Genomic DNA, 111,805 nt, shown 5'->3' with positions numbered 1-111,805 from the left:
CCACGTGATGGAGGCGATCTGCCACGGCATCTGCGAGGTGATCGAGCGCGATGCGCTGGCGCTCTGGCATGCGAGGCCCGTCGCGCATCGCGCCCGGACGCGGCTGGATGCCGAGAGCATCACGGACGCGCCCCTGCGCGCCTCTCTGGCGCGCTTTGCACAGGCCGGGCTCGCCGTGGCGATCTGGGAGATCACCACCGATCTTGGCGTGCCGAGCTTCATGGCGGTGGTGCAGGAGCCGCAGAGCGAGACCGGCCACCTCGGTCTTGGCTCCGGCACCCACCCGGATCCGACCATCGCGCTGCATCGCACGCTGAATGAGGCGGCGCAGACCCGGCTCAATTACATCTCCGGCGCCCGCGAAGATCTCTTTCACGCCGAATTCACCGCCGCGGGACGTGCTGCCAAAACCAACGCCTTTGCCGATCTGCTGCCGCCGCCGCCGCACCAGAGGCGTTTTGACAGCGGGGCCGGGGCGCGACACGCTGACCTCCACGCCGATCTGGCCTGGCTCAAATCCCGGCTGCAGGGCGCGGGCATCGAGGAGATCTGCGTCGTCGATCTCACGCGCGCGCCCTTCGACATTCCGGTCGTGCGCGTGATCATCCCCGGCCTGGAAGCGCCCCACGACGACGACGCCTATGTGCCCGGACCCCGCGCCGCTGCCGTCGCAGACACCGGAGGTGCGGATGCCTGAGATCATCCTCTTTGCGGGCCCGTCGATCACCGGGGTGGACAGCGCGCTGCTGAAGCCCGTCGATCTGCGCCCGCCCGTCCAGCAGGGCGACGTTTACCTGGCCGCCCAGGAGGCGCCGGGAGCCATCGCCATCATCGACGGGTTTTTCGAGGGCGCACCGGCGGTCTGGCACAAGGAGATCCTCTGGGCGCTGACCCGTGGCATCGCGGTGCTGGGCGCCTCCAGCATGGGCGCTCTGCGCGCCGCCGAGATGGAGCGCTTCGGCATGCAGGGCGTTGGTGGGATTTTCGAAGCTTATCGCGACGGCGTGCTGGACGATGACGACGAGGTTGCCTTGCTGCATGGCCCGGCCGACCTGGGCTATCCGAACCTGAGCCTTGCCATGGTCAACGCCCGCGCGACGCTGGCCGCTGCAAGTGCCGCTGGACTGATAGAGGCCACTGAAGAGGCAGCTCTCGTGGCATCTGCCAAGGCGCAATTCTACAAGACCCGCAGTTGGGACAGCGTCCTGTCCGATCCCGCGGCGCCTCGGCTCGGCGACAGCAGGCTGACGGATCTGCGCCACTGGATCGCGACCCATGCGGTCGATCAAAAGCGATTGGATGCCGAGGCCTTGCTGCAACATCTCGCGCAGGGCGCCCCGGCACCTGCCCGGACGGAGACCCATTTCGAGGAGACGGCGCTTTGGCACGAAGGCGTCGGCCTCTGGCGGCAACGGGCCGCGGCGCAGGCGCGGGCGACGGCGGAGAAGGGCGGCTACCGCCTCACCGCCGGTCTGTCGCTGTTGCAGGAATAGACGCAGAGCGCAATCTGCGCTAACAACAAGGGCAGTGTTCGGTAAGGGGTCTCCGCCATGCAAGGAACGCGGTTCAAACTGTTTCCGCAGCCTCAGTTTCTGGACGAGTTCGAGGAGCCCGAGATCGTCGAGGTCTCCTCTCCGCCCGGCAGTCTCGGGCCCGGGCCACAAGACGCCCGCATGTACACCATCTTTCCCATCGGCAAGCCGCAGCCCTATGGCATCTCGCCCGATGGCTCGGACCCCATGGCGCCGCCCTGGACCGGCGATATCGAAGCGCCGGCCATGCCCGATGAAGAGGGCCATTTCGACTATCTCGAACCGGGCACTCCGCAGTTCGAGGCGGCCCATCTCTTCGGCACCGTGCGCTTTGTCATGGACATCTGGGAGGACTATTTCGGTCGCGAAATTCCCTGGCAGGCGGATGCGGTCTATGAGCGGCAGGAGCTGACGATCCTGCATTCGCTCGACAACGCCTATTCGGGCTTCGGATTCATCGAAATGGGGGCGGACGCCAGCACCGGAACGCTCAAGCCCTTCGCGCTCAATTTCGATGTCATCGCCCATGAGTTGGGGCACGCCATCATCTACTCCGAGATCGGTGTGCCCGACCCCCAGAATGTCACCGGCGAGTATTTCGGGTTCCACGAAAGTGCGGCGGACCTCGTGGCGCTGATCTCCTCGCTGCATTTCAACTCGCTGGTGGATCGCCTGCTCGCCAACACACGCGGCAATCTCTACACGCTCAATGCGGCGAACCGGATCGCGGAGTTGTCCGACAACAAGCAGATCCGCATCGCGGCGAATGACACGCGCCTGTGCCAGTTCGCCGAAGGCTGGAGGAAGGAGCATCACCTGGGTCAGCCGCTGACCGGCGCCTTTTTCGACATCCTCGTCGATATCTTCCACGAGATGCTGCTCGACTACGGGGCGATTTCGCCCGAGATGGAGGATCTCTCCGACCAGTTGCTCGCAACGGCCGAGTACGCGCCTGTGATGCAGGACATGTTTGACGCGGCCTATGCGGACCACCCGGATCAGTTCAAACGGGCGCTGCTCGACGCGCGCGACATCATGGGGACCTACCTCGCCGATACCTGGCAGTTGCTGAGCCGTCAGGATCTGAATTTCATCGACGTGGCCGAGGCCTTTATGGAGGTCGATCAGGCGCATACGGGCGGGCGCTTCGCCACCATCATTCGCGGCAACTTCCACCTGCGCGACATCGGTCTGGTCGACGTCGGCCCGCAGTTGGAGCCGCTGGGCGAGGACAGCCACGCGAACTCCGTCAGAACGATGCTTCCAATGGACTGAAAACGAGGAATAGGATAACAACAAGGCAGCTGCAGCATGAGGACTGTTTTTCCTCACAGAAGGACCAACATTATGACCGAAGCGATTTACAAAGAATCAATCTACGCATCTGAAAAAATTGTCCTTTTTGGACGTGAAGTGGACGACCTGGCGGTTCTGGCCGACGACTCCACCGATGCCGCTCTGAAGAAAGCCGATAAACAGCTGGCTCGGATCTACGGCTTTACCTATGACGGCGCCTACATTGAATTTGGCACGCCGGTTCTGTTTCTCGTCGGGAACGATAGCAAAGATGCAAATAAGGAGCGTCTTCCCGGCCCAAACCCGCGCGACAAGGAATTCTTCGACTCGCTGAAGGCCTGGACTGTGGACAAAGACGTCAAGACCGTCAGGCTCGACGTCGATGTGGGCAAGTTCGAAGACGTCCTGCTCGCGGCGGCGGCGGACGGGCTTGAAGCTGCTGGCCGCGTGGCCGGGGCCAAGGTCTCCGGCGCGAAGGTGTCGGGGGCGAAGGTCTCCGGTGCCAAGGTGTCCGGCGCAAAGATGTCCGGAACCCGGATCAGCGGCGCACGGGACTGACCGATCCGCGCAGGTCGTCAGAGGCCTGCGCGTTTCAGCCCTTCGAAGAAATGCTCCACGTCATCCTCGAACTTGTCGGGCTGGACAGCCGCCCAGCGATCCACTGAGAAATTCGGGTGCGCCTGACGCACCAGATCCGCCTGCTCGCGCGCTTCGGCCAGCCGGTCCAGATAGGCATAGCTCGCCGCGAGGATCCGGCGGCCTTCGGTCGGGTTCTGCATCTTCTGGATCGTGTCGATGGCGTCCTCATATTGCTTGAGCGCGAAATACGCGCCGCCCAGATGCCAGATGTACTGATCTGGATAGAACGGGTTCAGCCGCATCGCCTTCTGCAAGAGCTCCACCGCCTCGTCGGACCGACCCATATGCACCAGCGCGTCGCCCATGTCTGACATCAGATCGGCGTCGTTCGGGTTCAGCTTCAGCGCGCGATCATAGGCATTGATCGCCGGATCATGTTCCTTGCGGTAAAGATGTGCAAAGCCCAACTCGCCAAATCCGCGCGCATCGGCGGCGTCAAGCTCGATCGCCTCCCGCGCGAAGTTGAGCGCATCGTCCAGCGCCACCTCCGGCTGGTCGGTCCAGTCATAGCGCCAATCGAGGTTGAACGTCCGCGACTTGGCGGCATAGGCGCGGGCATAGCGCGCATCGCTGCCGATGGCGTTCTCATAGAGATCGCGCGCCCGCCGGACTTCCGGCTGCGTGTACTTCAGCACATGCCGGTGACCTTTCAGCACAAAGCCATAGGCCATCAGGTTCGCGGGCGGCAACAGACGCATGCGCTCGCGTTCGGTGGCCTCGATCCGCGCGGCTGTGGCGGTCACGATGATCTGCGTGATCTCGTCCTGCAGATCGAAGATATCCTCGACGTCGCGATTGTACTGCTCGCCCCAGATCGTCCGATCCTGCAGCGCATCGAGCAACTGCAGCGTGATCCGGATGCGCGAGCCAGCCTTTCGCACGGTGCCATCGACGGCATAGCGCACGCCCAATTCGCGCGCGGCCTGTGCCGGTGATTTCGCGCGATCGGCAAACATATTGGCCGAGCCCCGCGCGATCACGAAGAACTCCTGAAAGCGCGACAGGTTCGTGGTCACATCCTCGGTCAGGCCATCCGCGAACCACTGGTCCCCAAGATCGCTGCCCTGAAACCCGAAGGGCAGCACCACGATGGACTGGTTCGCAATCGGGCGCTCCTTGAACTCCGCGGAGTTCTCCAGATTGCGCCGCAGACCCGGCGTCATCGCCGCCGTCGTGGGGTTCTCATGCACCTGGAAGACGTCGATGGTGCGGCCGATGTTCTTGAAATCCTGCCCGCCAAGGTACTCATAGCCGTACTTCAGCTTGGTGCAGACGTGGTCGTAGGCCGCGCCCGAAATACAGACCTGCCCCGGGGCGGCGAAGGCCTCGATCCGTGCGGCGATGTTGATGCTTTCGCCGGTCATCTCATTGCCGCTGACCAGAATTTCCCCGAGGTTGATGCCAAAGCGGAAGTGGATCTTCTCCTCTTCCGGCAAATCCTTGTTTTCCTTCTCCAGCGTCTTTTGCATCTCAACCGCGAAGGTCACCGCGTCCACGGCACTTTCGAAGATCATGAAGGCGCTGTCGCCGGCCGATCCCTTGAATTCACCCGAGTAGGACCGGATCGCCTTGCGGAATTTCTCCAGCCGTTCGGTGACCGAGATGGTCGTGCGCACCTCATCGACGCTCATCATCGTGCTGAAATTGGCCACATCGGCAAAGACGATCGCCACCAGGCGTCGTTTCAGCTGCTCGCGCGCTTCAGGTATTTTCGCAGTATCAGCCAAGACTTTCTTTCCAACAGGTTGGCGAAAACGACAGATTGCAGGACCCCGCCACATCTTCGATGACCTTGTCGCGAGTTGCAATCCATTCCGCTTCTAAAATGCCGGCGATCACCGTATCCTGCCGCTTGCCGTCGACGAACCAGGCTTCGCGAAAGCGGCCTTCCTCGGCAAAGCCGAATTTTTCCAGCACGCGTGCCGTCGCCGCATTGTCCGAACGGTAATAGGTGGTCACCCGGTGCAGCCGCAGACGCTTGAACGCCAGATCGAGCATCGCGACGGTCATCGCCGTGGCAAGACCCTTCTTGCGAAACCCATCTGTGACAAAGAACGGCAGCACCGCGTCCCCCTGAATGTAGTTGACCGACTCCAGCCCCGCGACCCCCACGGGTGTGGCATCGTCCTCGGCGATGAACCAATAGGCTCCCGGCTGCGATTTCTGCACAATCGAGTCGCGCCAGCTTTCACGCAGGGCATCGACACTGACCGGCACCGGAAGGGTCCGGTCGAACAGTGCGGCATCCGTAAAGTTCCAGAACCAGTCCGAAATCCGGGGTATGTCATCGAGCCCCATGGGGCGCCACGTAATTACTTTTGTAGTTTCATCAGCCATATCAAATTTCCTACCAGCCGCGGCCCGAAAGTCTCCCGGGCCAATCGACTGTGCCGGAACAAGGGCCTCGCATGAAACTACAATGCGTTCGTTAACTACAGTTGTTACTACCGTACCCTTCGGAAAAGCAACGATTTTGCGGGCTCGGCTCTTCCGCCCTAGCGCAGCTGTGCGGGGGGCGTCTGTGATCTGGAACACGTTTCTGACGAATTTCTGCATGGAAAAAGGCGGGCCGCGTGCTGCGCCCCGCCTGATGGTTCGGGTCGACGATAAGGCTCAGGCTGCGGCGTCTTCCGGCAACTCCTCCTCCTCGGGTGCGGGCGGGTCCTCGGCCAGCACGACCTGGCCTTCGGTCAGCTCGGCAAAGAGCTCTGCCGCCTCCTGCGTCGGGTCGCTCTCGCTCTGGTCGAGGTCGACAACGCCGTTGAACACCGCGTCACCGTAGGAGGTGAACTGATTGCCCAGAGGCACATTCGGGTCGATCATCACCGGATGGCTCTCGGTATAGATGTCGCCCGTGAGCCGGTCTGAGAAATAAAGATCGACCATGAAATAGTTCTGCCCGTCCGAGGTGGCATAGTACCCGTCCGTCTCCAGCGTGCGCACGACATCTTCGAAATCCATGTTGTAGCTGTCCGTGCCTGCAGGGAACGTGGTCTGGCCGAGGCTGTCCGTCTTGGTCCCGCTGATCTCCACGATCCGCGCGCCCGGGTCGGGCCAGCCTTCCCGGTAGGTCATCGGGTCCAGCACCAGATCGGGCTGCACCTCCTGCGGCAGGTCAGCCGAATTCACGATCTCGTCGATGGCCGGGTTGTAGTTCTCATAGTCCTGATCGACGTTGAGAAACACCGGATCCACAATCGTGTGCTGGAACTGCTCGGGCGTGCCCGGATTGTTCGGCGTAAACCACTTGAAGAGGTCCATCCCGGTGTCGAAATCCGCAATCTGCGCGTCGATGATGGTCATATCCGTGGTGTTGGGCCCAAAGCTGATGCCCACATCCGCCTCCGAATAGCTCACGCCCGGGCCTTCCCCGATCAGATCGAAGCCTTCGATGATGTAGTGCGAGGTGTATTCGAAATGCGCGCCCGAGCGCACGTTCCACGCGGTGAAATCGCTGAAGACGCTGTGCAGATCATGGCCTTGGTTCGGGTTCGACTTCACCACATGCAGCCCCTCCTTGGCGGCGAAGGTCTCGTTGTCGTGAAAGCTCAGCACCGGGAAGTGATCGAGGAACACGGTGTCATCGCCAAAGAACGCATCCGGTGCGGCAAAGACATCCGAATCCGCCGTATAGAGCCCCTCTTCGAACCCGCGGTGCATATAGGCGAACCCGTGGTTCACGCTGGCCGCGATATTCCCGGTCGACTCCACCATGCGCCCCTGGAACCAGAAGCCATCGCCGGTCTGACCGAGATCGAAGTTGGCGATGTCATTGCCATCCTTCGGCGCGGCCCAGCTGTTGCCCTCGGCATAGATGGCGATGTTGTTGCTCCAGACGCCGGTCTCATTGCCGGATTCCGCGACATAGCCCGCGCCGAAGGTGTCGAAGGTGGCATTGCCGTCCACAACCGCATTGGAGTCGTGATGCACGATCCCCCAGCCGGGTGAGCCGAAGACCGCATTGCCCATCAGCACGGCGGGGTTCTCCAGATCGCCGACGCCTGCCTTGTGGATATGCGCCGGATAGCGGCCCTTCACATTGTCATCAAAGGCGATGTCGGTGATATCGCTGGCATCCTGCGCAGGCTCCGATTTATCCGTACGTCCCAACTCGTGGAACGCGGCATAGCGCACGTCCACATCGTCGTTATGCATGAACATCACATGTCCGCGCTCGTAAATCTCGGCCTCCGCACCTTCCTCGGAGGAGAAGGTCACATTGCGCGAGTAATTCGCAATCGAGGTGCTCAGGTCATCCCGCGGTGCGTCGTGATCATGCTGGAGCGGCTCTTCGAAATAGACCATGCCATCCTGAATGTCGGTGATCGTGCGCACCTCGTCCTGCGAGGGGTAGGGCTGTACCCCGTTCACGCCGTTCCAGTCGTGCCCGCGGTAATGCGTGCCCGCGATCACGATGGTGTCGCCGACGTTCCAGCCGTTCGGCGCACTGGCGAACTCGACCCAGGTGTCGCCCGCCATCGGGTCGTCGATCACCTTCTCATGGGCCTCCGTCTCGGCACCGTGAATGGTGGTCTGCCCATGGGCAATTAGCCCGCGGCTGAGCAGGGTGGGGTCCCACTCCGTATCAATCGGCCCATCGGCAAAGACGATATCGACACTCACATCCGGCTGCACCGGCGTCGCTTCCGTCCCGATGGTCAACTGCCCGTCCGGCGTCACCACCATGGTGTCGAGCCGCATCTCGCTGTCGGTGTCCGTGGCGAACTCCAGATGCCCGTCAACCCGCACGGTGAAGAGCTCTGTCGCGCTGACCCCGTCATAGGTCATATGCACGCCGTCCGGGATCACCACGCGCGCACCCTCATCGGGGATCTGACCCTGATACCAGTTGCTTGCGTCAAACCAGCTGCCATTACCGATGGCGATATGCGTGGCCTCCGACGGTGTGACGAGGGAGAGCGCCGCCATGTGCTCCATCCCCTGCGGCGAGCCCGGATCATGATCGTGATGGTGATCCTGACCGGCCAGCACATCGGCCACGAAGGCCTCGATCTCTTCCGGGGTCTGGGGCAGGTGGCTGTCATGCTCCTCGGGGTGATCGCCATGCCCGTCCTCCGGTGGCGTTCCCGGATGCTGCGGATGGTCGCCATGCCCGTCTTCAGGCGGTGCGTCCGGGCCGTCCGGATCATCGCCCTGGCCGTGATCCGGCGGCATGTCCGGCGCGTCCTCCGGCGGTGTCACCGGGTCTTCTGGCGTGTCTCCCTGGCCGTGATCGGGGGGCGTCACCGGGTCCTGGGGCGGATCGTTCGGGGTGTCCTCCGGCGGTGTCTCGGGGTCCTGCGGATGATCTTCACAGACCGGCGCCTCGGGCGGGTCGTCCTGGCCGGTCTCGGGCGTGGTCGGAGCCTCGTCCGCAGGCGTCTCTTTCGTCGCCTCGAAGTACTCTGTTAACTTCTGAAAGAAGTCGGTCAGGCCCTCGGTGTCATAAAGCCATTTTAGGAATGAAAACATCTCGCGGTTCTCCAGCGCAGCTACATGGTAGCATGGTAGAATCACACTACCATAGGTTGGTCCCCCGGTGCGGACCTTGGCACAGCCCACCGCCCTGCTGCAACACCCCCGATGACATTTTCCTGCTCCTTGCCCGCGCCGCCTCAGATGCAGGTTTGAAGCGGCTTAGGCCTTGAAAATGATGGGATTTCCGGACCAGTCATCTGACGCATCCGCCGAACGTTACCACCGGGTTAATCGCAGGCCGTCGGGTTAACCCGTGCCTGCCCCTGTCGCATTGCGCGGGGCAGAGGATCAACCCGACCTGACCGGAGCCGCACGGTTCGGGGACAGCGCAGATGCCGGGACGTGCATAGAAGCCGGTTTTATGGTAAACTTTCCAATGCGCGGGCGCTGTATTTGCCCGCCCCGGCCTGTGCCAGCCACAGCGCCGGCCATTTCAGAAAGGAATAAGATCATGGTCCGATTTGGCCTCGCCCTCACCGCCGGAGCGGTGCTCCTCAGCGCATGCACGGCCTTCCCCGGTGGCAGCAATCGACAGGTTCTCTACGGCTCCTCCTTCGCCTCGACGGACGAGGCGGTACAGGAACTCAACCTCGCCGTGAGCCGCACCGCGGCGAGCCACGGCTGCAGCCTGATCAGCGTGGGCGGTGGCACCGGCCTCGGCGCGGGCGAGCAGCGCTCTGGCGGCAAGCAGATCGACGTCTACGGCGTCATTCAATGCCCGGCAGGCACACCGAGGTTCCTGCCCAACACCGGCGTCGTGCCCTAAACGCCCGTCACAGTGCCGCGGTCGAGCCGCGAATGACCAGCTCACCCTGGATCAGCGCATCCTGGGCGGGCGCTTCCCCGTCCATGAGCACGCGCCGCACCGCCTCCTTGGCCAGCCGCTCCGTCGGCTGCGCGATTGTGGTCAGGCGCGGCACCACTAACGCGGCGAGCGTGATGTCGTCAAACCCGACAACCGACAGCGCCTCCGGCACGGGGATCTCCATGTCCCGCGCCGCCCTCAAGACCCCGATGGCCATCTGGTCGCTGGCCGCGGCAATCGCGGTGGGCCGCTGCGGTGCCGGACCCGAGAGCAGCGCGCGCGCCATCTGTTCGCCGCTTTCGTAGTCGAACAGCCCCTCGCGGACCTCCAGCGAAAGTCCGGCGCGGGCCACGCAGCGTTCGAACCCCAGCCGTCGCTGCCGTCCAACCTCGGTGTTCTGCGGCCCGGCCAGATAGGCAAGGCGCCGATGGCCGAGACCGATCAGATGCGCCGCCCCCCGTTCCGAGCCCTTGGCGTGGTCGGTGCTGACCAGCGGGCTGGAATGAAATCGCCGGTCGAGCGAGACGACGCGGATGTCGCTGCGATGCAGCCGCGCGCTGGAATCATTGGAGGCCGCGATGATCAGCCCCCGGGGCGACTGTTCCAGCAAGGCGGCGATCTGCCGTTCTTCGGTCGCCGCGTCGTCATGGGAGTTGGTCAGCATCACCGTATGCCCGCGGTCCGCGGCCTCGGTTTCGATCCGCAGGGCCAGCTGGGCGAAGAAGGGATTGGTGATGTCCGGCACCACGAGGCCGAGAATGTTGATCTTGTTGGTGCGCAGGGCGCGGGCGGCCATGTTCGGGCGATAGTTGAGATCGGAGGCCGCCTTCAGGACGCGGTCGCGCAGCGCCGTCTTCACCGTGGTGTTGTTCGACAGCACCTTGGAGACAGTGCCCACCGATACGCCGGCTTCCCGCGCTACATCCTTGACAGTCGACATATGTCCTCAGTGCGTTGCATCCGTCTGGCTTCTCCGACCGGTCGGCTTTGATGTCAATGGGGTGTCAGATCGGGGGTCGCCTGCGCCTCCCGGAACTCCAGCACCTCCGAAAGCCGCGGTGCCGCGGCGGCCGCACCCGGCCGTGTGGTGGCAAGTGCTGCCGCATCTGCGGCCAGGTCGATGGCCTGCTCTGCAGCGCAACCTTGGGAGAGGAACACCGCCAGCGCGCCATTGAAGCAATCGCCGGCGCCGACCGTATCCACCGTCGCGACCTTGCGCGCGGGCCGATGCCCGACCGCCTCACCGATCTGCCAGGCGACGCCCGCCGCCCCCATGGTCACAATCGCGCCGCGTGGGCCCAGCGTGGTCAGCGCCGTGGCCGTCATCTCCGCCGCCTGCAGCCCGCTTGGCGCCGACCCGGCGATCAGCGCGGCCTCATGCGCGTTTGGTGTCAGGATATCGAAGGCCGCCAGCGTCTCGGCGTCCCACACGGGCTGCGGCGCCGGGGCGGGGTCCATCACCACCGTGGCCCCATGCTGCCGGGCGATCCGCGCCGCGCGCAGCGATGCGGCCAGCGGTATCTCGTTTTGCAGCAGCAGCACCTTGGCCTTGGCGATCAGCGGTGCATGCCGCAGGATGATCTCGGGCGTCAGCGTGGCGTTTGCCCCGGGTGCGAGCCGGATCATGTTGTCGCCCTCCGGCCCCACGTCGATGAAGGCCATGCCCGTCGCCGCCTGCGCCTGCGTCTCGATGGCAAGCTGCAGGTTGTCCCCGCCCAGCATCCGCACCGCCTGCTGCCCGAAGGCATCCGTGCCCACGGCTCCGATCAGGCTGACACCGGCACCCAGCCGCGCGGCGGCCACGGCCTGGTTCGCCCCCTTGCCACCGAGACCGACATCCGTCCGCAGGGCGGTGACCGTCTCGCCCACCTCCGGCCAGCGGGGCAGGTGGCTGGTCAGGTCGATGTTCACACTGCCGACAACGACGACGTCACTCATGATGCGGAATACTTTGCACGGTAGTGGTCCAGGATCACGGCGATCACGATCACCAGCCCGGTGATCATCTGCCGCACGAAATCGGAAAGCCCGATCAGGATGAGCCCATTGGCCAGCACCCCGATGATGAAGGCGCCCAGCAGCGTGCCGATCACCGAGCCACGTCCGCCCGAGAGGCTGGTCCCGCCGATGATCACCGCCGCAATCGCGTTCAGTTCAAATCCGATACCGGCGATGGGCGAAGAAATGTTCAGCCGTGCCATATAGATGATCGCCGCGATCCCCGCCGTCAGCCCGCAGATCGAAAAGGCTGCGACCTTGTACCAGAAGACCGGATGCCCGGCGAGGCGCACGGCCTCCTCATTGTTGCCGATGCCATAGATCAGCCGGCCAAAGACGGTGCGGTTCAGCACGAACCAGGCGATCACCACCAGCGCGAGGGCAACGAGGAACACCACCGGCACCCCGTAGATCAGCATCGAGCCGAACTCCTCGAAGGCGAAGGGAAAGGAATAGATCGTCTGCGCCTCGGAGATCTGCAGCGCCGCCCCGCGCGCGATGTTCAGCATCCCCAGCGTGATGATGAAGGAGGGCAGGGACCAATAGGCGCTGACCACGCCGTTGAGAATGCCGCAGACCATGCCCGCAATCACCCCCGCCAGCACCGCGAGGATGATCAGCTCCGTGGCCCCGAGCCCCGGCAGCGTGATCGCCTTGCCGGCGACCACGGCTGCAAAGGCCATGACCGAACCCACCGAGAGATCAATGCCACCGATCAGGATCACGAAGGTCATGCCCACCGCGAGGATCAGGTTGATGGTGATCTGCGTCAGAATATTGGTGATGTTGTTGGCCGAGAGGAAATGCTCGCTCGCCACCGAAAAGAACAGGATCATCAGCAGCAGCGCGATACCGATCCCGGCATTGTTGATCACGGACCGAAAGGACATGGGGGATTTCTCCGGGATATGGGGGATGTTGTCGACGGCACTCATGCGGGGATCCTTTCCTCGGTCTGCTCCTGCCCATAGGCCAGGTGCAAAATGCGTTCCTGGGAGTAGTCGGGCCGCGCCAGCGTGCCCTGAATCTCCTGACCGGCCATCACCATGATCCGGTCGCAGAGGGTGATCAGTTCCGGCATCTCCGAGGACACCACCAGCATCGACACACCTTGGGCTGCCAGATCGCGCAGGATCCCGTAGATCTCCGCCTTGGCCCCCACATCGACCCCGCGCGTGGGCTCATCGAGCAGCAGCACCTTTGGCGTGGCCGCCAGCCATTTGGCCAGCACCACCTTTTGCTGGTTGCCGCCTGACAGGCTCGCTGCGTGGTCCGAGAGCCTGCCGTATTTCAGCTTGAGCCGCGCGCCGCCCTGGGCCGCCATCTCGCGCTCGCGTCCGAAGTTCAGCAGCCCGCGCCGCGACACCGCCCCCAGATCCACCAGCGAGGCGTTGGCGCTGATCGGCATATCGAGGATCAGCCCTTCCTCCTTGCGGTCCTCGGTCACAAACCCGATGCCCGCCGCAATCGCATCGCGCGGTCCCGTGATCTGCACGGGGCTGCCGTCCAGGCGCACCTCGCCCGCCAGTTTCGGATCGGCGCCAAAGATCGCGCGCAGCACTTCCGTCCGGCCCGCGCCTACCAGCCCGGCAATCCCGAGGATCTCACCGCGCCGCAGGTCGAAGCTCACCGGCGCGCCGGCGGGGTTCGCCGTGGTGCGCAAGGCCTCCACGCTCAGCGCGACCCCGGCGCCCAGATGCGCCTCCGAGCCCGCGTGCTGGGCCTCTTCCAACGTGCGCCCCACCATGAAGCGGACCACATCCGCGGGGGTCACATCGGCAATCTCGCGGGTGGCAATCGTCTCGCCGTTGCGGAACACGGTCACCCGGTCACAGATGCCAAAGACTTCCTCCAGATGGTGCGAGACAAAGACAACCGTCACACCCTTGGCCTTGATGCCTGCGACAATCTCAAACAGCCGCTCCGTCTCGCGCTCGGTCAGGGTCGCGGTGGGTTCATCGAGGATCAGAATGCGGCTCTCGCTCTGCAGCGCCCGCGCGATCTCGATGAGCTGGCGGTGTGCAATGCCGAGGCTGCGCACGGGCGTCGTCACATCCACATCGCTGAGCCCGATGGCATCCAGGGCCGCCCGCGCCCGCCGGTTCATCTCTGCCCGGTCAAGCAACCCCAGCCGCGTCTTCGGCATCGCTTCGATGGAGATATTCTCGGCCACGCTCAGATCGTTCAGCAGATTGAATTCCTGATGCACCACCTGGATCCCGGCGAGTTTCGCGGCATGGGGTGATGCGGGGCGGAACGGCGCGCCATCTAGCGTGATCTCGCCCGCCTCGAACATATGCACGCCCGACAGCACCTTGATCAGGGTGGATTTTCCGGCGCCATTCTCGCCAACCAGCGCGTGGACCTCGCCGGCCAGCAGTTCAAAGCTGACCCCGTCGAGTGCGTGAATGCCGCCGAAGGACTTGCGCAGATGGGTCACGGAAAGAAGGGGAGAGACGGTCATGGATCCGATCCTGCTGAGAGGGGGCACCCGACGCCGCGCGCCGGATGCCGTGGGGCAGGCTTACTCGCCGGCGACCAGTTCGATGGGGGTCTTGACCCAGCCTTCCAGCTGCGGGCCACCGGCCAGCACTTCGAGTGCGAGGTCGATGGAGTTCGCTGCCATCTGCTGGCCGAACTGATCGACCGAGGCCAGCATGCGCCCGTCCTCGATCATCGGCATCACCGCCGGGATCGCGTCGAAGCCCACGACCTTGATGTCGTCGCGCCCCGCCGATTCCAGCGCCTTCACAACGCCGATGGCCATGGAATCATTGGCCGCCATCACCCCCTGGATGTCCGGGTTCGCGGTCAGCATGGTGGAGAACACCTGGTTCGCCTCTTCGGTCTCCCAATGGGCCGTGCGGCTGTCGAGCAGGTTGAGCTTGTGCTCGGCCACCGCATCCTCGAAGCCCAGACGCCGCTGCGTGGCATTGTCCGCGCCGGGGTTACCTTCGATGATCACCACCTTGGCGCCTTCACCCAGCGCCGCGCCAAGCGCGTCACCGGCCATCTTGGCGCCGCCGCGGTTGTCGGGGCCGACAAAGGCCAGCTCGACCCCTTGCTGCTCCTTGGCGCCTTCATCGAGCGCCACATCAAAGTTCACCACCACGATCCCGGCCTCCATGGCCCGCTTCAGGGGCCGCACCATCGCTTTGGAATCGGCCGGGGCCACCACGATGGCATCGACGCCCTGGGTGATGAAATTCTCCACCGCGTTGATCTGGCTTTCGAAGTCGGTCTCGTTCTGCATACCAACCGCGCGCAGCTCATAATCACCGCGTTCGGCCTCATGGGCCTCGGCTCCGGCGAGCATGTTCTGGAAGAATTCATTGGCCAGCGACTTCATGATCAGACCGACAACGGGCTTGTCTTCCGCTGCTGCCATGGACGTGGACAATAAGATACTGGTCGCTGCCGCGGCAGCGAATTTCATGAGCTTCATGTGAGCCTCCCTAAGTCATCAATGGTTGGGCAAGCGCACTGTCCGCGACCTGTTCAACCTGAGCTCAGCAGGCCAGTAAAACCGATTCTTGTCAATATGAAACGTTTCATATTTGGATTTACGACACGCCATCTGCTTCCAGACGGCGGCGCGCATTTGTGAAAATATGAGCCTAAACAAATCAGTAGGAGCGGTGGCTCAGGTGGGTAACCACAAACAGCTCTCCGCAACCGGGACAGCGCGGCGGGAGCAGACAACAGCGCGGACAAGCAGATCCGCGTACAACCATAGCCTGTGGGAGTTTGCGCGCCGCCCCAAGACTTACAAAAATATTCGGGAAACCCGACCGAAGTACCTAATTATTTTTATCAACTATATTGCCTTCCTCGTGGAAATCTTTAATTGAGTAAAACAATAAGGATTAACCTTCTGGGAGACCCCAATGCCGACACACTCCAAACCCCTGCTCTTCGTTCTGGCCGCAAGCACCGCGATCAGCACCGCCTCGCTGGCCCAGGCCAATGGCGAGCTCAACCTCTACTCCTCACGTCATTACGACACCGACGAGCGCCTCTACTCCGAATTCACCGAGGCCACCGGCATCACCATCAACCGGATCGAAGGCAAGGCCGACGAGCTGATCACCCGGATGCAGGCCGAAGGCGCCAACTCGCCCGCGGATGTTCTGCTCACCGTCGACACCTCCCGGCTGGAGCGCGCCAAGGACGCCGGCGTGCTGCAATCCATCGACAGCGCTGTGCTGGAAGAGCGCATCCCCGCCAACCTGCAGGACAACGACAACCAGTGGTTCGGCTTCTCGCAGCGCGCGCGGATCATCTTCTATGACAAAGCCGACGTGACCGAGCCGCCGATGGACTATGTGGCGCTGGCCGATCCCAAATACAAAGGCATGGTCTGCCACCGCTCCTCGTCCAACGTCTACAGCCAGACGCTGCTCGCCGCGGTGATCGAGAATCACGGGGAAGAGGCGGCGAAATCCTGGGCGCAGGGCGTTGTCGACAACTTCGCGCGTGAGCCCGAAGGCGGCGACACCGATCAGCTGCGCGGCCTCGTTTCCGGTCAGTGCGACATCTCGATCTCCAACACCTATTACTTCGCCCGCGCGATCCGCAAGGATGTCGATGGGCTCTCCTCCGATCTCGACAAGATCGGCTGGGTCTTCCCGGCACAAGAGGCCGAGGGCGCCCATATGAACCTCTCGGGTGGCGGTGTGGCAGCGCATGCGCCGAACCGCGACAATGCGATTGCCTTCCTGGAGTATCTCGCCTCCGATCAGGCACAGCAGTACTTCTCGGCCGGCAACGATGAGTTCCCCGCCGTGCCCGGCGTGTCGGTCAGCGACAGCGTGGCCAAGCTGGGTGAGTACAAGGGCGACGAGGTGGATCTCTCCGCCGTGGCCAAGAACGTGCCCGCAGCCCAGAAGATCTTCAACGAGGTGGGTTGGAAGTAATCAAGTTCCCCGCAGACTGGACAGGGGCGCCGCGGTTTTGCGCGCCCCTTTTTTTGTGCGCGGCGGTTTGGGTTGAACCATGTGCAAAACCGGAAAAAAGTAGCCAAGTATTTTTGTCTGGATTGACTTGCCCGACTATAATGGTCAAGAATTAACCCACAGTCCTAGCCACCCCGTATCGGGCAGCACGGAGCCATCGAGTGCACTGGAGGCCAACATGGAGCACCGTCCAACACCTGTTCGACCGACGACACCGCGCAAGGCGCCAACCCTATGCCGCATCGAAATCCTGCAATCCGCGCTGAACGGCCTCGTGCCGCTCGATCACCGTCTGGAAAGCATGCTGGATCACGTGGAGGCACGGACATGAACGCGATGGCGCAACCCACCCGCATGGATCCGACCGAAAGTGCCGCAGCCGATATCGTCACCTACGACGTGCGCGACCTGATCGAGACAGGGGTGCAAGCGCGCCTCGTGCTCGACGGGCAACCCTATTTCCTGCGCATCACCCGCGCCGGCAAGCTGATCCTCACGAAATGACGCCGAATGTCCAAAACCGTGGCGGGGCCTCCGTGGGCGTGTTGATGCACCTGGAGCCCTGGGAAGCGGATCTGATCGTCACCCTGCGGCTCTGGTGCGACAGCCCGGAAGGGCAGGCGAAGGTCTGGAACGAATTCGCCATGACCCTGCCCAAGGGCAAGGCGGCAGATGAGATGCGCGCCTTTGAACAGCTTGTGTCCACCGTTGCGGCGTATGCGCACCGTCCGCTGGTGCGCCATGGCGTCGGCTGCGCCTGCGTCGGAGCCGACGAGGGGGTCTTTGCCCATCTGGTCCGCGTCGCCTGCGATGGCGATCTGGGAGAGGCCGCACAGGTGGCCACCCTGCTGGTCACCGCCGCGCAGGCCGAGCATGTGGCGATCCTCGCTGCGCAAGTGGGCTGTGCCCGCAAATCCATCACCCGGACCCGTGCGGCCGAGCAGGCCGCATATTCCGACAACGTCATCCGACTTCACTAACGATTGCAGATAAAGGGACAGCACCCCATGAAGACGACACTGGCCGCCGCACTCGGCACAACGATGCTGATCGCGGCCCCCGCTTTGGCGGACAAGGCAGCGGTTCTCGACACTTACGCCGATATTGCCGCCGCGAAATACACCGACAGTCTGGTCACCGCGCAGGCGCTTCAGACGGCGGTCAACGCGCTGATCGAAGCGCCCTCGGCCGAAGCCTTGCAGGCCGCGAAGGAGGCCTGGATCGCGTCCCGCGTGCCCTATCAGCAGACCGAGGTCTACCGCTTCGGCAATGCCATCGTCGATGACTGGGAGGGCAAGGTGAACGCCTGGCCGCTCGACGAGGGACTCATCGACTACGTGGACCCGACCTATGGCGGCGCTACCGATGAAAACGAATACGCGGTGCTGAATGTGATCGCCAACCCGTCGTTCACGCTCTCGGGCGAGACGGTGGACGCCTCCGACATCACGGCGGACCTGCTGGAAGAGGTGCTGCATGAGGCGGACGAGGTCGAGAGCAATGTGGCCACCGGCTATCACGCCATTGAATTTCTTCTCTGGGGGCAGGACCTGAACGGTCACGGCCCCGGTGCAGGCAACCGTCCCTGGACGGATTACGCTGTTGGCGAGGCCTGCACAGGCGGGAACTGCGACCGCCGCGGCGCGTATCTGCAGGCGGCCACCGATCTTCTGGTGTCCGATCTGGAGTGGATGGCGGCGCAATGGCAGGAGGGCGGGGAGGCCCGCGCCCAACTCATCGCAGACGAAAACGCCGGCATCACTGCGATCCTGACCGGCATGGGCTCACTCTCTTACGGTGAGCAGGCGGGCGAGCGGATGAAGCTTGGCGTGTTGCTGAACGACCCCGAGGAAGAGCATGATTGCTTCTCCGACAACACGCACAACAGCCATTTCTATGACGCTATGGGCATCCGCAATGTCTATCTTGGCAGCTACACCGGCATCGACGGCGCGGTGACCTCGGGCGCATCGCTGTCGTCGCTGGTGGCCGAGGCAGATGCGGGCGTTGACGCGGAGCTGACTGCAAAGCTCAACACCACCATGATCGAAATGGCCGAGATGAAGGCCGCGGCCGAGGCCGGGTTCGCCTATGACATGATGCTGGAGCGCGGCAATGAGAAGGGCGAGGCGCTGATCATGGGTGCCGTCGATGCACTGGTGGATCAGACCCGGTCGATTGAGCGGGCTGTGGACGTGCTTGGCGTGGCGGCCATCGCCTTTGAAGGTTCCGACAGCCTCGATGATCCGGAGGCGGTCTTCCAGTAATTGGGATTGTTCCTACATAGACGGAGAGGCGGGTGGTCGCCTCTCTCCCCACCGCGAGAGGTCGCATGAGCAAAACACCCAGCCCCTGTATCGACGTTTGCAAATTCAAACGCCAAGGCCATTGCATCGGCTGTTCCATGACCAAGGCGCAGAAGTCGATGTTCAAGAGGCTCAAGAAGGACAGCCACCGCCAGGCCTTCGTCGAGATGCTTGTGGCGCAGCAGAAAACCCTGGGGCGTTACAAACACTGGGTCCCGCAATACCTGCGCAAATGTCTGAAGAAAAAGGCCAAACCCATCGCCGCGGTCCGGGACGCCGCGTGATCCTCAAGGAAGCACCCATGCTGCGTCTTGCCACAGTTTTTCTGATCTGCGCCACGCCTGCGGTCGCCGACTACACACTCCAGATCACCGAGATCGGCAAGCGCGACTACTACTGCACGATCACCGTGGCTCTCACCAACGACAGCGCCGAGCCGCTGACCGAGATCAACGCGTTTTTCCTCAATTATATCGGTGAGCAGCAAGTCGGGCGTTCCAAGGGGGCCTCCTTCTTCAATGTCGCGCCGGGGGCCTCCGCTACGGCCACCTTCGAGACGCCCAACGCGCCCTGCGGCGAGGTCGAGCGCTACGATATGGTGATCGGGGCCTGCCGTCTCGGCAGCTCTTTCGCAGACAAGGCCATCTGTGCCGACCGCATGGCGCTGACCGCGCCCTTTGGAACCGCAACCCCATTGGATTGACTTGGCAGCTGACGACCAGCGCGGCTGATGCGGGGGGGAGGCTAAGCCCCCTCATCCCCATCGAGGGGGATCGGGGGCTGCCCGGCCTGTCAGCCGGGCGCACCAACTGCTCCGCCGGGAAATTTGGTCAGGGCGCGCGACTTTCGATGATGCAGTGCTAAGAAAGAGCCGCCCCAAAGGGCGGCTTCGTGTTCTGGCTCAGCGCTTCAGCGCAGGTGCGCCCGCAGGAACCACGCGAATTTCTCGTGCTCCTGTCCGCGCGCGATACACAGATCCTCGGTCAGCGTGTCGCCATGCTCTGCGGCCAGCTCGCCACAGCCCGCCAGCGTCTTGGCCAGCGTCTCCTGCGCCTCCATCATCATCTTGATCATCTCTTTGTCCGACGCATCCCCGTCGTGCTCGCTCACCTTCGAGCGTTTGATCATGCCCGCCAGCGTGCCCTCGGCATGCCCATCCAGCGCCTTGATGCGCTCGGCCAGATCATCTTGGGCGACAAAGTGGTCCTCGTAGATCTTCTGGAACAAATCGTGCAGCGGCCCAAAGGCCATACCCGTCACGTTCCAGTGAAAATTCTGCGCCAGCATCGTGGTGACGGCGGTCTCGGCCACCGATTGGTTCAGCGCTTCAACGATCTGAGTTTGTGCGTCCGTGGACAGCGCCATGGCAGTCTGTGTCATTTGCGGTCTCCCAATTGAAACATCGGCTGGCTGGCAAAGGGCTGGCTGGCGATACGTCTTATTTAACGCCACCGGCAAAAAGTCCAACAGAAAATTAGAACAATTCTAAGTCCGAGTAAAACGCTCGGACAGCGACAGGATCAGAAAGCCCAGATTGCGCCGCGCCGCATGGGGCACGCGCGACCGCATCAGGAACAGAAAGCTGCCCCGATCCTCCGCCTGTGCCGCCGTGATCGTCCGCAGCAGCCAGGCCTCATCAAAGGAGACCTCCGCCACGCCCGGGCTGTGCAGCACCGGTGCCGTGCCAAGTGCCTGCGCGAGGCTCTTCATCAACACCTCCGCAAAGGCGTCCCGTGCCACATTCGGCGTTTGCGACAGCACTGCGCAGGCCTCGAAGAGATCGGTGCGCGCCGCCGAACGGCATTTGAGCGCGACCCGCCGCAACTCGTTCAACACGCCCGCTGCCTCGGAACTGAAGGCGCTCAGGGTCGCGGCATCGTGCCGGGGGGCAGGGACATGGGGGGCCTGTCTGGCTGAGATCATCTGTCCAATCACTTTTCCTGCTCCCGGGCGCCTCAAGACTCGACGCGCTGAATTCCCGAGTATATTTATCGGAATTAGTCCTCCCGTGCAATTGGAGTCACACCATGGTGCGCACGCTTTATAAGTTTTTTGGCCCCGTTCTGGCCGCTGGTCTGGCCACGGGGGCGGCGGCAGAGCTCTCCGATCTCCACTTGCCCGTGATCCCCCGCACCGAAGACGAGGCCGCCCGCATCGCGAAGATCACCGCGCCGACGACCGATTTTTCCCAGCCCGAGCGGTTCGAGGCGAATTCTGCGGGCGCTGCCACCGTGCGGGTCCGGCCTACGGGGGATGCCTTCAGCCAGCCCTCCGCCAACATCAGCTTCGAGCGCGAGCTGGAGTTCAAAGTGGGCAACGGGCTCTTCAAGAAGCTCTGGGTCTCCGCGCCGTCCTCCACGCTGGCCTCGGACGGTCTCGGCCCGCTCTATAACGCACGGTCCTGCCAGCGCTGCCACCTCAAGGACGGGCGCGGACACCCCCCCGAAAGCCCCGATGATTCGGCGGTCTCCATGCTCGTGCGCGTCTCCATCCCCGCCGATGACAGCGCGCTGTCAGAGGTCATCGAAGACTATATCGCCACGGCGCCCGAGCCCACCTATGGCGGGCAAATTCAGGACTTCGGCATCGCCGGTCACCCGGCGGAGGCGCGCATCGCGATCACCTATGAGGAGCATGAGGTAGAGCTCGCGGGCGGCGAGGTCGTGCGCCTGCGCAAGCCGGCGCTGGCGCTGGACAACCTTGGCTATGGCCCGCTGCACCCTGAGACGATGACCAGCGCGCGCGTGGCCCCGCAGATGATCGGGCTGGGCCTGCTCGATGCCATTCCTGCAGCGGATATTCTCGCCCGGGCCGACCCCGACGATACCGATGGCGATGGCATCTCGGGCCGTCCGAACATCGTCTGGTCCGATGTCCATGACCAGCCGATGCTGGGCCGCTTCGGCGTGAAGGCGGGCAAGCCCAGCGTCTGGGAGCAATCCGCAGCGGCCTTCCACGGCGACATCGGCATTTCCACGCCGCTGCACCCCACAGGGTACGGCGATTGTACCAAAACGCAGGCCAACTGTCGGGCCGCGCCCGATGGCAACACGGCCGATCACGACGACGCCGAGATCGGGCAGCTTGGGCTGGAACTGGTCAGCTTCTATTCATCGAACCTCGCCGTGCCCGCCCGCCGCGACTATGACGACCCGCAGGTCCTGCGCGGCAAGCAGATGTTCTACGAGACCGGCTGCACCTCCTGCCACACCCCGAAATTCGTGACGCATCGGCTCGGTGGCCAGCCGGAGCAGAGCTTCCAGCTCATTTGGCCCTACACCGATATGCTGCTGCACGACATGGGCGAGGGGTTGGCTGACAACCGCCCCGAAGCCCGCGCCACCGGCCGCGAATGGCGCACCGCGCCGCTCTGGGGCATCGGGCTGACGCAGCAGGTCTCGGGGCACAGCTATTTCCTGCACGACGGGCGGGCGCGCTCGCTGATGGAGGCGATCCTCTGGCATGGCGGCGAGGCCGACGCCGCGCGCGATCGCGTCGTGAAGATGCCCAAGCCCGACCGGGACGCGCTTGTCCGGTTCCTCGAAAGCCTGTGATATGAAACATCTTCTATGGGCCGCCCTCGTTGCGATCCCGACAACACTGGCGGCGGGCGTCAGCACCGTGGTGACGGATCACATCCTGCCGGCCCATGCGCGTTTCGCGGCGGCCACGCAGGATCTGGCCGCCGCGACGGAGGCCTGTGACCAGACAGAGATGCGGGCGGGCTATCACGCGGCGTTCGATGCCTGGATGGGCGTCAACCATATCCAGTTCGGGCCCATCGAAGCCGAAGGCCTGTCGCTTGCAATTGCCTTCTGGCCGGACCCGAAAAACCAGACCGAAAAGGCGCTGGCGCGGCTGATTGCGGCAGAGGATCCGGCAGTGCACGACCCCGCGCAATTCGCAGAGGTGTCGGTCGCCGCCCAGGGTCTGATGGCTCTGGAGAGCCTGCTCTATACCGAGCGGGAAGAGACCGCCTACACCTGTGCGCTGACGCAGGCGGTCGCGGGGCACCTGGCCCGGAACGCCACGCGTCTCGAGACGGCCTGGCGCGAAAGCCACGCAGATCTGCTGACCGACCCGGGCCCTGAAAATGACACCTATAAGTCGCAGGCCGAAGCGCAGCGGGTGCTCTACACGGCGCTCTCGACAGGGCTGGAATTCCTGCATGATCAGCGGCTTGGACGGCCTCTGGGCACATTCGACCGCCCCCGGCCCAAGCGCGCCGAGGCGCGCCGGTCCGAGCGCAGTCTGCGCAACATCACCCTCAGCCTGCAGGCGCTGCAGGCGCTTGCGATCGCTCTGGCGGGCGAGGATATTCCGAAGTCCCAAATGGCCTTTGCCGACACGCTGGCGCGGGCCGGGGCGCTGGATGATCCGGCCTTGCAGGGCGTGGCGGACCCGGCTGCCCGGTTCCGCATCGAAGTGCTGCAGCAGGGGGTCGCGGCGATTCAGCGGGCCGTGGCGGAAGAGATCGGCGCGGCCCTCGGCGTGCGCGCCGGGTTCAATGCGCTGGACGGCGACTGATGCCCAACCGGCGCGCCTTTCTGGCCGGGCTGCTCGCGAGCGGTATGACCGCCGAGCTCAGCTGGGCCGATGCGGGCGGCCCGAGCCATCTGACGGCGGCGATGCGACCGGACGGGACCTATGTTCTGGTGGGGGTGCGGCCCGGCGGCGAACTGGCTTTCACCCAGCCCTTGCCGGGCCGGGGCCACGCTGCGGTGGCCCATCCCGCCAGACCCGAGGCCGTCGCCTTTGCCCGGCGTCCGGGAACATATGCGCTGGTGATCGACTGTGTGTCCGGCCGGGTTCTGCAACACTTGTCGGCGCCTGCGGGGCACCATTTCTACGGCCATGGAGCGTTCTCCGCCGATGGGCTGCGGCTGTTCACCACGGAGAATCACATCGCGAGTGGGCAAGGTCGTATCGGCATCTGGGCGCGCGAGGACGGCTATGCCCGGGTCGGCGACATGTCGTCGGGGGGCATCGGTCCGCATGAGATGCTGCGTCTGCCGGGGCAAGCCACGCTCGCGGTGGCCAACGGTGGCCTGCTCACCCGGCCCGAGACCGGGCGCGAGAAGCTGAACCTCGGCACCATGCGCCCCAACTTGACCCTGATGCGGGAGGAGGGGGAGATCATGGCTCAGGCGGCGCTGCCCGAGGCGCTGCATCACAGCTCCCTGCGCCACATCGCGGGCCGCGCCGATGGCAGCGTTGCCTGCGGGTTCCAGTGGGAGGGCGACCCGTTTGACAGCCCCGCGCTGGTCGGTCTCTACCGGGACGGCGCCCTGCACTTGCTCGACAGCCCGCCACAGGCCACGCGGCGCCTGAATGCCTACGTGGGCTCGGTTGCGGGCCTGCCCGACGGGCGCATCGCCGTGACCTCGCCGCGCGGCGGGGTGGTGCAGGTGTTTGATCCGACCCTTGGCTTTCTCAGCCAAAGCCCGCAAGCTGACATCTGCGGGGTTGCGGCCAGCGGGGGCGCGGGCCTTGCCACCGACGGGCTGGGAGGGGTGCACCATGTGGGAGAGCGGCTTACACGGATTGGCCAGCATGATCTGGCCTTCGACAATCATCTGGTCGCAATCTGACCTGCAGGCGTGTGGCCTGTGACCGCGAAAAACATCCTCTTCATCATGTGCGACCAACTGCGGTTCGACTATCTCGGCTGCACCGGCCACCCGCACCTGAAAACACCGCATATCGACGCCCTGGCGGCGCGGGGCGTGCGGTTCGACAATGCCTATGTACAGTCGCCCATTTGCGGTCCGAGCCGGATGAGCACCTATACGGGACGGTATGTGCGCAGCCACGGCGCCACCTGGAACCAGACGCCCCTGCGCGTGGGAGAGATGACGCTGGGCGATCATCTGGCGCCGCTGGGCCTGCGTACGGCGCTCTGCGGCAAGACCCATATGGCGCCCGATCTCGACGGCATGCAGCGGCTGGGGATCGACCCGGCCTCGGGCATCGGCGCGCGCATCGCCGAATGCGGCTTCGAAGTCTGGGACCGGCTCGACGGGGTGCATCCAACCGGGGGCAAACCGCCCTCGCACTACAATGATCACCTCGCAGGCCTGGGCTACGGCGGGCCCAACCCCTGGGAGCAATGGGCCAATTCGGCGGAAGGCGACGACGACGAGATCCTCTCCGGCTGGCTGATGCAGCATGCCGACAGGCCCGCGCGCGTGGCCGAAGCGGACAGCGAAACGCCCTATACCACCACCCGTGCCATGGAGTTCATCGACGCGGCGGGCAACCAGCCCTGGTGCCTGCACCTCAGCTATATCAAGCCGCATTGGCCCTACATCGTGCCTGCACCTTACCACGCGCTCTACGGGCCCGAGCACGTGCGTCCAGTGGAGCGTTCGGAGGCGGAGCGCGAGGATCCGCACCCGCTGCTCGCCGCCTATTTCGAGCACCGCTTTTCCAGAGTGTTTGCGCGGGAGGAGGTCCGCGCCCGCGTGATCCCCGCCTACATGGGGCTGATCGCGCAGCTCGATGACCAGATCGGGCGGTTGATCGGCTGGCTCGACGAGACGGGCCGCAGTGCGGACACGCTCATCGTCTTCACCTCCGATCACGGCGATTATCTGGGCGATCATTGGCTGGGGGAAAAGGAGCTGTTCCACGACCCCTCCGTCAAGGTGCCGCTGATTGTGGTGGATCCTTCGTCGGAGGCCGACGCCACGCGCGGAGAGGTGCTGCCGCATCTGGTCGAGGCCATTGATCTTGCGCCCACCTTTGTGGACTGGGCCGGGGGCGCGCCATGCCCGCATATCCTGGAAGGGCATTCGCTGCTGCCGCTGATCCGTGGCGAGGCACCGCTCTGGCGCGGCGCGGTGATCAGCGAATACGACTACTCCGGGCGCCGCGCGCAGCGCATGCTCGGCCAGCCTATCCCCGACTGCCGCCTCGTGATGGTCTTCGACGGACGCTGGAAGTACATCCATTGCGAGGGGTTTCGCCCGATGCTCTTCGACCTCGAAACCGACCCGTCGGAGTTTCATGATCTGGGAGCCGATCCCGCCTGCGAGACCGAGCGCCAGCGCCTTGCGGCCCTCCTGCACCGCTGGGCGCTGCGGCATCACAACCGGACGACGATATCCGATGCCGAGATCGAGGCCGGGCAGGGGCGTGAGGTCGATCAGGGTGTGTTCATCGGCTTCTGGGATCAGACCGATGTGAGGGAGGCAAGGGAGGCCGGGCACAGCGGGAATTGATCCCACACCGCCGGTGCCGCCAGTGTGCGGACAGCGGCTGCCCACCCGGTGCCCGGTTGGGTGGATCCGGGTGGGCCCGCGTCTGGCGGCGGGGGCAACCCCCGCCGCCAGACGCGGGCCGCGCCCCGCTGCCACCCGATTGTACGGAATGCGCCCCTCGCGCCACGGGCTGGCGCGGAGCGAAAACCGGTTTGCCACCGCTCGGACCTTGCGGTTAGGTTTGCCCGCATGACCGCCCCAAACCCTCCCCACTACGCCGCCCGTCTCAATGCCTTCAAGATCGGAGCGGCAGATTATTGGCCCGGGAAGAACACGGTGACGACGGCGGATCTGCTTTCGCGGGCCGCCACCGCCGGGCTGACCGCGGCGGATCTGAATTATCCCGATCACTTCGTGCAGGACACGCCCGCGGATCTGAGCCGCGCCCTGGCAGAGACCGGCATGGCGCTGAACGGTCTGGCCATGCGGTACTACACCGACCCCGGCTACAAGCTCGGCGCCTTTACCCATCCCGATGCCGCAATCCGCCGCGCGGCGATCAACGAGACCAAACGCGGGCTCGACGCACTGGGTGAGATGGGCGGGCGCCTGATGACGCTCTGGATGGGGCAGGACGGGTTCGACTACTCTTTCCAGATGGATTACGCCGCGGCCTGGGATCACACTCTGGAGGCGATGGCGGAGGTCGCCGACCACGATCCCGACATCGATATCGCAGTGGAGTATAAACCCAACGAACCCCGCGCCTTTGCGCTGATGCCCGATGCGGCGACGACCCTGCTCGCGCTGAAAGATCTGGGGCGGGCCAATACCGGCGTCACGCTCGACTTTGCCCATGTGCTTTATGCCGATGAGATGCCCGCCTTTGCGGCGGCCCTTGTGGCACGGCACTCCCGGATCCTGGGCGTGCACCTCAATGACGGGTACGGTAAATGGGACAACGGGTTGATGGTGGGAGCCGTGCATCCCATTCAAACCATTGAGCTTCTGGTGGAACTGCAGCGCGCTGGCTACGACGGGGCGATCTACTTCGATACCTTCCCCGATCACTCGGGGCTCGACCCGGTGGCCGAAGCCCGCACCAATATCGCGGTGGCCGAGCGCCTGCGTGCCGTTGCTGCCGGGCTGGTGGACGATGCCGCGCTTCAGGCCGCCATTGCAGCACAGGACGCCCCCGCGGCCATGCGCATCGTGCACCGGGCTCTGGCCGCGTGAGCCTGCTGGTCGTCGGTGCGCTGCATCTCGACGTCGTGCTGCGGGCGCCGCATCTGCCGGGCCTGGACGAAACGGTGACGGGCTCCGCGGTGGACTACGTCTTCGGTGGCAAGGGTGGCAATCAGGCGGTCGCCGCAGCACGTCTTGGGGCCAAGGTTGAGTTCGCCGGGCGGACGGGCGCGGATGGGTTTGGCGCAGCTCTGCGCGCCACCCTGACGGAGAGCGGCGTGGAGACCCGCCAGCTTCAAGACGATCCCGGCCCGTCGGGTATGAGTGCCGCCATCGTCGATGCGCAGGGTGAATATGGCGCGGTGATCGTCTCCGCCGCGAACCTCAACATCGACGCTGCGCGCATCCACGTCCCGGAGGGCACCGCGCTTGTGCTTCTTCAAAACGAAATACCGGAAGAGGTGAACCTGACGGTGGCACGGAGCGCCAAGGCAGCGGGCGCGCGGGTCTGGCTGAACGCCGGACCCGCGCGCCCGCTGCCCCCCGCTCTGACCGATGCGCTTGATCTGCTGATCGTGAACCGGGTCGAGGCGGCGGCATACAGCGATCTTGCCGTCCCAAAGCTGGAGACCCGCGGCGCCGACGGCGTGGTGTTCGAGGATGTGTTGGCACCGGGCTACGCAGTCGACGTGATTTCAACCCACGGCGCCGGAGATGTCTTCGTCGGCGCCCTCGCTGCAGACGTGACCCGTGGTGTCCGGATCGCCGATGCCATCCCCTTTGCGCAGGCCGCCGCCGCGCTGCATGTCAGCATGGCGCCAGAGGCGCGCGCCCAGCTCAGCCGCGCGGCCGTCACAGCCTTCCTGCAAGATCACTCCAGCCGATAGAAGCGCCGCGCCGTTCCGCCGAAGACCTCCGCGCGCTCAGCCTCGCTCAACCCATCCGTCAGCCCCTGCGCCACGTCGAGCCAATCGCCGTATTCCGCAAAGACCCGCACCACTGGCCAGTCCGAGCCCCACATCACCCGCCGTGCCCCGAAAGCCTGCAGGATGTGGTCGGAGAAGGGCCGCAGATCTTCGGGCGTCCAGCCGTCCCGCGCTTCGGTGATCATGGCCGAGAACTTGCAGAAGGCACCGGTCTCCTCCGCCAGTCGGGTCATGCCCGCGGCCCAGTCGGTGAAGGCGTCCTTGCCCGCCATCTGCTCATGGATCTGCGGCTTCATTAGGTGATCGATCACCACCCGCATCTCCGGATAGCGGGTCAACAGCACGTGAAAATTCTCCAGATGCCGCGGAAACCCCAGCGCGTCAAAGGTCAGGTCCAGATCCATCAGCGCCCGATAGGCCCACTGAACCTCCTCCCGCAGCATCCAGCCCACATCCGGGATGTCCTGGATCATCGGGCGCACGCCCACGAACTTCGGATGCCGCGCCAGGCGTTTCAGAACGTCCAGCTGCCCGGGGTCCTCGAAATCGATCCACCCGACCACCGCCTTCACGCTGGGCGTCGCCTCGGCCAGACCCAACAGGTACTCCGTCTCCGCCACGGTCGCGGCTGCCTGCACCAGCACCGTGCCCGCAATGCCATGCCGCGCCAGCGCCGGTTCCAGATCTGCGGGCCCATAGCCCCGGTTGAGCGTGGCGAGATCGGGCATCCAGTCATAGTCGCCGCGTTCCACCTGCCAGTAATGCTGATGCGCGTCGATTTTCATGCTCTGGCTCCCCTGTTGTCAGATGGTCGCCGCACCGCAGCGGCGCAAACTATGTCGGCGCATCCTCGCGCATCAACCCCCTGGCCTTCAAGTCATCCCAGAGCGTCGCGGGGATTTCCGCCTGCGCCGCCTGCAGATTGCCCGCCATCTCCGACACGCCCTGCCCACCGGGGATCACCGCCACATGCGCCGGATGCAACAGCGGGAACTGGAAGGCCGCATCCACCAACCGTACGCCGTGATCGCGACAGACCGCCTCAATGGCGCTCACCCGGTCGAGGATCTCCTGCGGCGCTACATCATAGTTGTAATAGGCCCCCGGCTTGGCGCCTGTGGCCAGAATGCCGGAGTTGTAGGGCCCACCCGTGACAATTCCGATCCCGCGGCGCTCGCACAGCGGCAGGAAGCTGTTGAGCGCCTCCTGCTCAAGCAGCGTATAGCGCCCGGCCAGCAGGAAGAGGTCGAAGTCGCCCCGCTCCGCCAGCGTCTGGCAGACCTCCCATTCGTTGATCCCACCGCCGATGGCCTGCACCATCCCCTGATCGCGCAGCGAAACCATGGCGTCATAGCCGCGCCCGCCAAAGAACTCCTCGATGCGCATGTCCGAGATCTCTTTCGAGCCATGGCTGAAAATGCACAGATCATGCACGTAAAGAATGTCGATCCGGTCGACCCCCAGCCGCGAAAACGAATGCTCGACCGAGCGCATGATCCCGTCATAGGTGTAATCGTACTGCTCACGGCGGCAGGGCACTTCGAACCACTTGCCCTCCCCCGAACGATACTCGGGCGCGCAGTGCTGCATGAGCCGCCCCACCTTGGTCGAGAGCACATAGTCCTCGCGCGGCTTGCCGCGCAGAAACGGGTTCAGCCGCGTCTCCGACAGCCCCATGCCATAGAGCGGCGCGGTGTCGAAATAGCGCACGCCGCCGTCCCAGGCGGCATCCAGCGTGGCGCGCGCCTCCTCATCCGAAATGGCGCGGTAAAGATTGCCCAGCGGCGCCGTGCCGAAGCCCAATTCGGTGAAGGTGACCCCGCCGTTTCCGATGCGGTCCCAATGTCTTGTCTTCAGCGCCATGCCAGCCTCCCCGGTCCGTTGGCGCTATCATTAGCGAGTTTCCCTTTGCGTGAACAGGTCGCAAAACCTAAGCTCCGATGACAAAGGGGAGAGGGGCATGAGCGAGCGATTCAACGCGATCTTCGGGTCGGACAAACCGGTCATCGGCATGGTGCATCTGGGCGCTTTGCCGGGCAGCCCGCTCCACGACCCCGGGGTCGATCTGGTCGCGGCGGCTCGTGCCGATCTTCAGGCCCTGCAGGCGGCCGACTTCGATGCGGTGATGTTCGGCAATGAAAATGACCGGCCCTACGAGTTTACCGTCGATACCGCGTCCACGGCAATGATGGCCTATGTCATCGGGCAGCTGAGAGGCGACATCACCATCCCCTTCGGCGTGAACATGCTGTGGGATCCGATGGCCTCCGTTGCCGTGGGAGCCGCCACGGGTGCGCGCTTTGTGCGGGAAATCTTCACCGGGACCTATGCCTCCGACATGGGGGTCTGGGCGCCCGATGCGGGCAAGGCCATGCGCTACCGCGACCGGCTCGGGCGGTCGGATATGGCGATGCTCTACAACGTCTCGGCGGAGTTCGCGCATTCGCTCGACGCGCGGCCCTTGCCCGACCGGGCGCGCTCCGCCGTCTTCTCCTCGATCCCCGATGCGGTGCTGGTCTCGGGCCAGATCACCGGCGAGGCCGCCGCGATGAGCGATCTCGAAGCGGTCAAGGCGGTGCTGCCCGAGACACCAGTTTTGGCCAACACGGGCGTCAAGCACGAGACCGTTGCGGATGTGCTGCGCGTGGCCGACGGGTGCATCGTCGGCTCGTCCCTGAAAGTGGACGGCGACACCTGGAAGGCGGTCGACCCCGACCGCGCCGCCGATTTCATGGCCCGCGTCAGGGCGGCCCGGGCGTGACCGACCGGATCAGGCAGGACCTCATGACGCTGATGCGTCTGCCCGGACTCTCGGGCCATGAGGATCGCGTCCGGCGCGCGATCGCCGCCCGCCTTGACGCCATGGGATGCGCTGCTGAGACCGATGTGCTCGGCAATCTCTGGGTCAGCTTCGAGGGGGAGGGGCCGTCCGTCATGCTCTTCACCCATATGGATCAGCTCGGCTTTGTGGTGCGCAAGATCGAAGCGGATGGGCTGATCCGCCTCGAACGCCTCGGTGGCGTGCCGGAGCGGGCCCTGGCCGCGCAGGAGGTGCTGATCTGTCTCGGCGACGGCCGCGATCTGCCGGGCGTGATCGCCAACAAGAGCCACCACGCGACGATGCCGGACGAAAAGTACCGTGTGCTGCGCTACGCCGAGGTCTTCGTGGATGCAGGTCTTGCCTCCCAGGCGGCGGCGGAGGCGGCGGGTGTCCGCATCGGCACGCCTGTGGTTTATGCCCCGCGCGCGGTGGAGCTGGGCGAGACCCGCGTGATGGGCACCAGCGTCGATGACCGCGCAGGCTGCGCCGTGCTGCTCGACGTGGCAGCGGCGCTTGCGGCGCGCACAGGCGGGCCGCCCGTGCATCTTTGCTTCACGGTGCAGGAGGAGTTCAACCTGCGCGGTGCCCAGCCCCTGGCCCAGCAGCTGCAGCCCGAGATCGCACTGCAGATCGACCTGATGCTCGCCACCGATACGCCGGATATGGCCGCGCGCGGCGAGATGGCGCTGGGGCAGGGGCCGGGCATCAGCCTCTACAGCTTCCATGGGCGCGGCACGCTGAACGGGGTGATCCCGCACCCCGCGCTGGTGCGCCTCGCGGAAGAGAGCGCAAAAGTGGCAAACTTGCCGCTGCAACGCTCCGCCCAGACCGGCGTGCTGACCGATCTCAGCTATGTGCAACTGGTGGGGCAGGGCGTCGCGAGCCTCGATCTGGGATTCCCCATGCGCTATTCGCACTCCGCCCGCGAGCTTTGTGATCTCACCGATCTCGCACAGCTCTCCGCGCTTCTGCAAGAGATGCTGGCGCGCATCACGCCTGCGTTCTCCCTCGAGCGCGATCTACTCCCCTGATGGCGTATACGCTCGGCATCGACATCGGCACCTATGAGACCAAGGGCATTCTGGTCGACCATGCGGGGGCCGTGGTCGCCCAGGCCGCCCGCGGGCACCAGATGCTGGTGCCCCGGCCCGGCTGGGCCGAACATCGCCCCGAAGAGGACTGGTGGGGCGATTTTGTCTTTGTCTGCCAGACGCTGCTGCGTGAGAGTGGCGTCGATCCGCGCGCCATCAAGGCGGTGGGCTGCAGCGCCATCGGCCCCTGCATGCTGCCCGTCGATGTGATGGGCGCGCCCCTGATGAACGGTGTGCTCTACGGCGTCGATGGCCGCGCCGAGGCCGAGGTGCGCGACCTCACCGACCGCATCGGCGAGGACGTGTTGATCGCGCGCTGCGGCAATGCGCTGACCTCACAATCCGTGGGCCCGAAGATCCTCTGGCTCAAACGCCAGCGGCCGGAACTTTACGCGCAGACCGCTCATGTGCTCACCTCCACGAGCTTCCTCGTGCAGCGCCTCACCGGCGAAGTGGTGATCGACCACTACACAGCTGCGAACTTCGCACCGCTCTATGATGTGCAGACCCAAGGGTGGGTGGACGATCTGGCGGAGGACATCCTGCCGCTGGAGAGGCTGCCGCGGCTCATGTGGTCGAACGAGATTGCCGGCGAGATCACCGGGCGGGCGGCCGCGGCGACCGGGCTGGCGCCCGGAACGCCGGTGACCGCCGGAACCATCGACGCGGCGGCTGAAGCACTCTCCGTCGGCGTGGATCGCCCGGGAGACATGATGATGATGTACGGCTCGACCATCTTCATCATCCTGCGCGCCGCTGAACGTGTGGCGGATCGGCGGATCTGGTACGCGCCCTGGCTCTTCGAGGGCGAGCACGGCTCCATGGCGGGGCTGGCGACCTCCGGCACGCTGACCCGTTGGTTCCGCGATCAGCTCGCGCGCGATCTGGACCCGGCGGAGGCATTCCGACAACTGGCAACGGAAGCAGCCGCGTCACCTCCAGGCGCCAATGGGCTGCTCCTGCTGCCCTATTTTTCGGGCGAGCGCACGCCACTTCATGATGTGCATGCCAAAGGGGCGTTCTTCGGGCTGAACCTCACGCAGACCCGCGGCGACATGTACCGCGCGCTGATCGAGGGCATTGCCTATGGCACGCGCCATGTGATGGAGACCTTCGCCGATCTTGGCCAAAGACCGGCGCGGCTGCGTGCTGTGGGTGGCGGCACGAACAACCGGCTCTGGCTGCAGGCGACGTCCGATATCACCGGGATCGACCAGGAAGTCTGTGACAAGACCACCGGCGCAAGTTATGGAGATGCTTTCTTGGCCGCGCTGGCCATCGGGGCGGTGCGCCGCGCCGACATCGCCGCGTGGAACCCCGCTGCAGAGACGGTCGCGGCGACGCCTGATCCGGTCTATGAAAAGGGTTACGCGCTCTTTCGCCGTCTTTATCAACAAACCAGGGACATCGCGGTCGAACTCCCCTGACGGAAGGTGCAGAGAGAGGTCCGGTTGCGCGCCGGCCCCGAAAGGGGCCGGCGCGCAACCGGACCGGAGCGCCGCTGCCGGGCGGGCCGCGCCAAGGCGCGGCCCGCCCGGCAGCGGCGCCACCCCCCGCACAGAGGTTTCGCTCTAGACGTCCAGGACGGTCTCGAAGCCGCCGAAGATCAGGCGTTTGCCGTCAAATGGCATCGGGTTCACATCCGGGGCCATCTCCGGGTCTTCCATGATCTTCGCCCAGCCTGCATCGCGCGCGTCTTTCGACGGCCAGACCACCCAGGAGAACACCACGGTCTCGTCCGCGCCACACTGCACCGCCATGGGAAAGGAGGTGACCTCTCCGGCGGGCACGTCATCTCCCCAGTTTTCCACGGTCTTCAGCGCGCCGTGCCGCTTGAACACCTCGCCCGAGATCCGCGCGTGCTCCAGAAATGCCTGCTTCTTGTCAGTTGGCACAGCGGCCACGAAGCCATCCACATAGGACATGATCCACCCTCCCTTGCTGCGCCAGACATATCACAACCACGGCTGAGTCCCCTCACTTCACTGCGCCTGCCGCCATACCCTTGATGATGTATTTTTCCAGGAAGATCGCCACCACGATCAAAGGCAGGATTGCCGCAGAGGACAGCGCTGCCATCGACCACCAGTTGATCCCCTGCGATCCGGTCTGGCTCGCCACCATCACGGGCAGCGTCGTGGCATTGGTGGAACTCAGCAGGGCGGCAAAGAAGTACTCGTTCCAGCAGAGCACCAGGCTGAGGATGAAGGCCGCCACCATGCCCGGCAGCGCGATGGGCAATACGATCTGCAGGAACGCACCCCAGATGCCCAGGCCGTCGACGAGGGCGGCCTCTTCCAATTCGACGGGAATGCCCTGAAACTGATCGCGCATGATCCAGATCACGATGGGCAGCACCATCAGCGTGTAGAGCAGGATCAGCCCGATGCGGCTGTCGAGCAGGTCGAGCGAGCGGTAGAGCACCAGAAACGGCAGCGCGAGCACCACCGGCGGCAGGATCATCTGGCTGAGGAAGAAAAACGAGATGTCGGAATTCTTCATGACGCCAAAGCGGTAATTGAAGCGCGACAGCCCGTAAGCCGCCAGCGAGCCCAGCACAACGGCCAGTGTGGACGCCGAGAGCGCCACCACGGCGGAGTTCCAGAACCGCTTCAGGAACTCCTCGCGCACCGTCGAGACCTCGCCGATGAGGCGTGGCGACAGCCCCAGGCTCTCCCAGCCCTTCCACTTCGGGGTGTAGTCCACGAAGGGGATCATATTGCCGCGCATGACATCCGGCGCCAGCTTGAAGGAGGTCGTCAGCGTCCAGTAGATCGGAAAAAGACAGACAAAGGCCCAGAGGAGGAGAGCCGCATAGATCGCCACACGGCTCGACCACCATTTGACCTGCACTGTCCGGTCCGCAGCGTCATCCTTGAAAATCGCACTCATGCCGGGCGCTCCATCCAGCGGCTCACCAGCTTCAGGAAAGCCGTCACGAAGAGGATGATGAGAATGAGGTAGATGACCGCCAGCAGGGTGCCATAGCCCACATTCGACCGGTCACGGTACTCGCGGAAAATGAAGCTTGTCACACTGTCCGTGGCGCCTCCGGGCCCCCCCGAGGTGACGTTGATGATGATATCCGCCAGCTTCAGCTTGAAGATGATCCGGATCACAATGGCCGTGACCGACACGGGCAGCATCAGCGGGAAGATCACCTCCTTGAAGCTCTGCCAGCCGCTGGCGCCATCGACCTTGCTGGCCTCGATCACCTCGCGCGGCAGGGCCTGCAGGCCGGCGAGCAGCATGATCATCATGAAGGGAATGAAGGTCCAGGCATCCATCGCCATGATCATGAAACGCGCCATCTCGGGCGTGCCGAAGAAGCTGGGCTCGAAGCCCATCTCGCGCACGACGCGCGAGACCGGGCCAAAGCGCACCTCCAGCATCGACTTGCCAACCATCCAGCTGACGGCCACGGGGCTCAGCATCAAGGGCAACAGGAAGACCACCCGAAAGAACTTGCGCGCCCGGATCTGCGCGTTGAGCAGAAGCGCGAGGCCAAAGGCGATCACATATTCCACGCTGACGGCGGCCACGTAGTAGACCATGTTCTTCAGCGCGTTCCAGTAGAAGGCATCGCCCCACATCTGGCGCATGTTGTCCCAGCCATTGGGGCGCGCGCCGTCGAGCGAGGCGAGGTTCCAGTCGGTGAAGGAAATATAGAGCGCAAAGAGCAGCGGGAAGATCACGAGGCTGATCACGAAGAGGGCGGCGGGCAGCACGAAAAGCGCGCGTTTGCCGCTTTCCCCGCGCACCAGAACCTGTGCCCAGCAGAGCGCGGTGGCCCAGAGCAGATAGGCGTAGAGCACGGGCCGCCAGGTGGCGAACCCCAGCTCTGTCCGTCCGGTCTCATGCGCGAACTGCAGACCGGCGAGCCCCAGCACCAGCGCGGCGGTGCCCCAGACCATGACCCGGCCCAGACGCCTGCGTGTGTCAGAGATATCATCCGCCGTGACGGTGTGCAGCAGGTCGCCTTCAGTGCTCATGGGGCGACGTTAGCGCTGTCGGGGGAAGCTGTTAACCCCCTTTCGGCAGCGCGGGATGGCGCCCGAGGCGGTGGCGCAAGCCCCACCGGACCTGCACCCCCCGGGGGTCCGCTCTGCTGCGGGCGGTGGCTCTGTGTCAGCGTTGCGCGCGCCCGGGTTACGAGGTCTTCAGAAACGGCGCCGATGGGCGCTGAAACCGCGCAAAGCGGTTCCGATGCCGACACGGACACCGACGCAATACCGACGTAATACCGACATGATACCGACGTCGGATTTTCAGGAAAACAAGGGATGTGCGGGGGATCCAGGAGGTTTGGCATTTCGGGCGCTTGCCCCGTTGCGCGGGCGCGGCGTTAACCTTTCATGCAGAGGGCGCGACCGTGAAAAAGGCGCGAGGGGTCCCGCGCCTTTTTCGGTCTGTCCGGTGAGGTCGCTCAGAGACCCAGCGACGCCTTGTAGAGCGCGATCTGGTTCTCGCGTCCGATCTGGTCGGTGATCTTCTCCCAGGCGGCTGCGATGGCATCGGCCGTTTCCTGGGCCGACCCATACTGTCCCGCATAGCCCTTCGCGAGCTCGTCCTCAGCGACCGAGTAGTATTGGAAGATGCCCGGAATGCGCGGCTCGATGGCGGCATTGGGGTGGTTGTAGCTGTCCGCGTTCGAGCCGAGATAGTCCTCGATGAAGGCGCGGTCGTAGCCGGCCTCTTCCCACTCCTCGAACTGGAAATGCGACTGGCGGTAGGGTTGGAAACCCGAGGGGTAGGCCGAGGCCCAGAGCGACAGGTCCTTGCCGCCCAGATGGGCCGCCGCAGACCAGGCCGCCTTCTTCTTCGTCTCATCGCCTTCGACCGTCGCCATCACGTAAACGCCCCAGCCGATATAGGCCATGTTGGGCGCCTCGTTGTGGGTCTCTTCCCATGCGCCCGCTTGCGCATTGTAGACGCGGTCGGAGGCCGGGTTGATGCCAAAGCCCACCACGTCGCCGACCACCGAGGTGTCGGACGTGCGCGCCGAGGAGCCCACGTCACCCCACCACATCAGCATCGAGCCGGTGCCGGCGAGGAACTGCTGGAACGCGGTGGTGCCCGGGTCCGCGTTGATCTGGTCTGCGGGGTAGGCGCCCGCTTCGATCAGGTCCATCACGTCCTGGATCGCCTGCACCCACGCGGGGTTGTTGACCATCGGCGTCATGGTCTCCGGATCGAAGAGCCATGCGGGGCTGTTCGGATGCTTGGCGTAAGCGGCCGCCCGGTTTTCGAGGAAGTAGAAGCCGAAACCCCCCCAGCCTTTCAGGGGGTCGAGATAGCCATGCGCGGGCAGGCCGGTGAGCGGATCTTCCTTGCCAATCAATTCCTTACTGACCGCGTTGATCTCCTGCCAGGTGGTCGGCACCTCAGCGCCGCCGATGCCATCGGGGCCGAAGTAATCCTTACGATACGCAAACGAATGGCAATCACCGTCGATGGAGACCCGATAGGTCTTGCCGTCCCAGGTGCCCACGGGATCCTTGAGGTAGTCGACATAGTCATCCATGTCGATCTGCTCCTTGACCCAGTCGGGCATCTCGGAGGCCATGCCGCGGCCGAGCACGTCACCCTCGAACGGGGCACCCATTTCGATGATGTCGAAATCCACCGTGCCGGTCGCAATCGACTGCTGCAGGCGCGCGTTGTAGTCGGCTTGGGCCAGGTCGATCCAGTTGATCTTGGCGCCGGTGTAAGCCTCCCAGGGTTTCAGAAAGCCACGAAACAGGAAGTTGTGCAGGTTCTGGTTGTTGAGCCCCATGAAGGTGAGCTCGACCCCTGCGAACTCCCCCTCGGCCACGTTCTCCCTGGTGGCGCCAAGGCACAGCTCGCCCACCTTTTGCCAGTCGCTGTCGGTCGGCGAGCCTGCGCCCACACCGGGGATCTTGAGGATCTCCGCCCGCACGTTGCCGTGCCCGTCAGCTTGGGCCGCGCCCTTCGGCATCATCGCCACGGCACCCAGCGCGGCACTGCCTTTCAGCAACTGACGCCGGTTCATTTTCTGGGCCGCTCTGATGTAGTTGTAGAGCTCTACTTTCATATCCATCCTCCCTGGATTTCTGTGACAGGTCTTGTCGGTGGGCAGATGGCCGCGCGGTTTTGATGTGTCGCGTTCTTGGTCGCAGTGCCAGATGATCCCCCCACGAAATGTCACTATGGTCGAGATTTACCTCAAGTCAACAAATGCCTCGTGCCGGGCGTAGACAAGGCAAACCCCTTTCTCTAGCATCGAAATTCGAAGGCGGGGGAGGCAGGACATGGCCGGTGTCACAATTCAGGACATCACGAAATCCTACGGTGCTGTGCAGGTCATTCATGGGGTCAATATCGATATCCAGGATGGCGAATTCGTGGCTCTCGTGGGCCCCTCCGGATGCGGCAAATCCACACTTCTGCGGATGATTGCGGGGCTGGAGCCGATCAACGGCGGCACCATCGCCATCGGGGGCCGGGTGGTGAACAATCTGCCACCCGCCCAGCGGGATATCGCCATGGTCTTTCAGACTTATGCGCTCTATCCGCACAAGTCCGTGGCCGAGAATATGGGCTTTGCCCTGAAGGTTGCGAAGACGGACAAGGGTGAGATCGCGCGCCGCGTCAAGGAGGCGGCGGAGATCTTGAGCCTGACGGAATATCTGGATCGCAAGCCCCGGCATCTCTCCGGCGGGCAGCGGCAGCGTGTGGCCATGGGCCGCGCCATCGTGCGCGACCCGCAGGTGTTTCTCTTCGACGAGCCGCTGTCGAACCTCGATGCCAAGCTGCGCATTCAAATGCGCACGGAAATCAAGGAGTTGCACCAGAGGCTCAAGACGACAACCGTTTTTGTCACGCATGATCAGATCGAGGCGATGACCCTGGCAGACCGCATCGTCGTGATGCAGGCGGGCCGGATCGAACAGGTCGGCACGCCGCTCGAGCTTTACGATCACCCCGCCAACGAATTCGTCGCCACCTTCATCGGTGCGCCTTCCATGAACCTGATCGACGGCCAGCTCAAGACCGGGGTCATCGATCTCGGCGGACATGAGCTGCCGTACCCCGACAGTATCGCTTCGGGGCCTGTGCGCCTTGGTGTACGTCCGGAGCATCTCCGGCTGGTGGGGGAGGGTGAGGGTCTGCCCATGCAGGTCAAGGTGGTGGAGCCGACCGGCTCCGAGACCATGGTGTTTCTCACCTTTGGCGGCCAGGACATCACCGCAGTCTTCCGTGAACGCCATGAGTTTGCGCCGGGACAGACTATCTCCCTTCGGCCTGATCCGGCACATCTGCATTGCTTCGATGCCGGCACCGGGCGGCGGATTGGATAGCGGCCATGGCCGCCCGCACCATCCTCTGTTTCGGCGACAGCAACACCCATGGCACCTGCGCAATGCGCACGGCAAGTGACCGGCGACGCCATCCGCGGGCAGAGCGCTGGCCCACTGTGATGGCGGCGGATCTGGAAGCTGACTGGGAGGTCATCGCCGAAGGCCATCCCGGGCGCACAGCGATTTTTGCGGACCCCATCGAGGGGCCACACAAAAACGGGCAGGCTGCGCTGCCGGTGCTTCTGGAGACGCATCGGCCCCTGGATCTGGTGATCGTCATGCTGGGGACGAATGACCTCAAGGCACGCTTCGGGCAGTCCGCGTATGATGTGGCCCTGGGGGTGCGACGGCTTGCGTGCGACATTCAGGCATCGGACAGCGGGCCGGGCGCGGCTGCACCCGAGGTCCTGCTGGCGGCGCCGGCGTGTGTCAGGGAAGCGGGCGTGCTGGCGCAGACCTTTGCGGGAGCGGAGGCCAAGTCTGTCGAGGTGCCGCGCCTGATCGCCGCTGTGGCAGAACGGCAGGGCGTACATTTCGCGGATATGAGCGCCGTGGCGGAGGTTGATCCGGTGGACGGCGTTCATCTCTCCTCAGCGGCTCATGCCGCCATCGGTGCGGCGTTGGCCACGGCCGTACGAGAGATCTTCAAGGACTGATCAAGGAAGGACGACGACATGCTCAAAGGATTGGACCCGCTGCTGAATGCGGATGTGCTCTATGCGCTGCGTGCTATGGGACATGGCGATGATCTGATCATCGCGGACACGAATTTCCCATCCGACAGCGTGGCGCGGGAAACCGTGTTGGGCGAGGTGCTGCGAATCGACCGGCCTGCAGCAGAGGTGGTGCGCGCCTTGCTTTCGGTCTACCCCATCGACACCTTCGTGGACGATGCCGCGGCCCGGATGGAAGTGGTCGGCGAGCCAGATACAATTCTTCCGGTCATGGAGGAGGTGCAGGCAGAAGTCGATGCGGTTGCGGGGCCAAAGATGCTTGGGATCGAACGCTTCGCCTTCTATGACCGCGCCAAGCAGGCCTATGCGGTGATCCAGACCGGCGAGCGCCGTTTCTATGGCTGTTTTGCTCTGCGCAAGGGTGTCGTGCCGCCCGATGCGGAGGCCTAGGCCATGGGCAAGGTCGTTATCCTTGGGGTCTTCGTGGCCGACACCGCCTATCGGGCAGACCGCATGCCGCGCATGGGGGAGACGATTCTGGGCAACAGCTTTGCGCTTGGGCCGGGCGGCAAAGGCTCGAACCAGGCGGTGGCCTGCGCAAAGATCGGGGCGCAGACCCATATGATCTCCAAGCTCGGGCAGGACGACTTTGCCAAGCTGGCGCTCGACACCTGGGCGGCAGCGGAGGTCACACCGCATGTGGATCATATCGCCGACAGCTATACCGGAGCAGCCTATATCTTTGTGGAAGAAAGCTCCGGCGACAATGCGATCATCATCGCGCCAGGAGCAGCAGCGCTGATCGGGGAGGCCGATATCGAGGCGCGCGCCGATCTGATCGCCGGTGCGGATGTCTTTGTCACCCAGTTGGAGCAACCCATGCCCGCAGCCCTGCGCGCGCTGCAGATTGCCCGCGACGCCGGAGTGATGACCATCCTCAACCCGGCCCCGGCGGCGGAGCTGCCGGAGGGGATGCTGGCGCTTTGCGACTACGTCACGCCCAATGAGACCGAATGCGAGGCTTTGACCGGGATAACGGTAGAGAACGCGGAGGACGCGGCGCGTGCGGCCGAGGCGCTGCGCGCGCTCGGCGTGGGCACTCCGATCATCACCATGGGCGCGCAGGGCGCATATCTCCATGGGCACGGCTTGGTCCCGGCCGTCAACGCAGGCCCCGTGGTGGAAACGACAGGGGCGGGGGATGCGTTCAACGGCGGCTTTGCAGCGGCCCTTGCGGAGGGCTTGTCCGCGCTGGAGGCCGTAACGCTCGGCTGTGCCACAGCGGGTCTCTCAGTCACGCGCCCGGGCACAGCGCCCGCGATGCCGGACCGGGCAGAGGTCGACGCGCTGCTCAGGCGTTAGGCTGTTCACCGATGGCGTCCCGCGCGACGGAGACGGCTTTCAGGACGGCGAAGACCTCTGCGCCGGGCGCGAGTGACAGCGCGTCGGCGGAGCGCCGGGTGATCCTCGACAGGAGCATCGCGTCGCCGAACGCCAGCTGCACAAGAACACCCGGACCGGCGCCAAAGCGCAATTCGTTGACCCTGACCTTCAGCACATTGAGCGCCGAAATGCCGGAGGGCCGTTGGGTGGCGAGCATCACATCCTGCGCCTCAATCCAGACCCGGACGTGCGTTCCGGGTGGCTGTGTCACGCGAGGCAACAACAGTTTGGCCCCCGCCGTCTCCAGTGTGGTCAGACCGTCATTGTGATGCTGGGTCACCTGCGCATCGAGCATCGCGCCCGCCGCGCGGACGCCGATGGGTGTGATCGCCGGATCGCTGAGCACATCTGCAGCGGGCCCTTGCCGCGCCACGCGCCCGTTGCTCAGCGCGACGACCGTTGTGGCAATGCGGGCAACCTCGGCTGCAGCATGGCTGACATAGAGGATCGGCACGGAGACTTCATCGCGCAACCGCTCGAAGTAGGGCAGGATCTCCGCTTTCCGCTGCTCGTCCAGAGCGGCCAGCGGCTCATCGGCCAGAATGATCCGCGGACTGGCCAGCAGTGCCCGTCCGATGGCCACCCGCTGTCGTTCGCCGCCTGAGAGATGCGCGGGTCTGCGGGCGAGCAGGTGCCCGATGCCCAGCAGATCCACGATGCGGCCGAGGTCTTCGCGCGGTGCGGTCTTGGGGGCAAACCAGCGTCCATAGCCCAGGTTCTGTCGGACAGTCAGATGCGGAAAGAGCCGCGCATCCTGAAAGATGTAACCCACTCGGCGCCGGTGCGGAGGAGTGGTCTCTCCGGTGGTGCTGTCAAAGAGCACCTCCCCATCGGAAACGATCCGGCCCGTCTCGGGACGTAACAGGCCGGCGACAGCGTCGATGATCGTCGATTTGCCCGCACCCGACCGTCCGAAAAGCACCGTAATGCCGGTGGGCGCTTCGAAGGCGACGTTGAGCTCGAACCCGTCAAAGCGGTGCTGCATTGCGACGGACAGCGTCATGGCTCGCGCACCTTACCTGCGGCGCGGCGTGCCACCCATTCCGACAGCAGGAGCGCTCCCATCGCGATCACCACAGAGACGACGACCAACCGCCAGGCGGCACGCTCACCACCCGGCACCTGAAGAAAGGCATAGATCGCCGACGGGATGGTTTGCGTCTGCCCGGGGATGTTGGAAACGAAGGTGATGGTTGCGCCGAACTCGCCCATCGCCTTGGCAAACGCCAGGATGGCCCCGGCAATGACCCCGGGCAGGATCAGCGGCAAGGTGATTGTCAGAAAAACCCAGAGCCGGGACGCGCCGAGCGTGGCAGCTGCTTGTTCCAGTTTGGGATCAACGGCCTCGATCGACAATCTCATGGCTCGGACCATCAGCGGGAAAGCCATGACCGCAGCGGCCAGCGCGGCGCCGGTCCACCGAAAGGCGAATACGATGCCCATGGCCTCCAGCGTGCGGCCCAAAGGCGTCTGCGTACCGAAGCTGATCAGCAGCAGGTACCCGGTCACCACAGGGGGCAGTATAAGCGGCAAATGCACCAGACCGTTGAGCAACTGCTTGCCGGGAAACTGTCGACGCGCCAGAACGTAGGCGACCCAGAGACCCAGCGGCAGGCTTGCGAGTGTGGCCCAGAACGAGACCTTGAGCGACAGCAGCACAGCTTGCCATTCGTCGGGTCCAAGCCAGCCGGTCACGGGCGCGCTCTGGGTACGACGAATCCGTGATCGACAAGCTGCGCGCGCGCGGAGGCCGAGGTCATGTGGCTGAGGAAGCTCCGCGCTGCCGGTGTCGCGCCGCCTGTCACAAGGGCTGCGGGGTATGTGATCTTTGGATGGCTCTCCGGTGGGAAGGTGGTCAGCGCGGTGACCCTCGGGTCTGCGGTGGCGTCGGTGAGGTAGACCACACCAAAGGGGGCCGCACCGGTGGCCACCAAGGCGAGGGCCGCGCGCACGTTGTCTGTCTGCGCGACCTGCGGTGCGACCTGGGTCCAGAGGTCGAAATGAACCAGGGCAGCCTTGCCATAAATTCCGGCGGGCACCGCATCGACCAGGGCCATTGCAATCCGTGCGTCGGCCAAGCGGGCGGCCAGTGCCGCGCGGTCCGCGGGGATGGGATCAACGTCGCGACCGTGCGCGATCAACACGAGGCGGTTCCCCGCGATCTCGATCTGGCTCGCCCCGTCCACGGCGCCGCGCTCAGCCAGCCATTCCATCCAGTCGCTGCTGGCCGAGATCACCACATCCGCGGGCGCTCCGAGCGAGACCTGCCGGGCCAGAATCGATGTGCCCGCATAGGAGATCACAACCTCATGGCCCGTTGTCGACGTAAAGTCTGCGGCGATCCGATCCAGCGCGGTTTTGAGGCTCGCGGCGGCGAACACCGTAATCTGCTCTGCCTTCGCCGACGTGCTGATGGCCGACCAGAGGCCGATGACCAGAACGGCCAGACCTAACGCCCAAAGGCCCCGGCGCTCAGCCATGAAACCCCTGCGGAGCTGTGAAGTTCTGCGGTATCGCGACTGCGCCGGGGTAGGTCATGGGTCCACAGTGTTGCACCTCCGCGGCGGTTGCAAGAGGGGGCGCGGGGAGACCCTGAAGCGGGGTGCCAATTCTGCACATCCGGTTGTGCCCGATTGATCGTTTTTGCAAAGGCGCGTTTCGACTATCCTGCAGGACCAGACATAGGGAGATCGCCCATGCGTAGCATCGAGGATATCCTCGCTATCAGCGTTGACCGCAAAGGCTCGGAAGCCGCCGTATTCGACGGTTTCGTGCCTCCAAAACCGGCTGCCGAGCTTGCAACGGCGCCGGATGATCGTTGGCTGGCGGCGATGACCCGCGCGATCTTCAACGCCGGGTTCAACTGGAAAGTGGTGGACTCTATGTGGTCGGGGTTCGAGACGGCTTTCAAAGGCTTCGATCCCGGCGTCTGCGCCATGATGGATGATATCTGGTTCGACAGGCTGATCGCGGATACGTCGATTGTGCGTCATGGCTCGAAGATACAGGCGGTGCAGGAGAATGCCGTCTTCCTGAATGCGCACTCACGTCAGCATGGCAGCTTCGGTGCTTTTGTGGCCGGTTGGTCGCCGGAACAGTTCACCGGTCTGCTTGAGATGCTCAAGTCCGATGGAACGCGCCTGGGTGGCACGACGGGTCAGTATTTTCTGCGTGCAATGGGCGTCGACGGCTTCATCCTGTCGCGCGATGTGGTGGCCCGCTTGATTGCGGAGGGTGTGATCGACAAGCCACCGACCTCGAAAGGAGCGATGCGCTCCGTACAGGCTGCCTTTTCCGAATGGCGGGGCGAGTCCGGCCTGTCTTTGAAGGAGATCAGCCGGATCCTGGCTACAAGCACGGGTTAAGTGGGACGCGATGCCGTTTCCGCTGGTGCCTCCCGCAGCTGTGCAGCGCCGAAGGTGCTCAGCACCAGAAGAACTGCGGCGGTTCCGAGGCACAGCGGCAGGCCGCCAATCTGATAGCTGAGGCCCGAGAGCACCGTGCCCAACAGGCGCCCCGCAGCGTTGGCCATATAGTAGAAACCCACATCCATCGTCACCCTGTCGCCGCTGCTGAAGGCAAGGATGAGATAGGAATGGAGGGCGGAATTGACGGCGAAGAGCGCTCCGAACAGCAGCAACCCGACGATCAGCGTCACGGTGAACCAGGGGGTGGGGTCCGGCGTGAGTAGGCTCAACAGGGCGAGTCCTGCGGGGAGGGCGATCAGCGCGGCAACCCATCGGCGCGTCTCGCGAATAATCTCTGCTTCGGGGCGGGCCCGGGCCTTCAGCAGTCTCGGGGCCACCGTCTGCACACCGCCATATAGGATGATCCACAGGGCCATGAAACTGCCGATGGTGAAGAAGGCCGCGCGGTTGCCGGCCACGGTTCCATCGGACAACACGGCGTAGAAGTAGATCGGGATGCCGACCACGAACCATACATCGCGGGCGGCGAAGAGAAACACCCGCGCAAAGCTCAGCCAGTTCACATTGGGGCTCTTGGAGAAGACCTCGCGGAATTTCGCATCCTTGCGGCCGCTGGGCAGGCCCGATGGCATCTTCCATATGATAACGATCAGGATCAGAGCCAGTATCGCCGCCATGCCCAGCACCGCGCCCTTGAGCCCCACCCAACCCAAGAGCAGCGCGCCGATGAGGAACCCCAGCCCCTTCACGGCGTTCTTGGAACCGGTGAGCAGCGCGACCCAGCGGAAGAGCCCACCCTGTTCGCTCGGCGCCAGCAGCTTGACGGCGGATTTGGCGCTCATCTTCGAGAGGTCCTTGGCCACGCCGGATGCGCCTTGCACCGCCATCACGAAGATCACCGAGGCCGCGACCGTCCAGGAGGGGTCAAGCTGGGCGAGGGCGACCAACGCAGCCACCTGCAGCGCCAGCCCGGCGTAAAGGGTCGAGGTCAGGCCAAAGCGCGCCGCAATCCAGCCTGCGCTGAGGTTGGTGATCACGCCGGCAATCTCGTAGAGCACAAAAAGATAGGCGAGCTGCACCGGAGAGAAGCCCAGCGTATGGAAGTGCAACAGCACCAGCATGCGCAGGGCGCCGTCGGTCAGCATGAAGGCCCAATATGCCGCCGTCACCGCCACATAAGCCGCTCCGGCGCGCTGCATCTTCAAAGGCTCCCGCCGACCATGAGCGCCACGTCCACGAGGCGGTTGGCATAACCCCATTCGTTGTCATACCACACGTAAACCTTCAGCTGCGTACCGTTCACCACCATGGTGGAGGGCGCATCAACGATGCCGGAACGCGGGTCGTTTGTGTAATCGGTGCTGACGAGCGGGCGGGTCTCATAGCCGAGAATACCGTTCAATTCCCTTTCGGCAGCGGATTTGAACAGCCCATTGACCTCTTCGACCGTCGTCTCCCGCTCCAACTCGAAAACACAATCGGTGAGCGATGCATTCAGCAGCGGCACCCGCACGGCGTGGCCATTCAGACGGCCTGTCAGCTCGGGGTAGATCAGCGTGATCGCTGTCGCACTGCCCGTGGTTGTGGGGATCAGCGAGTTCAGCGCAGAGCGCGCCCGGCGCAGGTCTTTTGCGGGGCGGTCCACGATGGTTTGTGTGTTGGTCACGTCATGGATCGTAGTGATCGAACCGTGCCGAATGCCGAGGTTTTCATGCACGACCTTGACCACGGGCGCGATGCAATTGGTCGTACAGCTGGCCGCCGTGACAATCTGGTGCTGTGCCGGGTCATAGATCTCGTGATTGACGCCATAGACGATATTGGCGGTCGGGCCATCCTTGACCGGGGCGGAGACCACGACCTTCCTTACGCCGGCTTCGAAATAGGGCGCCAGTGCGGCCTCGCTTTTGAACGCGCCTGTGCAGTCGATCACCACATCCACAGCTTTCAGCGGCAGTGCCCCCAGATTGGTTTCGCTATGCACGGGCAGCCGCGTGCCGTCGATGGTGAGGCTGTGTTCATCCGCGCTGAAGTCGGCGGGCCATCGTCCGTGCACCGTGTCGAACTCCAGCAGATGCGCGTGCATCGCCGCATCGCCGACCGCATCGTTGATCCAGGCGATTTCGGCGCCACGCTCCAGCAGCGGGCGCAGGGCGAGCTTTCCGATCCGGCCCAGACCATTCAGGGCGTAGGTGGTCATGCAGGTGTTCCTTCCAGATGGTCTTGACCGATGGTGTCCACGGCAGCTTGCAGCGAGATCGTGTCCAATGTTTCGATAGGCAACGCGGTAAAGGCCTTCAGCCGGTTTAACAGCGCGCCATAGGTCTGCTGAAACGCGAGCTGCTGTTCCGCCGGGCTGCCCGTTGCCTTTACCGGGTCGGGCAAGCCCCAATGGGCGCTGATGGGTTGACCCTCCCAGGCGGGGCAGTCCTCGTTGGCGGCCTGATCACAGACGGTGAAGACAAAATCCATTCTGGGGCTCTCGGGTGTCTGATACTCCGATGTGTGCTTGGCGCTGAGCAGCGATGTGTCATGGCCCTTGCCCTGCAGCATCTCAATCGCCAGCAAGTTCGGGCTGGTGGCCGGGGCCGTCCCTGCGGAGTAGGCGGTGAAACGTGTCGCATCCAGATCCCGCAGGATGGCTTCGGCAAAGATCGAGCGGGCGGAATTTGCGGTGCAGATGAACAGGACGTTGTAAGGCCTTTTGGTCGTTTGGCCCGCCTTGGTCAATGGCGGGCAGAGGTCCGGTCGGCCCCGGCAACAGTCCATGAAGAGAAAGTCGATCACTTCGGCCGCGGCCTCTGTGTTGGCGCTGTAGCGCAGCGAGGTGCCGTCTCGCCGCTGCCTGATCAGTCCGGCATCGGTCAGTGAGGAGAGGTAGACGGAAGTCGTGGAGGCTTTGAGGGCCAGCACGCTGGCTATTTCACCCGCGGGTAACTGATCGGGATAGCGGCGCATCAGCAGCCGGAAGACAGCCAGCCGATGCGGATGACTGAGAGCGGACAGACGAAGAAGCGATTCTTTTTCCATATTTCATGAATATATGAAATACACATGGCCGCAAGTGCCTGTGCGACTGATCTGAGGCACGCCCATATTGCTCTTCAGCGCTGCCGCTCCTTGTGGTGATATGACTTTGAAGCCGTCTGCACGGTCGATGGACCGGGCATCGGCTGGCCTAGCCCCGAGAGCGATTTCGTAACATTACCAACCGCATAACGTCTGCTGGTGTTGCAACGACACGCAGAGCCAGCGGGGAAACGCCCGCCAGGTCGGGCGACGCCCCAGCGTGCAGATCATCGCCTGCAGCGATATGGTATCGAACCGGGCATCAAAAAGGCGCGTCCGTTTCCAGACGCACCCCACCTACCGTTTTCGCATCAGACTAGTGGCGCACCACGTGCACGCTGCAATTGGAATGTCGCACCACACGCGCTGCGTTCGGCCCCAGCAGGTAGTCTTTGAAATCTGGCTTGTGCGCTCCGATCACGATCAGCCCGCAGCCGGTCTCCTGCGCCACGTGCAGGATCTCCTCATAGGCCTTGCCGGTCGCCACCACATGGCGGACCATCGCATCCACATCCGAACCAATGCTTGCCGTGATCTCGTCACTGAGCAGTTGGCGCGCCTCGGCCACGGCTTTCTCGTGATGATCCGCTTCGAAGAAACTGCCCACGATGCTCTCGCCGAAATCGGGCACCACTGTCATGACATCGAGGGAGGCCCCGTCGAGATCCGCCAGCTTCTTCGCCACACGTAGGACCTCGGCGTCCTGACCCTTGTGGCTGACGTCGATGGCGCAAAGAACGGGACGGCTCATGCTGTGGCTCCTTCCGGGGTGTCTTCCTTGCCCATGCGACCGCGCTGCAGCAGGACGACGAGGCCAAGCAAGAACAGAGCGGGTATGAAGATCAGCTCCTTCGGCATCTGATCCGCGGGCGCCTTGACCTCTTTGATGGTCACGAACTCGTCGCCATAGAAGTCATAGGCCTGGAAGGTTTCGGCATAGGGTGTGCCGAACATCGGCTCTTCTAGAACGATCTGGTCGCCTTCCTCCAGTGTCAGCAGGCCAAGCGCGTCCATGCGCGTGCCCGGCTCCTCATCGCCGATGGCAACAAGCAGCGTCGTCTCGGTGATGTCGCCGGTATCGAAATCCGGGCCGCTCACAATTACGCGGAACTCGCGCCCTGCCGATGCCGCTTCGACCTTTTCCGCAAACTGCTGCGGCGGGATGTTTTCAAACGGTGGCTGGATCCGGTTCATGAAGAAATCCGGGCGGAAGAGCGCGAAGGCGATGAAGATCAGCACGATGCTTTCGTAGATCCGGTTACGGGTCAGGAAGTAGCCCATGGTGCCCGCAGTGAACACGAGGATCGCAATGGTAGCCGTGATGAACACCAATATCCCCTGAGCCCACCCCACGTCGATCAACAGCAGATCGGTGTTGAAGATGAAGACGAAGGGCAGGGCAACCGTGCGCAGGCTGTAGAAGAACGCCACGAAGCCCGTCCGGATCGCATCGCCGCCGGAAACCGCGGCAGCCGCGAAACTGGCAAGGCCCACAGGCGGCGTCACGTCTGCCATGATCCCGAAATAAAAGACAAAGAGGTGCACAGCGATCAGCGGTACAATCAGCCCGGATTGCGCGCCCAACTCCACTACAACGCCGGCCATAAGCGAGGAGACGACGATGTAGTTCGCCGTAGTGGGCAAGCCCATGCCGAGGATGAGGCTCAGCAGCCCCACCATGATCAGCATCAGGATCAGGTTGCCGCCGGACAGGAACTCCACGAGGTCCGCCATCACCTGACCGACACCGGTCAGCGTCACCGTGCCCACGATCACACCGGCAGTAGCTGTCGCCAGACCGATGCCGATCATGTTGCGCGCGCCGTCAATGAGGCCTTGCAGCAAGTCCACTACACCGTCTTTAAAGGCGTTCGCCATGTTGTTCTCGCCACGGAAGATGGACTTCAGCGGGCGTTGGGTCAGCAGGATCACGAAGAGCAGCGCTGTCGCCCAGAAGGCAGAGAGGCCGGGCGATTTCTGCTCGATCATCAGGAAGTACACCAGCACGATGATCGGCAGCAGGAAGTAGAGACCCGCTTTGTAGATCTCGCCCACCACCGGCAATTCGATTTCCTCCGCGTTCGGGTCATCGGGTTGCAGATCCGGCACCTTGGCCGCGAAGTAGAGCAATATGACATACGCAAGGAACACGAGGCCGGAGAGCAGCAGGCCGGAGTTCGGCAGAGCCGAGGTGATCCAACGGACCGGGTACTGTACGCCGTAGCATAAGAGCGCGAAGCCCACGAAGAACGCCGCCATACCGCCGATGGTCTTGCCCATCGACACCACGCGGTTGCCAAGCGTCGGCATGTTGTTCTTCACCGCTTCCAGATGCACGATATAGACCAGCGCGATGTAGGAAATCGCGGCCGGCAGGAAGGCGTGGGTGATCACCTCCACATAGGAGATGCCTACATATTCCACCATCAGGAAGGCGGCGGCCCCCATCACAGGCGGCATAATTTGGCCGTTGACGGAGGAGGCGACCTCGACCGCGCCGCCTTTCTCGGCGGAGAAGCCCACGCGCTTCATCAGCGGGATGGTGAAGGTGCCGGTAGTCACCACATTTGCGATGGAGGAGCCCGAGATCAGGCCCGTCGCGGCGGAGCCGACAACGGCCGCCTTTGCGGGGCCACCGCGCAGGTGACCAAGCGCGCCGAACGCCATCTTGATAAAATAGTTGCCCGCGCCCGCCTTGTCGAGCAGGGCGCCGAAGAGCACGAAGAGGAAGACGAATTTTGTCGAGACCCCGAGTGCTATGCCGAACACCCCTTCGGAGGTGATCCACATGTGGCTCATCGCCTTTTGCAGCGAGGCGCCCTTCCAGCGGATTACGTCCGGCACGGCTTGCGAGGAGCCGAAGAACACATAGAGCAGAAATATGGTGGCGATGATCGCCATTGCGGGGCCAAGTGCGCGGCGCGCGCCTTCGAACAGAATGATCAGACCGACCAACGCAAACCACTTGTCGGTGTCATCGGCCAGCCCACCGGACCGGACGATTTTCTCATAAAAGATGAAGCCATACATAGCGATAAAGGCCCCGACACTCGCCATTACCCAATCATGGATCGGGATGTAGTGTCGCGGGGAGGACTTCAGGGCCGGATACGCCATGAAGGCGAGGAAGATTGCAAAGGCGAGATGAATGGACCGGTCATTGTTGATAATCGAACCTGGCAGAACGATGTTCGAAACAGGCGAAGCTAGGATGACCTGAAAAACGGACCATACGATCGCCACGATGGCCAGAAATGTGCCAACTGGACCAGCTGGATTTCGCGCCCCGGCGTCCGATGACGATACAAGGTCCTGGAGTTCTTCTTCGGACAGCGCGCGGCCGCCGCTTGTCTTGTCTGCCATTCTACTGTCTCCCTGACACGCCGCGTTTTTTCTGCGGCTTTTTTGTCTTTTAGTGTGCCCGATGTCGGGCAGGCGAGGGCGGCGGACCGCCCCCGGCCAGTGGCTTAGAAGGTCGGTTTACTCGATCCAGCCCTTTTCCTTGTAGTACTTCTCCGCGCCCGGATGCAGTGGTGCGGAAAGGCCTGCGGTGGCCATCTCTTCCGGTGTCAGGTTGGCGAAGGCCGGGTGCAGCTTCTTGAAGTCTTCGAAGTTGTCGAAGACGGCCGATACCACCGCGTAGACTGCGTCTTCACTCACCGCCGTGGAGGTCACAAAGGTCGCACCGACACCGAATGTGGCCACATCGGAGTCGGACCCGCGATACATGCCCCCGGGGACAGTGGCCTTACGGTAGAAGGAGTTCTCGGCGACCAGTTTGTCGATTGCCTCGCCGGTGACGCTTACAAGCACCGAATCACAGGCAGTTGTCGCTTCCTGAATCGAACCGGACGGATGACCGACGGTGTAGACCATCGCATCAATCTGGTTGTCGCACAGGGCTGCGGACTGTTCGGCTGCTTTCAACTCAGTCGCCAGCGCGAAGTCATCCGCCGACAGCCCCTTGGCTTCGAGCACGATCTCGGTGGTGCCGCGCGCGCCCGAACCTGGGTTGCCGATGTTGACGCGTTTCCCAACAAGATCGCTGAACTCGGTGATCCCGGAGTCGGCGCGCGCCACCACGGTGAAGGGTTCGGGGTGGACGGAAAACACCGCGCGCAGCTCTTCGAACGGCCCCTGCTCTTCAAACTGGGAAGAGCCATTGTAGGCGTGGTACTGCCAGTCGGACTGGGCCACACCGAACTCCAACTCGCCTGCGCGGATGGTGTTGATGTTGTAGACCGATCCACCGGTCGATTCCACCGAGCAGCGGATGCCGTGATCCTTGCGGCCCTTGTTTACCAGACGGCAGATCGCGCCACCGGTGGGGTAATAAACGCCGGTCACACCACCCGTCCCGATGGTGATGAACTCTTCAGCCATAGCCACTGGCGCGGTCATGACCGCGACAGCTGCACCAGCGACCGTAAGTTTCAATCCTTTGAACATAGTTTTCTCCCTTATTTGGATTATGGATTGTTTATCAGCCGTTCAGACCCTGTTGTAAACGGCGGTTGCTCAGATTCACCTTCGCTATAAGCTCGCACAAGGTTTCTGCGGACATGCGCAGCAACACGTAGGCAAACGCCTCTGCCAGAGGCGAGAAACGCGTGTGGCGAGAGCGCGACTCCGAAGCCTTCGTGGCCGAACTCGGCTCCAATGACGCATATCTGGGGTCCATGCCGTCGCGGTTGTCCATGACTGATTTTGCGTTCTCAGGGTTCAGAAAACCCACAACACGGCGTGGCAGCGTTCTGAGAAGGTTGCCGCCGAGCACTGACACTCTGATCTTACGTGGTCCGGCCACCCAGATCCCCCAAACCGCAACGCTTCACCGGTGCGAACACATTGTCAACGCGGGCTCCATATGTTTCACAGTTGGTGAGCGAAACGGGGAAATGTCCAATGTCACATGTGTTTGCAAGGCACTCTAGATCCGATCTTCGACGTGCGTCTATAGGTAAAGGTACGTATCTTTATGACGCTGACGGCAACGAGTATTTTGACGGATCGGGGGGTGCTGCGGTGTCTTGCCTGGGCCACGGCGACCCCGATGTCATCGCCGCGATACAGGAGCAGGTTGCACAGCTGGCCTATGCCCACACCAGCTTTTTCACCTCCGAGCCGGCCGAGGAGTTGGCGGACCGCCTGGTGGCCGCAGCGCCCGGTGATCTGGACAAGGTCTATTTTGTCTCCGGTGGGTCCGAGGCGGTAGAGTCGGCGCTGAAACTCGCGCGGCAATACTTCGTCGAGATTGGCCAGCCGGAGCGGCGGCACTTCATCGCCCGGCGGCAGAGCTATCACGGCAATACGTTGGGCGCGCTCGCCACGGGCGGTAATGTCTGGCGCAAACAGGCTTTCGCACCGATCATGGTCGAGACGTCGTTGATCTCTCCCTGCTACGCCTATCGCGGCCAACAGCAGGGCGAGAGCGCTTTTGACTATGGTCAGCGGGTCGCCAATGAGCTGGAGGCGGAGTTGCAGCGGTTGGGGCCGGAGAGCGTCATCGCTTTTGTCGCTGAACCGGTCGTCGGAGCCACTCTGGGCGCTGTGCCGCCCGTTGAGGGCTATTTCAAACGGATCCGCGAGATTTGCGATCAATACGGAATCCTGCTGATCCTTGATGAGGTCATGTGCGGGATGGGGCGTACGGGCAGTCTTTTTGCGCATGAGCAGGAAGGTATCACCGCGGATATCGTCACCATCGCGAAGGGGCTGGGGGCAGGTTATCAACCCATCGGCGCAATGATGTGCACGAGCCAGATCCATCAGGCCATCGCCGATGGGTCCGGGTTCTTCCAGCACGGCCACACTTACATCGGCCATCCGACAGCCTGTGCGGCGGGCAACGCAGTCCTGAAGAAGCTGACCGGTGGCCTGGTCGAGCGTTGTGCCGTGATGGGCGAGAAACTTCAGGCCGCGTTGCAGTCCGATTTTGGGCAGCATCCGCATATCGGGGACATTCGTGGGCGCGGCCTCTTTCGCGGCCTGGAGATCGTCGAAGATTGCGCCGCGAAGGCGCCTTTCGACCCGGCGCGCGGTATCAACAAGAAGATCAAGAGTACCGCGATGGAGAACGGTCTGGCCTGCTACCCGATGGGCGGTACGGTCGATGGTCAGAACGGAGATCATGTGCTTCTCGCGCCACCATTCATCCTCGAAGACCAGCACATCGACGAGATTGTTTCCAAGCTCAAAAAGACGTTCGCTTCGGTTCTCTAGTCGAGATTGAAGCCAATATTGCGAATGAAGGTGCCGAAATCTGTTCGTTGCGGGGCTGCGTACATGCGAGCCTTTGCCTCCGACCACCGAGGTGCGTCGGCGCCATTGAGCCTCCGCGTATCATAAGCGGTAATCTCCTCGCGCGTGATGTCACGGAAATGATCGTGATGGACCGTGCTGCCCAGGGGCAAGCGCGCGCTGATGCCTCCGCGCTCAGCGGGATAGCCGACTGCCATTCCAGCAACCGGAAAGACATGATCCGGTAGCATCAGAAGATCCCTGACCTCGGGGAGATGGTTACGAATTGTGCTTATCGGACAGCACCCCATGCCAATGGCTTCCGCCGCAGTCATGAAAGTGGCCAGCGCGATGCCGGCGTCCACGCTGGCATTGAAGAAGGCATCGAGATGGTCGTTGGGGAAGGGCTGGGCATGCACGTCCTGCACTTGGCGTTGCCGTCTGTTGTTGGCCAGAAAGACCAGCATCGCCGGCGCATCGGCAACCCAGGTTTGCGCAGCAAGCAGGGTCTTGAGTGCGTTGAGTAAATCCTGGTTGGTGACGATCAGGATATCGCGTTGCTGCAAGTCGCTCTTGGATGGGGAGCAGAGTGCCGTGGCGCAGAGCGTTTGCAGGCGCTTCAGATCAATCTGCCGATCCGTAAACCGGCGACAGGAGGCGCGCGCGGCCAGGCGTTTCAAGGCGTCACTGTTTTCAATATCTTCAGGGACGTTGGGTGCTGTGCCAAATCGGTCTTCCAGCAGATCTGAAAGCCTAGCGCCAGACATCTTTGACCCTCGCGTATTTGTAAGGTAGCCTTACAGAAAACATAAGTACATATTCCTTCTCGTTAGCTATGCTGGCGTCTATACCAGTCAGATTATGGGAACATGCCGCGGGATGGGAAGCAGGTTTGACCCAGGACACCACCGTTTTGGAAGTCTCGGTCTGGCGCGGAACAGCGTTGGACGGTGCTTACGAGCTCTTTGAGGTTCCCGCCCATGAGAACCAGACCATTCTTGATGTGGTGTCGTGGATCCAGCAGTACGCTGACGCGTCCCTTACGTACCGTTTTGCCTGCCGTGTCGGCATGTGCGGATCCTGCGCAATGATGGTGAATGATCAACCTCGCTGGACCTGCCGCACACATGTGAAAAAGGTGCTGAAGGATCGCCGCGTCCGGATCGGGCCTTTGCGAAATCTGCCAGTGATCAAGGATCTGGCCGTCGATATGGATCGGTTCTTCGACAAATGGGTTGCAGCGGGAGGCGCGCATGTCCCCAGTGCCGGTCGCGGCGACCCCATTCCTGCCGTTGATCCTGAAGAAAGCGCCCGCGTCAAGGCCAGCGCGGGGATCGAATGTATCAATTGCTCCATCTGCTATGCCGCCTGCGATACGGTTGCAGGAAACCCTGACTACCTGGGACCAGCGGCGTTGCAACGGGCGTGGACCTTGCTGAATGATGCGAAACACGACGCGCGGGCTCAGATTCTCGACGCGGTGTCCGGTACAGGAGGGTGCCACAATTGCCACTCGATGGGCAGTTGCACCGTGTTTTGTCCCAATGATCTGGATCCGATGTCTGCAATTGCTGGCTTGAAGCGCGAAACGGCGCGCGGCTTCTTTCGCAGGCGCGGTGGCTGATGCTTGACCTGCGATTGTACATGCTGCAACGGATCACGGCATTGATCATGGCGCCACTGACGCTCGGTCATATCGCGGTCATGATCTATGCCGTGCAGGGCGGGCTTTCGGCGGAAGAGATCCTGGGTCGGACGCAAGGCTCGCTGTTCTGGTTTCTGTTTTACGGCAGTTTTGTTGTGGCGGTCTCGCTGCACGCGTCGATTGGCTTGCGCGTCATCCTTCACGAGACAATGGGACTTGCCGGTCGTACGTTGTCGGCGGCCACCCTGGGTGTCGCCGCCGGTCTCCTATTCATGGGCGTTCAGGCATTGATCGCCGTAACCTGGCCTGTGAGCGCCATATGAGGCCTGCGCGCGCGCATCCGCTTTGGCTGGCCTTTGTGCTGCATCGCACGTCTGGCCTTGCTTTGGCTCTGTTTTTGCCGCTGCATTTCTGGGTCTTGTCGCTGGCGCTGACACAGCCTGAGCGATTGGACGCATTTCTGAGTTTCACAGAACAGCCGATTGTCAAACTCGCCGAGTTTGGACTTGTCTTCCTTCTGGCTGTACACATGTTTGGTGGCCTGCGACTGATGGCCCTGGAGTGGCTGCCATGGTCCGCACCACAGAAGACACTCGCGGCTGGTGCGGTCGGCATTGCCGTGCTGATTTCGGGCACGTTCTTCCTGCAGGTGGTGTGAGCGATGGCGCATGACATTGATCGGCACGATACGGATATTCTGATCCTGGGCTCGGGAGGTGCGGGGCTTTTCGCGGCACTGCACGCGCAGCAGTCTGCACCAGCGGGCACGAAAATCACTATGGCTGTCAAAGGGCTGATCGGAAAGTGCGGCTGCACGCGCATGGTGCAGGGCGGCTACAACGTGGCGCTTGGCGGTGGCGATACGGTCGAGCGGCATTTCATGGATACCATTGAGGGCGGAAAATGGCTGCCCAATCAGGATATGGCTTGGCGGCTTTGCGAGCAGGCTGTCGTCCGCATTCGTGAGTTGGAAAACGAGATCGGCTGTTTTTTTGATCGAAACCCGGACGGAAGCCTGCATCAGAAGGCCTTTGCGGGGCAGACCGCCGACCGCACTGTCCATAAAGGTGATTTGACGGGCATCGAGATCATCAATCGTTTGATGGAGCAGGTGCTGAGCCGTTCCATCGAAAGACTTCAGGAGCATCGTGCGGTCGGGCTGGTTCCAACGAAGGACGGCAGTGCGCTGGCGGGCGTTCTGATGATCGACATGCGCACTGGCCGTTTCCGCTTTGTACGGGCAAAGGCGGTTCTGATGGCCACGGGCGGCGGCCCCACGATGTACAAGTATCACACGCCAAGCGGTGACAAGTCGATGGATGGTCTGGCCATGGCGCTGCGGGTCGGTCTGCCATTGCGCGACATGGAGATGGTGCAATTCCACCCTACCGGTCTTTTGGCGGGCGAACACAGCCGGATGACGGGGACGGTGCTTGAGGAAGGCCTCCGCGGCGCGGGGGGGCAGCTTTTGAACGCCGCTGGTCAGCGGTTCATGTTTGATTATGACGCGAAAGGCGAACGCGCGACCCGTGACGTCGTGAGCCGCGGCATCTATGCAGAGATGCGCAAGAGCAACGACCCGGATCAGGTCGGTATGTTCATTTCCATGTCGCACCTCGGGCCCGAGACTGTGCGCGCGAAATTCAAGGGGATGGTCAGACGGTGCGAAGACAGCGGGTTCGACCTGGCCGGTGGGCTGGTCGAGGTCGTCCCCACAGCGCATTACTTCATGGGCGGAGTTGTCGTCGATGTGGACACGAGAACGGCGCTCGAAGGCCTGTATGTCGCTGGTGAGGACGCAGGTGGTGCGCATGGATCGAACCGGCTGGGCGGCAATGGAGTCGCGAATTCGACGGTTTATGGCGGGATTGCCGGCGACACGATGGGCGCGGATATTCGGCGCATGCCAAACCTCCGCGTACCTGACGAAGCGGTTTTGGACGCCGAATGCTTGCGGGCTTTGCATCCGCTGTCACGCCCGACCGATCTCGTTCAGCCGTTGCGCAACCACCTGCAGGAGGTGATGTGGGAGGATGTCGGTGTCATGCGGACGGCCTCCGGCATGCAGCGTGGGCTGGAGCGTATTACCGCGATCCGCTCCGATCTGATGGAGATTGGCGTGTCCGGGGGCAACCTCGCCTTCAATCTGACTTGGCATGATTGGCTGAACATGGCCAGTCTCTGCGACATCTCCGAGATCATTGCAAAGGCTGGCCTCGCGCGGGAGAATTCTCGTGGAGCACATTACCGCGAAGACTTCCCCGAGACAGGTGATATGGAGACATCCTACTTTACTGTGGCCCGGCAAACGCGCGGAGACGTGAAGGTCACCCGTGAAGCCGTTGATTTTTCAATCGTTCGCCCGGGCGAGACCATCTTGCCCGAAGGCGAACCTGAAACCCTGGTGGCAGCTCAATGATTTCACTCGATTTGATTCAGACAACGGCTGAGACCCTGATGGACAAGGCGGCCATCGAAATTCCCCAAGACTATCTTGATGGTCTGCGCGCGGCAGCGGCCACCGAGGACGGCGATTTATCGTCCTTCGTCTTGCAGGCAATGTTGGAGAATTACGAAGCAGCCAAGGAAGACCGACGCGCGATGTGCGGCGACACGGGCGTGCCGCGCTGGTTCGTGAAAATGGGCAATGATGCGCGTGTCGAGGGGGGATTTGTTGCTTTGGAGGCAGCCCTGCGCCGAGCGACGGCCAATGCTACGACGGGCGTGCCGTTGCGCCCAAACCGCGTGCATCCCCTCTGGCGGACTGATCACAACAACAACGTTGGGATCGGTGCGCCGGAGATTGAATACGGTTTTGAACCCGAGGGGGAGTGGATGGACCTCATCACGGTCCACAAGGGAGGCCTGTTCGGCACCGACTACCGGATGCTGTTTCCGTCAGATGGAATCGAGGGGATTAAGCGATTTTATCTGGACAGCCTCGTTGCGTTTGGCAAGCGTGGGCTGGCTTGCCAACCGGCCATCATCGGGATTGGTCTGGGCGGGTCAAAGGACACCTGCATGGTGCTGGGCAAGCGCGCCTCGGTGTTGCGAACCGTGGGAAGCCGCAACTCCGATCCGAAGATTGCGGCGATGGAGGATGAGTTCAAGGAGTTGGGCAACTCCATCGGAATGGGTGCGATGGGATTTGTCGGCAAAAACATGGTGATAGATTGCAACATTGAAGTCGGCTACTGCCATACGGGCGGGATGCAGATGTCCGTACATGCGTTTTGCCTGTCGTCTCGCCGGGCGGTGGCCCGCATCTTTCCCGATGGACGGGTCGAGCACCGCACGGATCCGAATTGGTTTACCGACTATCAGCGCCGCGAGACGATCGAGTGGGACCCTGCGCGCGAGGCCGCGGAATGAAAATTCGCGAAGTCACCTTATCGACGACACCTAATGCCGAGGCGGTTGCAGACCTCCGGCTCGGCGACATAATCTATCTGGACGGGCTCATATACACGGCGCGCGAGGGTGTTTACATGCGCGCTTTGGAGCAGAAGGCCAACATCCCCATGGAGTTGCCGTCACAAAGTGCCGCGAACTTCCACTGCTCACCGGCTGCGGTCATTCGCGAGGACGGTTCGTTCGACCTGGGTGCGGTGACGGCCACCGCAAGCTTCCGCTTTGCCAAGTGGTTACCGGAATGGATGGCGAAGACCGGTGCGCGACTGATCATCGGCAAAGGCGGCATGTCCTCCAAGGACTACAACGAGTATTTTGTGCCCAATGGTGCCGTATATCTCTCCACAGTGGGCTATGGCACCGGGGCGCTCTTGGGCCGTGGGGTCGAAACTGTCGAGGCCGTGCATTGGCATGAGGAGCTTGGGATCGCTCAGGCCATGTGGGTGATCCGGGCGCGGCGGATGGGCCCCTTCATCGTCGCCTCCAATCTTCAGGGCGAGTGCCTGTTTGAGCGTGAAAACGCGAAAATCTCTGAAAACCTTGACCGCGTCTACGAAGGGACCAAACCTGCGGTTCTTAAGCGTTATGGCGAGACAGACGATCGCTCGGATGAGGTGATCGGCTAATTCGGCTCAGAGCAGCTCGCGCAGTAGCAGGATCGCACCAGACAGGAAGCATACGCCGATAAGCAGGCGCCGGAACGTCTCGTCTTTTAACCTGCGAAAAACCACAATGCCCAGTTGAGCCGCCACGAGGGCCGTCGGCAGCGCGATGCCAGCGTAAATGAGCGTCTGCCTGTGATACGCGCCTGCCCAGATCAACATGATTGCCGTGAGCCCGAGGACGGCGACATTGAAGGGCTGCAGCACCGCGCGCGTCTCATAGCGCGGCCAGGCTCGCATCGAACACCACATGGTCGGTAGCGCGCCCGACAGAGATGCTGCCCCGCCCAGAATGCCAGCGCAGAACCCGACGGTGCAGTCAATCATCGGTGTCGGTCGATCAATCTGCGGCAGGGTCCGGCGCAAACTGAAAAAGCCGCCGTAGAGGATGAGGAAAAAGGCGATCAGAATTTTCAGCATCGACACGTCAATCTGCTGGAGCGACACGACGCCGAGCGGGATGCCGAAGACCGCCGGCACCAGAAAGCGCGCGAGCCGTTTCGGGTTTTGCAGCATGGCCTTGCGCACGATCCACAACCCCTGGATCCCGCTCACGACGGAGATGATGACCGTGATCGCCACGGCCTCGAGTGCAGGCATGATGCTGAGGAAGAAGCCCAGGGCGAAGAGGGCCGTTCCAAAGCCAGCCAGGCCGTTGATGAACCCACCCGCTGCCGCGCCGATCATCAAATAGGCGATCTCGGATGCCGTCATTGCGTCTGTCGTTCGGCGGCTTGGCCAAAGAAACCGATTGCGACAGATTGCAGGCAGACGCGGTGCAATTCCTTCAGCACCCGTCCACGTGCAGTCTCGCTTGGAAATGCAAGGCCCAGCCGCCGAACCGGTGCATCGGGGCCCAAGGAAAGCCGTTTCAGCGGAAGCGGACTGTTGGTTTGCACCGCACGTTTCGGCGCGATTGCAACGCCGAGCTTCGCGAACACCATGCTTGAGATTGCCTCGAGCCCGTCGAGTTCCATAGCCTCGTTCACCCGGATACCCTTCTTTTGCAGCCAGCTTTCGATCATGTGCCCGACGACTGCATCGCGGTTGAAGCGAATGAAGGGATGGGTCGCCAGCAGTTCGAAGGGGTCGTTGCTTTCGATGTCGCAGGAGGCAAGCAGTTGCAGCGGCTCTTCGGCGATGTCCAAAAAGTCGAGGCGGGCAGGCAGCAGGTCCGGACGGGTGACGATAGCCGCATCGAGTGCGCCGCGTTCGAGTTGCGAGACCAGATGATTGCTCAGCCCGGGGAAAAGGCGAACCCGAACTTGTGGATGGTCGGCGACAAGCAGCGATATCGCCGAAGGCACCATGGTGGTGAGCGTTGTTGGCAGCGCCCCGAGTGCCACGTCTCCGCTGACACCGCTTTCTCCGAGGACCGACGGTAGCATCTGGTCGTATCCCCGGACCACCTCACGGGCTTTTGCGACCAATGCGCGCCCAAGAGGCGTCAGCTCCGGCGTTCTGCGCGACCGGTCAAAGAGTTGGATGCTCCAAGACTCCTCAAGCGTGCGCATCTGTTGGCTCACAGCGGCATGGGTGACATGAACGGCGTCCGCAGCAGCGCTGAAGGTCTTGTGATCGTGGACGGCGATCAGCGTCCGAAGCATGCGTATCGACATTCAGCAGAGGGGCCGTTTCTTAAGGGGAGTTTACTTCAGCTGTAACTTATTATTACTTCTATAAAGCATGTCTTAACGTTACCAATTGTCAAGGGCGCCGTCGGCTTGGCTTGGAACGGTCCAGATATAAGTCGTGATCGGGAGGAAAACGATGACTTTGAAGACATTTGGCGCGGCCTGCGCTCTGACCCTCGGTGTGTCCGGAGCCGCCCTTGCGGAATACCCTGAACGCCCCATCAATATGGTCATTCCATATGGTGCCGGTGGAGCAACGGACATCTCTGCGCGCACGATTGCCGAGCCGTTGGGCGCTGCCGTTGGCAAACCTCTGGTGATGGCGAATGTCACCGGTGCCGGCGGAGCGACGGGATCCGTCGCTGTTCAGAACGCGAAAGAGGACGGCTATACCATGCTGTTCGCGCGCGTGGGCTCTCACTCGGTGAACCCTGCAATGAAAGCGACATTGCCGTACACTCTTGAAGATTTTCGCTTCGTGACGGTCTATGAGATCAATCCGGTGGCCTGCGCAGTAAGCCCCTCGTCGGGCATCACCTCGATGGAGGACCTGATTGCGAAGGTGGAAGAAGGCGGTGTGACTTACTCTTCTTCTGGCGTTGGGTCGCTTCTGCATCTTGCGGCTGTGATGGTGTTGTCCGAGTTTGGCGTCGAAGAGCCGCTGACGAAAACAACCCACATTCCTCAGAAAGGTGGTGGAGCGGCAGCGACGGCGGTGTTGAATGGGACGGCCACATTTTTGTGCACAAATTCGTCGGCGATTGCCAGCTTTGTGGCGAACGAGCAACTGGTCCCTTTGATGGTAACGACGGCAGAGCCGGTCGCAGGCTTTGATGTGCCGACGGCAGCCGATCTGGGCAAGCCCGCGCTGCACCAGCTCGTCGGGTGGACCGGGATTGCCGGCCCCGACGGGTTGCCGGACGATGTCGCAGACAAATGGGGCACGTGGATGGCATCGGCCACGCAGGATGCCGAGTTCCTCGAGAAGATGACGTCGCGCGGTTCGGTGATTGAGCTGATGTCGCCCGAAGACGCCAATGCGTTCATCCAGGGCCAATACGAAACTTTCCGCAAACTCGTTGACGATCTTGGTATGAGGATCGAAGGCTAGGCATAACGCCTTGTGGAGTTGACGTTCCAAAACGCCGGGCTGCACTGTTGCCCGGCGTTTTTCTTGGAACGTGCTGATGGGAAGGGGCACAGGATGACACAGCGGCAAGTACAGATGCGCCTTGGGTTGGGCGCTCTCTTCGCATCGCTCTTTCTCGCATTTTTTGCGATCCCTACATGGGTTTCGTCGCCAAGCAATGTTGGCAACGTGATCTTGTCCCCGCTGTTCTGGCCCTATGCTTTGGCGGGGTTCACGGGGCTGACGGGCTGCGGGCTAGTGTTCTCGGGCCTGCGCCAATCAAGGCACGGGCCGCCCGTTAATGCACCCAGCGAGCAACCGGGTGCGGCATGGCTGCGTCTTGTTGGCATGGCGCTCATCATGGGGTTGACCATGGTCTTGCTGCCACGGCTGGGGATGGTGTTGACCTCGATGCTGGTGTTTGTTTCGACCGCCCTTCTTGTACGGACACGCCATCTCATCACGGCGTTGGTTTGCGCTGTTGTCGTCCCGCTTGTGCTCTATGCGTTCTTTGCGCATGTGGCCGGCGTGGCGATCCCGCAAGGCAATCTGCTGAGGCTGCCATGAGCTTTGTCGACAGCATCGCCGCGGGCCTCAGCCTCGTCGGAAATATCGAATCCTTCTTGGCGTTGTTCATTGGGGTGGCGATCGGTGTCATTGGCGGGGCGATACCGGGCATGTCGGCAACAATGGCTGTCGCGCTGACGCTTCCGTTTACCTTCGCGATGCAGCCCATCACGGGCATTCTTCTCCTGCTTGGGGTGTACAAAGGGGGGATATTCGGGGGCTCGATCCCTGCAATTCTGATCAAGACGCCCGGTACCCCGGCGTCTTCGGCCACCATCCTGGATGGCTATCCGATGGCGGAGAAGGGCGAGGCAGGGCGCGCGTTGGGGATGGCGCTTTGGTCCTCCTGCACGGCGGATGTGATTTCCAACCTCTCCCTGATCCTTTTTGCCGGCTGGCTTGCGTCCTTCGCGCTCAGCTTCGGCCCGCCCGAGTTTTTCACGCTCATTCTGTTTTCGCTGACCATCATCGCAGGCGTGTCGGGCGAAAGCCTCTTGCGCGGCGCGCTTTCGGCGCTTCTTGGTCTTCTGCTGGCCACGATTGGATTGGATCTTGTCTACGGGACCAACCGGTTCACCTTCGGCGATCCGAATATGATGGGTGGGTTGAACTTCATCGCGGTGCTGATTGGTCTTTTCGCCATACCAGAAATTCTGGCCATGGTCTGGCACCCCACGGCGCACGTGGGGAAGGCGCGGAGCTTGGGCAAGAACTGGGTGACCTTTGCGGAGTACCGGCGCAGCTTCAAATCCATCGTGCGCGGCAGCTTCATTGGTGTATTTCTGGGCTCGATTCCTGGCATCGGAGCGGCACCTTCCGCGTTCTTGAGTTATTCTGAGGCCCGCCGAACCTCGAAGAACCGCGACAACTTTGGCAAGGGCGAGATTGAAGGCGTCGCGGCCTCCGAAGCGGGCAACAACGGCGTCGCAGGTGCCACGTTGATCCCCTTGCTTGCGCTGGGTGTCCCGGGCGACGTGATCACGGCGATCATCATTGGTGCGTTCATGATCCACGGGCTGCAGCCGGGGCCGATGATGTTCATCCTGAACGTTGACATCATCTATGGGCTCTTCATCGGCCTGATCGTCAGTTCGGTCTTTCTGTTCCTGATCGGAACCGTTGCCATTCGTGGCTTCAAATACGTGGCCGACATCCCCAAGCGGATCCTGATTCCCGCCGTCCTCGTGCTTTGCATCTACGGTGTTTTTGCCGTCAACAATAACATCTTCGATGTCGGGGTCATGTTCGTGATGGGATGGGTCGGCTTCCTGATGGTCCGGTATCATATTCCTGCGGCGCCATTTCTGATCGCGTTTATTCTCGGACCACTGCTGGAGGACAACTTCAGGCAGTCGATGCTGATGTCTGGCAGTGATCCCACAATCTTGCTGCGCGGACCGATCACCTGGTTCTTCTGGACGATGACTTTGCTCACGATCATCGCGATCGTACGCGCCGGTGTGCGGGCCGTCAAAAATACCCCGCTTTTTGACGAGACGCCGGAGAACTGACCTGACGCGCACTGTGATGTGAGAAAGGCACATGAGCCGCAATTTGCCGGTTCTATGACCTGTGATCCGAAATTGTGATTTGGTGTTCCGAGCAACATGCGTGCACCTTTCTCGCGAGGCTTCGTGGAGGTCTTGTGGTGCAACGGGCGGAGTGTCAGAGCTATGAACCAAGCCGAAGCAATCCTGCTCGGATTGCGCATCTGGGGAAGCATTGGCGCTGTCATTGCGGCGATGTTTCTGACCATTGGCATGGACCGGATCGATGATGACGCGCGCGACGCCTACATCTTCCGTCCGCTACTGATTCCCAGCATTCTGGTGATCTGGCCCCTCGTGCTGTGGCGCTGGTATCTCTACGAAAGCGGTCATGAACACTGGGCGCGACGCTACGATCCCCCGCGGAAGGCACACTTCTACGTTGGCTGGGTGCTTCCCGTCGGCATCTGTCTGATCATCCTCACAGGGCTGAGTCAGCGCCAAACCTGGCCTGCTGAGACAGCACCCGTGCAGCTTTCCGAACCAACGGAGATCAGCCAATGAGCGTCAAATACATCCCCGTGCAGTGGAACTGGAACAAATACATATACGATGCGGTGATGCTGTTGGGTGCGGGCCTGTTCCTCTACGTGTTCCTTTACGCGGCGCCCGGTATCCTGAGCCATGAGCGTCCGATCAACGCCCAGGTACACAATGCGCGTGCCTTCGGGGCGTGCGCCTTTGTGATGTTGACGGTGATCTTATGCATCGGGCCGCTTGCCCGGCTGGACCCGCGGTTCCTTCCGCTGCTTTACAACCGGCGCCACTTTGGCGTGATGACGGCGTTTGTGGCGATCACCCACGCCGGTTACATTGTGGACTGGTACTTCGCATTTTCGGCCTCCAACAAATACGAGGCGCTGCTCTTCGCGAACACCAGCTATGGCCAACTGGCGGGCTTCCCGTTCGAAGTTTTCGGCATCTTTGCGCTTTTCACGCTGATCTTGCTTGCGGCAACCAGCCATGACTTCTGGATGAAGTTTCTCAGCCCGCCGGTCTGGAAGCGGATCCACTACCTTATCTATCCCGCATATCTCTCGGTTGTCGCGCATGTGTCCTTCGGCATTCTGCAGGATCAGCAGAATCATGTGTTCACCGCAATCTTTGTCGGCGGCGCCTTGGCGGTTGGTGTTCTGCATCTGCTCGCGGCGCTGAAGGATCGCAGGACCGATGCGGCAACCTCGACCGCGGCTGCCGATTGGGTCGAGGTCTGCGATGTTGCGGAGATGAATGACGGCTTTGCGAAGATCAGGCTGCTGGCCAACGGTGAGCGGGTTGCCGTCTATCTCAACGAGGGCAGACTGAGCGCCATCTCCAACTCCTGTGCCCATCAGAACGGCCCGCTGGGCGAGGGTCGGATCATCGACTGTTTGGTGACCTGCCCCTGGCACGGGTTTCAATATGATGTCACCAATGGCCGCTCCCCTGCGCCCTTCACTGAAAAAGTCCCGACCTACAATCTCAAGATGGATGGTACCGCTGTGTTCGTCGATCCGAGGGCCAATCCACCAGGCACCTATGTCGAGCCTCTTCGACTGAGAGATGGAACGACCTCATGAAGCAGAACCGCGGCCCGTTCTTCGTAGGCTATCTCCCGGCCCCCGAGGCTCTGCGAGGTTTTCTTCTTGCCGTTTGCGTGCTTTTCGTCGCTGGGTTGGCCGGGTTTGGTTTGGCGATTGGGGTGGCGCAGGACGATCCGGGTGATGGTGCGTTTCGGTTCGACTATGGCCGCCAGACCGTGACCGGTGTGGTTGAACTGACGCCTTATCCGCTCTTGCGTGTGACGGAAGGAAACGAACACATCCCTGCCGGGCACACTCTGATACTCGCGGGCACGGGCAAGACAAACGTGGAAAGTCGTGCCATCCCGCTGGAGGGTCAACTGGCGCAAGTCTCAGGTGTGATGCTGCAGCGCGGGGCGCTGGACATGTTGCAGTTGCGGGGTGGGCGCAATGGCATCAGTGCGGCGGAGGGGGCCGTAACACCAATGGAAACTGTATCGCTTGGTCGCTGGAAGTTGGCCGGCGAGATATGCGATGGAAAGTGCCTGGCCGGGGCGATGCGGCCGGGGCGCGGTCTGGCGCACAAGGCCTGCGCGAACCTTTGTCTCTTGGGCAAAGTCCCACCGGTCTTCGTATCGAGCCAGCCGGTGGAGGGCTCTGAGTTCTTGCTGATCACAGGGCCAGACGGGACCCATCTGCCTGAGAAGGCTTATCACTACGTCGCCCAGTTCGTCTCGTTGGAAGGCGAGGTCGAACGCAGAGGTGACCTGCTGGTACTGCGCCTGGATCCGGAGACGTTGGAGGTTCTGCAATGATCCGCCGTATCGCCACGCTGATCCTCGTCGCGAGTGTGGCGGCGATTCTCTTCTACCTCTCCCGCTTTTGGTATCTGACGCTCTGGCCCCGTCCCGGGCTCTTCGGGTCGGAGGCCTTGCGCCCGCAAGGTGATCTGGTCGGCCAGTGGCTCCGGGGAACCAGTGCCGCGCCGTTTGATCTCGTCATTTGGGCGCTGGGGTGCTTTGCCTGCCTGAGTATCCTGCAGAAGCTTTACGACGCATTGACCAAGCCGTCCGAAACAGACCCGCCGCAGGATTGACATGGTGTCGGTTGCCGAAGCTGTGCCGGGATTGCCACATCGCCAACAGTTTTGTCTTGTCAGAGGGTGTTTGCTCTCCAGAATCGCCGGAAAAATTGGGGGCCGCTGTTGAATAGCGGGCCCAAGTGATCCGCAGACGACCGATCTGACGATCTTTCGGTGGCTTTGGCTTTAAAAACGTGCCGGTGTGCCCTGTGCCGTGAACAGCAGTATGTGAATTGCCTGATCGCAGGACATCGGAACTGATCTCACTCACACCGGATGCTGCACGTGTCGGATCGGATTGCGGAGCCTGCACCCATGCCTTAGGACAATGCAACTGACGTGTGAACCAGTGGCAGACCAACCGGCCTGAAACATGAGCGACATTTATGAAGGGCTGGTGTCCGCCTTCTGGCTGGTCGTTACGCTCGATCCGGATCTTGTGCAGATTTCGCTGCGGTCATTGCAGGTCAGCCTGACCGCGCTGTTCATCGCGTCGGCGATTGCGCTGCCTTTCGGTACGTTCCTGGCGATCCGGCGGTTTCGGTATCGGCGTCTTGCGATCTCCTTGCTGAACGCTCTGATGGGGCTACCGCCTGTCGTTGTCGGACTGATCGTCTATATTCTGCTGTCGCGGTCCGGACCCTTCGGCGTGTTGGGGCTGCTCTTTACGCCCACGGCGATGATCATCGCGCAGGTGATCATCATCACCCCGCTCATTGCCTCGATCACACATCAGGCCATGCGCGAGCTTTGGGCCGAGTATCATGACCTGCTGATTTCGATGAATACCTCCTCAGGCCAGCGGATTCGCACGCTGATCTGGGACGGGCGGCGCAACCTGCTCACGGCCTCGCTGGCGGGTTTTGGCCGTGCCATTGGCGAGGTCGGCGCAATCATGATCGTGGGCGGCAACATCGACAACGCCACGCGTGTACTGACCACCGCGATTGCGCTGGAGACTGGAAAGGGGGATTTCGCGCTGGCGCTTGCCTTGGGGTTCGTGCTCATCGCGTTGGCGATTGGCATCAACATCTGTATCCACTGGCTATCGCGCACCGAGCGGGAGGGGCGCTGGTGAATACGATCCTCCCTTTGACACTCACCGATGTCTCTGTGCGCAGACGCGGCAAGCGTCTGCTGGGACCCGTCGACGTCATCATGGGGTCCAGCGGCCTGACGATGATCCTGGGGCCCAACGGGAGCGGCAAAACCACGCTGCTGCGTGTCATGCATGGGGTCGAGCGGCTTAGCGGGGGCAAGGTGGAATGGTCGGTCGGGCAGGATGAGGCGCGGCATCGGCAGGCCTATGTCTTTCAGACACCAATCATGCTGCGGCGCACCGTGGCGGATAACCTGAGGTATCCGCTGAACCTCATTGGTATTGCGCGGAAGGAGATTGAGGCGGAGATCGTAGAGTGGCTCGCACGGATTGGCCTGACACCGCGAGCGGGTTTGCAGGCCACGCGGCTCTCCGGTGGAGAGAAACAGAAGCTCGCGATTGCGCGCGCGTTGATCCGCAAGCCCGATGTTCTGTTTCTGGACGAGCCTTGCGCAAATCTGGATGGCGCGGCGACACGAGATATCGAGGCCCTGCTCCAGACCGCCCTGTCGAACGGAACCCGCATCATCATGACCACACATGATCTGGGTCAAGCCAGACGCCTTGCGGATGATGCTATCTTCATGCTGCGCGGCCTTCTGCACGAGGCGGGCCCGGCAGACGCGTTTTTCAACGCTCCGCAGACCGCAGAGCTTCGGGCGTTTTTCAGAGGAGATATCATCACATGATCCCCCGTATCCTTACCATGCTGGTTGCGCTGGTGCTTGGATCCGCAGCCGCGGCAGAGACGATCAGACTGGCGGTAACGACGTCGTTCGAAAACTCCGGGCTGGCGGATGTGCTGCTTCCTGCCATATCGGAGGATCTGGGGCTTGAGGTGCAACTTCTGGTCGTGGGTACCGGGCAGGCGTTGCGGCTGGGAGAGGCGGGTGATGTGGATGCCATCCTCGTACATTCGCGCACGGCAGAGGAGGCTTTCGTGGCCGACGGCCATGGCACTTATCGTCGCGAGATCATGTACAACGACTTTGTATTCATCGGCCCGAAAGACGACCCTGCGGGCGTGGCCGAAGCGACGTCGGCTGCAGATGTGCTGAAGCGGATCGGCGTAACGCAGCCCGATTTCGTCAGCCGCGGTGATGACAGCGGCACTCACAAGAAGGAACTTGCGCTCTGGCAGGCGGCGGATTTGTCACCGGAGCGGTTTGGCCCCTGGTACCGAGAGGTCGGTGCCGGCATGGGAGCCAGTCTGAACACTGCTGCCGGGCTGGACGCTTACATCCTTGCCGATCGTGCAAGCTGGCTGAACTTCGGCAATAAGGCCAATCTCGCACTGCTCTACGCAGGCGATGCCGCGCTCTTCAATCAATACGCGTATCTTGCAGTCAACCCCGAACGGCACCCACATGTCCGCAACGATCTTGCGGTGAAACTGGAAGAGTGGCTGACAGGCCCGCGCGCGGCACAATTGATTAATGGATACGCCATCAACGGTGAAACGCTGTTTGTTTTCAACGCCAAGCCGGAATAGCGTCAGGACTTGTTCGGATCATCGTCGAGGGAGCCGTGAATCGCAAATTGCTCGATACCGGCCTCCTGCGGTTCGATCACGCGGTAACTCTCCCTCACGCCCGCTTCAGTTAGCTCGCGTGTTACCGTCAACAGCGTGTTGGGGGCCTGATCCTCGCAAAGCTCAACCATCTGCGAGATCTCTTCCAGCGCGACGTTCATCGCTGCCTCGACAGAGGGTGCGCCGTAAATGTCGACGAAGTGTTGCGCCAGGGCGGCGGCGATCACATCGCGTTCAGTTGGCTCGATTTGAGTAACGGCAACAAAACTCGCGCGGCCAAAGGTCTCGACACCCATCCAACCATTTGTGAACGCTTGTTTGGCCTTGCCGATCAGATCGGAGTCTGACCAGTTGGAAAACTCGAATCCACCGGAGATGCACCACTCCCCGGTCCGTGCGGGGTTGTGAAACACCCGCGTGTCACTGTCATCGAAATGGATGGCGCGGGCCAGTTTCATGGCGGGTCCTTCAAGATCTGCGTCAATGGGATGATCTTTGCTGTATCGGCGCGCTGCAAGAGCAAACCGAACTCTTCGTCGATGCCCCGGAACACGCCGGACATGCCCGCATGGGCAATCTTCTCGCCGATACCATGTGCGAGTCCGGTCCATTCGTCATGCAACGGTTTTACTCCGTCCTCAGTCCAGCGATTGATCCAGACCAGTGTGTGCCGGATCCAGGCTTCCAGCAGATCGACGGGCTCCACGTCACCACAGCCTTCCGCAGACAGCGCCGTGATGTCCGGGGTGGTCCCGGTCTCTTCCTCCTCTGACCAAAGTGCCAGTGTCAGCGCGACGACCATCCACTCGGGGATGGTGTCCGGATCGTCTGGGACAGCGCTCACGGTCAGAGCACCGCAGCGCGCGCCGTTCAGCCGCAGGGCTCCGGTCCACTCCAATTGCAGTGACACCTCCGGCGGTGCCAGCGCGCCGAACGCATTCTGAAATCCCACTGCGCAGAGTGGCAGCATGATCATCGCCTCACGCAGCGGCACCTCCGGGGCGAAGACGACCGCAGCCCGCAGCTGGCTCGCGGCGATATCATAGGTCACCAACCCCGCATCGCAGCCCCCGCGCGCCTCGGCGCAGGCGGCAGAATAGGGGTCGGCCCCCGCTGTGGCGAGGGCCGAAAACAAGGGCGGAAGCTGTGGAGCCTTCATGCGGTGCCGTCAGCCACCAGCTGTCTGGCGACGGTCCGAAACGCCTGTGCCTGTGCGCTGTCCGGCTTGGAGACGACAATCGGTGCACCGCCATCTGCGGCCAGCCGAATGTCGAGATGTAGCGGGATTTCGGCCAGTAAGGGCACCTGCAACTTCTTCGCTTCCGACGCCACACCACCGTGACCAAAGACGTGCTCTTCGTGCCCGCAGTTCGAACAGATATGGGTCGACATGTTCTCGATCATGCCGACAATCGGTGTGCCCAGCTGGTTGAACATGTCGATCCCTTTTCGGGCGTCGAGCAGGGCCACATCCTGCGGCGTCGAGACGACGATGGCACCCGTGACCTCGGCCTTCTGCGCCAGTGTCATCTGCACGTCCCCGGTGCCGGGCGGCAAATCGACGATCAGAACATCGAGCGCGCCCCACTGCACCTGGGTCATCATCTGTTGCAGCGCACCCATCAGCATGGGACCACGCCAAACGACCGCCTGATCATCGTTCGTCATCAGACCGATGGACATCATGGTGACGCCGAAGTTGCGCATCGGCAGAATTGTCTTGCCGTCAGGCGAGGCGGGTCGTCCGGACACGCCCAGCATCCGCGGTTGTGAAGGGCCATAGACGTCCGCGTCCAGCAGGCCGACCCGGCGGCCCTCCGCCGCCAATGCGCAGGCCAGATTGGATGCAACGGTGGACTTGCCGACGCCGCCCTTGCCGGACGCAATTGCAAGAATTCTATCAATGCCGGGGATCTTTTGTGGGCCCGTCGCAGCAGGCTTGGTTGGCTTGAGGTCGGGGGGGGCGGCAGGCGTGCTGTGGGCCGTCATCACAACCGAGACTGCGCCGACACCCTCCATCGCTTTCACCGAGGCTTCGGCGTGGCTTCGCACATCGCCATAAACATCTGCTTGCGAAGGTGAGACTTCGATCACGAACCGCACATCTCCGGTGTCGCTGACCGTCAGCGCCTTGATCAAACCGGCAGATACCAGATCAGAGCCCGATACCGGGTCTGTTATCGTCTTCAATGCCGCGAGAACTGCGTCGCGTTGCAATGCCACCTAGTCAGCTCCATCCGCGCGGCCCGTGATCTGGCCAGTCACCACATGCTCCAGATCCAGCCCGTCGACGGTCAGCACAACCTTGGCGGCGTAAGACTTTCCGGCGGTCTCGCCGGCATCGCGCATGGCGTCCTCTATGGCTTGCTGAGAGGTCACCCCCACTTGTTTGAGAAATTTGCGCATCGACATGTTGAAGTCATCACTCATGATCCGGTTCCTTTGGGTGTGGTCTTTGGAGAAGCTTGACGGCTTGATCGGGTGGATCCTAGTTTGACGCACCCGGTTACAAGAGGGAATAGGGGCGATGCGCCGGTTGCGAGCTGTTCTTATGTCGATCTGGCTCGCGGGCACGTGCCAGGCACAAGAGGCCGCAAGGCTGGCCGTTCCGGAGGTGCTCGAGGCGTCCGGGTTCGCACAATTCATCGTGCCGCGTTTCGCGCTGAAATCCGGACTGCGGATCAGTCGTGTCGGTCAAGATGAGCCAGCCGAGATGCGGTTTGTTGCGACAGATCCGGCCTTGTTTGAAGGTCTCGGCCAAGGCTGGACCCTTATGCACCAATCGGATCCGCGCGCTATGCGATTTGCAGACTGGCTTCGGTCTGACATCGGGCGAAAGACTATTGAGAGCTTTGTCGCGCCCGATGGCAGTACTTTCAAGGCTGTCGTGCGCAGTGCCGGTTCGCAGACGGCGCCCACTTACGATGGAGACCGCGCAGACGGGGAGCAAAAATCGCTGCGACTGTGCGGTCGCTGCCACGTGATCAACAACAGCAACCGGATGAACGGCATGGGCGCCACGCCGTCGTTTGCGGTACTGCGTAGCATGGCTGACTAGGATGACCGCTTTGCCACGTTCCATTTGCGTAACCCTCATCCCAGCTTTACGCAGATCGCTGACGTCACGGATCCGTTTGATCCTCGTCTGCCGCCACCCATCGTACCTCTGGAGATGACACAGGCCGATTTGGACGCGATCCTCGCCTATGTGTCCGGGCTCAGCCCGGCAGATCTGGGAGCCCCGCTGCACGTTCAGTGATCTTTGCGCTTGTTGAGATAATCGTCGGTCGTGCGTACAGTAGGACGCTCTTTACTTGCGAAAGGGTTGTTTTCGGAATGGTACTGCGCCTGGATCCGGCAGTTGTCGCACATCTGAATCAGACGCGCCGTATCCGGGTTGCTGAACATCGAATGCTTGCCTGCCAGCTTGTCGATGATTCTTTGCACAGTGGATTTTGAGCCAAAAAGACTGCCGCATTCGATACAGGCAAACGGCTCCTCCTCGTTCAGGACCTGCTGCGTGAAAGCCGCGTCGGTCAGGTTGAGCTGCGGGGCGAGGGCGATCGCATCCTCGGGGCAAATGTTGACGCAGAGCCCGCATTGCAGGCAGGCGTCCTCCTGAAAGCGCAGCTGCGGTTTGTCCGGGTTATCACCGAGTGCACCGGCCGGACACAGCGAGACACAGGACAAGCACAACGTGCAAGCATCTTGGTCAACCAAGATGGCGCCGTAAGGTACGGTGTCGGGGAGAGGCACAATTTTCTCGTCCGGCTGAAGCGCTTTTGCGGCGAGACGCGTCACCTGCCGGCGTGTCCCCAGCGGCAAAATCGGCTCAGCGATGCTTGTGCTGGCGGTCCGATCGTACAACAAATCGCTCAGAGCATCAGGGTCCGATACGTCAATTAACTTGACCCTCGGTGCTCCGGCAATGGCATCGGCAAGCGCCGCCTCCTGTGCGAGGACCTCCCTGTCGCTGCGCGGCGCCAAAAGCACGGAGACGTCGGCAAAGCCGGTCGCGAGCGCGGCAAGCATTTCGGCATGTCCAAATCCCGCGAGCGCTGTCACCGACAATGGGATCACATCGCTGGGCAGGCCACGCCCATAGCGCGCGGCAAGGGAGATCATTTCGTCACCAAAGTCATCGTGCACCAACAGCCGCGGATCTCGACCGCCAGCCTTGCGGAATGTGCTGGCCAGTGTGTTGAGGCGGGCAAAAAGGGTGGCGACGGGTGGAGCGTCGTAGCTGATCGCGCCCGATGGGCAGAGCGCGGCACAGGCGCCACAGCCAGCACAGATCATGGGATCAATCGCAACATGTTCGCCCGCCGAGGTGATCGCACCGGTTGGGCAGCTGTTTAGGCACTTCGAGCAGGCCGCCTGTTCTGCCCGAGAATGTGCGCAGAGCGGTTCTTCGAGCCGCACATAGAGCGGCTTTTCGAAGGTGCCGGTCATATGGGAGGCTTCAAGTACCGCCTTTGCAACAGCAGGCTGGCTGTCGGGATCCGCTCGAAAATAGCCATCGCGTTTCTCAGGCGTCGGAAAGAGCGGTGTGCCGCCGCTGAGATCGAGAATGATATCGCAGGAGCTGCGTGCGCCATCCCTTGGATCGGTCCAGGACATGGCGCCGCGGCCGCCTGCGATTGTCTGCTGAAAGCGATCAATACGCAGAGCGAACTGGCCGAGGCTTCCCGTAACGCTGCGCAATTCGCCGCAGACCACATCAAATGCGCCGCCCGGCTCAATATCTTCGGGGTGTGGTACAAGCAATGTTACAGCCAGTGTCGCCGCCAAGTCGGTCGCCGCCTTGATAGCGATCTCTCCCGATCCGACAACGAGGCAGGCGCCCGCCGAGGAGATATCGATGGTGCGCTCAGGTGGAGCTCCGAGAAGTGCCTCCGCCGCCAACGCGGCCATTTTCGGTGTTGCATCCGCGCCGTCGTCACCCCACCCAGCCCGATCTCTAAGGTCGACGAAAGCTGGCATCTCGACATCAGTGTCTTCTGCTAAGTCTATAAAAAGGCGGGACTCTTGCTGACATGCGATGATCAGATCTCCTGCAGCCAGGTGGTCTGCGGTCCGAGGCAACTCTTTGCCGCAGGCGTGAGTCATCACCTTTGTGCAGTTCAGACCGGTAGCAGCGGAAATGGCGTCCCGCTCCACGCGCTGACTTCCAAGGCAGTCACACAGCAGCAGTTTTTTGGTCATGGTCCTCCCTCGCGCTCGCCTGCCCGCTCCTCGCGGCCTGATTTCCAGCGCCGGATCACAGAAAGGCAGGAATTCCCGCCGACGTAAACCAGAATCAAGTCGAGGCTCACGACAAATGAGCCTGTGCCTCTTGCGCAAATCGGACGCGCCAAAATGCAAGACCGCCAAAGCCTTAAGAATTCAGAGGTTTGGCGAGATGCAATGGATGAGGTCCATGTGTCTACTACCAAATGTGTACAGATGAATGCAGTTTTTTCCTAGGATACCGGTGATGTTTTGCTAAGGTTGGCAAAAGAACAGTGCGCATTCAGGGAGTAGTCTTGGGAGTCGTCTATCCAGAGTCGCAGTCTGCGAGGCTTGGTGTTGTCATGCGTCAATCTCCGGGAGTCACGCCTTGGGCCAAATGGGTCTGGCGTGCCACCGCCGTATTGCCCGGGGCCGCTGATGCATCGTGGAAGCTTTTGCGCGAGAGTGACGGCGTTTCTGAATTTCACGCCTCTACTCACAACCTTGAACTCTTTGTCTCAGACGCGGAAGCATATGCGCATGAATTGCAGGCCACGACGCCGTCAGTCTACGTGATCCTGAGAGAGGTGGAGGGGGCGAGAACGGACAAGAAGCCTATTCACGTTCTTAAGGTGACGGTGTCACCCTATGAAGCGCAAGACTATTGCGACAGTGGTGAGGAGATCGTTGAGCGCGTGCCGATGCCAGCTTCGGTATTGCACTGGGTGACGGCGTTTGTTGATCGGCATTACGAGAACGAGCCGTTCGTCAAGCGCCGCCGCAACGAGCTGCGAACGGATCGGACGCAAGCCGGCATTGGAGATGCGCGGATCGCTCAATTGTCGGATGTCTACCGGGCGCCCACCCCTATTCAGAGCGAGGAAGTCGAATGACGGCTCGGGCCTCTTTCTGGAATCGTCGTCGTGCCGGAGTTCGAGCCGAAGCTGAGGCTGAGGCGCGCGTTCAAGAAGATGCGCGTGTTACCGCTTTGCAAGCCGAGATGGCAGAGAAGGGCGACGACGCCATTCTTGAAGAAATGGGGTTGCCCGATCCCGATAAAATGGAAAGCGGCGATGACTTTGCAGCTTTCATGGCGCAAGAGGTGCCTACGCACTTGCGCAATAAGGCTTTACGGAAGCTTTGGCGCAGCAATCCGGTGCTCGCCTGTGTCGATGGGCTGAATGAATATGACGATGATTTCCGCGCGGCGATGCTTTCGGGTGGGCCAATTCAAACGGCCTACCAAGTTGGCAAAGGCATGATGTCTCACCTTGAAAAGATGGCGGAGCAGGAGGAGCGGAAAGAAGCGCTCGCCCAAGCTGACCAGATTGACGAAGCCGTGCCTGAAGATGAGGCGCCCGTTGTTGAGATCGTCGATGAACCGTTCACGGATCCCGAGGAACTCGTGACCGCGGACGCACCAACAGAAGAACCGCGGATGCGTCGCATGCGGTTTGAGTTCGAGGATGCTGGTGTATGAGCGTTACGGCCGAGAACCTCGACCTCGCCCCTGAAGATCGCCTTCGGGCAGATCTTTACAACTATCTCGGGCTCTTGCTGGCGCGCCCACCGGATCAAATGCTGCTGGACCAGACTGCGAGTCTGCAGGGCGATGAGGGGCAGATGGGGCAGGCAATACATGGTCTTGCCCGGGTGGCGAAGGTCACGACGCCAAAGGCGGTTGAGCGCGAATTCACCGCGCTCTTTATTGGTCTGGGGCGCGGCGAACTCTTGCCCTATGCCAGCTACTATCTGACCGGATTTCTCAATGAAAAGCCGTTGGCGAAGCTGCGCAAGGACATGGCTGCGCAGCAGATCACCCGCGCTGAGAATGCCTTTGAACCCGAAGACGGCATGGCCGCGCTGATGGAAATGATGGGCGGTATGATCGTCGGTCGCTTTGGCGCGCCTGCAACGCTGGAAACGCAGCGCATGTTTTTCAACAACCACATCGCGCCTTGGGCCGTGCATTTCTACACGGACCTTGAAGGCGCAAAAACCTCGGTCTTCTACGCAGGGGTTGGCGCCGTAGGGCGCGCCTTCATGGAGATCGAGAAAGAAGCATTCAGAATGACGGCAGGCTGATCTGCCAGCAGGGGCGGGACGCCGCCCGAAGAGAGACGAAAGGGAGAAAGACTGATGAGCAAAGATGCGCAAGACCAGACCAGCCGCCGGGGTTTCCTGAAGCTGGCAGGCACCGCAGCCCCGGCAGCGGCGGTTGCCGTGGCCGCTGGTGGGCAACAGGCCGAGGCCGCAGCTGTCGATCCCGCGTCCGACAAGATGCAGGACACGGCTCACACACGCGCCTATTTCGACAGCGCCCGGTTCTAGGCTGTCCTGATCCGCATCGCGGGTCTGAGACCATTCACAAAAACCCAGCCACCTCAACGGGGCAGCAAGGGAGGGAAACATGCTAAGGAAAAAGACCAATTCGGTCACGCAGCGCGCAGGGCGGTCGAGAATCCTGTCGGACGTGGCAACAAAATCTGTAGATCGTCGCGCATTTCTGCGCGGCTCTGGTCTGGCAATCGGCGGCCTCGCCGCGATTTCAGCGACCGGTGGCACGGTCACGCAGGCCTCTGCGGCCACCGCGGCAGCCGGTGCGGTTGAAACCATTAAATCGGTCTGCACGCACTGCTCGGTGGGCTGCACGGTAATCGCCGAAGTCTCCAACGGGGTCTGGACCGGGCAGGAGCCCGGCTGGGACAGTCCCTTCAACCTCGGTGCGCATTGCGCCAAGGGGGCTGCGGTACGCGAGCACGCGCATGGCGAGCGTCGCCTGAAGTACCCGATGAAGAAAGAGGGCGGTGAGTGGAAGCGCATCTCCTGGGAGCAGGCCATCGAGGAAATCGGCGATGGGATGATGAAGGTGCGCGAGGAAAGCGGGCCGGATTCGATCTATCTGTTGGGCTCAGCGAAGCACAACAATGAACAGGCCTATCTGTTCCGTAAATTCGCGGCCTACTGGGGCACCAACAACGTGGACCACCAGGCGCGGATCTGCCACTCGACCACGGTGGCGGGTGTGGCGAATACTTGGGGCTACGGCGCCATGACCAACAGCTACAACGACATCCACAATTCCAAGGCGATGTTCCTGATCGGCGGCAACCCGGCTGAGGCGCACCCCGTGTCGCTGTTGCACATGCTGAAGGCGAAAGAGCAGAACAACGCGCCGCTGATCGTCTGCGACCCGCGCTTTACGCGCACCGCAGCGCACGCGGATGAATTTGTTCGCTTCCGTCCGGGCACCGACGTGGCGCTCGTGTGGGGCATTCTCTGGCACATCTTCGAAAACGAGTGGGAGGACAAGGAGTTCATCCGCACCCGTGTCTGGGGCATGGATCAGATCAAAGAAGAGGTGGCCAGATGGACACCGGAAGAGGTGGAGCGTGTCACCGGTGCACCAGGCAGCCAGCTTCGTCGTGTCGCGCGCACGCTGGTCAACAATCGCCCCGGCACGGTGATCTGGTGCATGGGCGGCACGCAACACACCAATGGCAATAACAATACGCGTGCGTATTGTGTGTTGCAGCTGGCCTTGGGCAACATGGGCACCGCGGGTGGCGGCACCAACATCTTCCGCGGCCACGACAACGTGCAGGGCGCGACGGATCTTGGCGTTCTGGCCAATACGCTACCTGGATACTACGGGCTCAAGCCCGGCTCCTGGGCCCATTGGGCGCGGGTCTGGGAAGAAGACCTCGACTGGTTGAAATCGCGGTTCTCCGTGATGGAAGGCGCGGGCAAGGATGGCGAAGATCGCCTGATGATGAACGAGACCGGTATCCCGGTGTCGCGCTGGATCGACGGTGTTCTGGAAGACAAGGAGAATATCGACCAGCCCGACAACACGCGCGTCATGTTCCTCTGGGGCCATGCGCCCAACTCGCAGACCCGTCAGAAAGAGATGAAGACGGCGATGGAGAAGCTGGACATGATGGTGGTCATCGACCCCTATCCGACTGTCTCGGCTGTGATGCAGGACCGGACCGATGGGGTGTATCTGCTGCCGGCGTGTACACAGTTCGAGACGCGGGGGTCTTGCACCGCGTCGAACCGCTCGCTGCAGTGGCGAGACAAGGTGGTCGACCCGATCTTCGAATCGCTGCCCGATCACACGATTATGTCGATGTTCGCCAAGAAGCTCGGCTTCCACGACAAACTCTTCCGCAACATCGCAATGGATGGCGACGAGCCGGTGATCGAAGACATCACCCGCGAGTTCAACAAGGGAATGTGGACCATTGGCTACACCGGCCAATCGCCGGAGCGGCTGAAAATGCACATGGCGAACCAGCACACCTTCGACCGCACGACGCTGCGGGCCGTGGGTGGACCGGCGGATGGTGATTTCTACGGCATGCCTTGGCCCTGCTGGGGAACCGCCGAGATGAACCACCCCGGTACGGCCAACCTCTACGACATGTCGCTGCCGGTGGCAGAGGGCGGTTTGGCATTCCGGGCGCGCTTTGGCGTGGAACGGGATGGCGACAACCTGTTGGCCGAGGGGGTTTCGAATCCAGGTGCGGAAATCCAGGACGGGTATCCGGAATTTACTATGCAGATGCTGATGGATCTGGGCTGGGACGGTGATTTGACTGACGATGAACGCGCCGCGATTGAGGCTGTCGGAGGTCCGAGCGCTAACTGGAAAACCGACCTGTCGGGCGGTATCCAGCGGGTCGCGATCAAGCATGGTTGTGCGCCCTTCGGTAACGCCAAGGCCCGTGCCGTTGTTTGGACCTTCCCTGACCCGGTGCCCGTGCACCGCGAGCCACTCTATACCAACCGGCGTGACCTTGTGGCCGACTATCCGACCTATGAGGACAAGAAGTTCTGGCGCCTGCCAACCATGTATAAGTCGATCCAGGAGCAGGATTTCTCGGAAGAGTACCCGATCATCCTCACCTCCGGGCGGCTGGTCGAATACGAGGGCGGGGGCGACGAATCGCGCTCCAACCCCTGGCTCGCGGAACTCCAGCAGGACATGTTCGTCGAGGTGAACCCGCGCGATGCCAACAACCTTGGTCTCCGGGACGGTGAACAGGTCTGGGTCGAAGGCCCCGAGGGCGGCAAGGTCAAAGTCATGGCCATGGTCACCGAGCGGGTCGAGGCCGGTGTCGCCTTCATGCCCTTTCACTTCGGTGGGCACATGGAGGGCGTCGATCTGAGGGACAAATATCCCGAAGGGGCCGATCCCTATGTTCTAGGGGAGGCGTCGAATACCGCGCAGACCTATGGCTATGACAGCGTGACCCAGATGCAGGAGACGAAATCGACTCTCTGCAAGATCTGGGCAGCGTAAGGGAGGACATGAACAATGGCCGCTAGAGCAAAATTTCTCGTCGACGCCGAACGCTGCATCGAATGCAACGCCTGCGTCACCGCCTGTAAGAACGAGCACGAAGTGCCGTGGGGCATCAACCGCCGCAAGGTCGTCACGATCAATGACGGCAAGCCGGGGGAGCGCTCGATCTCTGTCGCTTGCATGCATTGCTCGGACGCGCCCTGCATGGCCGTCTGTCCGGTGGATTGCTTCTATCAGAACGAAGAAGGCGTTGTCCTGCACTCCAAGGATCTGTGCATCGGCTGCGGGTACTGCTTTTATGCTTGCCCCTTTGGTGCACCGCAGTTCCCACAAGCGGGCAACTTCGGGTCCCGTGGTAAGATGGACAAATGCACCTTCTGCGCTGGAGGCCCGGAAGAAAACAACTCCACCGCCGAGTTTGCCAAATACGGCCGCAACCGGATCGCGGAAGGGAAACTGCCGATCTGTGCCGAGATGTGTGCCACCAAAGCGCTGCTGGCCGGGGACGGCGATGTCGTAGCGAACATCTACCGCGAACGTGTCGTTGCCCGCGGCTTCGGCTCCGGCGCCTGGGGCTGGGGTACCGCCTACGATCAGAAAGGCGGTTGACCTTCGCCTTAGGGTTGTGAACTCTTGCGGGGCGGCTCAATCGGGCCGCCCCGGCTGTCTTGACTGAACAGGGTACGTCCATGCTCCGATTTCTGTGTATTCTCGTTCTGACGTTCGGCCTCTCGACTGCCATGCAGGCACAGGAGGCCACGCCTGTAGACCGCAGCGCCACCGGCGGTGCTCAGACACTTGAGGATATTCTCAAGAGGCAAGAAGGCCTCAAGATCGACGATACTTTTCGGAGCGGCCAGACAGGCAACCCTGACACCGCTGCAGCGACAACAGAACAGCTTGGGACGTTAGGTGGGGCGTCCGATCCGGATCTGTGGCGGGCCTACCGCTACAACACCGCCGCCATCACGACACAAGCGCGGGGCCCCGCGGCGGAAGTGCTTATTCAGGACGGTGGTATGCGCTGGCTGGTGTTCCGTGAGGGGCCGCTCTTGACTTATGGCACCGGGTTGCTCGGAGGAATGGTCGTGCTGCTGACCCTTTTCTATCTTATCCGTGGCCGCATCCGCATTGATGGTGAAAAGACTGGTCGAACTATTCTCCGCTTCAAGGCGGCAGAGCGGTTCGCGCACTGGCTGTTGGCGGGGTCGTTTATCCTGCTTGGCATCACAGGGATTATCACGCTGGCGGGCCGCAAGGTGCTGATCCCCGCTTTTGGGCACGAGGCGTTTGCGACCATCGCCATAGCGTCGAAATGGGTGCACAACAACGTCTCCTGGGCCTTCATGCTGGCGCTCATTCTCGTCTTCGTCTTCTGGGTTGTGCACAACCTTCCTGACCGAACGGACGTCAACTGGATTCTCAAGGGCGGTGGTATTTTTGGCGGCGGTCACCCACCGGCCAAGAAGTTCAATGCCGGGCAAAAGCTGATTTTCTGGTCGGTGATCATCCTCGGAGGCTCAATTTCTGCCTCGGGGCTGTCCTTGCTCTTCCCGTTCGAACTGCCGATGTTTGCGCCCACGTTCGAAAAGCTCAATGCGCTTGGGTTGCCGCAATTGATCGGGCTCGGCGAGTTGAATACATCGCTCGCGCCTCACGAAGAGATGCAATACGCGCAGCTCTGGCACGCAATCGTCAGTTTCGTTTTGATGGCAATCATCATCGCACATATCTACATCGGATCAGTCGGCATGGAAGGCGCTTATGCCGCTATGGGTGACGGTGAGGTCGAACTGCAATGGGCGCGGGAACACCATAGCCTCTGGACGGCGGAGGTTGAGCAGAAACGTACAGAGCCGGGTTCGACATGAGAGAGATCGTCCTCGCCTTCGGCGCCATGGCTGTTATCTCTGTCGGAGCCAGCTTCGTATTGAACGAGGCAGGTTTTACCGCAGCAGAGCAGGGCAGTGGCCCGGCTGTCCGGCTCGACGACTAAACCTACTGAGCGGCGGTGCGCAGTTCGGTCATGAGATGTCGAAACTTCTCGCCTTGTATGCCGACATGATCGCGCAGTGCAGTTGCCGCGCGCTCATCGTTTCCTGCGGTCAGCGCTTCAACGATGTCCTCGTGTTCCGCCATGGACTGAGCCATCCGTCCGCGCAGGCGTAATTGCAACCGCCGAAAGGGTTGCAACCGCCGATGCAAGCGCTGCGCCTGGCTGGCGAGGTAGCTGTTACCGGACTGCGCATAGATCGTGTGATGGAACCTCTCGTTTTCGCGGTAGTAGGCATCTGAATCGCCCTTGGCTACAGCGTCTCGACATCTGGCATTGGATTGTTCAAGGTCCGAGAGGGCGTCTTCGGAAATGCGTCGCGCTGCGAGACGGCCACACACCGCCTCAATCTCAGCCATGGTTTCGAACATCTCCATCAGTTCCACAGGTCCCGGCTGGCGCACGAAAACGCCACGTCGGGGCAGTTGTTCGGCGATGCCGGATGCGACCAAACGTTGCAACGCCTCGCGGATCGGCGTGCGAGAGACACCAAAGTGGTTGGCCAAGCTGATTTCATCCAACCGATCACCATCGTCGAACTGCCCAGTGAAGATCAGTTCCTCGAGTGCGTCCGCTATTCTGTCTGCATGTCTCAGAGTCATGCCGAGAAACTAAAGATAAAGGCCGTGTCCGACAACATCCATATTGTATACAAAAATGTTGACTTTGAATGCGGAGAATTCAATGCTCCGTCAGTAACCGGACCAAAAGCTCCGGCATTCTGGGAGGAGAACATGAAGCTATCATTGCGTACTGCAGCCTTAGCCGCTGGTTTGTTTGCCGGGGCTGCAACGGCACAGGCGACCGAATTGCGCCTGTCGCATCAGTGGTCGAATAAGGACGTGCGTCATCAAGTGGCGCAGATCATCGCCGACGAGGTCGCAGCTGCCGATGTTGATCTTGAGATCAAGATTTTCGGCTCAAAGTCACTGTTCAAACCGCGTGAGCAGTACAAGCCACTGAGCCGTGGACAACTCGACATGACCGTGCTGCCGCTGAGCTATGCCGGCGGTCAGCAACCCGCCTATAACCTCACGCTGATGCCGGGCCTGGTGAAGAACCACGACCATGCCGCGCGGCTGAGCGAGAGCCCGTTCATGGAGGCGCTTGAGGCCAAGATGGCCGATGATGACGTGATGGTGCTGGTGCACGGCTATCTGGCCGGTGGCTTTGTTGGAAAGGACAAATGCATCACCAAACCTGAAGATGTTGCTGGCCAGCAGACACGCGCCGCGGGCAAGGCATTCGAACAGATGCTGGCTGGAGCGGGCGCCTCCATTGCGTCCATGGCGTCCTCCGAGATTTACAACGCCATGCAGACCGGAGTGCTGACCGCGGCGAATACATCGTCCTCCTCTTTCGTGTCCTATCGCATCTACGAACAGGTGAGTTGCTATACGCCTGCCTCGGACATCGCGCTGTGGTTCATGTATCAGCCAGTCTTGATGAACAAATCCACCTTCGAGGGTCTGACGGAAGCCCAGAAAACCGCACTGCTGGAGGCGTCCAAGAAGGCGGAGGCCTTTTACCTCGAAGAGGCCAAAAAACAGGATGCGGCCTCGGTGAAAGTGTTCGAAGAGGCCGGGGTCGAAATCGCACAAATGAGCGCCGATGACTTCGCCGCCTGGCAGGCGATCGCGAAAGAGACGTCGTTCAAGGCCTTTGTGGAAGAAGTCCCGGACGGGCAGCAGTTGCTCGATATGGCACTGGCTGTCGAATAGGCTGCGGTGGGCGGTGATCCTTCATCGCCCACGTCGCCCTTCATTCGATTGGAACACCTCTTATGACTGGCAAAAACAATGCTACGACCGCAGGGGTCGGGAGCCACCCGTTTTTGCGCGCAGTGGCCGTCTTGTCTCATCTGGCCGGCTGGTGCTCGGCCGCGATGATTGTTCTGGCCGTGGCAATTACGTGCCAGATGATTTTCGTGCGGTTCGTCCTCAATCAATCGACTGTATGGCAAACCGAGATGGTCATCTATCTCGTGATCGGTGCTACGCTGGTCGGCCTGCCATACGTCCAGCGCCTTCGCGGACATGTGAATGTGGACCTCGTCCCAATTGCCCTCCCAGTGTCGGCGCGACGTGTGTTGGCGGTCATAACCCTGTCGCTGTCTATAGTGATCATCGCGATCATGCTTTGGTATGGCTATGAGTACTGGCACTTTGCCTGGGATCGCGGCTGGAAATCAGACACGGTCTGGGGGGTGCGTTTGTGGATTCCCTATCTCGCGCTTCCCGTGGGGTTCGGGCTCCTGTTGCTGCAGCTCATCGCTGACCTCGTGGGTGTGCTGACCGGCGCCGAAGCGCCTTTCGGCCTGGAGGAAGACTGATGGACCCGCTTGTTCTTGGCGCGCTGGTCGCGGTCTGCACGATCATTGTGCTGTTCTCCGGTGTTTCGGTTGCGGTGGGACTACTGATTGTTTCGGCGGGCTTTTTGATTGTTTTTGATGGGCTGCGCAGCCTGGAGCTGATGCCGGAAATCCTCTTTGGTAAGCTCGATAATTTTGCGCTGCTCTCGATCCCGATGTTTATCATCATGGGCGCGTCGATCGCATCGACACGGGCCGGCGCGGACCTCTATGAGGCGCTTGAACGCTGGCTTACCCGCGTGCCTGGTGGGCTGGTGATCTCAAACCTCGGCGCCTGTGCTCTTTTTGCCGCCATGTCTGGGTCGAGCCCGGCAACCTGCGCGGCCATCGGTAAGATGGGCATCCCGGAGATGCGCAGACGCGGGTACCCGGACGGTGTTGCGGCCGGCTCCATCGCGGCGGGTGGCACGTTGGGTATTCTCATCCCACCGTCGGTCACGATGATTGTCTACGGCATCGCGACGGAGACATCGATTGGTCGATTGTTCCTGGCCGGCGTGATTCCGGGGCTTCTGCTGGTGGCACTCTTTATGGCGTGGTCGCTCTACTCCACCTGGAAGAGCGGAAGCGCCAAACTTTTGACGGCGGGCACCTATTCATGGAGGGAACGGCTGGAGATTCTGCCGAGGGTGTTGCCCTTTATCGGGATCATCATCGGTGTCCTCTATGCGATGTACGGCGGCATCGCGACACCGTCGGAGACCGCCGCTGTAGGCGCTCTGCTGTGCCTGATCATCGCAATGGTCATCTACAAGCTCTGGAGCCCCAAGGCGCTCTGGCATGTGCTGCGCGACAGCACCAAGGAAAGCGTGATGATCCTCTTCATCATCGCTGCTGCGGGCGTTTTTTCCTACATGCTGTCCAGCCTCTTCATCACGCAATCCATCGCCGAATGGATCGGCACGCTGGATGTGAACCGATGGGTGCTGATGGGCACGGTGAATGTCTTCCTGCTCATCGCCGGCTTTTTTCTGCCGCCCGTCGCAGTGATCCTGATGGCGGCACCCATCCTGCTGCCGATCATAACCACCGCGGGGTTCGATCCGATTTGGTTTGCGGTTGTTCTGACGATCAATATGGAGATCGGATTGATCAGCCCCCCGGTCGGTCTCAATCTCTATGTGATCAACGGGATCGCGCCGGATATCTCTCTCAAGACCATTCTGACCGGGTCGCTGCCATTTGTCGCGTGCATGGTCATTGCGATTATCCTGCTGTGCCTCTTTCCCGGTCTGGCGACATGGTTGCCCGATGCAGTCATGGGCCCGGGGTCTTGAGCTTCCTGGCCGACCTGCTGTCCACCGTTTTTGAACGGCGTTACCGAAGCGCCCTGGAGCCCGATCTGGCAGGCCGGTCCATGCCCGAGCTCTGCGCCATCTTATTGGGCACTTCTGGCGAAATTTCAGGGGCGGAAACGGCGCGGCATATTCTCGATCTCTACGCGGATATGAACCCGACTGACAGATTGCGGTTTTTTCAGTTTCTCGCAGAGGATTTGGGTCTTGATCCCAACGCCGTTCGCGAAACACTCGCGGTTTTCGAAGCAGAACCATCCGGCGAGACATATCGACAATTTGCCGCCGCCGCTGAACCGAAGCGGCAGGAATTGGCGCGCCGGCTCAATCAGGTGCCAGGGGCGACGGCACAGTTGGTGCAGATGCGGCAAGATCTTCTATCGCTGATCGCGATGCATCCGGAGTTGGAGCCGGTTGACGAGGATCTGCGACATCTTCTGTCTTCCTGGTTCAACCGAGGCTTTCTGGTGCTGTTGCCTGTCAACTGGGAGAGCCCGGCTGATGTTTTGGAGAAGATCATCGCTTATGAGGCGGTCCACGCGATTGACAGCTGGGATGAATTGCGTCGTCGTGTGGAGCCGAGTGATCGCCGTTGCTTTGCCTACTTCCACCCCGCGATGCCCAACGAGCCGCTGATCTTCGTTGAGGTTGCTTTGACCCGCGGTATTCCGGCCTCCATACAGGATTTGCTCTTGGACGGACGCGAAGAACTGCCAGCAGAAGAGGCGGATACGGCGGTGTTTTATTCAATCTCGAATTGCCAAGCAGGTCTGGCGGGCATTTCTTTCGGCAATTTTCTGATCAAACAGGTGGTCGCTGATCTCTGTCGGGACCTGCCCGGTCTCGAAACATTCGTCACTCTGTCGCCCGTTCCCAGACTACTGGACTGGGTGCGGAACCATGACTTGACCATTGGGTCAGATCCGGATCGGCAACGCCGGCATGCGGCACATTACATCATGAATGCAAAGCGATGCGATGGCAGCCCGCACGACGCCGTCGCGCGGTTCCATTTGGGCAATGGCGCACTGGTGCACGATGTGCACGCAAGAGCAGACATTTCGCCGAACGGATTAGCACAGTCGGGCGGTGTCATGGTCAACTACCTTTACGACCGCGCAATGATCGCGCAGAACCATGAAGGTTACGCCGGCGGATACGCAATTGCGGCGTCCGCGCACGTACAGGATTTGGCTGCAGGAATATCCGGGACGAGAGATCAGGGAAATTTGAATGGCGAACCCTCTCTTTGATCAGCTCTTTGGCCGTCACGCAGGGCGAACCACGCCGTTCCTGCACCTGGGCGACGGCAGCGCCATCACCCATGCCACCTTTCTCGCCATGGCCGGGCAATACGCAAACGCCTTTTCAGAGATTGGCCTGAAACCGGGCGACCGGCTTGCGCTGCAGGTTGAAAAATCACCGCATGCGCTGGCCGCCTACGCCGCGGCCGTGCAGGCGGGCATTGTCTTTTTGCCCTTGAACACGGGCTACACCGCAGCGGAGCTGGCGTATTTCGTTGAAAACAGTGGCGCTGGTTTGCTCGTCTGCGATCCGGCAGCAGCGGAGCGTCTGCGCCCGATCGCATCAGCGTCGGGCGCCCGGCTGGAAACGCTCGACGCGCAGGGCGGTGGGACACTCTCCGAGCGCGCGACGGCGCAGCCGAAGCAGTTTCACACAGCGGATCGCGGCGCTGAGGACCTTGCCGCCTTCCTCTACACCTCCGGCACCACAGGCCGGTCAAAAGGGGCGATGCTGACGCAGGTCAATCTGCTCTCCAACGCCGAGACGCTGGTCGACACTTGGCGGTTCACGGCGGAAGACGTCCTGTTGCACGCCTTGCCGATTTTTCACACGCATGGGCTCTTCGTGGCCACCAACGTGATGCTGCTGGCGGGTGGGTCGATGATCTTCCTGCCGAAGTTCGATCTCGACGCTGTGATTGCGCATCTGCCCAGTGCGACCGCGATGATGGGGGTTCCAACTTTCTATACCCGCTTGCTCGACGATGAACGGTTCACGAAGGCGCTGGTCGGGCACATGCGCCTCTTCGTGTCCGGCAGCGCGCCCTTGCTGGCCGAAACGCATCTGCAATTCGAGAAACGCACCGGTCATCGCATCCTCGAACGCTACGGCATGACCGAAACTAACATGAACACATCGAACCCCTACGATGGCGCCCGGCGCGCGGGCACCGTGGGCTTTCCGCTGGCTGGCGTCGAGTTGAAGATCACCGATCCGGTGACCGGCGCCAAGCTGCCGGATGGCGAGATTGGCCAGATCGAAGTGCGCGGCCCAAACGTGTTCAAGGGCTACTGGCAAATGCCGGACAAGACCCGCGAAGAGCTGCGCGAGGATGGGTTCTTCATCACCGGCGATCTCGGGCTGATTGACGATCAGGGCTATCTGCAGATCGTCGGGCGGAACAAGGACCTGATCATCTCGGGCGGCTACAACATCTATCCCAAGGAGATCGAAGGCTTGCTGGACGACCAGCCCGGTGTTCTGGAAAGCGCCGTGGTGGGCGTTCCGCATCCTGATTTTGGTGAAACCGTCGTTGGCTTTCTCGTCGCTGAAAACGGCCAGGCGCCGGATCTGGACGCTATTGGTGCAGCGGTGAGGGCAAAGCTTGCGCGTTTCAAACATCCGCGAAAATTGATCACGCTGCCCGAACTGCCGCGCAACACAATGGGCAAAGTGCAAAAGAACCTGTTACGTCAGGACTATGGCACGCTTTTCACGGAGTAGCCGGGCGCGTGTTTTGGCGCGGCCTTACTTCTTCCGGATACATTCGTCCCAGTAATCATAGATCGCCATGGCACAGACGATGATGACGATCACCATGAAGGGCAACCCGCCCCAGAATCCGGCAAATCCGGTGGAGATGCTGTGTGACAGCTCTCCTACGAAGATCACCAGGAGGGCGGTACCGATCAAGCCGACGATCAGTTTTACGGTGTATGACATCCCTTTGTCCTCATCTCAGGTCGCAGCTGCGACATGTCGTTGAACCCAGGCTGCGGTGCGCAGCAGGCGGTCGTCCTTATGGGCCGGGCCGACCAGTTGCACGCCGATAGGAAGACCGGTTTCTCCAACGAGCAGCGGTAACGTCACGCACGGCAGGCCGGCAAGTGTCCAGAGCGTGCAGAAGATTGGATCGCCCGTGCCGTCCCCAAACCGCGGGGCCTCTCCAGCAGCGGCGGGGGCGATGATGGCGTCGAATTCGGTGAAGAAGTCGTCAAAAAAACTCTCGGCTGAAGCCTTTACTGCAAGTGCGTCCTCATATTCCGCAGCGCCGATTTTGCGCGCGCGGGTCAAGATCGGTTTCAGCGTGTCACTGATCTGATCCCAATGCGCGTCAAATACATGTCCCTGGTGCTGCACGATCTCATATTCATGGATGCGGGCCTGCACCGCCACCAGCTCTGAGAGCTGGTCTGCCGGGTCCATGCGGGTCACGCGCGGTCCCAGCACATCCATCACGCCATCCAACCCGTCTTGCGCCGCCTCCGAAAGGCGGTCGTAGAAGGGCAGATTCAGCCAGACCAGATCGGGCTCCATCGGTGGTGTCGCGCGGGCGCCGGCGGCCATGTCGGGTCGCGCGTGGCCAAAGCTCTCGCTGTCGCGCTGATCATGTCCCGAGATGGCGTCGGCCAAGAGAGCAGCATCCTCCAGAGTGCGCGCAAAGGTCCCTAGCTGGTCGAGAGACTTTGAGGTTTGCAGCACGCTTGTGCGCGGGATCGTCCCGCGCGTCGGTTTGAACCCGAAGGTGCCGCAGAAGGACGCCGGTCGGATCACTGAGCCGTTGGTCTGCGTGCCGACGGCGAACGGCATATGCCCGGCTGCGACGGCTGCTGCCGACCCGCTGGAGGACCCACCGGGCGAATACGCCGGGTTCATTGGGTTGCGTGTGTCGCTCGGGTGCATGAAGGCAAGTTCGGTCGTAACAGTCTTCCCCAGTATCACCGCACCGGCTTCGCGCAGCATCTCGACGACGCGTGCATCTTCGTCAGGTTGGCGACCAGCGAAGATAGGCGTGCCGCGCTCCGTCGGCATATCGCGCGTGTCGATAATGTCTTTCAGGCCTACCGGCAGCCCGTGCAGCGAACCCAGCGCCAGCCCCGCTTGCTTGTGCTTGTCGCAGGCCGCGGCCTGCGCCATGGCCGCCTCCGGATCGAGATGCGCCCACGCTTTAACGTGGTCATCTGTCTCGGCAATGCGGTCCAGGCAGGACTGTACAAGCTGCACTGACGACAGACGGCCCGCCGCAATATATGCGGCGGCCTCTGTCGCTGTCAGCTCGTGTGGCTTGGTCTTCACGGCACATAGACCCCGAAGAGATAGTCGGGGAACCACAGTGCGATGCCGGGAAACTGATACATCAGCACCATTGTCAGGATCACGATCCCCAGATAGGGCATGATCCCGCGGAAAATCTCCATCAGTTCGATCTGTTTCTTGAGCACCCCTTTTAGATAGTAGGCCGACATGGCCATGGGCGGGGTCAAGAAGGAGGTCTGCAGGTTCAGCGCCACCAGCATCGCGAAGAAATAGGGGTTCACGCCAAAGACTTCCAAGAGCGGCAGGAAGATCGGAACAAAAATGATTAGGATCTCGGACCATTCCAGCGGCCAGCCCAGCAGGAAGATGATGATCTGCGCCAGCACCAGGAACTGCCAGGGCTCCAGATCCATCCCGCCCACCCAGTCGGCGATGATGTCGTGTCCGCCGAGGTAGGAGAAGACGGAGGCAAAGGTCCAGGAGCCCACGAAGAGCCAGCAGACCATGGCTGTGGCCTTTGCGGTCAGAAACACGCTTTCCTTGAGCTTGGTCCAAGTCATTGACCGGTAGAGCACTGCCAGCACCATACCGCCAAGCGCGCCCATAGCGGCGGCCTCGGCCGGGGTTGCGAGCCCGCCCAGGATGGAGCCCAGCACCAGCGCGATCAGCACAGTGAGCGGCACGAAGCTGACCAGAAGGTTCCAATATATCTCACGCGGCGGGGGCACATCATCCATCTGCGGTTTGGGCGCCAGCGACGGCGTGAACCAGACCCGCACGATCACGTAGACGATGTAGAGCCCGGCCAGCAGCAGCCCTGGGAAGACGGCTGCCGCGTAGAGCCGCAGGGGCGAGAGATCGGCGATGGCGGAGTAGACGATCAGCATGATCGACGGCGGGATCAGAATCCCCAGCGTCCCGCCCGCGCAGATCACGCCCGAGGCAAAGCTCTTGTTGTAATTCGCATTGGCCATCGCCGGGAAAGCCAGCAGGCCCATCAACGTGACCACCGCGCCCACGATCCCCGAGGCGGTCGAAAACACGGCGCAGGTGAGTAGCGCTGCAATCGCCAGCGAGCCGGGCAGGTTACGCGCGGCCTGGTAGAGCGAGAAGAAGAGCTTGTCGACGATGTTGGCGCGCTCCACCACATAGCCCATGAAGAGGAACAGCGGGATGGCCACCAGCGTGGGGTTCTCCATCACCGAATAGGTATTCTGGTTCAGTAGGTAGAAGATGTTGTTGTTGAAGATGTCGCCGAAGCTGTCGATCGGGCCGCCTTGGTAATAGGCGTAATAGCCGAAGGCCACACCCATGGCGAGCAGGGTGAACGCGATGGGAAAGCCCAACAGGACCAGCACGATGAATAGGCCCAGCATCAGAAGGGCGACTTGGGGATCTGTCATCTTGTCAACTTTCTTGAGGCGTCAGCGACGTCATTTCTTGCCGGGGTGAATGGCGCGGATTTCGGCCAGGTCGCTTTCGGACAGCAGGTCTTCGGTTTCTTTCACGTCAGCGAGGCGTTCAGGCCAGGCGCCGGTGCGCATCGCTTTGACACAGCGTACCAGTTCCGCACTGCCCTGGATTAAGAGCAGCACACCCGCCACCGGGATCAGCGATTTGAAGAAATAGATTTGGATGCTCGCGGGGCTGTTGAAACTCACTTCCCGGTAGCGCCAGCTGTCGGAGGCGATCTCATAGCCATACCAAGCGAGCGCAAGGACCCCTGGGAAGAAAAAGAGGAAGTAGAGCAGAAAATCCAGGCCCGCCTGCACTTTGATCGGCAAAAGGCGATAAATCACGTCGGCGCGCACGTGTGTGTCCTGCGCCAGCGCATATGCCCCACACATAAGAAACAGTGCACCATACATCTGGATCATCATGTCGAAGGCCCAGACCGTCGGCGCGTTGAGCACATAACGCACGAAGACCTCGTAGGAGACCGATAGCGTCAGGATCAGAATGCACCAGCCAAAGGCGCGCCCGACCCAAAGGCTCAGCCCCTCGATGGAGTGAACGAATTTCATGTCTGTCTTCCCTGTGGCGGCGCGAGCGTTTTCTGTCGAGGTATGCAGCGCCGATGAAAAGGTCGGGCACCGCGGCACCCGACCTCGTTGGTTCATCCGTCAGGATCAGCCGAAGTAGTGGTTGTAGGCCAGCTTATAGTCCGGCTGGTTGAGGTTCAGATAGTTCATCACGTTCTTGGCATAAGCCTTCTGCGATTCCATCACCTTGGCGAAGAAGGGGTCTTCTTCTGCAATGCGGTTTGCGACCACATCCCAAGCCTCGAGCTGAGCTGCCATGACCGAATCCGGGGTGCGGTAGACGTTCACGCCATCGGTTTCCTGAAGCTTCAGCAGGTCATCGGAATAGCGCTTGGTGTTGCCCCAGTAAAAGCCGGAATTCTCTGCCATCGACGCGTTCTTGATGATCGCCTTGTGATCATCGCTGAGCGCGTTGAACTTGTCTTTGTTGATCGTGACCTCAAAGAACTCCTGGCTCTGGTGGAAGGACGCCAGGTGATAATGCTTGGAGACGTCCTGCATGCCGAAATCGCGGTCGGACGTCGGGTTGTTGAACTCCGCCGCATCGATCAGTCCCGACTTCATCGCCGGTTGAATCTCACCGCCCGGAAGCTGCACCACCGACATACCCATTTCCAGCAGAACGTCAGCGGCCAGACCAACGGTCCGGTACTTTAGACCGTTCATCTGGCTGGCATCGGTGATTTCCTGGTTGAACCAACCAAGCGGCTGCGCAGGCATCGGCGAGTTGAAGAACGACACCACGTTCAGGCGCAGCGTCTCCATCAGCTCGTCAAAGAGCTCCTGGCCACCACCGGCGTAGACCCAGCCCAGCACCTCCTGGCTCGACCAGCCGAAACATGGACCGGTGCCGAAGAGCGAGGCCGCCTTGGATTTGCCGTACCAATAGGCGGGCACGTAATGGGCCGCATCGAGCACGCCGCGGTGCACGGCGTCCTGCATCTGGCTGGTTTTCACGACGGCGTCGACGGAAAGCACTTCGATGGTGAGCGATCCGCCGGACATCTCGTTGACGCGTGCCGCGAAGGACTGCGCGTTTTCAAGAAAGATGCCGCCGCCCCAGGCTGCTTGCATCTTCAATGTGGTGCCGCTGTCCTGCGCAATCGCCGGCGTCGCGAGCGCGGCTGCACCCGCAACGGCGGATCCACGCAGGAACTTTCTGCGGTTCAGTTGTTCTTTCATATTTCCTCCCTTTGGTCGGACACGGCGGTCCGCAAGATATGAGCATAGCGCTCGGTGAATGATGTATATCTGATGACAGCTTGCCCGCATATGCAGACCTCGCAACGGTGTCTCGCTCCTCCGCCACACCCGTGCCGAACTGTCCCGATAGTACCTGACTAACTTAGATGGTTGCAAATTCTGGGCAAGAAAATAGTGCCGAATAACAATCCGTTAGTTCAACCACAAGGCGAATTTTTGAGGCCTCATCTTGGATTTTCCCGGTTTCTCCCTTCTTTGAACAGTGCTTGCTCGACCCATCACGTCACTTGGCTTGCGTTGCCTGGCCGCGTTCCCAGCGGCTTCTCAATGTGATCGGGGAAGCGTCCACCAATCAAATCCGTGATATCGCGCGCTGCCCGAGCCACGGTTGCACCAAGCTCAGGAACGCGGCGCGCATCGAAGCGGGTGCTGGGCCCCGATATGGATACCCCAGCATATGGCTCCTGATGCTCGTCGTAAATCGCACTGCCGATGCAAGACATGCCCTCATACCGTTCCTCGCGATCATAGGACCAGCCGCGTGCGCGAGTCTCGGCGAGATCGGCAAAGAGTGCATCGGGTGTCACAAGCGTGGCGTCGGTAAAACTCGCAAGCCCCGACAACATCAGGAGCTTGCGTACCCGTTCCTCGGGCAGTGCAGCGAGGATGGCTTTGCCGGTGCCCGAGGCGTGCATGGAAGTGCGTGTGCCGCGTGCAAAAAAGGCCCGGATGGGATTGCTTGTCTCGACCTGCCCAACAAAGACCACCTCGGCCCCATCTGCGATCGCCAGGTTGGCTGTCTCCCCAGTCTTCTCCATCAACTGGCGCATGACCGGTCGGCTGACTGTGCTGAGGCCGGTCCGGTTCATAAATGAAACACCAATGCGGTATGCTTCGATCCCGATCACCCAGTCTTGACGTTCATCGTCGAACGCAACAAACCCGTGCTTCTGCAATGTGGTCAAAATGCGGTGCGTCGTCGCCGTTGGTACCCCGAGCGACAGCGACAGATCTGTCAGCGTTGCGCGGTCGGACTTGGACACCGCCCGCAGGATGCCGAGTGCCCGATCCAGTGATTGCAGTGTCCCCGCGGAGCTTTCGCGGAACTGCGACTTGGGTCGCCCTCTTGGCCTTTTTGGAGATGTCATGCCGCGTCGCACACCAGTTAGAATCGATGTGCTTTATCTTTACATGAGCGGTAAATTATTTCAATGAGATCTATAAAAGCGAAATTGAAAATAAAAAAACCAATAAATATCATAAGTATAACTATTTATATTTCTGAATGAAAAATATTTTCGAGAAAATTGCGCGCGCGACGCTATCTGTTATCGTGCGACACGATTAAGGAGGAGATTGCCATGTCAGACCAAAACCCCGTCTTTATTCCAGGCCCGACAAATATTCCTGATCGTTTGCGCGCGGCAATGCAGGTACAGACCCGTGATCATCGGGCCCCGGACTTTGTCGAGACTTTCGCGCCGGTGCTTGAGGAAACCAAGAAGGTATTTGGTACCACGCAGGGCAAAGTGATCACCTTTCCGGCAAGCGGCACAGGCGGCTGGGAGGCTGCGATCTGCAATACGCTGAGCCCCGGCGACAAGGTGCTTGTGGCGCGGTATGGCATGTTTAGTCACCGCTGGATTGACCTTTGCCAGCGCCATGACCTCGATGTGCAAGTCATCGATTGCGCTTGGGGAGACGGCGCGCCGGCAGACCGGTTTCAAGCCATCCTGAGCTCCGATGTCGAGCACAGTATCAAAGCGGTGCTGGTCACGCACAACGAAACCGCAACCGGAGTGACATCGGATATCGGTGCGGTCCGCGGAGCTATGGATGCAGCACAGCACCCGGCCATGCTCTTTGTCGACTGTGTCAGCTCGTTGGCTTCCATGCCATTCAAAATGGATGATTGGGGGGTCGATGTCGCCGTCTCGGGCTCGCAGAAGGGGTTTATGTTGGCCACTGGCATGGCGATCCTCGGTGTAAGCCCCAAGGCACTCGCCGCGATGGAGACGGCCAAATTACCACGCACGTTCTTCGATTTCCGCGACATGATGACGGCCAACGCGTCGGGTGGGTTTCCCTACACTCCGCCGCTGCAGCTGATTTACGGATTACGCGAGAGTTTGAAGATGCTGATGGAGGAAGGGTTGGAGAATGTCTACGCACGGCACTTTCGCTTGGCCGAGGGCGTGCGGCGCGCGGTGGATGCCTGGGGTCTGAAGCTCGTGGCGCAAAGGCCTGAGCTTTATTCTGACACTGTCAGCGCGATCTATGTGCCCGAGGGCTTTGACAGCAATGCGCTCACCGATCAGGCGTTCAACGCTTACGGCGTATCTTTTGGTATAGGCCTAGGTGAAATGAACGGCAAAGCGTTCCGCATCGGTCATTTGGGCAGCCTTACGGATGTAATGGTGCTTTCCGGCCTCGCCACGATCGAGATGGCGATGGCGGATCTCGACTATCCCATAGAGTTGGGTAGCGGGGTGGCCGCTGCGCAGGATTACTATCGCCAGCACCGCGGTGCGCTGATCAAATCCGCAGCCTGAGAGGAGCCCCAATGCTCGACACATTGACCGGTCCTGACCTGACCATCGATCACGTGCACGCCGCACACGCACGAATTGCGCCGTACATCCACCGCACACCGGTGCTGACCTCGACCTACTTCAACGACCTTACCGGTGCTGAACTGTTCTTTAAGTGCGAGAATTTCCAAAAAGCGGGTGCGTTCAAGGTGCGCGGCGCGTCGAATGCGGTCTTTGGGCTGAGCGACGCCATGGCCGAAAAGGGCGTGGCCACGCATTCCTCGGGCAATCATGCTTTGTCCTTGAGTTACGCGGCTGGGCGGCGGGGAATTCCCTGTCATGTGGTGATGCCACGCACCGCCCCTGAGGCGAAGAAAGCCGCAGTGCGTGGCTATGGTGGGATCATCACCGAATGCGAACCCTCGACCACCAGCCGCGAGGCGGCTTTTGCCGAGGTGCAGGAGGCCACGGGCGCGGAGTTTGTGCACCCCTACAACGATCCGCGCGTGATCGCGGGGCAAGCCACCTGTTCACTGGAGTTGCTGGACCAGGTGGAGGATCTCGACGCGGTGATTGCGCCCATCGGTGGCGGGGGCATGATCTCGGGCACGTGCCTCACGCTGTCGAACCTCGCCCCTCAGATGGAGATTTACGCCGCTGAACCCGATCAGGCCGACGATGCAGCGCGGTCCTTCCGCGCGGGTCACATCATTGCCGACGATGCGCCGGTGACCATCGCCGACGGGCTCAAGGTGCCGCTCAAGGAGAACACCTGGCATTTCGTCTCCAGCTTCGTGACCAACGTGCTGACGGCAAGCGAGCAGGAGATCATCGACGCAATGAAGCTGACTTGGGAACGGATGAAAATCGTAATGGAGCCGAGCTGTGCGGTGCCGATGGCCACGATCCTGCGCAATCCGGAGATGTTCCGGGGTAAGCGCGTGGGCGTCATCATCACCGGCGGCAATGTGGATTCGGACAGATTGCCCTGGATCAAGGGCTAAGGAGAGCGGATATGAACAAGCAAGTGAAATTCGAAGACTATGAAGTGGGCTACGACATTCCGGCGGCAATCGGGATGGATGAGACGGAGATCCAGACACCGTGCCTCGTGCTCGACCTCGACGCGCTGGAGCGCAACATCAAGAAGATGGGCGACTGGGCCAAGGCGCATGGCATGCGGCACCGGGTGCACGGCAAGATGCATAAATCCGTCGATGTCGCCCTGTTGCAAGAGAAGCTGGGCGGCAGCTGCGGGGTCTGTTGTCAGAAGGTGTCGGAAGCCGAGGTGTTTGCGCGCGGCGGCATCAAGGACGTGCTGGTCTCCAACCAGGTGCGCCAGCCCGAGAAGATCGACCGTCTGGCCCGGTTGCCCAAGCTCGGCGCGCGTACCATCTGCTGCGTCGACGATGTCGCGAATGTGGCGGACCTATCCGAAGCGGCCGTACGCCACGGGACGGAAATCGAATGCCTTGTGGAGATCGACTGCGGTGCCGGACGCTGCGGCGTCACCACGACACCCGAGGTGGTCGAGATTGCCAAGGCCATCGACGCCGCAGACGGGCTGAAGTTTGCCGGTATTCAAGCGTATCAGGGCGCGATGCAGCACCTCGACAGCTATGACGAGCGCAAGGCCAAGGTCGATATAGCGGTGGCCATGGTCAAAGATGCCGTGGACACGCTCAAGGCCGACGGGCTCGACTGCGACATTGTCGGCGGCGGTGGTACCGGATCCTATTACTTCGAAGGAAACTCCGGTGTTTATAATGAGCTGCAGTGTGGCTCCTACGCTTTCATGGATGCCGACTATGGTCGCATTCTCGATGAAAACGGCAACCGCATAGATCAGGGTGAGTGGGAGAACGCGCTCTTCATTCTGACGTCGGTGATGAGCCACGCCAAGGCCGATAAGGCAATTGTCGATGCCGGGCTTAAGGCGCAGTCAGTTGACAGTGGCCTGCCGGTTATTTTCGGGCGCACCGATGTGGAATACGTCAAGTGTTCGGACGAGCACGGCGTGGTGGCCGATCCCGAAGCGGTGCTCAAGGTCAATGACAAGCTCAAGCTGGTGCCGGGGCACTGCGATCCCACCTGCAACGTGCACGATTGGTATGTCGGCGTGCGAAACGGCAAGGTGGAAACGCTCTGGCCCGTGTCCGCCCGCGGCAAAGCCTATTGACCCCGGTGGTTCTGAGCGCCCCCCCCTACAATCTGAAAGACTGGAAGACCCGATGAGTGATGGAGTGTTGATCGTAGGCGAAGACGTCTGCGCTGAGGTGGTGAGCAGCAAGGATGCTTTCGACGCGGTGGAGGCTGTCTTTGGCGCCATGGCGTCAGGGGACGCTTATAACTTCCCGGTCATTCGTGAGGCCATCGGCTATGCGGACGCGCTCTACGGTTTCAAGTCGGGGTTTGACAAGGCTGGCAAAACGCTCGGTGTGAAGTCGGGCGGCTACTGGCCGGGAAACATGGATAAGGGGCTGACCAATCACCAGTCTACTATTTTCCTGTTTGACCCTGACACCGGTATGCTGCAGGCCCTTGTGGGCGGGAACTACCTGACGGCCGTGCGCACGGCGGCCTCCTCCTCGGTCTCCATCGCACATCTGGCGCGCAAAGACGCCAAGGTGCTTGGTATGGTTGGGGCAGGGCACCAATCCAGCTTTCAACTGTGCGCCGCAGCCGAGCAGCGCGCCTTCGAAAAGGTTGTTGCCTGGAATCCGCATCCGGAGATGCTACCACGGCTTGAATCTGTCGCAGAAGAACTTGGCCTTGCCTTCGAGGCCGTCAGCCCCGAGCAGCTGGGCGAGGAGGCCGATGTGATCATCACAATTACCTCGGCCTTCGAGCCGTTGCTGATGAAGGACTGGATCAAGCCTGGCACGCATATTGCCTGTATGGGCACGGACACCAAAGGCAAGCAGGAGGTCGATCCAGCGTTGCTCGCCAGGGCTACCGTTTTTGCTGACGAGATCGCGCAATCCGTAAGTATTGGAGAAGCGCAACACGCGATCCGTGATGGCCTGATCGGAGAGGGAGACATCACTCCCGTTGGTGCTGTCATAAACGGAACCCACCCCGGACGTCAGGATGCGGCGGAAATCACCCTCTTCGACGGCACGGGTGTTGGGTTGCAGGATCTCGCTGTTGCGTCAGTTGCAGCCGTGAAGGCCGAGCAGGCTGGCAAGGCCACGCGTGTCGCTCTCTAGTCCGCCAATTCATCTGTCGTTGGTCGTTAAGACTCAATAAATTAGTGTAAACTTGTCGTTTCATGGCACGGGTCTTCCCCGGCGCGGCCATGTTTTTGTCACAGCTTCCGGGCCCTCTGACAGCGCGGCGGATTGGACCTTCGAAGTTCGCCCAGCCGCTAAGCAGCCATGGACAAACGACAGCACGATGAGCACCCCAGACGGGACACTTCCACCAGAGGCCAATAGCGAGGCACTCGCCCCCGGCAGCCAGCTGCTCAGCGGGCAGTATGAGATCATTCGCTACCTGAGCAGTGGTGGTTTCGGCATAACCTATCTGGCGAAAGACAGCCTCAACCGGACGGTGGTGATCAAGGAATGCTTCCCCGAAGCCTTTTGTAGCCGGGTCAAGAAAACCGTGCGTGCGCGTACGCGCAATTATGTGGACGACTTCAAGTCGATTGTGGCACTTTTTATTCGCGAAGCGCATGCGCTGTCCCGCCTCGATCATGAAAGCGTGGTCGGCGTTCATCAGGTGTTCGAGGACAATGAGACAGCCTATATGGCGCTCGATCTGGTCGACGGAAAAGACCTGCTTGAAATCATTGAAAGCGGCAGCCCGGCGATGTCACCGCCGCAGGTGCGCAAGCTCACACTCGCATTGCTCGACGCCATCGCCCATGTTCACAGCCAGGACTTGCTGCACCGAGACATCTCGCCCGACAACATTCTGGTCGATAAGGCCGGGCATCCTGTCTTGATCGATTTTGGCGCGGCCCGCGAAGAGGCGAGCCGCAAAAGCCGGGTGTTGTCTGCCGTTCTGGTCGTCAAGGACGGCTATTCGCCACAAGAATTCTACGTCGCCGGGAGTCAGCAATACCCTTGCAGCGATCTCTATGCGCTCGCCGCGTCGCTGAGCCATCTGATCTCCGGCGAGGCACCACCCAATAGCCAAGCGCGGCTCGCGGCACTCGCCTCAAGTCAACCTGATCTCTACCGACCACTTCAAGGCCGGTTTCCTGAGTACGATGACGAATTCCTCGACGCCATTGATCAAGCAATGAGCATTGTCCCAGCCGACAGAATGCAGTCGGCGGAAGACTGGATCTTGATGATTGATCACGACAGACGTGCCGACTTGGCGCGGGCACGGGCTCAGAACGACACGAGCATCGATCTGACGGTCAGTAATCTTGTCCGGTCCATGAAAGATGAATTCGATCGTCAGGAAACCGTGGGGACTCCGGCCGCGGAGGAGGTTGCAGAAGCAGGGCCTGAGCAAGGTCGCAAGATCGCGGAACCAGTCCATACAAAGTACGACGCTGACTTCCTGCGCGACCTCTATCCACAAGACGCAGATGAGGATCTGTCCAGCGAGGGCAGGTCTCAAGACGCTGTCCTCGATGGCATTCGAAATGCGCTTCACACAGGCAGCCAGGATTCGGGCGCGCCGACGAATATCGTCGAACGAGAACGACGTGATCGCTCTGCAGCTGATCCAGCGCCAGGGGGGCTGGTTGAATGCGCCGAGGCGTCACCGAATCCGTCGGAAACATCACTGCCGGCAAACAATCCGATCGCTCGACTAAAGGCGCGGCAGACGCTTCCTCCGGTGATTTCACAGGAAGAATTTGATGCCGTGGTTGCGGCAGCAAACGAGAGGTCGGCCAAACCTCAAATGCGCAGGTTGGCCACCATCCCTGTGATCCTCTTTGCGTACTTCTTTCTCGGCCACGCTGCGTTGCAGTTCGACGATGTCCACGCTGTCACGGTTGGCCAGATCATCGCGCTCGGCGAGGACTACGGATACTGGACCGCTCATCGCGCCTACACCGTGGGCGGCTAGGCGGAAGGGCTTTCGATTTCAAGGTTTCGGTAACCCGGGACACATGGTTGCAAGTAGCATTGGAAAGGCATGACATGACACTCTTCCGGAAGGTTTTTCAGAACCAATCAACACCTGCCACAGGCGAAGAAGGATTGGACGACGATGCACTGCGCGAGGCCTTCATGGAAACAGCGGAGGACCGGGTTCTTCCATTAGATCCCTTCGCAGTGCCTGATTCCGATGCTGAAATCAGTACCGAACGTGATGCGCCATCAATGGACGGCTTGGAAGATCGAGCGGGCGCGGATGCGGCCCTTGGGACTGAGGGCACGTCCGGCGAGCCAAACGAAGACCCAGAAGATGATAGCGAAGCTGATATCGCGGCCGTCTTGGCACAGACACGTGACGTGGAACATGCACAGCCAACGACCGGGGGCGATATGGCACCCGATATCGAACCAAAACGCGAGACGAATGACGACGCGCCGCAAGTTGCTTTTGCGGACGAGCCCGCTGAAGATATGGTCGGCGGTCCCGACGAGGCAGCAGACACACCCTCGGATGTCGTCGAGTTTGCCAAGCAACAACTGGAGTTGTCTCGCAAGCCCAATCCTCCGGCTGAAAGCGATGCAACACCCATTGATCTGTCAACAGTCGGAGGAGATGGTGGCGTGCCTGCTTCTTCGGCCGGTCGCTCGGGCCGGAGGGCCGGGCGTGTCAAAACGCGTCTTCTGGGGTTCAACCGCCCGGACCAGGGCGCACAGGACCCAATCAGCGCAACGGGCGGCGCTACGGCGAAGCCGCAAGACGAAAAGTTTCCAGTCGGCTGGCTGGTTGTGGTTGAAGGCCCTGGCGTGGGTCATTCGTTCAGCATCTTCACCGGTGCATCTATGATTGGTCGCGGTGATGACCAAGTGATTAAGCTGGATTTTGGTGACAACAGCATCTCGCGCCACAATCACGCGGCGATTGCGTATGACGAGGAACAGAACAAGTTCTATATTGGCCATGGCGGAAAATCGAACATCATCCGCCGAAATGCCCGCCCGGTCTTGAGCACGGAAGAACTTCATCACGCCGATCTGATCCGGATCGGTGAGACCACTTTGCGTTTCGTGGCGCTCTGCGGCTCGGATTTCAAATGGGATATGACGGATGTCAGTGATGCCGGCGACGTTTGATTTCGATGCGGCTTCGGCGCTGAGCAAGGGTGCGCGTGCCTATCAGGAAGACGCGGTGATCGCCGACTTCTCGCGGGGATCCGATGTCGGTGTGGCCGTACTTGCCGATGGCATGGGCGGGCATGCGGCAGGAGATATCGCCAGCAAAATAGTCGTGACCGAAGTCTTCAGCGAATTGATGTTCCAGCGCGGGGATGTCGAAGCATTTGAGAGAACCGTCACTCAAAATCTCCTCGACGCGGCAATGGCTGCAAACGCCTGCCTACGGCAACACGTGGATATGCACCCGGAAACCCATGGTATGGGAGCAACGCTGGTTGCAACGGCGATCATAAACCAGAACCTGTACTGGATTTCGGTCGGGGATTCACCGCTCTTTCTTTTTCGCGACGGGAGCTTGTCGCAACTGAATGAAGATCATTCGATGGCGCCACAGATAGACTTCATGATGAAGTCTGGCCTCTTGAATGCTGAGGAGGCCCGGAACCACCCGGATCGAAATACGCTGACATCGGTTCTCTTCGGCGAAGAGGTGCCACGTATTGACTGCCCCGAAGAACCACTGGAGCTTCGTCCCGGCGATCTCCTGATCGTTGCCAGCGACGGTCTGCAGTTTCTGAGCAACACGCAGATTTCTGAGATATTGTCCGCGCATTGCGACGCTCAGAGCGCAGAAATTGCCGACCGTCTTTTGGGTTGCCTAAATGACCTGCAGGATCCCGACCTCGACAATGTCTCCTTTTCGATTGTCAAATTGAACACACCCCGGTCCAGAGAAGCCAATGGCTGCGCCGCGACCGTGGAGGGTATGATCCGCCGTGTTGGATGACGCTTCGGCACCGACGGTGATCGCGCGGCTGGAGCGTCTCCTGTCACAAGCCGATCTTCCGCCGTCAGTCCGGGCGCAGGCTGAGGATCTGCGAAGCCGGTTGAGCGGCGGTGTGCGCATTTTCGTTCTTGGCCCAAAAAACGTGGGAAAATCTCAGATCTGTGGTGCGATGTTGGGGCAATTTGAAGCGCAGTCTCAAACTGCGGGTTCTGCCGGTGTCTGTTTCACCCACAGTCTTCATGAAGGCGCAGCACCGTTGGAAGATCTGCACATCCAGTCCTTGTCGGTTCCACTGCTCGAGAGCATCGCGTTGGTGGACATGGAAACACCAGATGATGCGGACGCTTTCGCGCACAGTGTTGCGCGAGCCATCGCTGTGGCCGACATTGTCCTTTGGTGCACCGAGACCTTTGGTCCGGATGAAACCGAGCTTTGGAAAAATGCGCCTGACTATCTCAAGGATCATAGTTTTCTGGTATTGACCAAGGCAGACATCCCGGCTGCTAAGGGCCTGCTGTCTGAGCGGATCGGGGCCTTGCAGACCATCGCCTCTGAGGAATTCCATAGCTTCTTTCCGACGTCGACCCATCACATCCGCAGCATGTTGAACGACGGCATTGACATCAATGGCGAGGCGCTGGCAGCCAGTGGAGTTAAGGCCTTGTGTGAGGCTGTCTCGCGCCTTGCCGCATCTGGTCGGCACGCCGATCTGGACCGCGCACTGTTGCTTCTCGAAAGACACGGCGTTGAAGATCAAACGGCCGCTCTGGCAGCAGAAAAATCACATGTAAAAGATCAAACTCCTTCGAAATTGAACAGCTATGAGGGGGCGTTGGATCTGATTGTTGCGGCAACACCAGCGCTCACACCCGCGCGTGCTGGACCAGACCTTGCAGACCACGTTCTCCGCGCGTGCAGTACGCTTGTCGAAGATCTCGTCGAACTTGCGGCCGAACAGACACAGTGTGATGAGGCCTTCGAGACTTGGCGCAACGATCTCTACGACGCCAGTGACAAGGTGGTCCTGATGAGCCTGGAGAATGACATGCGATCTGCTGCCGATGCAGCTACTGTCGTCCTGCAAATCAAACACGACCTGCAAGACCGTATCGCTTGCTAAAAGCCTAACTATTGTTGTCATTTGCGCCGATGGATCGCCACAATCAGATCACAATTGGCCACCATTTCATATCGCGAACAAGTAGTGACGTTGCAATGCGATCGCCGTCATGTCGACAGACATCAAGTGTGATCATGCGTCTTTGAGTGATCGCCGTCGTGTAGGAGGGAAGACATGAACGCGCTGCAGGGATCCGACCGCGACAGCTTCCGAGACGCGGAACGGGCCGAACTGCTCGGTGCGGGTCTGGAAACGTTGCAAGAGGTTGCAGTTGCGCGTGATCAGCTGCGCGACGCGATCTCTGGGCTGCAGATCTTGGGTGATGAGGCCACGAAAAAGCGGGCCGACCGTCTGCTGCGCCAGTTGGAAAGCTTTGAGCCGAGCGTCACGTTGATCGGGCAAATCAAGTCCGGCAAGACATCGCTGGTGAACGCATTGATCGGGCAAACGGCATTGCTGCCCGCAGACGTGAACCCCTGGACATCCGTCGTGACATCTCTGCATTTGCATCCCGACGCGCCGGCGTTCAAGGAAACGGCGTCCTTTCAGTTCTTCGATGAGAATGAATGGGATCGTTTGGTTTCCGGCGGTGGGCGCATTGGCGAGCTGGCCAGCCGGGCTGGTGCAGATGATGAACTTGAAAAAATCAAGGCGCAGGCCGCGGAGATGCGAGAGAAGTCACGCAAGCGCCTTGGCCAGAAGTTCGAGCTTTTGCTCGGCCAGCGCCGCGACTACGGGTATGTCGATCAGTATCTGATTGAACGCTACGTCTGCCTCGGTGAAGACCACGACGATGACGAGCCCACTTCGCACGACGAGCAAGGGCGTTTCGCCGATGTGACCAAAGCTGCAGACTTGAGTATTCAACGATCCGGACTGCCGATCCGCTTGTGTTTACGCGATACTCCAGGGGTCAACGATACCTTCATGATGCGGGAGCAGATCACGATACGTGCGCTTCGGGACAGCCGCATTTGTGTTGTAGTTTTGTCTGCGCATCAGGCTCTATCGTCCACCGACCTGGCACTCATCCGCCTGATCACGCACGTGAAATCTCGTGACGTGATTATCTTTGTAAACCGGATCGACGAGCTGTCTGACCCAAAGACACAGGTTCCGCAAATCGAAGCCAGCATTGCCGAGACCCTCGCAAGGCATAAGGGGCCCGAGGAGGCTAAGGTCATATTCGGCAGTGCGTTGTGGGCCGGCCATGTGCTGGATGGAAGGCTGAGCGATTTGCCACCCGCCAGCAAGGACTCGCTCTTGGCCTGGTCTGAAAGCACCGACCTCGAACGTCTCTACGGAGATGTCCCGCTCCGGGATCCGGATAAACAGGCGTGGATCCTGTCTGGCGTGCCCGCATTGCAACGCGCCATCTCGATGCGCATCGCAGAAAGTCTTGCCAAAGCGACGCTGCAACGAATTGCATCCAGCGCGCTCAACCTCACAAGCGCGGTTGAGGCGCGCAACCGGATTTCGGAACGCGAAACCGGGGTGCCCGGTCGGGATAAGCTGGACGGCGCAGAGGCACAGAGGCGATTTGACGAAATCCTCTCGTCCCAGACGCAAAAAATCAGGGATAGTTTCGATGCCATCTTGGCCGAGTTCTCGGATCGGATGGACAGGGTGCAGGCCAGTTTTCTTGAGCGCGCGACCGCATCGCTGATTGTTCATCTGGAGACGCAGGGAGATACAACGCCGTGGACATACGACCCAACCGGGCTTCGGATGTTGCTCGGATCCTCACACAAGGTTCTCGTCAGAAAAAGCAAGGCGACCTTTGAAGCCGCTACACAGGAGGTGGCAGCAGAGCTCAGCCAGCTGTACCGACGGAGTTTTGGTCTTCAGCCAGATGACATGACCATCGCCCAACCTCGGGCCCCGCAGGCCTCCGCCCCGGTTTCCCTCGGTCGGACGATCGCGCTGGATCTCAACGGCAGCTGGTGGAAGAGGTGGTGGTTCCATCGCCGCGGTTACAAGGCGTACGCCGCGAATTTTCACGATCTGATCAAGACTGAAACCGATCCCTTTGTGAGCGAGTTGCGGGATGACCTGGCACAAGAGATCCGCACCACGGCCCTCGAGGCCTTCGACGCTTTCCTTGCCGAACAACGATCAGTGTTCACTTCTTTGAACGAGATGGCGCAAGCCAATCCGGATCGGCTGCAGGCAAAGGTGGCAGAGATGGCGACTGGCGATCATGCGGCGCTGTTGAAGAAAACCATGAATACACTCAGAGAGTACGCCAAATGACAGTTGACCAATCCACCCAGCAACTGCCTGAATTTGCGAAGGCTCTGACTGAACCGCGCCGACCGCGCATTGCGCTGATGGGGGAGTTCAGTGCAGGTAAGAGCACATTGGCCAACCTGATGATCGGGTCGGATCCCTTACCCGTTCAGGTCATCGCCACACAGTTGCCGCCGGTGTGGATCAGCTATGGGACATCTCCGGCAACAATTGTCGATCTCGAGGGCAAGGAGGCTTCCTGTGACGTCGAGACCCTCGAGGGTTTGTCATCGGAGCACACCGCCTTCATCCGTATTCAGTGCGAGGAGGAGATCCTGAAGATGTGCGACGTTATCGACATGCCGGGAATCTCCGATCCCAACATGTCGTCCGAGGTGTGGGAGCGTGTGCTTCCGCTTGCAGACGCCGTGATCTGGTGCAGCCCGGCGACGCAGGCCTGGCGCCAAAGCGAAGCATCCGTTTGGGAGATGGTGCCGGAGCATATTCGCGAACACTCCCTATTGCTGCTGACCCGCGGCGATATGCTGTCTTCCCACAGAGATCGCGCGAAAGTTCTCAAACGGGTTCGGCGTGAGACCGAGAAACTCTTCCGGCATACGCTGATGGTCTCGCTCACACAGGCTCGAGATGCTGGGGATCATCCGCACGTTTGGGCCGAAAGTGGAGCGGAGCCATTCGTAGACGAGTTCCTCAATGTGATTTCGCTGCTGGCAAACCACGTGTCCAGCGATACGGTCGGGAAGCCATTTTCTGCTTTGGCAAATGCATCCAACCCAACAGCAGATCAAGGAGTGGCTGCTGAAGCTGCGCCGAAAGTGGACGTGGATCGGGTCGTGCCGCGCCGACCCGTTGCGAAGTCTGTTCGCGCCCGTCCAACACCGCGTATTGATCCCGCAGAGGAGCCGAGTTTCACACCAAAATTCTCCTGAAATCCGTGCGAAATCATTAACCAGAAGGACATGTTCTGTCGCTATATCCGGCAAAATGGGGCTTAGGGACGTCGGAGTCGGATACCAGGATGGCAGTGCAGGATCGCTTGGACGATTTGCGAACCCGCTTCAAAGGTTGTGACATCGCAGCTTTTGGGGATCTTTCGACGGGCCTCGTCTTCGCGGCCAGCACTTCCAAAAAGGTCGAGCAAGAACATCTTGACGCGCTTTGCCAGCAGGCGAAGGAGCATCTCTGCGGTCAAACCGCCCAACACTTGTCCAAGCAGCTCTTCGACAACCAGCGTGCGCCCTTCGGAGCAATCAGCATCGTGAGGGGATCGGCCATTTGCTATTTGAAGTCGCTTGAAGTCGACAACGAAGCCTTGTTCCTCGTTTGCGATCTTGCGACTCCTCTGGTGGAGATCATGGAGGCGGCAACTGCGGTGCTCACGGATCTCGTCAACGAGGCATGACCAATGTCTGACGGACATAGCGACGACGAGCGGCGCCTCATCACCGTGCTTGAACAGTTGGGCCGTGAGCCTGCGCCGTGCACGGAAGCGGGACGTCTAATCTTTGAAGGAGATGACGGCGGCTTGGCCGCTGTTCTGTCGCAGATTGACCAGACCGTTCTGCCGCGTCGCCTCAGCTTTTGCGACGGTGATGGCAGGTCTCTGATCTGCGATGTTGTCGAGCGACGGATCATGAAAATCGCGGGCGCTGGTAACGTTTTGTCGAAGGAAGAGGCCTTTCGCATAAGTCAGAAGCTCGAGCGCTTTTGCGATGCTGCATCAGTGATCTACCTGCGCAGCGAGATTTTGTCGGATATGCACAGTAGCGGTGATATCGGCCTCTCGACTGCAGACCTGAAGCTTCATCTTGCAGACCGTCGTACAGCCGCGGATGTATCGGCGCTGATCGAGGCCTCGCTGTCTCAAAGTGAGAGCTATGCGCTGGCCATTGTAGATCATCATGCGGATGGTTCGATGCACCAGAACGGGCAGAGCAGACTTTGTGAAATCCTGCGCGAAATGTGCGCCCCATCCGCTGGCGAACCAGAGGCAGATCAGCAAGGCTCGCCTACGCACCAAATCTGGATCGGCTCTCCCGGTGACGGGCATGCTGTTTTGCACGTGTCTTTGATCGGTCGGCATATCTGGATTGTTTTCGAGGTCGAGAATCTTGAGCGGTGCGTGGAGACTTGGGCACATCTTGCTTGAACTGTGCCATCGCTTGCGCCGCCAATAGGCGCTTTAGCCTCGTCACAGCTCTCATATCTCAAATCAACCATTGATGAAATTTCCAACAGAATTGTGGAAATCGCTCAGAAATTGAGCGAACATGAAACTATGTCATCAAATTGGCAGGGTGTGGCTTCCTTTTGATCTGCGCGCTCCGAACGATTGACGAAAATCACGTCTTGGAGATTGCAATGTCATTTTCACGAATTTCCACACTCGCTGTCGTGGCGAGTATGAGCGCGACGGTCGCTTCGGCAGACGATAACTTGACGCCGGTCGTCTTTGGAACCAATTGGCTGGCTCAGGCCGAGCACGGGGGGTTCTATCAGTCAGTGGCGGACGGCACCTACGCGGAATGTGGACTTGATGTGGAGATCATCTCAGGTGGCCCGCAGGTCAACAACCGCGCCCTGATGCTGGCGGGCCGGATTGATTTTCACATGGGCGGCGACATGTTGCAGGCGTTCAACGCGGTCAAGGAAGGGATTCCGGTGGTCTCTGTCGCTGCAATTTTCCAAAAGCACCCCCAGGTCATTCTCGCGCATCCCGGTGAAGCGGAAAGCTGGGAAGAACTGAAAGATCTGACACTGCTCATCGGCGACAACGGATTTACGTCCTACTACCAGTGGATGATTGCCGAGCATGGCTTCACGGTTGAACAGCGCGAACCCTACACCTTCAACCCGGCGCCTTTCATTGCGGACAAGGGCAAAGGCATGCAGGGGTATCTTAGTTCTGAGCCTTATGCGGTTGAAAAGGAGGCAGGGTTTGCTCCCAACGTCTTCCTCATCGCAGATGCCGGCTATTCGTCATACGCGACGACAATTGAGACAATGGCCGATACCATCGCAAACGAGCCTGACAAGGTCACATGCTTTGTCGATGGCTCACTGACGGGGTGGTACAACTATCTCTATGGCGACAGCAGCGCTGCCGATGAGCTGATCATGGCAGCGAACCCGGACATGACCCAGGATAAAATCGACTTCGCGAAGAAGATGATGATCGAACAGGGGATCGTTGACAGCGGGCAGGCGTTGGAGACCGGGATCGGATCCATGACCGATCAGGTGATCGGCGATTTTTATGAAAAGATGGTCGCCGCAGGTGTTCTTGAAGGTGGTCTAGACTGGAAGGCGGCCTACACACTGGACTTCACGAACAAATCGGTGGGTAAGGAAATCAAACCCTGACAGGATTGGGGTGAGCCGGGGACGCCAAGATGCGCCCCGGTCTTTTGTCAGGGGGATATATGACAACACCAGGCCGACCGCGGTCGGAGCTATTGCGGATGGAGCAGGTCGACAAGACATTCAATGGGAATGTTGTTGCGCTCAAAGGCATGTCTTTGCAGGTGAGAGAGGGAGATTTCATTTCCCTTCTGGGGCCTTCCGGCTGTGGCAAATCCACGGCGCTTCGGCTGATTTCGAACCTGCTGCATCCCACGGCTGGCCGGATCACTTGGACCGGTGCGCATGAGACCGGTGACCTAGGCGTGGTTTTTCAAGAGCCTACGCTGATGCCCTGGGCGACAGTGGCGCAGAATGTCTGGCTGCCGTTTCGATTGCGCGGAAAGTCCTACGGTGAGGTGAAAGATCAGGTTCTCGAGGCGCTCAAGCTGGTCGGGCTCGAAAAATTCCAGACCAGTTACCCGCGAGAGCTGTCCGGTGGTATGAAGATGCGGGTCTCCATTGCTCGGGCCATGGTTACGAGGCCGCGATTGATTCTTATGGACGAACCCTTCGCGGCGCTGGATGAAATCACCCGTTTCAAGCTGAATAATGATCTTCTGAAGCTGAAGGAGAAGATAGGCTGTACCGTCATCTTCGTAACCCATTCGGTCTTCGAGTCGGTCTTTCTGTCTGATCGCATTGTCGTCATGGCCGCGCGACCGGGTCGCGTCATCACTGAACTTGAGGTCGACGCCGAGTATCCACGTGAAGAGACCTTCCGCACCTCTGCCGAATACGCAGCCTACGCGCGACAGGCGACGGACGCACTCCATCTCGCTATGGGAGAAGCGGCATGAGCCTCGCAGATCCAACAGATGCCACAATCGCGATTGACGCGGATGAGGCCGCGCGGTTGCGTCGACGACGACTAGAGAAGTTTGGCAAATGGATACTGCCGGCTGCGGTTCTGGTGTTGATGCTCGTGATCTGGGACCGCATTGTCGTCTGGAACGCGATCCCGCACTACATCCTGCCAGGCCCTAGGCTGGTGTTCGAGACACTGATCAAGGATTGGGCGATGCTGTTTGAGGCATTGCTCGTCACAGTGCAGATTACACTGATGGCTCTCGCCGTTGCGGTGATTGGTGGGGTTGGGTTGGCGGTTCTGTTTACACAGTCCCGGCTCGTTGAAATGAGTTTCTACCCCTATGCCGTGATTCTGCAGGTCACCCCGATTGTCGCCATTGCTCCGCTCATCTTCATCTATGTGGACAGCCGGATCGCAGGGCTTTTGCTTTGCGCTTGGCTGGTGGCTTTCTTCCCGGTGCTTAGCAACACGACGCTCGGTTTGAACTCGGCCGATCACAACCTGCGCGATCTCTTCCGCATTTACGGTGCGTCCCGCTGGCAGACGCTTCGCTTCCTGCAGCTTCCGTCGGCCCTGCCGTACTTTCTTGGTGGGCTTCGTATTGCCGGCGGCTTGTCTCTGATCGGGGCTGTGGTCGCAGAATATGTTGCCGGAACCGGCGGGCTTAAGTCCGGTCTTGCGTT

At 61.3% G+C, this 111,805-nt stretch carries 112 protein-coding genes (2 of these 112 cut by a window edge); 72 read left to right on the top strand and 40 right to left on the bottom strand.

The genetic code is table 11. The annotated features are described in order from the left end of the window. From Q1A71_RS16555 to Q1A71_RS16540, 4 genes are all read left to right on the top strand, one after another. On the top strand, nt 1-697 hold the 3' portion of the coding sequence (locus tag Q1A71_RS16555) for a YcaO-like family protein (protein WP_299678753.1). The gene continues 536 nt to the left of window position 1, outside the view; 697 of the gene's 1,233 nt are visible here — the last part of the coding sequence; the start codon falls outside the window, past its left edge; it ends in the stop codon at nt 695-697. Further along, nucleotides 690-1,493, top strand: coding sequence for a TfuA-like protein (locus Q1A71_RS16550; RefSeq protein WP_299678750.1), 804 nt, complete (start codon nt 690-692; stop codon nt 1,491-1,493). Before Q1A71_RS16555 ends, Q1A71_RS16550 begins: the two co-directional genes overlap by 8 nt. Nucleotides 1,494-1,550: 57 nt before the next feature. Beyond that, complete coding sequence (locus tag Q1A71_RS16545; RefSeq protein WP_299678747.1) at nt 1,551-2,807, top strand: hypothetical protein; 1,257 nt, start codon at nt 1,551-1,553, stop codon at nt 2,805-2,807. A gap of 72 nt (nt 2,808-2,879) precedes the next feature. After that, on the top strand, nt 2,880-3,386 hold the full coding sequence (locus tag Q1A71_RS16540; RefSeq protein ID WP_299678744.1) for a hypothetical protein: 507 nt from the start codon (nt 2,880-2,882) through the stop codon (nt 3,384-3,386). Between the two features lie 17 nt (nt 3,387-3,403). Here the strand turns inward: Q1A71_RS16540 and Q1A71_RS16535 are convergent, their stop codons facing one another. The 3 genes from Q1A71_RS16535 to Q1A71_RS16525 form a co-directional block, all read right to left on the bottom strand. Further along, nucleotides 3,404-5,194 (bottom strand): tetratricopeptide repeat protein, encoded by a 1,791-nt coding sequence (locus Q1A71_RS16535; RefSeq protein ID WP_299678741.1) that lies wholly within the window; start codon nt 5,192-5,194, stop codon nt 3,404-3,406. Continuing rightward, complete coding sequence (locus Q1A71_RS16530) at nt 5,187-5,804, bottom strand: GNAT family protein (protein WP_299678738.1); 618 nt, start codon at nt 5,802-5,804, stop codon at nt 5,187-5,189. Before Q1A71_RS16530 ends, Q1A71_RS16535 begins: the two co-directional genes overlap by 8 nt. A gap of 276 nt (nt 5,805-6,080) precedes the next feature. Continuing rightward, the gene (locus Q1A71_RS16525) at nt 6,081-8,939 is read right to left on the bottom strand and encodes a G8 domain-containing protein (RefSeq protein WP_299678734.1); all 2,859 of its coding nucleotides are present in this window, start codon (nt 8,937-8,939) and stop codon (nt 6,081-6,083) included. 457 nt (nt 8,940-9,396) lie between these two features. On the opposite strand from Q1A71_RS16525, the gene Q1A71_RS16520 reads away from it, so the two are divergent. After that, nucleotides 9,397-9,711, top strand: coding sequence for a hypothetical protein (locus tag Q1A71_RS16520; protein ID WP_299678731.1), 315 nt, complete (start codon nt 9,397-9,399; stop codon nt 9,709-9,711). A 7-nt stretch (nt 9,712-9,718) separates the two neighbouring features. On the opposite strand, the gene Q1A71_RS16515 is transcribed toward Q1A71_RS16520, so the two are convergent. Genes Q1A71_RS16515 through Q1A71_RS16495 form a run of 5 tightly spaced genes read right to left on the bottom strand, consistent with a single transcriptional unit; the run spans nt 9,719 to nt 15,193 of the window. Further along, nucleotides 9,719-10,690: a LacI family DNA-binding transcriptional regulator gene (locus Q1A71_RS16515; protein ID WP_299678728.1), complete on the bottom strand. Its 972-nt coding sequence runs from the start codon at nt 10,688-10,690 to the stop codon at nt 9,719-9,721. Nucleotides 10,691-10,743: 53 nt separating this feature from the next. Beyond that, nucleotides 10,744-11,688 carry a ribokinase gene (locus Q1A71_RS16510; RefSeq protein ID WP_299678725.1) on the bottom strand — a complete coding sequence of 315 codons (945 nt, stop codon included), beginning with the start codon at nt 11,686-11,688 and terminating at the stop codon, nt 10,744-10,746. Next, on the bottom strand, nt 11,685-12,683 hold the full coding sequence (locus Q1A71_RS16505; RefSeq protein WP_299678722.1) for an ABC transporter permease: 999 nt from the start codon (nt 12,681-12,683) through the stop codon (nt 11,685-11,687). The genes Q1A71_RS16510 and Q1A71_RS16505 overlap by 4 nt, the downstream gene beginning before the upstream one ends. Further along, nucleotides 12,680-14,212 (bottom strand): sugar ABC transporter ATP-binding protein, encoded by a 1,533-nt coding sequence (locus tag Q1A71_RS16500; RefSeq protein WP_299678719.1) that lies wholly within the window; start codon nt 14,210-14,212, stop codon nt 12,680-12,682. Before Q1A71_RS16500 ends, Q1A71_RS16505 begins: the two co-directional genes overlap by 4 nt. A 60-nt stretch (nt 14,213-14,272) precedes the next feature. Then, nucleotides 14,273-15,193: a sugar ABC transporter substrate-binding protein gene (locus tag Q1A71_RS16495; RefSeq protein WP_299678716.1), complete on the bottom strand. Its 921-nt coding sequence runs from the start codon at nt 15,191-15,193 to the stop codon at nt 14,273-14,275. Between the two features lie 442 nt (nt 15,194-15,635). Between Q1A71_RS16495 and Q1A71_RS16490 the strand changes: the two genes are divergently transcribed. From Q1A71_RS16490 to Q1A71_RS16460, 7 genes are all read left to right on the top strand, one after another. Beyond that, the gene (locus Q1A71_RS16490) at nt 15,636-16,664 is read left to right on the top strand and encodes an extracellular solute-binding protein (protein WP_299678713.1); all 1,029 of its coding nucleotides are present in this window, start codon (nt 15,636-15,638) and stop codon (nt 16,662-16,664) included. A 217-nt stretch (nt 16,665-16,881) separates the two neighbouring features. Further along, a complete protein-coding gene (locus tag Q1A71_RS16485; RefSeq protein WP_299678710.1) occupies nt 16,882-17,034 on the top strand; it encodes a hypothetical protein in 153 nt (50 codons plus the stop codon). Nucleotides 17,035-17,057: 23 nt separating this feature from the next. Beyond that, nucleotides 17,058-17,207, top strand: coding sequence for a hemin uptake protein HemP (locus Q1A71_RS16480; protein ID WP_299679136.1), 150 nt, complete (start codon nt 17,058-17,060; stop codon nt 17,205-17,207). Then, entirely contained in the window at nt 17,204-17,683 is a 480-nt protein-coding gene (locus Q1A71_RS16475; RefSeq protein ID WP_299678706.1) for a hypothetical protein, read from the top strand. Before Q1A71_RS16480 ends, Q1A71_RS16475 begins: the two co-directional genes overlap by 4 nt. A 27-nt stretch (nt 17,684-17,710) precedes the next feature. Beyond that, entirely contained in the window at nt 17,711-18,970 is a 1,260-nt protein-coding gene (locus Q1A71_RS16470) for an imelysin family protein (protein WP_299678703.1), read from the top strand. A 65-nt stretch (nt 18,971-19,035) separates the two neighbouring features. Next, a complete protein-coding gene (locus Q1A71_RS16465; RefSeq protein ID WP_299678700.1) occupies nt 19,036-19,293 on the top strand; it encodes a DUF1289 domain-containing protein in 258 nt (85 codons plus the stop codon). Nucleotides 19,294-19,310: 17 nt separating this feature from the next. Beyond that, entirely contained in the window at nt 19,311-19,712 is a 402-nt protein-coding gene (locus tag Q1A71_RS16460; RefSeq protein ID WP_299678697.1) for a hypothetical protein, read from the top strand. 206 nt (nt 19,713-19,918) lie between these two features. Here Q1A71_RS16460 and Q1A71_RS16455 read toward each other — a convergent pair whose 3' ends face one another. Next, nucleotides 19,919-20,389: a DNA starvation/stationary phase protection protein gene (locus Q1A71_RS16455; protein ID WP_299678694.1), complete on the bottom strand. Its 471-nt coding sequence runs from the start codon at nt 20,387-20,389 to the stop codon at nt 19,919-19,921. Nucleotides 20,390-20,494: 105 nt separating this feature from the next. Further along, nucleotides 20,495-20,932 (bottom strand): hypothetical protein, encoded by a 438-nt coding sequence (locus Q1A71_RS16450; RefSeq protein ID WP_299678691.1) that lies wholly within the window; start codon nt 20,930-20,932, stop codon nt 20,495-20,497. Nucleotides 20,933-21,036: 104 nt separating this feature from the next. On the opposite strand from Q1A71_RS16450, the gene Q1A71_RS16445 reads away from it, so the two are divergent. The 6 genes from Q1A71_RS16445 to Q1A71_RS16420 all read left to right on the top strand — a co-directional run bounded on the left by Q1A71_RS16445 (nt 21,037) and on the right by Q1A71_RS16420 (nt 28,283). After that, the gene (locus Q1A71_RS16445) at nt 21,037-22,563 is read left to right on the top strand and encodes a di-heme oxidoredictase family protein (protein WP_299678687.1); all 1,527 of its coding nucleotides are present in this window, start codon (nt 21,037-21,039) and stop codon (nt 22,561-22,563) included. Between the two features lies 1 nt (nt 22,564). Continuing rightward, the gene (locus Q1A71_RS16440) at nt 22,565-23,536 is read left to right on the top strand and encodes an imelysin family protein (protein WP_299678684.1); all 972 of its coding nucleotides are present in this window, start codon (nt 22,565-22,567) and stop codon (nt 23,534-23,536) included. Beyond that, the gene (locus Q1A71_RS16435) at nt 23,536-24,600 is read left to right on the top strand and encodes a DUF1513 domain-containing protein (protein ID WP_299678681.1); all 1,065 of its coding nucleotides are present in this window, start codon (nt 23,536-23,538) and stop codon (nt 24,598-24,600) included. The genes Q1A71_RS16440 and Q1A71_RS16435 overlap by 1 nt, the downstream gene beginning before the upstream one ends. An 18-nt stretch (nt 24,601-24,618) precedes the next feature. Continuing rightward, nucleotides 24,619-26,232, top strand: a complete 1,614-nt coding sequence (locus Q1A71_RS16430) for an alkaline phosphatase family protein (RefSeq protein WP_299678678.1) — start codon at nt 24,619-24,621, stop codon at nt 26,230-26,232. A gap of 228 nt (nt 26,233-26,460) precedes the next feature. Next, nucleotides 26,461-27,447 (top strand): TIM barrel protein, encoded by a 987-nt coding sequence (locus tag Q1A71_RS16425; protein WP_299678675.1) that lies wholly within the window; start codon nt 26,461-26,463, stop codon nt 27,445-27,447. Further along, nucleotides 27,444-28,283, top strand: coding sequence for a PfkB family carbohydrate kinase (locus tag Q1A71_RS16420; RefSeq protein WP_299678672.1), 840 nt, complete (start codon nt 27,444-27,446; stop codon nt 28,281-28,283). The genes Q1A71_RS16425 and Q1A71_RS16420 overlap by 4 nt, the downstream gene beginning before the upstream one ends. On the opposite strand, the gene Q1A71_RS16415 is transcribed toward Q1A71_RS16420, so the two are convergent. Both Q1A71_RS16415 and Q1A71_RS16410 read right to left on the bottom strand, forming a co-directional pair. Next, complete coding sequence (locus Q1A71_RS16415) at nt 28,268-29,107, bottom strand: amidohydrolase family protein (protein ID WP_299678669.1); 840 nt, start codon at nt 29,105-29,107, stop codon at nt 28,268-28,270. The two genes, Q1A71_RS16420 and Q1A71_RS16415, sit on opposite strands and share 16 nt — an antisense overlap. A 49-nt stretch (nt 29,108-29,156) precedes the next feature. Next, nucleotides 29,157-30,185 (bottom strand): aldo/keto reductase, encoded by a 1,029-nt coding sequence (locus Q1A71_RS16410; protein ID WP_299678666.1) that lies wholly within the window; start codon nt 30,183-30,185, stop codon nt 29,157-29,159. A gap of 97 nt (nt 30,186-30,282) precedes the next feature. On the opposite strand from Q1A71_RS16410, the gene Q1A71_RS16405 reads away from it, so the two are divergent. The 3 genes from Q1A71_RS16405 to Q1A71_RS16395 are packed head-to-tail and all read left to right on the top strand — an operon-like array spanning nt 30,283 to nt 33,661. Continuing rightward, nucleotides 30,283-31,083 (top strand): BtpA/SgcQ family protein, encoded by an 801-nt coding sequence (locus tag Q1A71_RS16405; protein ID WP_299678662.1) that lies wholly within the window; start codon nt 30,283-30,285, stop codon nt 31,081-31,083. A 23-nt stretch (nt 31,084-31,106) separates the two neighbouring features. Further along, the gene (locus Q1A71_RS16400) at nt 31,107-32,174 is read left to right on the top strand and encodes a M20/M25/M40 family metallo-hydrolase (protein WP_299678659.1); all 1,068 of its coding nucleotides are present in this window, start codon (nt 31,107-31,109) and stop codon (nt 32,172-32,174) included. After that, a complete protein-coding gene (locus Q1A71_RS16395; protein WP_299678656.1) occupies nt 32,174-33,661 on the top strand; it encodes an FGGY-family carbohydrate kinase in 1,488 nt (495 codons plus the stop codon). The genes Q1A71_RS16400 and Q1A71_RS16395 overlap by 1 nt, the downstream gene beginning before the upstream one ends. Nucleotides 33,662-33,805: 144 nt before the next feature. Here Q1A71_RS16395 and Q1A71_RS16390 read toward each other — a convergent pair whose 3' ends face one another. From Q1A71_RS16390 to Q1A71_RS16375, 4 genes are all read right to left on the bottom strand, one after another. After that, nucleotides 33,806-34,159 (bottom strand): DUF1428 domain-containing protein, encoded by a 354-nt coding sequence (locus tag Q1A71_RS16390; RefSeq protein WP_299678653.1) that lies wholly within the window; start codon nt 34,157-34,159, stop codon nt 33,806-33,808. Between the two features lie 52 nt (nt 34,160-34,211). Further along, nucleotides 34,212-35,126: a carbohydrate ABC transporter permease gene (locus tag Q1A71_RS16385; protein ID WP_299678650.1), complete on the bottom strand. Its 915-nt coding sequence runs from the start codon at nt 35,124-35,126 to the stop codon at nt 34,212-34,214. Next, nucleotides 35,123-36,226 (bottom strand): sugar ABC transporter permease, encoded by a 1,104-nt coding sequence (locus tag Q1A71_RS16380; protein WP_299678647.1) that lies wholly within the window; start codon nt 36,224-36,226, stop codon nt 35,123-35,125. Before Q1A71_RS16380 ends, Q1A71_RS16385 begins: the two co-directional genes overlap by 4 nt. Before the next feature lie 434 nt (nt 36,227-36,660). Then, entirely contained in the window at nt 36,661-38,289 is a 1,629-nt protein-coding gene (locus Q1A71_RS16375) for a substrate-binding domain-containing protein (protein ID WP_299678644.1), read from the bottom strand. 217 nt (nt 38,290-38,506) lie between these two features. Here Q1A71_RS16375 and ugpC point away from each other — a divergent pair, with 217 nt between their 5' ends. From ugpC to Q1A71_RS16355, 4 genes are read left to right on the top strand one after another with little or no spacing between them, the layout of a single operon-like run. Continuing rightward, a complete protein-coding gene (ugpC, locus tag Q1A71_RS16370; RefSeq protein ID WP_299678642.1) occupies nt 38,507-39,556 on the top strand; it encodes a sn-glycerol-3-phosphate ABC transporter ATP-binding protein UgpC in 1,050 nt (349 codons plus the stop codon). Nucleotides 39,557-39,561: 5 nt separating this feature from the next. Next, nucleotides 39,562-40,212 (top strand): SGNH/GDSL hydrolase family protein, encoded by a 651-nt coding sequence (locus tag Q1A71_RS16365; protein WP_299678639.1) that lies wholly within the window; start codon nt 39,562-39,564, stop codon nt 40,210-40,212. An 18-nt stretch (nt 40,213-40,230) separates the two neighbouring features. Continuing rightward, nucleotides 40,231-40,680, top strand: a complete 450-nt coding sequence (locus Q1A71_RS16360) for an RbsD/FucU domain-containing protein (protein WP_299678636.1) — start codon at nt 40,231-40,233, stop codon at nt 40,678-40,680. Nucleotides 40,681-40,683: 3 nt separating this feature from the next. Then, the gene (locus tag Q1A71_RS16355; protein ID WP_299678633.1) at nt 40,684-41,592 is read left to right on the top strand and encodes a ribokinase; all 909 of its coding nucleotides are present in this window, start codon (nt 40,684-40,686) and stop codon (nt 41,590-41,592) included. On the opposite strand, the gene modC is transcribed toward Q1A71_RS16355, so the two are convergent. The 3 genes from modC to modA are packed head-to-tail and all read right to left on the bottom strand — an operon-like array spanning nt 41,582 to nt 44,153. Continuing rightward, on the bottom strand, nt 41,582-42,676 hold the full coding sequence (gene modC / locus Q1A71_RS16350; RefSeq protein ID WP_299678630.1) for a molybdenum ABC transporter ATP-binding protein: 1,095 nt from the start codon (nt 42,674-42,676) through the stop codon (nt 41,582-41,584). The two genes, Q1A71_RS16355 and modC, sit on opposite strands and share 11 nt — an antisense overlap. Further along, nucleotides 42,673-43,368 (bottom strand): molybdate ABC transporter permease subunit, encoded by a 696-nt coding sequence (gene modB / locus Q1A71_RS16345; protein ID WP_299678627.1) that lies wholly within the window; start codon nt 43,366-43,368, stop codon nt 42,673-42,675. Before modB ends, modC begins: the two co-directional genes overlap by 4 nt. After that, nucleotides 43,365-44,153, bottom strand: coding sequence for a molybdate ABC transporter substrate-binding protein (gene modA / locus Q1A71_RS16340; protein ID WP_299678624.1), 789 nt, complete (start codon nt 44,151-44,153; stop codon nt 43,365-43,367). Before modA ends, modB begins: the two co-directional genes overlap by 4 nt. 216 nt (nt 44,154-44,369) lie before the next feature. On the opposite strand from modA, the gene Q1A71_RS16335 reads away from it, so the two are divergent. Beyond that, nucleotides 44,370-45,038: a DNA-3-methyladenine glycosylase I gene (locus tag Q1A71_RS16335; protein ID WP_299678621.1), complete on the top strand. Its 669-nt coding sequence runs from the start codon at nt 44,370-44,372 to the stop codon at nt 45,036-45,038. Here Q1A71_RS16335 and arsJ read toward each other — a convergent pair. From arsJ to Q1A71_RS16305, 6 genes are all read right to left on the bottom strand, one after another. Continuing rightward, nucleotides 45,035-46,300: an organoarsenical effux MFS transporter ArsJ gene (gene arsJ, locus Q1A71_RS16330; RefSeq protein ID WP_299678618.1), complete on the bottom strand. Its 1,266-nt coding sequence runs from the start codon at nt 46,298-46,300 to the stop codon at nt 45,035-45,037. The two genes, Q1A71_RS16335 and arsJ, sit on opposite strands and share 4 nt — an antisense overlap. A 2-nt stretch (nt 46,301-46,302) precedes the next feature. Next, nucleotides 46,303-47,301 carry an ArsJ-associated glyceraldehyde-3-phosphate dehydrogenase gene (locus Q1A71_RS16325; RefSeq protein WP_299678615.1) on the bottom strand — a complete coding sequence of 333 codons (999 nt, stop codon included), beginning with the start codon at nt 47,299-47,301 and terminating at the stop codon, nt 46,303-46,305. Next, nucleotides 47,298-48,131, bottom strand: a complete 834-nt coding sequence (locus Q1A71_RS16320) for a helix-turn-helix domain-containing protein (protein WP_299678612.1) — start codon at nt 48,129-48,131, stop codon at nt 47,298-47,300. The genes Q1A71_RS16325 and Q1A71_RS16320 overlap by 4 nt, the downstream gene beginning before the upstream one ends. Before the next feature lie 355 nt (nt 48,132-48,486). Further along, nucleotides 48,487-48,921, bottom strand: a complete 435-nt coding sequence (locus tag Q1A71_RS16315; RefSeq protein ID WP_299678609.1) for a universal stress protein — start codon at nt 48,919-48,921, stop codon at nt 48,487-48,489. Next, nucleotides 48,918-51,533: a TRAP transporter permease gene (locus tag Q1A71_RS16310; protein ID WP_299678606.1), complete on the bottom strand. Its 2,616-nt coding sequence runs from the start codon at nt 51,531-51,533 to the stop codon at nt 48,918-48,920. The genes Q1A71_RS16315 and Q1A71_RS16310 overlap by 4 nt, the downstream gene beginning before the upstream one ends. A gap of 117 nt (nt 51,534-51,650) precedes the next feature. Next, nucleotides 51,651-52,619, bottom strand: coding sequence for a TAXI family TRAP transporter solute-binding subunit (locus Q1A71_RS16305; RefSeq protein WP_299678603.1), 969 nt, complete (start codon nt 52,617-52,619; stop codon nt 51,651-51,653). Between the two features lie 456 nt (nt 52,620-53,075). Between Q1A71_RS16305 and Q1A71_RS16300 the strand changes: the two genes are divergently transcribed. After that, nucleotides 53,076-54,392 (top strand): aspartate aminotransferase family protein, encoded by a 1,317-nt coding sequence (locus Q1A71_RS16300; RefSeq protein WP_299678600.1) that lies wholly within the window; start codon nt 53,076-53,078, stop codon nt 54,390-54,392. On the opposite strand, the gene Q1A71_RS16295 is transcribed toward Q1A71_RS16300, so the two are convergent. Then, a complete protein-coding gene (locus Q1A71_RS16295) occupies nt 54,389-55,177 on the bottom strand; it encodes a nitroreductase family protein (RefSeq protein WP_299678597.1) in 789 nt (262 codons plus the stop codon). The genes Q1A71_RS16300 and Q1A71_RS16295 overlap by 4 nt on opposite strands. A gap of 125 nt (nt 55,178-55,302) precedes the next feature. Between Q1A71_RS16295 and Q1A71_RS16290 the strand changes: the two genes are divergently transcribed. From Q1A71_RS16290 to Q1A71_RS16265, 6 genes are read left to right on the top strand one after another with little or no spacing between them, the layout of a single operon-like run. Continuing rightward, nucleotides 55,303-56,034, top strand: coding sequence for a 2Fe-2S iron-sulfur cluster-binding protein (locus tag Q1A71_RS16290; RefSeq protein WP_299678594.1), 732 nt, complete (start codon nt 55,303-55,305; stop codon nt 56,032-56,034). Further along, on the top strand, nt 56,034-56,378 hold the full coding sequence (locus Q1A71_RS16285; protein ID WP_299678591.1) for a succinate dehydrogenase: 345 nt from the start codon (nt 56,034-56,036) through the stop codon (nt 56,376-56,378). Before Q1A71_RS16290 ends, Q1A71_RS16285 begins: the two co-directional genes overlap by 1 nt. After that, complete coding sequence (gene sdhC, locus Q1A71_RS16280) at nt 56,375-56,713, top strand: succinate dehydrogenase, cytochrome b556 subunit (protein ID WP_299678588.1); 339 nt, start codon at nt 56,375-56,377, stop codon at nt 56,711-56,713. The genes Q1A71_RS16285 and sdhC overlap by 4 nt, the downstream gene beginning before the upstream one ends. Before the next feature lie 3 nt (nt 56,714-56,716). Next, a complete protein-coding gene (locus Q1A71_RS16275) occupies nt 56,717-58,474 on the top strand; it encodes an FAD-binding protein (RefSeq protein ID WP_299678585.1) in 1,758 nt (585 codons plus the stop codon). Continuing rightward, entirely contained in the window at nt 58,471-59,427 is a 957-nt protein-coding gene (locus Q1A71_RS16270) for a fumarate hydratase (protein ID WP_299678582.1), read from the top strand. Before Q1A71_RS16275 ends, Q1A71_RS16270 begins: the two co-directional genes overlap by 4 nt. After that, complete coding sequence (locus Q1A71_RS16265) at nt 59,424-60,092, top strand: fumarate hydratase C-terminal domain-containing protein (RefSeq protein ID WP_299678579.1); 669 nt, start codon at nt 59,424-59,426, stop codon at nt 60,090-60,092. The genes Q1A71_RS16270 and Q1A71_RS16265 overlap by 4 nt, the downstream gene beginning before the upstream one ends. A gap of 6 nt (nt 60,093-60,098) precedes the next feature. Here the strand turns inward: Q1A71_RS16265 and Q1A71_RS16260 are convergent, their stop codons facing one another. Together Q1A71_RS16260 and Q1A71_RS16255 are read right to left on the bottom strand one after the other, a co-directional pair. After that, nucleotides 60,099-60,842 (bottom strand): sulfite exporter TauE/SafE family protein, encoded by a 744-nt coding sequence (locus tag Q1A71_RS16260; RefSeq protein ID WP_299678576.1) that lies wholly within the window; start codon nt 60,840-60,842, stop codon nt 60,099-60,101. Next, nucleotides 60,839-61,735 (bottom strand): LysR family transcriptional regulator, encoded by an 897-nt coding sequence (locus tag Q1A71_RS16255; protein WP_299678573.1) that lies wholly within the window; start codon nt 61,733-61,735, stop codon nt 60,839-60,841. Before Q1A71_RS16255 ends, Q1A71_RS16260 begins: the two co-directional genes overlap by 4 nt. 163 nt (nt 61,736-61,898) lie before the next feature. On the opposite strand from Q1A71_RS16255, the gene Q1A71_RS16250 reads away from it, so the two are divergent. The 10 genes from Q1A71_RS16250 (at nt 61,899) to Q1A71_RS16205 (ending at nt 70,179) form a co-directional block, all read left to right on the top strand. Continuing rightward, complete coding sequence (locus tag Q1A71_RS16250; RefSeq protein WP_299678571.1) at nt 61,899-62,873, top strand: tripartite tricarboxylate transporter substrate binding protein; 975 nt, start codon at nt 61,899-61,901, stop codon at nt 62,871-62,873. A gap of 93 nt (nt 62,874-62,966) precedes the next feature. Continuing rightward, nucleotides 62,967-63,458 carry a tripartite tricarboxylate transporter TctB family protein gene (locus Q1A71_RS16245; protein ID WP_299678569.1) on the top strand — a complete coding sequence of 164 codons (492 nt, stop codon included), beginning with the start codon at nt 62,967-62,969 and terminating at the stop codon, nt 63,456-63,458. Further along, a complete protein-coding gene (locus tag Q1A71_RS16240) occupies nt 63,455-64,969 on the top strand; it encodes a tripartite tricarboxylate transporter permease (protein ID WP_299678566.1) in 1,515 nt (504 codons plus the stop codon). Before Q1A71_RS16245 ends, Q1A71_RS16240 begins: the two co-directional genes overlap by 4 nt. 162 nt (nt 64,970-65,131) lie before the next feature. Beyond that, nucleotides 65,132-65,509: a hypothetical protein gene (locus Q1A71_RS16235; RefSeq protein ID WP_299678563.1), complete on the top strand. Its 378-nt coding sequence runs from the start codon at nt 65,132-65,134 to the stop codon at nt 65,507-65,509. Continuing rightward, nucleotides 65,506-66,564 (top strand): Rieske 2Fe-2S domain-containing protein, encoded by a 1,059-nt coding sequence (locus tag Q1A71_RS16230; protein WP_299678561.1) that lies wholly within the window; start codon nt 65,506-65,508, stop codon nt 66,562-66,564. Before Q1A71_RS16235 ends, Q1A71_RS16230 begins: the two co-directional genes overlap by 4 nt. After that, nucleotides 66,561-67,322: a hypothetical protein gene (locus tag Q1A71_RS16225; RefSeq protein WP_299678558.1), complete on the top strand. Its 762-nt coding sequence runs from the start codon at nt 66,561-66,563 to the stop codon at nt 67,320-67,322. Before Q1A71_RS16230 ends, Q1A71_RS16225 begins: the two co-directional genes overlap by 4 nt. Then, nucleotides 67,319-67,603, top strand: coding sequence for a hypothetical protein (locus Q1A71_RS16220; RefSeq protein WP_299678555.1), 285 nt, complete (start codon nt 67,319-67,321; stop codon nt 67,601-67,603). The genes Q1A71_RS16225 and Q1A71_RS16220 overlap by 4 nt, the downstream gene beginning before the upstream one ends. 358 nt (nt 67,604-67,961) lie before the next feature. After that, nucleotides 67,962-68,666 (top strand): ABC transporter permease, encoded by a 705-nt coding sequence (locus tag Q1A71_RS16215; protein WP_299678552.1) that lies wholly within the window; start codon nt 67,962-67,964, stop codon nt 68,664-68,666. Then, nucleotides 68,660-69,376, top strand: a complete 717-nt coding sequence (locus Q1A71_RS16210) for an ATP-binding cassette domain-containing protein (RefSeq protein ID WP_299679133.1) — start codon at nt 68,660-68,662, stop codon at nt 69,374-69,376. Before Q1A71_RS16215 ends, Q1A71_RS16210 begins: the two co-directional genes overlap by 7 nt. Continuing rightward, nucleotides 69,373-70,179, top strand: a complete 807-nt coding sequence (locus Q1A71_RS16205) for a substrate-binding domain-containing protein (protein ID WP_299678549.1) — start codon at nt 69,373-69,375, stop codon at nt 70,177-70,179. The genes Q1A71_RS16210 and Q1A71_RS16205 overlap by 4 nt, the downstream gene beginning before the upstream one ends. A 2-nt stretch (nt 70,180-70,181) precedes the next feature. Here the strand turns inward: Q1A71_RS16205 and Q1A71_RS16200 are convergent, their stop codons facing one another. The 4 genes from Q1A71_RS16200 to Q1A71_RS16185 are packed head-to-tail and all read right to left on the bottom strand — an operon-like array spanning nt 70,182 to nt 72,648. Beyond that, a complete protein-coding gene (locus tag Q1A71_RS16200; protein WP_299678546.1) occupies nt 70,182-70,676 on the bottom strand; it encodes a DUF6505 family protein in 495 nt (164 codons plus the stop codon). Beyond that, nucleotides 70,673-71,377: a biotin/lipoate--protein ligase family protein gene (locus Q1A71_RS16195; protein ID WP_299678543.1), complete on the bottom strand. Its 705-nt coding sequence runs from the start codon at nt 71,375-71,377 to the stop codon at nt 70,673-70,675. Before Q1A71_RS16195 ends, Q1A71_RS16200 begins: the two co-directional genes overlap by 4 nt. Further along, complete coding sequence (locus tag Q1A71_RS16190; RefSeq protein WP_299678540.1) at nt 71,374-72,441, bottom strand: Mrp/NBP35 family ATP-binding protein; 1,068 nt, start codon at nt 72,439-72,441, stop codon at nt 71,374-71,376. Before Q1A71_RS16190 ends, Q1A71_RS16195 begins: the two co-directional genes overlap by 4 nt. Beyond that, nucleotides 72,442-72,648, bottom strand: a complete 207-nt coding sequence (locus Q1A71_RS16185; protein WP_299678537.1) for a DUF6494 family protein — start codon at nt 72,646-72,648, stop codon at nt 72,442-72,444. 97 nt (nt 72,649-72,745) lie between these two features. On the opposite strand from Q1A71_RS16185, the gene Q1A71_RS16180 reads away from it, so the two are divergent. After that, nucleotides 72,746-73,276, top strand: a complete 531-nt coding sequence (locus Q1A71_RS16180) for a hypothetical protein (RefSeq protein ID WP_299678534.1) — start codon at nt 72,746-72,748, stop codon at nt 73,274-73,276. A gap of 194 nt (nt 73,277-73,470) precedes the next feature. Here Q1A71_RS16180 and Q1A71_RS16175 read toward each other — a convergent pair whose 3' ends face one another. Beyond that, nucleotides 73,471-75,423 carry a 4Fe-4S binding protein gene (locus Q1A71_RS16175; RefSeq protein WP_299678532.1) on the bottom strand — a complete coding sequence of 651 codons (1,953 nt, stop codon included), beginning with the start codon at nt 75,421-75,423 and terminating at the stop codon, nt 73,471-73,473. Nucleotides 75,424-75,743: 320 nt separating this feature from the next. Here Q1A71_RS16175 and Q1A71_RS16170 point away from each other — a divergent pair, with 320 nt between their 5' ends. The 8 genes from Q1A71_RS16170 (at nt 75,744) to Q1A71_RS16135 (ending at nt 82,736) form a co-directional block, all read left to right on the top strand. After that, nucleotides 75,744-76,322 carry a DUF3305 domain-containing protein gene (locus tag Q1A71_RS16170; RefSeq protein ID WP_366140274.1) on the top strand — a complete coding sequence of 193 codons (579 nt, stop codon included), beginning with the start codon at nt 75,744-75,746 and terminating at the stop codon, nt 76,320-76,322. Beyond that, entirely contained in the window at nt 76,319-76,909 is a 591-nt protein-coding gene (locus tag Q1A71_RS16165) for a DUF3306 domain-containing protein (RefSeq protein ID WP_299678529.1), read from the top strand. Before Q1A71_RS16170 ends, Q1A71_RS16165 begins: the two co-directional genes overlap by 4 nt. Then, nucleotides 76,906-77,514: a molecular chaperone TorD family protein gene (locus tag Q1A71_RS16160; protein WP_299678525.1), complete on the top strand. Its 609-nt coding sequence runs from the start codon at nt 76,906-76,908 to the stop codon at nt 77,512-77,514. Before Q1A71_RS16165 ends, Q1A71_RS16160 begins: the two co-directional genes overlap by 4 nt. A gap of 54 nt (nt 77,515-77,568) precedes the next feature. After that, the gene (locus tag Q1A71_RS16155) at nt 77,569-77,760 is read left to right on the top strand and encodes a twin-arginine translocation signal domain-containing protein (RefSeq protein WP_299678522.1); all 192 of its coding nucleotides are present in this window, start codon (nt 77,569-77,571) and stop codon (nt 77,758-77,760) included. Between the two features lie 79 nt (nt 77,761-77,839). After that, on the top strand, nt 77,840-80,737 hold the full coding sequence (locus Q1A71_RS16150) for a formate dehydrogenase subunit alpha (RefSeq protein WP_299678519.1): 2,898 nt from the start codon (nt 77,840-77,842) through the stop codon (nt 80,735-80,737). Nucleotides 80,738-80,752: 15 nt separating this feature from the next. Continuing rightward, nucleotides 80,753-81,349, top strand: a complete 597-nt coding sequence (fdh3B, locus tag Q1A71_RS16145) for a formate dehydrogenase FDH3 subunit beta (RefSeq protein WP_299678515.1) — start codon at nt 80,753-80,755, stop codon at nt 81,347-81,349. A gap of 80 nt (nt 81,350-81,429) precedes the next feature. Further along, on the top strand, nt 81,430-82,611 hold the full coding sequence (locus Q1A71_RS16140; protein ID WP_299678512.1) for a formate dehydrogenase subunit gamma: 1,182 nt from the start codon (nt 81,430-81,432) through the stop codon (nt 82,609-82,611). Further along, nucleotides 82,608-82,736, top strand: a complete 129-nt coding sequence (locus Q1A71_RS16135) for a hypothetical protein (RefSeq protein WP_299678509.1) — start codon at nt 82,608-82,610, stop codon at nt 82,734-82,736. Before Q1A71_RS16140 ends, Q1A71_RS16135 begins: the two co-directional genes overlap by 4 nt. 2 nt (nt 82,737-82,738) lie before the next feature. Here Q1A71_RS16135 and Q1A71_RS16130 read toward each other — a convergent pair whose 3' ends face one another. Further along, nucleotides 82,739-83,395 carry a GntR family transcriptional regulator gene (locus tag Q1A71_RS16130; RefSeq protein WP_299678506.1) on the bottom strand — a complete coding sequence of 219 codons (657 nt, stop codon included), beginning with the start codon at nt 83,393-83,395 and terminating at the stop codon, nt 82,739-82,741. 132 nt (nt 83,396-83,527) lie between these two features. On the opposite strand from Q1A71_RS16130, the gene dctP reads away from it, so the two are divergent. The 5 genes from dctP to Q1A71_RS16105 all read left to right on the top strand — a co-directional run bounded on the left by dctP (nt 83,528) and on the right by Q1A71_RS16105 (nt 89,207). After that, nucleotides 83,528-84,514 carry a TRAP transporter substrate-binding protein DctP gene (gene dctP, locus Q1A71_RS16125; RefSeq protein ID WP_299678503.1) on the top strand — a complete coding sequence of 329 codons (987 nt, stop codon included), beginning with the start codon at nt 83,528-83,530 and terminating at the stop codon, nt 84,512-84,514. 62 nt (nt 84,515-84,576) lie between these two features. Continuing rightward, entirely contained in the window at nt 84,577-85,125 is a 549-nt protein-coding gene (locus tag Q1A71_RS16120; protein WP_299678500.1) for a TRAP transporter small permease, read from the top strand. Beyond that, nucleotides 85,125-86,441 (top strand): TRAP transporter large permease, encoded by a 1,317-nt coding sequence (locus Q1A71_RS16115; protein ID WP_299678497.1) that lies wholly within the window; start codon nt 85,125-85,127, stop codon nt 86,439-86,441. Before Q1A71_RS16120 ends, Q1A71_RS16115 begins: the two co-directional genes overlap by 1 nt. Further along, entirely contained in the window at nt 86,405-87,712 is a 1,308-nt protein-coding gene (locus Q1A71_RS16110; protein ID WP_366140286.1) for a malonyl-CoA decarboxylase family protein, read from the top strand. Before Q1A71_RS16115 ends, Q1A71_RS16110 begins: the two co-directional genes overlap by 37 nt. After that, complete coding sequence (locus Q1A71_RS16105; protein ID WP_299678491.1) at nt 87,693-89,207, top strand: malonyl-CoA synthase; 1,515 nt, start codon at nt 87,693-87,695, stop codon at nt 89,205-89,207. The genes Q1A71_RS16110 and Q1A71_RS16105 overlap by 20 nt, the downstream gene beginning before the upstream one ends. Nucleotides 89,208-89,231: 24 nt before the next feature. Here the strand turns inward: Q1A71_RS16105 and Q1A71_RS16100 are convergent, their stop codons facing one another. The 6 genes from Q1A71_RS16100 to Q1A71_RS16075 form a co-directional block, all read right to left on the bottom strand. Continuing rightward, nucleotides 89,232-89,426 carry a hypothetical protein gene (locus Q1A71_RS16100; protein ID WP_299678488.1) on the bottom strand — a complete coding sequence of 65 codons (195 nt, stop codon included), beginning with the start codon at nt 89,424-89,426 and terminating at the stop codon, nt 89,232-89,234. A 15-nt stretch (nt 89,427-89,441) separates the two neighbouring features. Further along, nucleotides 89,442-90,779: an amidase gene (locus Q1A71_RS16095; RefSeq protein ID WP_299678485.1), complete on the bottom strand. Its 1,338-nt coding sequence runs from the start codon at nt 90,777-90,779 to the stop codon at nt 89,442-89,444. Beyond that, a complete protein-coding gene (locus tag Q1A71_RS16090; protein ID WP_299678480.1) occupies nt 90,776-92,143 on the bottom strand; it encodes a TRAP transporter large permease subunit in 1,368 nt (455 codons plus the stop codon). Before Q1A71_RS16090 ends, Q1A71_RS16095 begins: the two co-directional genes overlap by 4 nt. A 30-nt stretch (nt 92,144-92,173) precedes the next feature. Then, a complete protein-coding gene (locus Q1A71_RS16085; protein ID WP_299678477.1) occupies nt 92,174-92,764 on the bottom strand; it encodes a TRAP transporter small permease subunit in 591 nt (196 codons plus the stop codon). Nucleotides 92,765-92,869: 105 nt separating this feature from the next. After that, nucleotides 92,870-93,964 (bottom strand): TRAP transporter substrate-binding protein, encoded by a 1,095-nt coding sequence (locus Q1A71_RS16080; protein ID WP_299678474.1) that lies wholly within the window; start codon nt 93,962-93,964, stop codon nt 92,870-92,872. Nucleotides 93,965-94,263: 299 nt separating this feature from the next. Continuing rightward, a complete protein-coding gene (locus tag Q1A71_RS16075; protein WP_299678471.1) occupies nt 94,264-95,133 on the bottom strand; it encodes an IclR family transcriptional regulator in 870 nt (289 codons plus the stop codon). A 213-nt stretch (nt 95,134-95,346) separates the two neighbouring features. Between Q1A71_RS16075 and bhcA the strand changes: the two genes are divergently transcribed. The 15 genes from bhcA to Q1A71_RS16000 form a co-directional block, all read left to right on the top strand. After that, the gene (gene bhcA / locus Q1A71_RS16070; RefSeq protein ID WP_299678468.1) at nt 95,347-96,537 is read left to right on the top strand and encodes an L-aspartate--glyoxylate aminotransferase BhcA; all 1,191 of its coding nucleotides are present in this window, start codon (nt 95,347-95,349) and stop codon (nt 96,535-96,537) included. 11 nt (nt 96,538-96,548) lie between these two features. After that, the gene (bhcB, locus tag Q1A71_RS16065) at nt 96,549-97,520 is read left to right on the top strand and encodes a beta-hydroxyaspartate dehydratase BhcB (RefSeq protein ID WP_299678463.1); all 972 of its coding nucleotides are present in this window, start codon (nt 96,549-96,551) and stop codon (nt 97,518-97,520) included. 11 nt (nt 97,521-97,531) lie between these two features. Then, nucleotides 97,532-98,695, top strand: coding sequence for a 3-hydroxy-D-aspartate aldolase BhcC (gene bhcC / locus Q1A71_RS16060; RefSeq protein WP_299678460.1), 1,164 nt, complete (start codon nt 97,532-97,534; stop codon nt 98,693-98,695). A gap of 52 nt (nt 98,696-98,747) precedes the next feature. Then, nucleotides 98,748-99,725: an iminosuccinate reductase BhcD gene (gene bhcD / locus Q1A71_RS16055; protein WP_299678457.1), complete on the top strand. Its 978-nt coding sequence runs from the start codon at nt 98,748-98,750 to the stop codon at nt 99,723-99,725. Nucleotides 99,726-99,912: 187 nt separating this feature from the next. Continuing rightward, on the top strand, nt 99,913-101,550 hold the full coding sequence (locus tag Q1A71_RS16050; RefSeq protein WP_299678454.1) for a serine/threonine-protein kinase: 1,638 nt from the start codon (nt 99,913-99,915) through the stop codon (nt 101,548-101,550). A gap of 74 nt (nt 101,551-101,624) precedes the next feature. Continuing rightward, nucleotides 101,625-102,713, top strand: coding sequence for an FHA domain-containing protein (locus Q1A71_RS16045; RefSeq protein ID WP_299678451.1), 1,089 nt, complete (start codon nt 101,625-101,627; stop codon nt 102,711-102,713). Then, nucleotides 102,697-103,542: a protein phosphatase 2C domain-containing protein gene (locus Q1A71_RS16040; RefSeq protein ID WP_299678448.1), complete on the top strand. Its 846-nt coding sequence runs from the start codon at nt 102,697-102,699 to the stop codon at nt 103,540-103,542. Before Q1A71_RS16045 ends, Q1A71_RS16040 begins: the two co-directional genes overlap by 17 nt. Beyond that, complete coding sequence (locus Q1A71_RS16035; protein WP_299678446.1) at nt 103,532-104,662, top strand: GTPase domain-containing protein; 1,131 nt, start codon at nt 103,532-103,534, stop codon at nt 104,660-104,662. The genes Q1A71_RS16040 and Q1A71_RS16035 overlap by 11 nt, the downstream gene beginning before the upstream one ends. A 174-nt stretch (nt 104,663-104,836) precedes the next feature. Continuing rightward, nucleotides 104,837-106,915 (top strand): dynamin family protein, encoded by a 2,079-nt coding sequence (locus Q1A71_RS16030; RefSeq protein WP_299678443.1) that lies wholly within the window; start codon nt 104,837-104,839, stop codon nt 106,913-106,915. Then, nucleotides 106,912-107,841 (top strand): dynamin family protein, encoded by a 930-nt coding sequence (locus tag Q1A71_RS16025; RefSeq protein ID WP_299678440.1) that lies wholly within the window; start codon nt 106,912-106,914, stop codon nt 107,839-107,841. The genes Q1A71_RS16030 and Q1A71_RS16025 overlap by 4 nt, the downstream gene beginning before the upstream one ends. An 89-nt stretch (nt 107,842-107,930) precedes the next feature. Beyond that, nucleotides 107,931-108,314 carry a hypothetical protein gene (locus tag Q1A71_RS16020; protein ID WP_299678437.1) on the top strand — a complete coding sequence of 128 codons (384 nt, stop codon included), beginning with the start codon at nt 107,931-107,933 and terminating at the stop codon, nt 108,312-108,314. 231 nt (nt 108,315-108,545) lie between these two features. Then, nucleotides 108,546-109,061, top strand: a complete 516-nt coding sequence (locus Q1A71_RS16015) for a hypothetical protein (protein WP_299678434.1) — start codon at nt 108,546-108,548, stop codon at nt 109,059-109,061. Nucleotides 109,062-109,273: 212 nt separating this feature from the next. After that, on the top strand, nt 109,274-110,275 hold the full coding sequence (locus tag Q1A71_RS16010) for an ABC transporter substrate-binding protein (RefSeq protein ID WP_299678431.1): 1,002 nt from the start codon (nt 109,274-109,276) through the stop codon (nt 110,273-110,275). A 59-nt stretch (nt 110,276-110,334) separates the two neighbouring features. Further along, nucleotides 110,335-111,111, top strand: coding sequence for an ABC transporter ATP-binding protein (locus tag Q1A71_RS16005; RefSeq protein WP_299678429.1), 777 nt, complete (start codon nt 110,335-110,337; stop codon nt 111,109-111,111). Next, nucleotides 111,108-111,805, top strand: the 5' portion of a protein-coding gene (locus Q1A71_RS16000; protein WP_299678426.1) for an ABC transporter permease. The gene runs 160 nt beyond the window's last position; only the first 698 of its 858 coding nucleotides appear in the window; it begins with the start codon at nt 111,108-111,110; its stop codon lies off the right edge, out of view. The genes Q1A71_RS16005 and Q1A71_RS16000 overlap by 4 nt, the downstream gene beginning before the upstream one ends.

It is taken from the genome of uncultured Roseobacter sp., assembly GCF_947493125.1.
Classification (GTDB): domain Bacteria; phylum Pseudomonadota; class Alphaproteobacteria; order Rhodobacterales; family Rhodobacteraceae; genus Roseobacter.
This window is presented reverse-complemented; position numbering and strand designations above follow the sequence as displayed.

Excerpts from the sequence above, each read along its gene's own strand:
- Q1A71_RS16550 (WP_299678750.1), top strand. The coding sequence starts at position 690 with ATGCCTGAGATCATCCTCTTTGCGGGCCCGTCGATCACCGGGGTGGAC.
- Q1A71_RS16545 (WP_299678747.1), top strand. The coding sequence starts at position 1,551 with ATGCAAGGAACGCGGTTCAAACTGTTTCCGCAGCCTCAGTTTCTGGAC.
- Q1A71_RS16540 (WP_299678744.1), top strand. The coding sequence starts at position 2,880 with ATGACCGAAGCGATTTACAAAGAATCAATCTACGCATCTGAAAAAATT.
- Q1A71_RS16530 (WP_299678738.1), bottom strand. The coding sequence starts at position 5,804 with ATGGCTGATGAAACTACAAAAGTAATTACGTGGCGCCCCATGGGGCTC.
- Q1A71_RS16525 (WP_299678734.1), bottom strand. The coding sequence starts at position 8,939 with ATGTTTTCATTCCTAAAATGGCTTTATGACACCGAGGGCCTGACCGAC.
- Q1A71_RS16520 (WP_299678731.1), top strand. The coding sequence starts at position 9,397 with ATGGTCCGATTTGGCCTCGCCCTCACCGCCGGAGCGGTGCTCCTCAGC.
- Q1A71_RS16515 (WP_299678728.1), bottom strand. The coding sequence starts at position 10,690 with ATGTCGACTGTCAAGGATGTAGCGCGGGAAGCCGGCGTATCGGTGGGC.
- Q1A71_RS16510 (WP_299678725.1), bottom strand. The coding sequence starts at position 11,688 with ATGAGTGACGTCGTCGTTGTCGGCAGTGTGAACATCGACCTGACCAGC.
- Q1A71_RS16505 (WP_299678722.1), bottom strand. The coding sequence starts at position 12,683 with ATGAGTGCCGTCGACAACATCCCCCATATCCCGGAGAAATCCCCCATG.
- Q1A71_RS16500 (WP_299678719.1), bottom strand. The coding sequence starts at position 14,212 with ATGACCGTCTCTCCCCTTCTTTCCGTGACCCATCTGCGCAAGTCCTTC.
- Q1A71_RS16495 (WP_299678716.1), bottom strand. The coding sequence starts at position 15,193 with ATGAAGCTCATGAAATTCGCTGCCGCGGCAGCGACCAGTATCTTATTG.
- Q1A71_RS16490 (WP_299678713.1), top strand. The coding sequence starts at position 15,636 with ATGCCGACACACTCCAAACCCCTGCTCTTCGTTCTGGCCGCAAGCACC.
- Q1A71_RS16485 (WP_299678710.1), top strand. The coding sequence starts at position 16,882 with ATGGAGCACCGTCCAACACCTGTTCGACCGACGACACCGCGCAAGGCG.
- Q1A71_RS16480 (WP_299679136.1), top strand. The coding sequence starts at position 17,058 with ATGGATCCGACCGAAAGTGCCGCAGCCGATATCGTCACCTACGACGTG.
- Q1A71_RS16475 (WP_299678706.1), top strand. The coding sequence starts at position 17,204 with ATGACGCCGAATGTCCAAAACCGTGGCGGGGCCTCCGTGGGCGTGTTG.
- Q1A71_RS16470 (WP_299678703.1), top strand. The coding sequence starts at position 17,711 with ATGAAGACGACACTGGCCGCCGCACTCGGCACAACGATGCTGATCGCG.
- Q1A71_RS16465 (WP_299678700.1), top strand. The coding sequence starts at position 19,036 with ATGAGCAAAACACCCAGCCCCTGTATCGACGTTTGCAAATTCAAACGC.
- Q1A71_RS16460 (WP_299678697.1), top strand. The coding sequence starts at position 19,311 with ATGCTGCGTCTTGCCACAGTTTTTCTGATCTGCGCCACGCCTGCGGTC.
- Q1A71_RS16455 (WP_299678694.1), bottom strand. The coding sequence starts at position 20,389 with ATGACACAGACTGCCATGGCGCTGTCCACGGACGCACAAACTCAGATC.
- Q1A71_RS16450 (WP_299678691.1), bottom strand. The coding sequence starts at position 20,932 with ATGATCTCAGCCAGACAGGCCCCCCATGTCCCTGCCCCCCGGCACGAT.
- Q1A71_RS16445 (WP_299678687.1), top strand. The coding sequence starts at position 21,037 with ATGGTGCGCACGCTTTATAAGTTTTTTGGCCCCGTTCTGGCCGCTGGT.
- Q1A71_RS16440 (WP_299678684.1), top strand. The coding sequence starts at position 22,565 with ATGAAACATCTTCTATGGGCCGCCCTCGTTGCGATCCCGACAACACTG.
- Q1A71_RS16435 (WP_299678681.1), top strand. The coding sequence starts at position 23,536 with ATGCCCAACCGGCGCGCCTTTCTGGCCGGGCTGCTCGCGAGCGGTATG.
- Q1A71_RS16425 (WP_299678675.1), top strand. The coding sequence starts at position 26,461 with ATGACCGCCCCAAACCCTCCCCACTACGCCGCCCGTCTCAATGCCTTC.
- Q1A71_RS16415 (WP_299678669.1), bottom strand. The coding sequence starts at position 29,107 with ATGAAAATCGACGCGCATCAGCATTACTGGCAGGTGGAACGCGGCGAC.
- Q1A71_RS16410 (WP_299678666.1), bottom strand. The coding sequence starts at position 30,185 with ATGGCGCTGAAGACAAGACATTGGGACCGCATCGGAAACGGCGGGGTC.
- Q1A71_RS16405 (WP_299678662.1), top strand. The coding sequence starts at position 30,283 with ATGAGCGAGCGATTCAACGCGATCTTCGGGTCGGACAAACCGGTCATC.
- Q1A71_RS16400 (WP_299678659.1), top strand. The coding sequence starts at position 31,107 with ATGACGCTGATGCGTCTGCCCGGACTCTCGGGCCATGAGGATCGCGTC.
- Q1A71_RS16395 (WP_299678656.1), top strand. The coding sequence starts at position 32,174 with ATGGCGTATACGCTCGGCATCGACATCGGCACCTATGAGACCAAGGGC.
- Q1A71_RS16390 (WP_299678653.1), bottom strand. The coding sequence starts at position 34,159 with ATGTCCTATGTGGATGGCTTCGTGGCCGCTGTGCCAACTGACAAGAAG.
- Q1A71_RS16385 (WP_299678650.1), bottom strand. The coding sequence starts at position 35,126 with ATGAGTGCGATTTTCAAGGATGACGCTGCGGACCGGACAGTGCAGGTC.
- Q1A71_RS16380 (WP_299678647.1), bottom strand. The coding sequence starts at position 36,226 with ATGAGCACTGAAGGCGACCTGCTGCACACCGTCACGGCGGATGATATC.
- Q1A71_RS16375 (WP_299678644.1), bottom strand. The coding sequence starts at position 38,289 with ATGAAAGTAGAGCTCTACAACTACATCAGAGCGGCCCAGAAAATGAAC.
- ugpC (WP_299678642.1), top strand. The coding sequence starts at position 38,507 with ATGGCCGGTGTCACAATTCAGGACATCACGAAATCCTACGGTGCTGTG.
- Q1A71_RS16365 (WP_299678639.1), top strand. The coding sequence starts at position 39,562 with ATGGCCGCCCGCACCATCCTCTGTTTCGGCGACAGCAACACCCATGGC.
- Q1A71_RS16360 (WP_299678636.1), top strand. The coding sequence starts at position 40,231 with ATGCTCAAAGGATTGGACCCGCTGCTGAATGCGGATGTGCTCTATGCG.
- Q1A71_RS16355 (WP_299678633.1), top strand. The coding sequence starts at position 40,684 with ATGGGCAAGGTCGTTATCCTTGGGGTCTTCGTGGCCGACACCGCCTAT.
- modC (WP_299678630.1), bottom strand. The coding sequence starts at position 42,676 with ATGACGCTGTCCGTCGCAATGCAGCACCGCTTTGACGGGTTCGAGCTC.
- modA (WP_299678624.1), bottom strand. The coding sequence starts at position 44,153 with ATGGCTGAGCGCCGGGGCCTTTGGGCGTTAGGTCTGGCCGTTCTGGTC.
- Q1A71_RS16335 (WP_299678621.1), top strand. The coding sequence starts at position 44,370 with ATGCGTAGCATCGAGGATATCCTCGCTATCAGCGTTGACCGCAAAGGC.
- arsJ (WP_299678618.1), bottom strand. The coding sequence starts at position 46,300 with ATGCAGCGCGCCGGAGCGGCTTATGTGGCGGTGACGGCGGCATATTGG.
- Q1A71_RS16325 (WP_299678615.1), bottom strand. The coding sequence starts at position 47,301 with ATGACCACCTACGCCCTGAATGGTCTGGGCCGGATCGGAAAGCTCGCC.
- Q1A71_RS16320 (WP_299678612.1), bottom strand. The coding sequence starts at position 48,131 with ATGGAAAAAGAATCGCTTCTTCGTCTGTCCGCTCTCAGTCATCCGCAT.
- Q1A71_RS16315 (WP_299678609.1), bottom strand. The coding sequence starts at position 48,921 with ATGAGCCGTCCCGTTCTTTGCGCCATCGACGTCAGCCACAAGGGTCAG.
- Q1A71_RS16310 (WP_299678606.1), bottom strand. The coding sequence starts at position 51,533 with ATGGCAGACAAGACAAGCGGCGGCCGCGCGCTGTCCGAAGAAGAACTC.
- Q1A71_RS16305 (WP_299678603.1), bottom strand. The coding sequence starts at position 52,619 with ATGTTCAAAGGATTGAAACTTACGGTCGCTGGTGCAGCTGTCGCGGTC.
- Q1A71_RS16300 (WP_299678600.1), top strand. The coding sequence starts at position 53,076 with ATGTCACATGTGTTTGCAAGGCACTCTAGATCCGATCTTCGACGTGCG.
- Q1A71_RS16295 (WP_299678597.1), bottom strand. The coding sequence starts at position 55,177 with ATGTCTGGCGCTAGGCTTTCAGATCTGCTGGAAGACCGATTTGGCACA.
- Q1A71_RS16285 (WP_299678591.1), top strand. The coding sequence starts at position 56,034 with ATGCTTGACCTGCGATTGTACATGCTGCAACGGATCACGGCATTGATC.
- sdhC (WP_299678588.1), top strand. The coding sequence starts at position 56,375 with ATGAGGCCTGCGCGCGCGCATCCGCTTTGGCTGGCCTTTGTGCTGCAT.
- Q1A71_RS16275 (WP_299678585.1), top strand. The coding sequence starts at position 56,717 with ATGGCGCATGACATTGATCGGCACGATACGGATATTCTGATCCTGGGC.
- Q1A71_RS16270 (WP_299678582.1), top strand. The coding sequence starts at position 58,471 with ATGATTTCACTCGATTTGATTCAGACAACGGCTGAGACCCTGATGGAC.
- Q1A71_RS16265 (WP_299678579.1), top strand. The coding sequence starts at position 59,424 with ATGAAAATTCGCGAAGTCACCTTATCGACGACACCTAATGCCGAGGCG.
- Q1A71_RS16260 (WP_299678576.1), bottom strand. The coding sequence starts at position 60,842 with ATGACGGCATCCGAGATCGCCTATTTGATGATCGGCGCGGCAGCGGGT.
- Q1A71_RS16255 (WP_299678573.1), bottom strand. The coding sequence starts at position 61,735 with ATGCTTCGGACGCTGATCGCCGTCCACGATCACAAGACCTTCAGCGCT.
- Q1A71_RS16250 (WP_299678571.1), top strand. The coding sequence starts at position 61,899 with ATGACTTTGAAGACATTTGGCGCGGCCTGCGCTCTGACCCTCGGTGTG.
- Q1A71_RS16245 (WP_299678569.1), top strand. The coding sequence starts at position 62,967 with ATGACACAGCGGCAAGTACAGATGCGCCTTGGGTTGGGCGCTCTCTTC.
- Q1A71_RS16240 (WP_299678566.1), top strand. The coding sequence starts at position 63,455 with ATGAGCTTTGTCGACAGCATCGCCGCGGGCCTCAGCCTCGTCGGAAAT.
- Q1A71_RS16235 (WP_299678563.1), top strand. The coding sequence starts at position 65,132 with ATGAACCAAGCCGAAGCAATCCTGCTCGGATTGCGCATCTGGGGAAGC.
- Q1A71_RS16230 (WP_299678561.1), top strand. The coding sequence starts at position 65,506 with ATGAGCGTCAAATACATCCCCGTGCAGTGGAACTGGAACAAATACATA.
- Q1A71_RS16225 (WP_299678558.1), top strand. The coding sequence starts at position 66,561 with ATGAAGCAGAACCGCGGCCCGTTCTTCGTAGGCTATCTCCCGGCCCCC.
- Q1A71_RS16220 (WP_299678555.1), top strand. The coding sequence starts at position 67,319 with ATGATCCGCCGTATCGCCACGCTGATCCTCGTCGCGAGTGTGGCGGCG.
- Q1A71_RS16215 (WP_299678552.1), top strand. The coding sequence starts at position 67,962 with ATGAGCGACATTTATGAAGGGCTGGTGTCCGCCTTCTGGCTGGTCGTT.
- Q1A71_RS16205 (WP_299678549.1), top strand. The coding sequence starts at position 69,373 with ATGATCCCCCGTATCCTTACCATGCTGGTTGCGCTGGTGCTTGGATCC.
- Q1A71_RS16200 (WP_299678546.1), bottom strand. The coding sequence starts at position 70,676 with ATGAAACTGGCCCGCGCCATCCATTTCGATGACAGTGACACGCGGGTG.
- Q1A71_RS16195 (WP_299678543.1), bottom strand. The coding sequence starts at position 71,377 with ATGAAGGCTCCACAGCTTCCGCCCTTGTTTTCGGCCCTCGCCACAGCG.
- Q1A71_RS16185 (WP_299678537.1), bottom strand. The coding sequence starts at position 72,648 with ATGAGTGATGACTTCAACATGTCGATGCGCAAATTTCTCAAACAAGTG.
- Q1A71_RS16180 (WP_299678534.1), top strand. The coding sequence starts at position 72,746 with ATGCGCCGGTTGCGAGCTGTTCTTATGTCGATCTGGCTCGCGGGCACG.
- Q1A71_RS16175 (WP_299678532.1), bottom strand. The coding sequence starts at position 75,423 with ATGACCAAAAAACTGCTGCTGTGTGACTGCCTTGGAAGTCAGCGCGTG.
- Q1A71_RS16165 (WP_299678529.1), top strand. The coding sequence starts at position 76,319 with ATGACGGCTCGGGCCTCTTTCTGGAATCGTCGTCGTGCCGGAGTTCGA.
- Q1A71_RS16160 (WP_299678525.1), top strand. The coding sequence starts at position 76,906 with ATGAGCGTTACGGCCGAGAACCTCGACCTCGCCCCTGAAGATCGCCTT.
- Q1A71_RS16155 (WP_299678522.1), top strand. The coding sequence starts at position 77,569 with ATGAGCAAAGATGCGCAAGACCAGACCAGCCGCCGGGGTTTCCTGAAG.
- Q1A71_RS16150 (WP_299678519.1), top strand. The coding sequence starts at position 77,840 with ATGCTAAGGAAAAAGACCAATTCGGTCACGCAGCGCGCAGGGCGGTCG.
- fdh3B (WP_299678515.1), top strand. The coding sequence starts at position 80,753 with ATGGCCGCTAGAGCAAAATTTCTCGTCGACGCCGAACGCTGCATCGAA.
- Q1A71_RS16140 (WP_299678512.1), top strand. The coding sequence starts at position 81,430 with ATGCTCCGATTTCTGTGTATTCTCGTTCTGACGTTCGGCCTCTCGACT.
- Q1A71_RS16135 (WP_299678509.1), top strand. The coding sequence starts at position 82,608 with ATGAGAGAGATCGTCCTCGCCTTCGGCGCCATGGCTGTTATCTCTGTC.
- Q1A71_RS16130 (WP_299678506.1), bottom strand. The coding sequence starts at position 83,395 with ATGACTCTGAGACATGCAGACAGAATAGCGGACGCACTCGAGGAACTG.
- dctP (WP_299678503.1), top strand. The coding sequence starts at position 83,528 with ATGAAGCTATCATTGCGTACTGCAGCCTTAGCCGCTGGTTTGTTTGCC.
- Q1A71_RS16120 (WP_299678500.1), top strand. The coding sequence starts at position 84,577 with ATGACTGGCAAAAACAATGCTACGACCGCAGGGGTCGGGAGCCACCCG.
- Q1A71_RS16115 (WP_299678497.1), top strand. The coding sequence starts at position 85,125 with ATGGACCCGCTTGTTCTTGGCGCGCTGGTCGCGGTCTGCACGATCATT.
- Q1A71_RS16110 (WP_366140286.1), top strand. The coding sequence starts at position 86,405 with ATGGTTGCCCGATGCAGTCATGGGCCCGGGGTCTTGAGCTTCCTGGCC.
- Q1A71_RS16105 (WP_299678491.1), top strand. The coding sequence starts at position 87,693 with ATGGCGAACCCTCTCTTTGATCAGCTCTTTGGCCGTCACGCAGGGCGA.
- Q1A71_RS16100 (WP_299678488.1), bottom strand. The coding sequence starts at position 89,426 with ATGTCATACACCGTAAAACTGATCGTCGGCTTGATCGGTACCGCCCTC.
- Q1A71_RS16090 (WP_299678480.1), bottom strand. The coding sequence starts at position 92,143 with ATGACAGATCCCCAAGTCGCCCTTCTGATGCTGGGCCTATTCATCGTG.
- Q1A71_RS16085 (WP_299678477.1), bottom strand. The coding sequence starts at position 92,764 with ATGAAATTCGTTCACTCCATCGAGGGGCTGAGCCTTTGGGTCGGGCGC.
- Q1A71_RS16080 (WP_299678474.1), bottom strand. The coding sequence starts at position 93,964 with ATGAAAGAACAACTGAACCGCAGAAAGTTCCTGCGTGGATCCGCCGTT.
- Q1A71_RS16075 (WP_299678471.1), bottom strand. The coding sequence starts at position 95,133 with ATGACATCTCCAAAAAGGCCAAGAGGGCGACCCAAGTCGCAGTTCCGC.
- bhcA (WP_299678468.1), top strand. The coding sequence starts at position 95,347 with ATGTCAGACCAAAACCCCGTCTTTATTCCAGGCCCGACAAATATTCCT.
- bhcB (WP_299678463.1), top strand. The coding sequence starts at position 96,549 with ATGCTCGACACATTGACCGGTCCTGACCTGACCATCGATCACGTGCAC.
- bhcC (WP_299678460.1), top strand. The coding sequence starts at position 97,532 with ATGAACAAGCAAGTGAAATTCGAAGACTATGAAGTGGGCTACGACATT.
- bhcD (WP_299678457.1), top strand. The coding sequence starts at position 98,748 with ATGAGTGATGGAGTGTTGATCGTAGGCGAAGACGTCTGCGCTGAGGTG.
- Q1A71_RS16050 (WP_299678454.1), top strand. The coding sequence starts at position 99,913 with ATGAGCACCCCAGACGGGACACTTCCACCAGAGGCCAATAGCGAGGCA.
- Q1A71_RS16045 (WP_299678451.1), top strand. The coding sequence starts at position 101,625 with ATGACACTCTTCCGGAAGGTTTTTCAGAACCAATCAACACCTGCCACA.
- Q1A71_RS16040 (WP_299678448.1), top strand. The coding sequence starts at position 102,697 with ATGCCGGCGACGTTTGATTTCGATGCGGCTTCGGCGCTGAGCAAGGGT.
- Q1A71_RS16030 (WP_299678443.1), top strand. The coding sequence starts at position 104,837 with ATGAACGCGCTGCAGGGATCCGACCGCGACAGCTTCCGAGACGCGGAA.
- Q1A71_RS16025 (WP_299678440.1), top strand. The coding sequence starts at position 106,912 with ATGACAGTTGACCAATCCACCCAGCAACTGCCTGAATTTGCGAAGGCT.
- Q1A71_RS16020 (WP_299678437.1), top strand. The coding sequence starts at position 107,931 with ATGGCAGTGCAGGATCGCTTGGACGATTTGCGAACCCGCTTCAAAGGT.
- Q1A71_RS16015 (WP_299678434.1), top strand. The coding sequence starts at position 108,546 with ATGAAAATCGCGGGCGCTGGTAACGTTTTGTCGAAGGAAGAGGCCTTT.
- Q1A71_RS16010 (WP_299678431.1), top strand. The coding sequence starts at position 109,274 with ATGTCATTTTCACGAATTTCCACACTCGCTGTCGTGGCGAGTATGAGC.
- Q1A71_RS16005 (WP_299678429.1), top strand. The coding sequence starts at position 110,335 with ATGACAACACCAGGCCGACCGCGGTCGGAGCTATTGCGGATGGAGCAG.